Origin of the sequence: Halalkalibacter lacteus (genome assembly GCF_036663595.1) — a bacterium.
Classification (GTDB): Bacteria; Bacillota; Bacilli; order Bacillales; family Bacillaceae_D; genus Halalkalibacter; species Halalkalibacter lacteus.
In genome coordinates this window covers 1-104,099 of record NZ_JAWRVL010000016.1, presented here as the reverse complement: position 1 = coordinate 104,099, position 104,099 = coordinate 1, and the positions used below count along the sequence as shown (strand labels likewise).

The 104,099-nt window shown below is 38.6% G+C and carries 110 protein-coding genes, 1 tRNA gene, 2 pseudogenes and 1 riboswitch; of the genes and pseudogenes, 79 read left to right on the top strand and 34 right to left on the bottom strand.

Annotation, left to right across the window (positions count from 1 at the left end; translation table 11 throughout):
- The 8 genes and pseudogenes from SAZ04_RS13290 to SAZ04_RS13255 all read left to right on the top strand — a co-directional run.
- A pseudogene (locus SAZ04_RS13290) lies at positions 1-135 on the top strand (carbohydrate ABC transporter permease); the annotation flags it as partial.
- 24 nt (positions 136-159) lie between these two features.
- Entirely contained in the window at positions 160-2,346 is a 2,187-nt protein-coding gene (locus SAZ04_RS13285; RefSeq protein ID WP_332695862.1) for an alpha-galactosidase, read from the top strand.
- A 210-nt stretch (positions 2,347-2,556) separates the two neighbouring features.
- Positions 2,557-3,504 carry a sugar ABC transporter substrate-binding protein gene (locus SAZ04_RS13280; RefSeq protein WP_332695876.1) on the top strand — a complete coding sequence of 316 codons (948 nt, stop codon included), beginning with the start codon at positions 2,557-2,559 and terminating at the stop codon, positions 3,502-3,504.
- A 153-nt stretch (positions 3,505-3,657) separates the two neighbouring features.
- Entirely contained in the window at positions 3,658-4,557 is a 900-nt protein-coding gene (locus tag SAZ04_RS13275; protein WP_332695860.1) for a VanZ family protein, read from the top strand.
- A 330-nt stretch (positions 4,558-4,887) separates the two neighbouring features.
- Entirely contained in the window at positions 4,888-6,006 is a 1,119-nt protein-coding gene (locus SAZ04_RS13270; RefSeq protein WP_332695858.1) for a Fe(3+) ABC transporter substrate-binding protein, read from the top strand.
- Positions 6,007-6,168: 162 nt separating this feature from the next.
- Positions 6,169-7,800 carry an ABC transporter permease gene (locus SAZ04_RS13265; protein WP_431309005.1) on the top strand — a complete coding sequence of 544 codons (1,632 nt, stop codon included), beginning with the start codon at positions 6,169-6,171 and terminating at the stop codon, positions 7,798-7,800.
- Entirely contained in the window at positions 7,800-8,510 is a 711-nt protein-coding gene (locus tag SAZ04_RS13260; protein WP_332695854.1) for an ABC transporter ATP-binding protein, read from the top strand. The genes SAZ04_RS13265 and SAZ04_RS13260 overlap by 1 nt, the downstream gene beginning before the upstream one ends.
- Positions 8,511-8,784: 274 nt before the next feature.
- Positions 8,785-10,323: a flotillin family protein gene (locus SAZ04_RS13255; RefSeq protein WP_332695874.1), complete on the top strand. Its 1,539-nt coding sequence runs from the start codon at positions 8,785-8,787 to the stop codon at positions 10,321-10,323.
- Between the two features lie 433 nt (positions 10,324-10,756).
- Here the strand turns inward: SAZ04_RS13255 and SAZ04_RS13250 are convergent, their stop codons facing one another.
- Together SAZ04_RS13250 and SAZ04_RS13245 are read right to left on the bottom strand one after the other, a co-directional pair.
- Positions 10,757-11,086, bottom strand: coding sequence for a spore coat protein (locus tag SAZ04_RS13250; RefSeq protein ID WP_332695852.1), 330 nt, complete (start codon positions 11,084-11,086; stop codon positions 10,757-10,759).
- Between the two features lie 36 nt (positions 11,087-11,122).
- Positions 11,123-11,434, bottom strand: coding sequence for a hypothetical protein (locus tag SAZ04_RS13245; RefSeq protein WP_431309003.1), 312 nt, complete (start codon positions 11,432-11,434; stop codon positions 11,123-11,125).
- 461 nt (positions 11,435-11,895) lie between these two features.
- On the opposite strand from SAZ04_RS13245, the gene SAZ04_RS13240 reads away from it, so the two are divergent.
- From SAZ04_RS13240 to SAZ04_RS13150, 19 genes are all read left to right on the top strand, one after another.
- Positions 11,896-14,268 carry a 3-hydroxyacyl-CoA dehydrogenase/enoyl-CoA hydratase family protein gene (locus tag SAZ04_RS13240; RefSeq protein ID WP_332695850.1) on the top strand — a complete coding sequence of 791 codons (2,373 nt, stop codon included), beginning with the start codon at positions 11,896-11,898 and terminating at the stop codon, positions 14,266-14,268.
- 30 nt (positions 14,269-14,298) lie between these two features.
- Positions 14,299-15,480, top strand: a complete 1,182-nt coding sequence (locus SAZ04_RS13235; RefSeq protein WP_332695848.1) for an acetyl-CoA C-acetyltransferase — start codon at positions 14,299-14,301, stop codon at positions 15,478-15,480.
- Positions 15,481-15,507: 27 nt separating this feature from the next.
- A complete protein-coding gene (locus SAZ04_RS13230; protein ID WP_332695846.1) occupies positions 15,508-17,292 on the top strand; it encodes an acyl-CoA dehydrogenase FadE in 1,785 nt (594 codons plus the stop codon).
- Between the two features lie 279 nt (positions 17,293-17,571).
- Positions 17,572-17,724, top strand: a complete 153-nt coding sequence (locus SAZ04_RS13225) for a hypothetical protein (protein WP_332695844.1) — start codon at positions 17,572-17,574, stop codon at positions 17,722-17,724.
- Between the two features lie 150 nt (positions 17,725-17,874).
- Positions 17,875-18,231: an arsenate reductase family protein gene (locus tag SAZ04_RS13220; protein ID WP_332695842.1), complete on the top strand. Its 357-nt coding sequence runs from the start codon at positions 17,875-17,877 to the stop codon at positions 18,229-18,231.
- 70 nt (positions 18,232-18,301) lie between these two features.
- The gene (gene gcvH / locus SAZ04_RS13215) at positions 18,302-18,688 is read left to right on the top strand and encodes a glycine cleavage system protein GcvH (protein WP_332695840.1); all 387 of its coding nucleotides are present in this window, start codon (positions 18,302-18,304) and stop codon (positions 18,686-18,688) included.
- Positions 18,689-18,908: 220 nt separating this feature from the next.
- Positions 18,909-19,145: a YusG family protein gene (locus SAZ04_RS13210; protein WP_332695838.1), complete on the top strand. Its 237-nt coding sequence runs from the start codon at positions 18,909-18,911 to the stop codon at positions 19,143-19,145.
- 186 nt (positions 19,146-19,331) lie between these two features.
- A complete protein-coding gene (locus SAZ04_RS13205; RefSeq protein ID WP_332695836.1) occupies positions 19,332-19,718 on the top strand; it encodes a carboxymuconolactone decarboxylase family protein in 387 nt (128 codons plus the stop codon).
- 224 nt (positions 19,719-19,942) lie between these two features.
- Positions 19,943-20,068 (top strand): YuzK family famiily protein, encoded by a 126-nt coding sequence (locus SAZ04_RS13200; protein WP_332695878.1) that lies wholly within the window; start codon positions 19,943-19,945, stop codon positions 20,066-20,068.
- 432 nt (positions 20,069-20,500) lie between these two features.
- Positions 20,501-21,292 (top strand): Fe-S cluster assembly ATPase SufC, encoded by a 792-nt coding sequence (gene sufC / locus SAZ04_RS13195; protein ID WP_332695834.1) that lies wholly within the window; start codon positions 20,501-20,503, stop codon positions 21,290-21,292.
- Between the two features lie 72 nt (positions 21,293-21,364).
- The gene (gene sufD / locus SAZ04_RS13190) at positions 21,365-22,672 is read left to right on the top strand and encodes a Fe-S cluster assembly protein SufD (protein ID WP_332695832.1); all 1,308 of its coding nucleotides are present in this window, start codon (positions 21,365-21,367) and stop codon (positions 22,670-22,672) included.
- Positions 22,672-23,892: a cysteine desulfurase gene (locus tag SAZ04_RS13185; RefSeq protein WP_332695830.1), complete on the top strand. Its 1,221-nt coding sequence runs from the start codon at positions 22,672-22,674 to the stop codon at positions 23,890-23,892. Before sufD ends, SAZ04_RS13185 begins: the two co-directional genes overlap by 1 nt.
- The gene (sufU, locus tag SAZ04_RS13180; RefSeq protein WP_332695828.1) at positions 23,882-24,316 is read left to right on the top strand and encodes a Fe-S cluster assembly sulfur transfer protein SufU; all 435 of its coding nucleotides are present in this window, start codon (positions 23,882-23,884) and stop codon (positions 24,314-24,316) included. Before SAZ04_RS13185 ends, sufU begins: the two co-directional genes overlap by 11 nt.
- A 73-nt stretch (positions 24,317-24,389) precedes the next feature.
- On the top strand, positions 24,390-25,787 hold the full coding sequence (sufB, locus tag SAZ04_RS13175) for a Fe-S cluster assembly protein SufB (RefSeq protein WP_332695826.1): 1,398 nt from the start codon (positions 24,390-24,392) through the stop codon (positions 25,785-25,787).
- Between the two features lie 290 nt (positions 25,788-26,077).
- Positions 26,078-26,809, top strand: coding sequence for a YwmB family TATA-box binding protein (locus tag SAZ04_RS13170; RefSeq protein ID WP_332695824.1), 732 nt, complete (start codon positions 26,078-26,080; stop codon positions 26,807-26,809).
- A 297-nt stretch (positions 26,810-27,106) separates the two neighbouring features.
- Positions 27,107-27,952: a DUF72 domain-containing protein gene (locus SAZ04_RS13165; protein WP_332695822.1), complete on the top strand. Its 846-nt coding sequence runs from the start codon at positions 27,107-27,109 to the stop codon at positions 27,950-27,952.
- Positions 27,953-28,051: 99 nt separating this feature from the next.
- Complete coding sequence (locus tag SAZ04_RS13160) at positions 28,052-28,864, top strand: sulfite exporter TauE/SafE family protein (RefSeq protein ID WP_332695820.1); 813 nt, start codon at positions 28,052-28,054, stop codon at positions 28,862-28,864.
- Between the two features lie 31 nt (positions 28,865-28,895).
- Positions 28,896-30,251 carry a bifunctional metallophosphatase/5'-nucleotidase gene (locus SAZ04_RS13155; protein ID WP_332695818.1) on the top strand — a complete coding sequence of 452 codons (1,356 nt, stop codon included), beginning with the start codon at positions 28,896-28,898 and terminating at the stop codon, positions 30,249-30,251.
- An 88-nt stretch (positions 30,252-30,339) separates the two neighbouring features.
- Positions 30,340-30,639: a YunC family protein gene (locus tag SAZ04_RS13150; RefSeq protein ID WP_431309004.1), complete on the top strand. Its 300-nt coding sequence runs from the start codon at positions 30,340-30,342 to the stop codon at positions 30,637-30,639.
- Positions 30,640-30,849: 210 nt separating this feature from the next.
- Here the strand turns inward: SAZ04_RS13150 and SAZ04_RS13145 are convergent, their stop codons facing one another.
- A complete protein-coding gene (locus SAZ04_RS13145; protein ID WP_332695814.1) occupies positions 30,850-31,206 on the bottom strand; it encodes a YuzC family spore coat inner layer protein in 357 nt (118 codons plus the stop codon).
- A 275-nt stretch (positions 31,207-31,481) separates the two neighbouring features.
- Between SAZ04_RS13145 and SAZ04_RS13140 the strand changes: the two genes are divergently transcribed.
- From SAZ04_RS13140 to SAZ04_RS13125, 4 genes are all read left to right on the top strand, one after another.
- The gene (locus SAZ04_RS13140; protein WP_332695812.1) at positions 31,482-32,501 is read left to right on the top strand and encodes a TAXI family TRAP transporter solute-binding subunit; all 1,020 of its coding nucleotides are present in this window, start codon (positions 31,482-31,484) and stop codon (positions 32,499-32,501) included.
- Entirely contained in the window at positions 32,491-32,991 is a 501-nt protein-coding gene (locus SAZ04_RS13135) for a DUF1850 domain-containing protein (protein WP_332695810.1), read from the top strand. The genes SAZ04_RS13140 and SAZ04_RS13135 overlap by 11 nt, the downstream gene beginning before the upstream one ends.
- 59 nt (positions 32,992-33,050) lie before the next feature.
- Positions 33,051-35,207: a TRAP transporter permease gene (locus SAZ04_RS13130; protein ID WP_332695808.1), complete on the top strand. Its 2,157-nt coding sequence runs from the start codon at positions 33,051-33,053 to the stop codon at positions 35,205-35,207.
- A 268-nt stretch (positions 35,208-35,475) separates the two neighbouring features.
- On the top strand, positions 35,476-36,432 hold the full coding sequence (locus SAZ04_RS13125; RefSeq protein ID WP_332695806.1) for a thymidylate synthase: 957 nt from the start codon (positions 35,476-35,478) through the stop codon (positions 36,430-36,432).
- Between the two features lie 140 nt (positions 36,433-36,572).
- On the opposite strand, the gene SAZ04_RS13120 is transcribed toward SAZ04_RS13125, so the two are convergent.
- The 3 genes from SAZ04_RS13120 to SAZ04_RS13110 form a co-directional block, all read right to left on the bottom strand.
- Entirely contained in the window at positions 36,573-36,812 is a 240-nt protein-coding gene (locus SAZ04_RS13120; RefSeq protein WP_431309002.1) for a hypothetical protein, read from the bottom strand.
- Positions 36,813-36,923: 111 nt separating this feature from the next.
- Positions 36,924-37,673, bottom strand: a complete 750-nt coding sequence (locus SAZ04_RS13115) for a spore germination protein (RefSeq protein WP_332695802.1) — start codon at positions 37,671-37,673, stop codon at positions 36,924-36,926.
- A gap of 251 nt (positions 37,674-37,924) precedes the next feature.
- Positions 37,925-38,101: a hypothetical protein gene (locus tag SAZ04_RS13110; RefSeq protein WP_332695800.1), complete on the bottom strand. Its 177-nt coding sequence runs from the start codon at positions 38,099-38,101 to the stop codon at positions 37,925-37,927.
- 362 nt (positions 38,102-38,463) lie between these two features.
- Between SAZ04_RS13110 and SAZ04_RS13105 the strand changes: the two genes are divergently transcribed.
- Positions 38,464-38,727, top strand: a complete 264-nt coding sequence (locus SAZ04_RS13105; RefSeq protein WP_332695798.1) for a hypothetical protein — start codon at positions 38,464-38,466, stop codon at positions 38,725-38,727.
- A 106-nt stretch (positions 38,728-38,833) separates the two neighbouring features.
- On the opposite strand, the gene SAZ04_RS13100 is transcribed toward SAZ04_RS13105, so the two are convergent.
- A complete protein-coding gene (locus SAZ04_RS13100) occupies positions 38,834-39,403 on the bottom strand; it encodes a helix-turn-helix domain-containing protein (protein WP_431309001.1) in 570 nt (189 codons plus the stop codon).
- A gap of 119 nt (positions 39,404-39,522) precedes the next feature.
- On the opposite strand from SAZ04_RS13100, the gene SAZ04_RS13095 reads away from it, so the two are divergent.
- Positions 39,523-40,503 (top strand): DMT family transporter, encoded by a 981-nt coding sequence (locus SAZ04_RS13095; protein WP_332695796.1) that lies wholly within the window; start codon positions 39,523-39,525, stop codon positions 40,501-40,503.
- Between the two features lie 130 nt (positions 40,504-40,633).
- Here SAZ04_RS13095 and SAZ04_RS13090 read toward each other — a convergent pair whose 3' ends face one another.
- Together SAZ04_RS13090 and fbpA are read right to left on the bottom strand one after the other, a co-directional pair.
- Positions 40,634-41,074, bottom strand: a complete 441-nt coding sequence (locus tag SAZ04_RS13090) for a hypothetical protein (protein ID WP_332695794.1) — start codon at positions 41,072-41,074, stop codon at positions 40,634-40,636.
- A 336-nt stretch (positions 41,075-41,410) separates the two neighbouring features.
- Positions 41,411-41,584: a Fur-regulated basic protein FbpA gene (gene fbpA, locus SAZ04_RS13085; RefSeq protein WP_332695792.1), complete on the bottom strand. Its 174-nt coding sequence runs from the start codon at positions 41,582-41,584 to the stop codon at positions 41,411-41,413.
- Between the two features lie 263 nt (positions 41,585-41,847).
- On the opposite strand from fbpA, the gene SAZ04_RS13080 reads away from it, so the two are divergent.
- The 3 genes from SAZ04_RS13080 (at position 41,848) to SAZ04_RS13070 (ending at position 45,216) form a co-directional block, all read left to right on the top strand.
- Positions 41,848-42,336, top strand: a complete 489-nt coding sequence (locus SAZ04_RS13080) for a dihydrofolate reductase (RefSeq protein WP_332695790.1) — start codon at positions 41,848-41,850, stop codon at positions 42,334-42,336.
- Between the two features lie 70 nt (positions 42,337-42,406).
- On the top strand, positions 42,407-43,210 hold the full coding sequence (gene yunB, locus SAZ04_RS13075; RefSeq protein ID WP_332695788.1) for a sporulation protein YunB: 804 nt from the start codon (positions 42,407-42,409) through the stop codon (positions 43,208-43,210).
- A 66-nt stretch (positions 43,211-43,276) separates the two neighbouring features.
- Positions 43,277-43,458, top strand: a riboswitch (Lysine riboswitch).
- 156 nt (positions 43,459-43,614) lie between these two features.
- Positions 43,615-45,216: a Na+/H+ antiporter NhaC family protein gene (locus SAZ04_RS13070; protein WP_332695786.1), complete on the top strand. Its 1,602-nt coding sequence runs from the start codon at positions 43,615-43,617 to the stop codon at positions 45,214-45,216.
- Positions 45,217-45,493: 277 nt separating this feature from the next.
- Here the strand turns inward: SAZ04_RS13070 and SAZ04_RS13065 are convergent, their stop codons facing one another.
- Positions 45,494-45,763, bottom strand: coding sequence for a hypothetical protein (locus tag SAZ04_RS13065; RefSeq protein ID WP_332695784.1), 270 nt, complete (start codon positions 45,761-45,763; stop codon positions 45,494-45,496).
- 398 nt (positions 45,764-46,161) lie between these two features.
- On the opposite strand from SAZ04_RS13065, the gene SAZ04_RS13060 reads away from it, so the two are divergent.
- Both SAZ04_RS13060 and SAZ04_RS13055 read left to right on the top strand, forming a co-directional pair.
- Positions 46,162-47,673, top strand: a complete 1,512-nt coding sequence (locus tag SAZ04_RS13060) for a sodium-dependent transporter (RefSeq protein WP_332695782.1) — start codon at positions 46,162-46,164, stop codon at positions 47,671-47,673.
- Positions 47,674-47,691: 18 nt separating this feature from the next.
- Positions 47,692-47,799: a MetS family NSS transporter small subunit gene (locus tag SAZ04_RS13055; protein WP_332695780.1), complete on the top strand. Its 108-nt coding sequence runs from the start codon at positions 47,692-47,694 to the stop codon at positions 47,797-47,799.
- A 62-nt stretch (positions 47,800-47,861) separates the two neighbouring features.
- Here SAZ04_RS13055 and SAZ04_RS13050 read toward each other — a convergent pair whose 3' ends face one another.
- Both SAZ04_RS13050 and SAZ04_RS13045 read right to left on the bottom strand, forming a co-directional pair.
- Positions 47,862-48,434, bottom strand: a complete 573-nt coding sequence (locus SAZ04_RS13050; protein WP_332695778.1) for a CBO0543 family protein — start codon at positions 48,432-48,434, stop codon at positions 47,862-47,864.
- A 103-nt stretch (positions 48,435-48,537) separates the two neighbouring features.
- Complete coding sequence (locus SAZ04_RS13045) at positions 48,538-49,545, bottom strand: M23 family metallopeptidase (protein WP_332695776.1); 1,008 nt, start codon at positions 49,543-49,545, stop codon at positions 48,538-48,540.
- Positions 49,546-49,815: 270 nt separating this feature from the next.
- Here SAZ04_RS13045 and lipA point away from each other — a divergent pair, with 270 nt between their 5' ends.
- The gene (lipA, locus tag SAZ04_RS13040) at positions 49,816-50,724 is read left to right on the top strand and encodes a lipoyl synthase (RefSeq protein ID WP_332695774.1); all 909 of its coding nucleotides are present in this window, start codon (positions 49,816-49,818) and stop codon (positions 50,722-50,724) included.
- 75 nt (positions 50,725-50,799) lie between these two features.
- On the opposite strand, the gene SAZ04_RS13035 is transcribed toward lipA, so the two are convergent.
- Positions 50,800-51,432 (bottom strand): YhcN/YlaJ family sporulation lipoprotein, encoded by a 633-nt coding sequence (locus tag SAZ04_RS13035; RefSeq protein ID WP_332695772.1) that lies wholly within the window; start codon positions 51,430-51,432, stop codon positions 50,800-50,802.
- A gap of 185 nt (positions 51,433-51,617) precedes the next feature.
- On the opposite strand from SAZ04_RS13035, the gene SAZ04_RS13030 reads away from it, so the two are divergent.
- Entirely contained in the window at positions 51,618-51,905 is a 288-nt protein-coding gene (locus SAZ04_RS13030) for a YutD family protein (protein ID WP_332695868.1), read from the top strand.
- A gap of 223 nt (positions 51,906-52,128) precedes the next feature.
- Here SAZ04_RS13030 and SAZ04_RS13025 read toward each other — a convergent pair whose 3' ends face one another.
- On the bottom strand, positions 52,129-52,419 hold the full coding sequence (locus tag SAZ04_RS13025) for a cytosolic protein (RefSeq protein WP_332695770.1): 291 nt from the start codon (positions 52,417-52,419) through the stop codon (positions 52,129-52,131).
- 215 nt (positions 52,420-52,634) lie between these two features.
- The gene (locus tag SAZ04_RS13020; protein ID WP_332695768.1) at positions 52,635-52,901 is read right to left on the bottom strand and encodes a DUF3055 domain-containing protein; all 267 of its coding nucleotides are present in this window, start codon (positions 52,899-52,901) and stop codon (positions 52,635-52,637) included.
- Positions 52,902-53,102: 201 nt separating this feature from the next.
- Here SAZ04_RS13020 and SAZ04_RS13015 point away from each other — a divergent pair, with 201 nt between their 5' ends.
- The 3 genes from SAZ04_RS13015 to SAZ04_RS13005 all read left to right on the top strand — a co-directional run bounded on the left by SAZ04_RS13015 (position 53,103) and on the right by SAZ04_RS13005 (position 55,092).
- Complete coding sequence (locus SAZ04_RS13015; RefSeq protein ID WP_332695766.1) at positions 53,103-53,552, top strand: DUF86 domain-containing protein; 450 nt, start codon at positions 53,103-53,105, stop codon at positions 53,550-53,552.
- Positions 53,553-53,604: 52 nt separating this feature from the next.
- The gene (locus tag SAZ04_RS13010) at positions 53,605-54,261 is read left to right on the top strand and encodes a helix-turn-helix transcriptional regulator (protein ID WP_332695764.1); all 657 of its coding nucleotides are present in this window, start codon (positions 53,605-53,607) and stop codon (positions 54,259-54,261) included.
- A gap of 63 nt (positions 54,262-54,324) precedes the next feature.
- Positions 54,325-55,092, top strand: a complete 768-nt coding sequence (locus SAZ04_RS13005; RefSeq protein WP_332695762.1) for a TIGR01457 family HAD-type hydrolase — start codon at positions 54,325-54,327, stop codon at positions 55,090-55,092.
- Between the two features lie 151 nt (positions 55,093-55,243).
- Here the strand turns inward: SAZ04_RS13005 and SAZ04_RS13000 are convergent, their stop codons facing one another.
- The gene (locus SAZ04_RS13000) at positions 55,244-56,872 is read right to left on the bottom strand and encodes a PAS domain S-box protein (protein ID WP_332695760.1); all 1,629 of its coding nucleotides are present in this window, start codon (positions 56,870-56,872) and stop codon (positions 55,244-55,246) included.
- Between the two features lie 269 nt (positions 56,873-57,141).
- Positions 57,142-57,639 carry a phosphatidylglycerophosphatase A family protein gene (locus SAZ04_RS12995; RefSeq protein ID WP_332695758.1) on the bottom strand — a complete coding sequence of 166 codons (498 nt, stop codon included), beginning with the start codon at positions 57,637-57,639 and terminating at the stop codon, positions 57,142-57,144.
- 132 nt (positions 57,640-57,771) lie between these two features.
- On the opposite strand from SAZ04_RS12995, the gene yutH reads away from it, so the two are divergent.
- The 4 genes from yutH to thrB all read left to right on the top strand — a co-directional run bounded on the left by yutH (position 57,772) and on the right by thrB (position 62,358).
- A complete protein-coding gene (yutH, locus tag SAZ04_RS12990; RefSeq protein WP_332695756.1) occupies positions 57,772-58,812 on the top strand; it encodes a spore coat putative kinase YutH in 1,041 nt (346 codons plus the stop codon).
- Between the two features lie 249 nt (positions 58,813-59,061).
- The gene (locus SAZ04_RS12985) at positions 59,062-60,360 is read left to right on the top strand and encodes a homoserine dehydrogenase (RefSeq protein WP_332695754.1); all 1,299 of its coding nucleotides are present in this window, start codon (positions 59,062-59,064) and stop codon (positions 60,358-60,360) included.
- Between the two features lies 1 nt (position 60,361).
- Positions 60,362-61,426: a threonine synthase gene (gene thrC / locus SAZ04_RS12980; protein ID WP_332695752.1), complete on the top strand. Its 1,065-nt coding sequence runs from the start codon at positions 60,362-60,364 to the stop codon at positions 61,424-61,426.
- On the top strand, positions 61,423-62,358 hold the full coding sequence (thrB, locus tag SAZ04_RS12975) for a homoserine kinase (protein WP_332695750.1): 936 nt from the start codon (positions 61,423-61,425) through the stop codon (positions 62,356-62,358). The genes thrC and thrB overlap by 4 nt, the downstream gene beginning before the upstream one ends.
- A 106-nt stretch (positions 62,359-62,464) precedes the next feature.
- Here thrB and SAZ04_RS12970 read toward each other — a convergent pair whose 3' ends face one another.
- Positions 62,465-62,701 carry a NifU family protein gene (locus tag SAZ04_RS12970; protein WP_332695748.1) on the bottom strand — a complete coding sequence of 79 codons (237 nt, stop codon included), beginning with the start codon at positions 62,699-62,701 and terminating at the stop codon, positions 62,465-62,467.
- Positions 62,702-62,884: 183 nt separating this feature from the next.
- On the opposite strand from SAZ04_RS12970, the gene SAZ04_RS12965 reads away from it, so the two are divergent.
- Positions 62,885-63,205 (top strand): YuzD family protein, encoded by a 321-nt coding sequence (locus tag SAZ04_RS12965; RefSeq protein WP_332695746.1) that lies wholly within the window; start codon positions 62,885-62,887, stop codon positions 63,203-63,205.
- A gap of 81 nt (positions 63,206-63,286) precedes the next feature.
- Here SAZ04_RS12965 and SAZ04_RS12960 read toward each other — a convergent pair whose 3' ends face one another.
- The 3 genes and pseudogenes from SAZ04_RS12960 to SAZ04_RS12950 form a co-directional block, all read right to left on the bottom strand.
- Positions 63,287-63,628: a hypothetical protein gene (locus tag SAZ04_RS12960; protein WP_332695744.1), complete on the bottom strand. Its 342-nt coding sequence runs from the start codon at positions 63,626-63,628 to the stop codon at positions 63,287-63,289.
- Positions 63,629-63,950: 322 nt separating this feature from the next.
- Complete coding sequence (locus SAZ04_RS12955; RefSeq protein WP_332695866.1) at positions 63,951-65,021, bottom strand: NAD(P)/FAD-dependent oxidoreductase; 1,071 nt, start codon at positions 65,019-65,021, stop codon at positions 63,951-63,953.
- Between the two features lie 411 nt (positions 65,022-65,432).
- Positions 65,433-65,594 (bottom strand): annotated as a pseudogene (locus tag SAZ04_RS12950) (TetR/AcrR family transcriptional regulator); the annotation flags it as partial.
- Between the two features lie 243 nt (positions 65,595-65,837).
- Between SAZ04_RS12950 and SAZ04_RS12945 the strand changes: the two are divergent.
- From SAZ04_RS12945 to dapF, 3 genes are all read left to right on the top strand, one after another.
- Positions 65,838-66,071 (top strand): YuzB family protein, encoded by a 234-nt coding sequence (locus tag SAZ04_RS12945; RefSeq protein ID WP_332695742.1) that lies wholly within the window; start codon positions 65,838-65,840, stop codon positions 66,069-66,071.
- Between the two features lie 133 nt (positions 66,072-66,204).
- Entirely contained in the window at positions 66,205-66,447 is a 243-nt protein-coding gene (locus SAZ04_RS12940; protein ID WP_332695740.1) for a hypothetical protein, read from the top strand.
- A gap of 7 nt (positions 66,448-66,454) precedes the next feature.
- Positions 66,455-67,303 carry a diaminopimelate epimerase gene (dapF, locus tag SAZ04_RS12935; RefSeq protein WP_332695738.1) on the top strand — a complete coding sequence of 283 codons (849 nt, stop codon included), beginning with the start codon at positions 66,455-66,457 and terminating at the stop codon, positions 67,301-67,303.
- 266 nt (positions 67,304-67,569) lie between these two features.
- Here the strand turns inward: dapF and mqnE are convergent, their stop codons facing one another.
- Positions 67,570-68,664, bottom strand: a complete 1,095-nt coding sequence (gene mqnE / locus SAZ04_RS12930; protein ID WP_332695735.1) for an aminofutalosine synthase MqnE — start codon at positions 68,662-68,664, stop codon at positions 67,570-67,572.
- A gap of 320 nt (positions 68,665-68,984) precedes the next feature.
- Between mqnE and SAZ04_RS12925 the strand changes: the two genes are divergently transcribed.
- Both SAZ04_RS12925 and SAZ04_RS12920 read left to right on the top strand, forming a co-directional pair.
- Positions 68,985-69,185: an aspartyl-phosphate phosphatase Spo0E family protein gene (locus SAZ04_RS12925; RefSeq protein WP_332695733.1), complete on the top strand. Its 201-nt coding sequence runs from the start codon at positions 68,985-68,987 to the stop codon at positions 69,183-69,185.
- Between the two features lie 80 nt (positions 69,186-69,265).
- Positions 69,266-69,619 (top strand): HesB/IscA family protein, encoded by a 354-nt coding sequence (locus SAZ04_RS12920; RefSeq protein ID WP_332695731.1) that lies wholly within the window; start codon positions 69,266-69,268, stop codon positions 69,617-69,619.
- A 144-nt stretch (positions 69,620-69,763) separates the two neighbouring features.
- On the opposite strand, the gene SAZ04_RS12915 is transcribed toward SAZ04_RS12920, so the two are convergent.
- Complete coding sequence (locus SAZ04_RS12915) at positions 69,764-70,753, bottom strand: NAD(P)/FAD-dependent oxidoreductase (RefSeq protein ID WP_332695729.1); 990 nt, start codon at positions 70,751-70,753, stop codon at positions 69,764-69,766.
- A gap of 336 nt (positions 70,754-71,089) precedes the next feature.
- Here SAZ04_RS12915 and SAZ04_RS12910 point away from each other — a divergent pair, with 336 nt between their 5' ends.
- The 3 genes from SAZ04_RS12910 (at position 71,090) to SAZ04_RS12900 (ending at position 73,892) form a co-directional block, all read left to right on the top strand.
- Positions 71,090-72,289 carry an NAD(P)/FAD-dependent oxidoreductase gene (locus SAZ04_RS12910; RefSeq protein WP_332695727.1) on the top strand — a complete coding sequence of 400 codons (1,200 nt, stop codon included), beginning with the start codon at positions 71,090-71,092 and terminating at the stop codon, positions 72,287-72,289.
- Positions 72,290-72,689: 400 nt separating this feature from the next.
- Positions 72,690-73,007: a YuiB family protein gene (locus SAZ04_RS12905; RefSeq protein WP_332695726.1), complete on the top strand. Its 318-nt coding sequence runs from the start codon at positions 72,690-72,692 to the stop codon at positions 73,005-73,007.
- Between the two features lie 183 nt (positions 73,008-73,190).
- Positions 73,191-73,892, top strand: a complete 702-nt coding sequence (locus SAZ04_RS12900; RefSeq protein ID WP_332695724.1) for a 3D domain-containing protein — start codon at positions 73,191-73,193, stop codon at positions 73,890-73,892.
- Between the two features lie 34 nt (positions 73,893-73,926).
- On the opposite strand, the gene SAZ04_RS12895 is transcribed toward SAZ04_RS12900, so the two are convergent.
- The gene (locus tag SAZ04_RS12895) at positions 73,927-74,745 is read right to left on the bottom strand and encodes a cobalamin-binding protein (RefSeq protein ID WP_332695722.1); all 819 of its coding nucleotides are present in this window, start codon (positions 74,743-74,745) and stop codon (positions 73,927-73,929) included.
- 30 nt (positions 74,746-74,775) lie between these two features.
- Positions 74,776-75,252 carry a divergent PAP2 family protein gene (locus SAZ04_RS12890; RefSeq protein ID WP_332695720.1) on the bottom strand — a complete coding sequence of 159 codons (477 nt, stop codon included), beginning with the start codon at positions 75,250-75,252 and terminating at the stop codon, positions 74,776-74,778.
- Between the two features lie 210 nt (positions 75,253-75,462).
- Here SAZ04_RS12890 and SAZ04_RS12885 point away from each other — a divergent pair, with 210 nt between their 5' ends.
- From SAZ04_RS12885 to SAZ04_RS12855, 7 genes are all read left to right on the top strand, one after another.
- Positions 75,463-76,983, top strand: coding sequence for a leucyl aminopeptidase (locus SAZ04_RS12885; protein WP_332695718.1), 1,521 nt, complete (start codon positions 75,463-75,465; stop codon positions 76,981-76,983).
- Between the two features lie 320 nt (positions 76,984-77,303).
- The gene (locus tag SAZ04_RS12880; protein ID WP_332695716.1) at positions 77,304-77,819 is read left to right on the top strand and encodes a TRAP transporter small permease; all 516 of its coding nucleotides are present in this window, start codon (positions 77,304-77,306) and stop codon (positions 77,817-77,819) included.
- A 35-nt stretch (positions 77,820-77,854) separates the two neighbouring features.
- Complete coding sequence (locus tag SAZ04_RS12875; RefSeq protein ID WP_332695714.1) at positions 77,855-79,123, top strand: TRAP transporter large permease; 1,269 nt, start codon at positions 77,855-77,857, stop codon at positions 79,121-79,123.
- 42 nt (positions 79,124-79,165) lie between these two features.
- Entirely contained in the window at positions 79,166-80,266 is a 1,101-nt protein-coding gene (gene dctP / locus SAZ04_RS12870; protein WP_332695712.1) for a TRAP transporter substrate-binding protein DctP, read from the top strand.
- 266 nt (positions 80,267-80,532) lie between these two features.
- The gene (locus SAZ04_RS12865; RefSeq protein ID WP_332695864.1) at positions 80,533-80,676 is read left to right on the top strand and encodes an ATP-binding cassette domain-containing protein; all 144 of its coding nucleotides are present in this window, start codon (positions 80,533-80,535) and stop codon (positions 80,674-80,676) included.
- 206 nt (positions 80,677-80,882) lie between these two features.
- Positions 80,883-82,202, top strand: a complete 1,320-nt coding sequence (locus SAZ04_RS12860) for a Na+/H+ antiporter family protein (RefSeq protein WP_332695709.1) — start codon at positions 80,883-80,885, stop codon at positions 82,200-82,202.
- A 310-nt stretch (positions 82,203-82,512) separates the two neighbouring features.
- Positions 82,513-82,713 (top strand): hypothetical protein, encoded by a 201-nt coding sequence (locus tag SAZ04_RS12855; protein WP_332695706.1) that lies wholly within the window; start codon positions 82,513-82,515, stop codon positions 82,711-82,713.
- A 73-nt stretch (positions 82,714-82,786) separates the two neighbouring features.
- Here SAZ04_RS12855 and SAZ04_RS12850 read toward each other — a convergent pair whose 3' ends face one another.
- Together SAZ04_RS12850 and SAZ04_RS23715 are read right to left on the bottom strand one after the other, a co-directional pair.
- The gene (locus SAZ04_RS12850) at positions 82,787-84,022 is read right to left on the bottom strand and encodes a HAMP domain-containing sensor histidine kinase (RefSeq protein WP_332695704.1); all 1,236 of its coding nucleotides are present in this window, start codon (positions 84,020-84,022) and stop codon (positions 82,787-82,789) included.
- Between the two features lie 155 nt (positions 84,023-84,177).
- Positions 84,178-84,363: a hypothetical protein gene (locus SAZ04_RS23715; protein ID WP_488803346.1), complete on the bottom strand. Its 186-nt coding sequence runs from the start codon at positions 84,361-84,363 to the stop codon at positions 84,178-84,180.
- Between the two features lie 467 nt (positions 84,364-84,830).
- Between SAZ04_RS23715 and SAZ04_RS12840 the strand changes: the two genes are divergently transcribed.
- The gene (locus tag SAZ04_RS12840) at positions 84,831-85,268 is read left to right on the top strand and encodes an RDD family protein (RefSeq protein WP_332695702.1); all 438 of its coding nucleotides are present in this window, start codon (positions 84,831-84,833) and stop codon (positions 85,266-85,268) included.
- A 131-nt stretch (positions 85,269-85,399) separates the two neighbouring features.
- Here SAZ04_RS12840 and SAZ04_RS12835 read toward each other — a convergent pair whose 3' ends face one another.
- Together SAZ04_RS12835 and SAZ04_RS12830 are read right to left on the bottom strand one after the other, a co-directional pair.
- Positions 85,400-85,672, bottom strand: a complete 273-nt coding sequence (locus SAZ04_RS12835; RefSeq protein WP_332695700.1) for an HU family DNA-binding protein — start codon at positions 85,670-85,672, stop codon at positions 85,400-85,402.
- A 104-nt stretch (positions 85,673-85,776) separates the two neighbouring features.
- On the bottom strand, positions 85,777-86,604 hold the full coding sequence (locus SAZ04_RS12830; protein ID WP_332695698.1) for a YihY/virulence factor BrkB family protein: 828 nt from the start codon (positions 86,602-86,604) through the stop codon (positions 85,777-85,779).
- A 133-nt stretch (positions 86,605-86,737) separates the two neighbouring features.
- Between SAZ04_RS12830 and SAZ04_RS12825 the strand changes: the two genes are divergently transcribed.
- Positions 86,738-87,145 (top strand): hypothetical protein, encoded by a 408-nt coding sequence (locus tag SAZ04_RS12825; protein ID WP_332695696.1) that lies wholly within the window; start codon positions 86,738-86,740, stop codon positions 87,143-87,145.
- A gap of 42 nt (positions 87,146-87,187) precedes the next feature.
- Here the strand turns inward: SAZ04_RS12825 and SAZ04_RS12820 are convergent, their stop codons facing one another.
- Positions 87,188-87,748, bottom strand: coding sequence for a cysteine hydrolase family protein (locus tag SAZ04_RS12820; protein WP_332695694.1), 561 nt, complete (start codon positions 87,746-87,748; stop codon positions 87,188-87,190).
- Positions 87,749-87,955: 207 nt separating this feature from the next.
- Here SAZ04_RS12820 and SAZ04_RS12815 point away from each other — a divergent pair, with 207 nt between their 5' ends.
- From SAZ04_RS12815 to yugI, 5 genes are all read left to right on the top strand, one after another.
- A complete protein-coding gene (locus SAZ04_RS12815; protein WP_332695692.1) occupies positions 87,956-88,450 on the top strand; it encodes an Lrp/AsnC family transcriptional regulator in 495 nt (164 codons plus the stop codon).
- The gene (locus SAZ04_RS12810; protein WP_332695690.1) at positions 88,450-89,625 is read left to right on the top strand and encodes an aminotransferase; all 1,176 of its coding nucleotides are present in this window, start codon (positions 88,450-88,452) and stop codon (positions 89,623-89,625) included. The genes SAZ04_RS12815 and SAZ04_RS12810 overlap by 1 nt, the downstream gene beginning before the upstream one ends.
- 353 nt (positions 89,626-89,978) lie before the next feature.
- Positions 89,979-90,767 carry a hydroxyethylthiazole kinase gene (gene thiM / locus SAZ04_RS12805; protein WP_332695688.1) on the top strand — a complete coding sequence of 263 codons (789 nt, stop codon included), beginning with the start codon at positions 89,979-89,981 and terminating at the stop codon, positions 90,765-90,767.
- Positions 90,768-90,781: 14 nt separating this feature from the next.
- Positions 90,782-91,921 (top strand): DEAD/DEAH box helicase, encoded by a 1,140-nt coding sequence (locus SAZ04_RS12800; RefSeq protein ID WP_332695686.1) that lies wholly within the window; start codon positions 90,782-90,784, stop codon positions 91,919-91,921.
- 170 nt (positions 91,922-92,091) lie between these two features.
- The gene (yugI, locus tag SAZ04_RS12795) at positions 92,092-92,526 is read left to right on the top strand and encodes a S1 domain-containing post-transcriptional regulator GSP13 (protein ID WP_332695684.1); all 435 of its coding nucleotides are present in this window, start codon (positions 92,092-92,094) and stop codon (positions 92,524-92,526) included.
- Between the two features lie 109 nt (positions 92,527-92,635).
- Here yugI and SAZ04_RS12790 read toward each other — a convergent pair whose 3' ends face one another.
- Positions 92,636-92,863, bottom strand: coding sequence for a DUF378 domain-containing protein (locus tag SAZ04_RS12790; protein WP_034626543.1), 228 nt, complete (start codon positions 92,861-92,863; stop codon positions 92,636-92,638).
- Positions 92,864-93,077: 214 nt separating this feature from the next.
- On the opposite strand from SAZ04_RS12790, the gene SAZ04_RS12785 reads away from it, so the two are divergent.
- The 3 genes from SAZ04_RS12785 to SAZ04_RS12775 all read left to right on the top strand — a co-directional run bounded on the left by SAZ04_RS12785 (position 93,078) and on the right by SAZ04_RS12775 (position 96,315).
- On the top strand, positions 93,078-94,241 hold the full coding sequence (locus SAZ04_RS12785; protein WP_332695682.1) for an iron-containing alcohol dehydrogenase: 1,164 nt from the start codon (positions 93,078-93,080) through the stop codon (positions 94,239-94,241).
- A gap of 148 nt (positions 94,242-94,389) precedes the next feature.
- Positions 94,390-95,739, top strand: a complete 1,350-nt coding sequence (locus SAZ04_RS12780; RefSeq protein WP_332695680.1) for a glucose-6-phosphate isomerase — start codon at positions 94,390-94,392, stop codon at positions 95,737-95,739.
- Between the two features lie 153 nt (positions 95,740-95,892).
- Positions 95,893-96,315, top strand: a complete 423-nt coding sequence (locus SAZ04_RS12775; protein WP_332695678.1) for a YugN-like family protein — start codon at positions 95,893-95,895, stop codon at positions 96,313-96,315.
- Here the strand turns inward: SAZ04_RS12775 and SAZ04_RS12770 are convergent.
- Positions 96,299-97,345 carry a potassium channel family protein gene (locus SAZ04_RS12770; RefSeq protein ID WP_332695676.1) on the bottom strand — a complete coding sequence of 349 codons (1,047 nt, stop codon included), beginning with the start codon at positions 97,343-97,345 and terminating at the stop codon, positions 96,299-96,301. The two genes, SAZ04_RS12775 and SAZ04_RS12770, sit on opposite strands and share 17 nt — an antisense overlap.
- Before the next feature lie 76 nt (positions 97,346-97,421).
- On the opposite strand from SAZ04_RS12770, the gene SAZ04_RS12765 reads away from it, so the two are divergent.
- The 3 genes from SAZ04_RS12765 (at position 97,422) to SAZ04_RS12755 (ending at position 98,800) form a co-directional block, all read left to right on the top strand.
- Positions 97,422-97,580, top strand: coding sequence for a hypothetical protein (locus SAZ04_RS12765; RefSeq protein ID WP_332695674.1), 159 nt, complete (start codon positions 97,422-97,424; stop codon positions 97,578-97,580).
- Positions 97,581-97,633: 53 nt separating this feature from the next.
- Positions 97,634-97,709 (top strand) — tRNA-Ala (locus SAZ04_RS12760).
- A 449-nt stretch (positions 97,710-98,158) separates the two neighbouring features.
- Complete coding sequence (locus SAZ04_RS12755; protein WP_332695672.1) at positions 98,159-98,800, top strand: YczE/YyaS/YitT family protein; 642 nt, start codon at positions 98,159-98,161, stop codon at positions 98,798-98,800.
- A gap of 272 nt (positions 98,801-99,072) precedes the next feature.
- Here SAZ04_RS12755 and SAZ04_RS12750 read toward each other — a convergent pair whose 3' ends face one another.
- Together SAZ04_RS12750 and SAZ04_RS12745 are read right to left on the bottom strand one after the other, a co-directional pair.
- Positions 99,073-99,213 carry a hypothetical protein gene (locus SAZ04_RS12750; protein ID WP_332695670.1) on the bottom strand — a complete coding sequence of 47 codons (141 nt, stop codon included), beginning with the start codon at positions 99,211-99,213 and terminating at the stop codon, positions 99,073-99,075.
- A gap of 437 nt (positions 99,214-99,650) precedes the next feature.
- On the bottom strand, positions 99,651-100,259 hold the full coding sequence (locus tag SAZ04_RS12745) for a lytic transglycosylase domain-containing protein (protein ID WP_332695668.1): 609 nt from the start codon (positions 100,257-100,259) through the stop codon (positions 99,651-99,653).
- 254 nt (positions 100,260-100,513) lie between these two features.
- On the opposite strand from SAZ04_RS12745, the gene fumC reads away from it, so the two are divergent.
- The 3 genes from fumC to purT all read left to right on the top strand — a co-directional run bounded on the left by fumC (position 100,514) and on the right by purT (position 103,462).
- On the top strand, positions 100,514-101,896 hold the full coding sequence (gene fumC / locus SAZ04_RS12740; protein WP_332695666.1) for a class II fumarate hydratase: 1,383 nt from the start codon (positions 100,514-100,516) through the stop codon (positions 101,894-101,896).
- Positions 101,897-102,041: 145 nt separating this feature from the next.
- Entirely contained in the window at positions 102,042-102,254 is a 213-nt protein-coding gene (locus SAZ04_RS12735) for a hypothetical protein (RefSeq protein WP_332695664.1), read from the top strand.
- A 23-nt stretch (positions 102,255-102,277) separates the two neighbouring features.
- Positions 102,278-103,462, top strand: coding sequence for a formate-dependent phosphoribosylglycinamide formyltransferase (purT, locus tag SAZ04_RS12730; protein ID WP_332695662.1), 1,185 nt, complete (start codon positions 102,278-102,280; stop codon positions 103,460-103,462).
- Positions 103,463-104,099: the final 637 nt, after the last annotated feature.

Sequence of the window (104,099 nt, the reverse complement as noted above, 5' to 3'; positions counted from 1 at the left end):
TTCCAATCGCAATTTAGCGTGAACTATAACTTAGCCTTTGCGTCTTATTTACTCGCATTATTGCCAATGTTAATTGTATATTTATTTGCACAGAAATGGATTATTAGTGGAGTGACAAAAGGAGCGATTAAATAAAAGAAGGGCTCACAGGAGGAAACCATGGCTATTACGTTTGATACAAATACAAAAACGTTTCATTTACAAGCAAAAAACACGAGCTACGTGATGCAAATTATTAACGATGGCTATTTAGCTCATCTTTATTGGGGAAAGAAAATAAACGAATACAACCATTCGAATCAAGTTCAATATCGTGATCGTGGCTTTTCACCGAATCCTGTGTCAAGTGACAGAACGTTTTCACTTGATACTTTGCCGCAGGAATATCCAGCATATGGGAATACAGATTTCAGAGCACCTGCTTATCAAGTTCAGCTAGAAAATGGCAGCACGATTACAGATTTACGTTACGAATCACATACCATTGTAAAAGGAAAGCCAACGCTTACAGGTCTTCCTGCAACGTATATTGAATCAGAGGAAGAAGCTGAGACGTTAGAGATTATCCTTTTTGATGAGGTGATTGGCTTAAAAGTAAAGCTTGCCTACACTGCTTATGCTGATCTTGATGTGATTACTCGATCTGCTCACCTAATAAATGAAGGTAATCAAAATTTGAAAATTTTAAAGGCTGCTAGTATGAATGTTGATTTCAGAGATCATAAATACGAGATGATTACTCTGTATGGCGCTCATGAAAGAGAACGGTTTATTAATCGAACGGGTCTACGTTATGGTGTTCAATCCATTGAAAGCCGTCGCGGTACAAGTAGTCACCAACAAAATCCGTTCCTAGCGATAGTAAGAGAAGATACTAAGGAAGATCATGGGGATGCGTACGGAATTAATCTTGTATACAGTGGGAATTTTCAAGCATCAGTAGAAGTGGATCAATTTGATTGCACACGTCTGACCATGGGGATTAACTCATTTGATTTCACGTGGCTATTAGAACCAGGAGAAACATTCCAAACTCCAGAAGCAGTCATGGTTTACTCTTCTACAGGCTTAGGTCATATGTCTAGAACGTTCCATAAATTATACCGGACTCGCCTGTGTCGTGGGGAGTTTCGAGACAAAACTCGTCCGATCTTAATTAATAACTGGGAAGCGACTTACTTTGATTTTAACGAAGAAAAAATCAAAGATATAGCGAAAAAAGGGAAAGACTTAGGAATTGAGTTGTTTGTGTTAGATGATGGCTGGTTTGGGAAGCGTGATGATGACAATACCTCTCTAGGTGACTGGTTTGTTGATGAAAACAAGCTTCCAAATGGTCTTGATTCATTAGTCGATAATGTCCGTAATAGGGATATGCAATTTGGCTTATGGTTTGAACCGGAAATGGTTTCTGAGAACAGTGACCTGTTCAGAGAGCATCCAGACTGGTGCATTCATGTACCAGATCGCAAGAAATCGACAGGAAGAAATCAATTAATTTTAGATTTTTCACGTAAAGAAGTTTGCGATGAGATTATTAACAGGTTATCCACGATTCTCTCGAGTGCACCGATCACCTATGTGAAATGGGATATGAATCGACATATGACAGAAGTTGGTTCGGCAACATTGTCAGCTGAACGTCAAAGAGAAGTAGCTCACAGGTTTGTACTTGGATTATACCGTGTGATGGAAGAGATCACATCGAAGTTTCCACATATTTTGTTTGAAAGTTGTTCTGGAGGAGGCGGTCGCTTTGACCCAGGAATGCTTTATTACATGCCGCAAACATGGACGAGTGACAACACAGATGCGATCTCTCGTTTAAAAATACAGTATGGTACAAGTCTTGTGTATCCAATTAGTTCAATGGGAGCGCACGTATCCGATGTACCAAACCATCAATTGAAACGTATAACGTCACTTGAAATGCGTGGCCATGTCGCGATGTCTGGAAATCTTGGTTATGAACTTGATTTAACGAAAATGACCGAAGAAGAGCAACATGCCGTGATCGATCAAGTGAACTATTATAAAGAAATTAGACCGCTCATTCAATTTGGTGACTTTTATCGATTACTTAGTCCGTTTGAAGGAAATGAAACAGCATGGATGTTTGTGTCTGAAGACAGATCAGAAGCTGTTTTTGCTCATTTTAAAGTGTTGGATGAAGGGAATTCTCCGTTCTTATCAGCAAAGCTACAAGGGTTAGATCCCAATAAAAAATATGCAATCGCTGAACTAGGCGAGTCATATTATGGAGATGAGCTGATGAATGTCGGGGTCAACATTCCAAAAGTGCAAGGTGATTTTACAAGTGTTATGTGGAGGCTACAAGCAAAATAAGGGAGTATAAGTTAACATGGTTTAGGCAGGAATAGTCATTTTCCTGCCTTTTCCTTATTTGACTACATAGACATTTTTTGAGATGTATGGTGGAGCTAGCAAGTAAGTAATTAATTGATTTTTACATTAAGAATTGAGTATGAAGAACGAATATGGATAGATAAGAAATTCCCTGTTATAGTTGAAATTAGGGGGACGAACACATTGAAAATGAAAAAAAGATTAATAGTAGTGCTTATTGTCTTTGGATTTTTTGTTATTTTATTAGCTCTTATACCGAAGTCATTTATAAATGAAAAACCTAAAGTTGTCATTGTTTTAAAAGTTTTAAATTCGCAATATTGGGAGCTTATAAAAGCTGGAGCAGAAAAAGGTTTCAAAGATTTTGGAATAGAAGGTAAAGTTGTGGCCCCTGATGATGGCTCACATGAAGGGCAGATTGAGATGTTAGAGGTTGTAATGAAAGAAAATCCTGGAATTTTAATTATATCCCCTATTTATCCCGATAATATGATTTCCTATTTAGAAGGTGTTGTTGAAAAAAATACTCCTGTTATGCTAATAGATACTGATGCTCTTTGGCAAAACAAAACGACGTATATAGGGACTGATAATGTTTCTTTGGGTGAAAGAGCAGGTGCATTATTAGGATCACAACTACAGCCTGGCAATGAAGTAGCTATTATAGGTGTTGATTCAATCGGTCCAGTCGCTGAAGAACGGATACATGGAGCGAAAGTAAGTTTAGAAGCGATCGGAATCAAAGTGGTAACAGAAGAAATAGATGTATCCTATGGTCCTTTGCAAGTGAAGGAAGCAGTGGGAACCATTTTAGAGGAGTATCCTAGAGTGAAAGGTATTATTGCTACAAATGATGGAATGGCGCTCGATGCAGTAGAGGCTATTCAGAAAGAAGGACTAACCATTCCAGTGATAGGGACGGATGGGATCAATGAAATGATTGAATTGATTGAAGAAGGTACGTTACCCGGGACAGTAGCACAGAACCCATATGATATGGGATATTTAAGCGTGGAAGCCGCTATGAAAGTAATTGAGGGTGGACATGTTGATCGAACGATTGATAGTGGGGTAGATATTATCGTCAAAGGAAATGCGAAGAATAGACTGGACTTCCAAAAAAAGTTATTAAGGTGACTTTTAAATAATAGATTCAAATCTTAATTGATATGAGTAGGGTCTGATACGACTAGTTAACTGAACTAGATCAGATCCTTTTTTGCGTTTTTGTGATATAATTATTTTAATCGATTACTAGTTAATGTAAAAAATGGTAAAGTGGGAATGTCTATGAAAATGAAACTAGTCGTTTTCTACTGGTTACCTGTCTTATTCGTTGCAGCGATGATTTTTACTGCTTCTTCACAATCATATGAGCAGCAAGACCTGAGACCGTATGTTGGTCAAATTACCGATTTAGAAAAAATGAAAGAAATGTACAATCAAATAAAAGTAGAACATGTAGAGCATCGATTATACGTAGAGGAAAATGGCTTCAAGGAAACGCTTCAAGTTATGGTTGAGAAGTGGAAGTTAGTTGCCGTGTTGATTGGAATTCTATTACTTGTAACCTTTATTCTAGCAGTCTATTTTCTAGTGAAAGCTGTTAGGAAAAGAGGGTATAAAAGAGTGCTGAAGGAATTAGCGATTTTTTCTTTACTCTTATTTCTTGGTGCTGTGCTAGTTGTTATTGGGGTTCTGTTTGCCTTTCGAATTGAAGAAATGTTACTGATTCTAAAAGACCGAATTGCTGTTGGCAGATTTGAGGAATATGTAAGAGGAATTCACTTTACTTATGCGGGAAATGAGATCAGTGTTCAAAGAATGGGATTGGACAGTTTTATCGAATTTATGATTCGTAAAGGGGCTCATTTTAGCTTTTTCTTTGTTCTTGGTTTTCTTTCTTATCGAGCATTATGGGCAAGTGGTCTGAGAAAGCGAGTTAGCTTTTTTGCTTCATTAACTTTTGTCCTATTATATGCAATTTCAGATGAAATTCATCAAGCTTTTACACCGAATCGAACTCCATTGCTACAAGATGTTATATTGGATTTTTCTGGAGGATTAACAGGAGTTACGCTGGCACTTTTCTTATATATTACGATTACTCATAACCGAACTACATTAAAACAGAACATTCCTGTAGAGATCACTTCTAGGTTGGATCGAAGAAGATATAAAAAAGGGTAAGTGGTTTGTCTCATAGAATGCTTACCTTTAAAACACCCCCAAACCGTTTTAAGAAATGAAACGATTTTAGGGGTGTTTTTCTAATGGGATTAATTCAATTCACTGAAAAACATTGTCGTGATAATTTCTAAGAGGAAATGACGCGAGAAGAAGGTTGGTGATGGACTAAAATATTTTCTTTGAAATTGCTCATAAAATTAAAACATATGAAAAACTAAGTAAAATAATGTTGACAATGATTATCACTTACATTACAATTTGAAATGGGGTTGATGATAATGATTTTCATTACCGTCATTGTTAGAAAAACATATGTGGAGGGTACATACGATGAGTAAAGCTTTAAAAATCATGTTATTCGGATTGATGTCTTTAGCACTAGCTGTTGTCACAGCGTGTGGTGCAAGTGAAGAACCAGCTTCAGAGCCAGAAGAAGCTGAAACAGAGCAAGGTGAAAGTGAAGGATCAAGTGAGGAAGCTGCAGGAGAAGAAGAAAGTGGCGAAGTAAACCTTTATACAAGTAGACACTATGAATCTGATCAAGAACTTTATAAATTATTTGAAGAGCAAACGGGTATTAAAGTAAATGTTGTAGAAGGAAAAGGCGATGAGTTAATTGAACGTTTGAACATTGAAGGGGAAAGTACTGAGGCAGACTTATTTATTACAGCAGATGCTGGTAACTTACATGTTGCAAGTGAGAGTGATTTACTCCAACCGGTAGAAAGTGAAGTGCTTGCTTCAAATATTCCTGAAAAATTACGTGATGTTGATAACGAGTGGTTTGGTCTAACAAAACGTGCACGTGTAATCGTTTATGCAAAAGACCGTGTGGATCCAGCTGAACTTTCTACTTATGAAGCTTTAACTGAGCCAGAGTGGGAAGGGCGAGTTACTGTTCGCGAGTCAAATAACATGTACAATGTTTCTTTGCTTGCATCTTTAATTGAGATCAATGGCGAAGAAGAAGCGTTATCATGGACTGAAGGTATTGTAAAAAATATGGCAAGAGCTCCTCAAGGAAATGACCGTGACCAAGCAAAAGCAATTGTTGCTGGTGAAGGTGATGTTGCGATTATGAACACGTATTATATTGGTAACATGCTACATTCAGAAGATGCAGAGGAAGTAAAAGTAGCTGAGTCTGTGGGAGTCTTTTTCCCAAATCAAGAAACGACTGGTACGCATATTAACATTAGTGGTATTGCTTTAACAAAACATGCTCAAAACAAAGAGAGTGCTATTAAATTAATGGAGTTTTTAACTAGTGAAGAATCGCAGGAAAGTTTTTCAGCGGCAAACAATGAATATCCTGTAAATCCAAATGTTGAGCCAAATGAACTTCTTAAATCTTGGGGTGAGTTTAAAGAACAAGATATTAATTTGTCTGTTTTAGGTGAAAACCAACAACAAGCGATTCGATTATTTGATCAAGCTGGCTGGAAGTAGAGTTTCTAATAATGGAAATGTACCGTATCATCAACGATACGGTACATTTCCTATAAAAAGAGAAGCTGTCCCAATTTTTTCATGTGTGATAGTTCTTCCATTTGAGAATGATTTTCGTTATAATGTAGGAAATAAGTATAAGGTGTGTCGACATTGAGACTAATCCAGCAGACGAAAAAACAACTAAATATATGGGCGATACTAAGCTTACTCTTTGTTTCTATTATATTAATTCCTAATTTTTTAATCGGTATTCAACTTTTTACGGAGCCAAATGAAAATTGGCAGCATATAAAAGATTATTTGCTTAGGAATTATATTTATAATACTTTGGTAATCGTTACGTTCACAGGAATGGCTACGACGATTATTGGCGTTAGCTTAGCTTGGTTTATTACGATGTACAAATTTCCTTTGCGTAACTTTTTAAAATGGGGTTTGATCTTGCCGCTGGCGATACCGCCATATATTGGGGCATATGCTTATCATGGATTATTAAATTATACAGGTGTCATCCAAACGACGTTACGGAATATGTATGACATTTCGGTGAATCAAAGCTACTTTAATATCATGACATTGCAGGGTGCTACCTTTATTTTCACAATCTTTCTTTTCCCTTATGTCTATACGATTACAAAAAGCTTTTTGCAAAATCAATCGTCCTCTATCGTTGAGAATGCGAAGCTGTTAGGAGATAACTCCTTTAAAACGTTCTTTCGAGTTATCATCCCGATTTCAAGGGCTGCAATCGTCGGTAGTGTTACATTGGTTGTGTTAGAAGTGTTAAATGATTATGGGGTTGTTAGTTATTTCGGAATTCAAACATTTAGTACCGCCATTTTTCGTACTTGGTATGGCATGAAAGATCTTGATTCAGCATTAAAGCTTGCTGGAACCTTAATGTTTCTAGTTATCTTTATTTTGGTAATAGAAAAGCTCATCCGAGGTCGGAAGCGATATAGTTACTCAACTTCAAAGGTTCGTCCGATTGAACCTAAGCAATTAATAGGCATGAAGAAGTGGTTCGTTTTTTCTTATTGTTTTGGCATTTTTACGATAGCCTTCATTGTTCCTTTTTTGCAGTTAATCAAATGGGCTTTACTAACATATGAAAAAATTATTAGTGAGCAATTTCTCACATTAATCTATAATTCTGTTTTAGTGGCGAGTGTTGCTGCATCGCTTATTGTGCTGATCTCATTAATCATTGCCAATTATACGCGACTACATCAAGGTCGATTTACAAAAGCATTTTCAAAAGTTACGACGCTTGGGTACTCAATACCTGGTGCTGCTATCGCGATCGCGGTAATTAGTATCTTTATGATCTTAGATGGATATATTGCGTCTCTTTCTGCAGTTTTTCATTTTGATCCAGTCTTTGTTTTACGGACCAGTCTTGTGATGTTAGTCTCCGCCTATATTATTCGTTTTTTAGCGATTGGTTACAATTCGATTGAATCTGGTTTTGAAAAAGTGGGGAATAGTTTTACGGAAGCATCAAGGACACTTGGATACTCAACCGTTAAAACATTTTTCAAGGTAGATATTCCGATGTTAAAAGGAGCGATCTTTAGTGGATTTATTCTTGTTTTTGTTGATATTTTAAAAGAATTGCCATTAACGATGTTCCTGCAGCCTTTTAATTTTTCAACATTAGCTACTCAAGCATTTAAGTATGCTAATGATGAAAGAGTACATGAAGCGGCTCTAGCATCGATTATTATTATTTTAATCAGTGGAATTTGTATTTTCCTCTTTCATAAAGTCTTAGATAAGGAGAGTAGCTAATGTTTGTACAAATTGAAAATTTGCAGTATCAATACAAAAAAGCGAGTGAACCGACGATTAAAGACTTTTCATTGGAGATGGAACAAGGCGAAATTGTTTGTATTCTTGGTGAAAGTGGAAGTGGGAAAAGTACGATTTTACGATTACTGGCAGGACTAGAAACCCCTAATAAGGGGACCATTTCAATTAATGGTAAAACAATCATTGATCATCATCAATTTACAGAACCTGAAAAACGTGGCGTGGGGATGGTCTTTCAAGATTATGCGCTCTTCCCTCATATGACCGTAGCGAAGAATGTTCAATATGGGTTACGTAAAATGACACGCAGGCAAAAACAGAATCGATTAGATGAGATGTTATCGTTAATTAATTTAACTGATTATAAGGACCGTTATCCATTTGAGTTAAGTGGTGGACAGCAGCAGCGAGTCGCCCTTGCGAGAGCTCTAGCTCCTGCGCCTTCCTTGCTTATTTTTGATGAACCTTTTAGTAACCTAGATGCTAATCTTCAGGTGAAAATCAGAGATGAACTGAGAGGGATTTTAAAACAGACGGGAATAACCTCTATTTTTGTAACCCATGATCAAGAAGATGCCAAAGCACTGGCAGATCGTATCGTCTTTATCGAAAATGGAGTGGTTAGTCGAGTAGGACCTCCAGAGGAAATTTTAGGTTGTGCTAGTTTACTTATGTGGGCAAACTCGTAACATTGCTGTAAGAATGAAGAACCGCATGGCTGTTGAAGCCGTGTGGTTTTTTTGTTGTAGCTGAAAAGAGTGCTAATTAGGAAAAAGGGCTTTACCAAAAACAAGAGCCTGTCAACTGTATTTCTTTGAATATGAACCATTGGCTCTAGAAGTAAAAAAGACATTTTTTTCCGAAAAAGTGAAACCATTCAAATAGTTAAACGTACATATTATTAGAGGGACGAAGCACTACCTACGTCTATCTCAAATTTTTATATGGAGTGATGCTTTTATGATGAGCATGATATGGTTAATTCTTACCGGTATCTTACTTTTCATCCTATTAATCGGTTGTGGAATTGGTTTTTTTATTTTCAAAAAGCGGTATAGGACAGCTAGTTCAAATCAAGCGTTAATTATTACAGGTCCAAAGCTTGGGAATCCAGAAGAAGATACACGAATTTTCTTTGATGAAAATGGAAGAAGTTTGAAAATTATTCGTGGTGGCGGGATTCGCCTGAAGATGTTTCAAACATGCACACCCGTGGATTTAAATTCTTTCCAAATCAAGTTAACAACGCCAAAAGTTTACACGTCACAAGGTGTCCCGGTTATAGCAGATGCAGTGACATCAGTAAAAATTGCTGATACGTTAATTGGAATTGCCAATTACGCTGAGCAGTTTTTAGGAAAAAAACAAGGTGAAATTGAGGAAGAAGTGTCAAAAGTTCTTGGTACGAACCTTCGTGCGATCTTATCAAAAATGACGGTGGAACAAATAAATAATGACCGTGAATCGTTTAATCATCAAGTGCAAGACATCGCACAACAAGAACTCGATAATATGGGCTTTAAAATCACTTCGTTTGGGTTAGATGATCTTCGTGACGCTGATAAAGAAAATGGTTATCTAGACAACTTAGGGCGCCCGCGTATTGCTGAAATTCGCAAAAAAGCTGACATGGCAGAGTCGGATGCAGAAAAAGAAACACGTATGTATAAAGCAAGAAATGATCAAGAAGCTCAAGATGAGGAAAATAAGCGACTAAGTGCGATTGCTGAATCAAAGAAAGAAAAAGATATTAAAGCTGCCAGAATTAAAGAAGAAACAGAACGAGCGAGAGCGAAGTCAGAACAATCATATGAACTAGAAAAAGCAACACTCGCTCAACAAGTGAAAGAAGAAGAAATGAAGATTCAATTTATCGAACGACAAAGACAAGTAGAGCTTGAACTTGAGGAACAAAAGCGACGTAAGGCTTTAGCTGATGCAAATGCATATGATATCAAAGCAAATGCCGAAGCAGAAGCTGAAAAGGCACGAATTGACGGAGAAACAAAGGCGATGATCGAAAAACAGAATGGTCTAGCAGAAGCTGAGGTTATTCGTGAGCGAGGTCGTGCTGAGGCAGAAGCGAAAGAACTTATGGCAAAAGCAATGGAGAAATACGGCGAAGCTGCGATTCTTGAAATGTTTATCGAGATGCTGCCTAAGTATGCACATGAAATCGCGCAACCTCTATCAAAAATTGAAGGAATGAAAGTCATTGATATGGGCGGATCTGAATCAAACGGTGGTGCCGCTAAGATTACAAACAATGTCACAAAAACGATGTTAGGCTTGCAAGAAAGTTTAAAAGAAAGCACTGGGATGGACTTAAAAGCTATGCTTGAAAGCTTTGTATCTCGTGGTCAAGTGAATAACTTTGAAAAAGCTACTTCAGAAGTAGCGGCTGGAGAAGAAGAGTCAAAGCAAGACGAGCACAAGACCGAAAATGGCCAAAGCTCAGTCCAAAAGGATAGAGAGATGGAAAACAACAAAGCGCAAAAATAAACAAAACAGTCGGAGTCCGATTCAACAACCTAACGTTAGAAAAGGCATTACTTGTTTAACAAACCAGTAATGCTTTTTTAATTTGAAAAATGTAAAAGCTTGTTATATCAACGGTTTTGCTGAATAACTAATTAGAGATGGACATACATATAGATTAACTCGAGTTAATTAAGGAGGGGGACATTTGGGAAAGGGTCTTTTTAATATGCTTTTTAAGATCTAATAAATTAGATCAGTATCAAATTCTAATTCAGAGTATTAGTGGCGAAGATTTGGAGTAATCAATATAGGTAAATTGGATATGGTATTTAAAGATGATTCATATTTGAATAATAGAAACAAGGAAGCCTTTCGGACATTACATGAGGGCACTGAAAAAGGAGAAACCAAAGGATTAATAACTTTGGTTTCTCCCAAAAGCTAGTACGTTTGATTACTGTTGATACGGAAATTGACTACTATAACCAGAAAACTGCTGATACGTTTGATCGAGCTTTTGCCCGTCAGCAGCTTCTAAAGAGTAAAATCCTTTTTGGAACATGACATTGTATAACTCGCGCTGACAATCTTGTGTTTGATTAAACACAGATGATAGGTCTTGGTAAAGTTGCCCATGACTCATTTCATTTAAGGCAACACTATAGGAATTGGTCATGCTTTTTTCCATTGCCAAAATATCATTAATGAAGTCTCGATCGTTCATTTGCGGTGTTTTTTGAATTTGCATTTCTGGATTTTGGATCTTTTGTTGTTGCTGGCTCATGCTGATGCCCCCTTAAGATAGTACTAAATCCTCAAACTATTGCATCGGGATCGATGCTTGTTGGTTCGTTGTTTTCAGGTGACTTAAAATTTTTTCATAATGTTGTTGATGCATACGTCCAGCCTTTTCTATGGTCATTTTGATTTCCTGGTCTTGACATTGTTGCGCGAAAAAGTGCGCTTTTTTCATCGCAAGCAAATTCCACGAAAGCATATCAGATAAATAAAGCTGATCTTTCGTTGTAATCACTGCGGGTGGTTCTGGCATAATCGCTTGTTGATTTTGTCCCTGCATGCCCATTGGCTGTTGTTGAGATTGTTGTCCTTGCATCATTTGTTGTTGGTTCATGCTATACCCTCCTTTGGATGTTGCCTCATGACAACGTATCCGTCATTCGGATACCTCATTAGTGTGAAATATAACCTGCTTAATTATGTATGAATGAACTAGGTAGGATTTCCTTAATTTGAGAAAAGAAATTACCAAAAGAGAAGACAACCTTTTTGGAGTGAGGAGGAGGCAATGGTTCCGCACGTTGAACGGTCGCAAGGGGAAGAACGCCCCTAGCTCCCTAAAAAGAAAGCAACGGCTCCACTCATTGCTAAACAAATTACCAAAAGAGAAGACCCTTTTGGTAATTCGTTTAAATTTATCTATTGCGTAAATTGTGAATATTCGGTATGATAGCTTTAGAAAATGGCATTTAAGGTGGATGTTTTTTTTGGAGAAAAAATGAATAGTCATTCATTTTTTAAAATAATAAGACAATATCAAATGATGTGAATTCGTGCAGGAAAAGGGGGAGGATTATGTCTTTTCATATTCGCAAAGTAGCCGTAATTGGTTCAGGTGTCATGGGTTCAGGGATTGCTGCTCATTTAGCAAATGTTGGAATTCCAACATTATTACTTGATATCGTACCGAAAGATCTGACAGACGCAGAACAGGCAAAAGGGTTGACTATACAGGATTATGCAGTTCGCAATCGATTAAGTACGGATGCGATTGCCAATCTTAGTAAGCAAAAGCCAGCACCACTTTCTTCCAAAGCAAAAGGTAACTTAATTGAAGCTGGAAATCTTGAAGATGATGTCAATCGCCTTCAGGAAGTTGATTGGATCATTGAGGTTGTTGTTGAAAACTTGACCATTAAACAGCAATTATTTGAAAAAATTGCTGCTGTTAGAAAGCCTGGGACACTCGTTAGTTCTAATACATCAGGTATTTCAATTGAAGCAATGTCTGAAGGACGCTCTGATGATTTTAAAGCGCACTTTTTAGGAACGCACTTTTTTAACCCTCCAAGATACTTAAAGTTATTAGAGATAATTCCTACAAAACATACGAATAAAGACGTACTTACATTCATGAAAGCGTTTGCCGAGGAGACTCTCGGCAAAGGTGTTGTCGAAGGAAAAGACACGCCAAACTTTATCGCGAACCGAATTGGAACGTACGGTTTACTTGTTACTGTCAATGAAATGTTAAAAGGCGGATATTCAGTAGGAGAAATTGATTCTGTGACAGGTCCGCTCATTGGCCGCCCGAAAAGTGCGACGTTTCGAACGCTTGATGTCGTTGGCCTTGATACGTTTTTGCACGTAGCAAAAAACGTTTATGATGTCGTTGATGGCACAGAAAAAGACGTATTTGATCCAGCTCCCTTCATGAAAAAAATAGCGGAAAAAGGCTGGATCGGAAGCAAGAGTGGGCAAGGGTTCTTTTTGAAGAAAAAAGGTGACAAAGGCAGTGAGATTCTCGAATTAAACCCGAATACTCTTGAATATGAGGAACGGAAAAAATTAAAGGCAGCGTCAGTGGAGCAAGCGAAACAAGCAAAGAAGCTTCCTGATAAGTTAAAGGTATTAGCCTATGCAGATGATCGTGCAGGTCAGTTAATTTGGAACTTACTGAAGCAAACATTATTGTATTCAGCTGAAAAAGCATTCGAAATTGCCAATGATATTCATGCAGTTGACCAAGCAATGAAATGGGGCTTTGGCTGGGAGCTTGGTCCGTTTGAAACATGGGATGCGATAGGTGTTAGAAAAGCAGTAAATCGTATGGTAAAAGAAGGCGAACAGGTCCCAGCATGGGTAAAAGAAATGCTCGAAGCAGGACAAGAAAGTTTTTACAAAGGCGAGACCTTCTACCATGAAGGTCGTTACGCACCGAAGCTTGTTAATAAAAAAATTGTCAACCTTAAAACTTTGAAACCAGACGATGTTATTATGAAAAATTCTGGTGCAACGTTACTTGATATTGGAGATGACGTAGCGCTACTTGAGTTCCATTCACAGAACAATTCAATCGGATTTGATATCATTCAAATGATTAATAAGTCGATTGCAGAAGTGGAGAAGAACTACAAAGGTCTCGTTATTAACAACCAAGGCAAAAACTTCTGTGTAGGTGCGAACTTAATGATGATCTTAATGGAAGCACAGGATGACAATTTCTTTGAGATTGATCTTGTTGTTCGTCAATTCCAGCAAGCTATGGCTACTATTCGGTATTCAGAAAAACCAGTTGTCACAGCACCGTTTGGCATGACACTTGGTGGAGGAACGGAAATATGTTTGCCATCAGCTAGTATTCAAGCATCGCTTGAGACGTATATGGGCTTAGTAGAAGTTGGAGTTGGTGTGATCCCAGGTGGTGGCGGTAACAAAGAATTGTACCTCCGCAATTTAGAAAGATTATCTGGAAGAGACTTGCAAGCGGTCGCAATTAAAACGTTTGAAACGATTGCAATGGCAAAAGTCTCAACATCAGCACAAGAAGCAAAAGAAAATGGTTTCTTAAGTGCACGTGATGACATCATCATAAATGGTGACTTACTCATAGATCGAGCGAAGCAAGAAGTTCTTCATTTATCGGCCACAGGGTATCGCCCGCCTGAAAGAGCGAAAATTCCAGTCGTTGGTGAAACTGGATACGCAACGATGCTTCTCGGTGCGAAAACGATGATGTTCGGGGGCCTGATTTCAGACCATGATTTAAAAATTGCTGAAAAACTCGCGTTTGTCATTGCTGGTGGCAGAGTACCTAAAGGAACCTACGTTGATGAGCAATATTTACTCGACATCGAACGTGAAGCCTTTTTAAGCTTAGTGGCTGAGCCGAAAACGCAACAGCGTATGCAATATATGTTAACAAAGGGCAAACCACTTCGTAACTAATGGACTCGAGGTAGAGGAGGGAAAATAACAATGAGAGAAGCGGTTATCGTAGCGGGTGCAAGAACACCAGTTGGAAAAGCAAAACGCGGTACGTTAGCAAACGTTCGTCCTGATGATTTAGGAGCATTAACAGTACGAGAAACGTTAAAACGTGCTGGAAATTTTGACGCGACAAACATTGATGACGTCATTATCGGATGCTCCATGCCAGAAGCAGAACAAGGCATGAACATGGCTCGAAATATTGCTGCCTTAGCAGGAATGCCCAATACCGTTCCTGCAATTACTATTAATCGTTATTGTTCGTCAGGGCTACAAAGCATTGCGTATGGAGCTGAACGAATCATGCTCGGTCATGCCAGAGCCATTATTGCTGGTGGCGCAGAATCAATGAGTATGATCCCAATGGGCGGGCATGTAATGTCCCCTAATGCCAAGCTGGTTGAAGAGCAACCTGAATATTACATGGGAATGGGTTATACAGCAGAAGAGGTGGCAAATCGTTTCGGGGTGAGCCGCGCTGATCAAGATGAGTTTGCCGTAATTAGTCACAAACGAGCTGCAGCTGCCATCGCAGCAGGAAGGTTCAAAGAGGAAGTCGTCCCAGTTGATGTCACGCTTCGATCAGTTGGAGCAGATCACAAACTAAAAGAAAAACACATGAGCTTTGATACAGATGAAGGCGTGAGACCCGATACATCAGCACAAGGATTAGCTAAACTTCGCCCAGCTTTTCATCCATTAGGGAGTGTAACAGCTGGGAATGCTTCACAAATGAGTGATGGAGCAGCATCTGTCTTATTAATGGACCGTGAAGAGGCAATGAGAAATGGGCTTACCCCCCTTTTGAAATTTCGGTCATTCGCTGTAGCTGGGGTTGCTCCTGAAATTATGGGGATTGGTCCAGTTGAAGCGATTCCAAAAGCTCTTAAACTAGCAGGATTAGAGTTAGCTGACATAGGGTTGTTTGAGTTAAATGAGGCGTTTGCCGCGCAGGCTCTACAAGTGATTCGCCATCTTGAGCTCGATTTTGATCGGGTTAATGTCAACGGCGGTGCAATTGCGCTTGGTCACCCTTTAGGATGCACAGGAACAAAATTGACGCTCTCACTCGTGCATGAGATGAAACGACGCAATGAACAATTTGGTATTGTAACAATGTGTATTGGCGGCGGGATGGGAGCTGCTGGTGTGTTTGAGCTAATCGGCTAGAATCAAGAAAAAAGGGAGGAATGAGATATGAGTCAAACGGAAGACAAAGTGGTAAAAGGCGGGAGCTTTCTAGTGGAGGATGTTTGTGCAGATCAAGTATTTACGCCAGAAGATTTTACCGATGAGCAAGTGATGATTGGTCGTACAACGGAGGAGTTCGTTATCAATGAAGTAGAGCCGGTGCTAGAAAAAATTGAACAGCATCAATTCGATCATACAGTAAGACTTTTAAAAGAAGCAGGTGACTTAGGACTTCTTGGTGCAGATGTACCTGAAGAGTATGGTGGACTTGGGCTTGATAAAATTAGTTCCTCTCTTATTTCGGAAAAGTTTGTTCGCGGTGGTGCTTTCGGGTTGAGTCACGGTGCTCATGTTGGAATCGGGACCCTTCCAATCGTTTTTTTTGGAAATCATATGCAAAAGTTAAAGTATTTACCTGATCTGGCATCTGGTGCAAAACTAGCAGCCTATGCCTTAACAGAACCAAGTTCCGGCTCAGATGCACTTGGTGCGAAAACATCGGCTGTTCTAAATGATGCCAGAACACACTATGTATTAAACGGAGAAAAGCAATGGATTACAAACTCTGCTTTTGCAGATGTATTTATCGTCTATGCCAAAATTGATGGTGATAAATTCACAACGTTTATCGTTGAAAGGGAGTTTGAAGGTGTGTCAACAGGTCCAGAAGAAAAGAAAATGGGGATCAAAGGTTCATCAACGCGAACGCTGATCTTGCAAGACGCCCTTGTACCAGTGGATAATGTCCTTGGTGAAATTGGAAAAGGACACGTCATTGCTTTTAATATTTTGAATGTCGGACGCTATAAACTAGGAATCGGTTGTGTCGGAAGTGCCAAGCGTGCGCTTGAACTAGCTGCCACATATGCAACGGAGCGAAAGCAGTTCAAAACGCCAATAGGGAAATTCACTTTAATTCAAGAAAAGCTTGCCAATATGGCGACGGCAACCTATGCAGCGGAAAGTTCAACCTATCGTACAGGTGGATTATTTGAAGAACGTCTCGGTGGGCTTTCGGATGAGGAACAAAAAGATGGTCGTGCTGTAGCGAACGCGATTGCAGAGTATGCGATAGAGTGTTCTTTAAACAAAGTCGTTGGCTCAGAAACACTTGATTATGTCGTAGATGAAGCGGTTCAAATTCACGGCGGCTATGGGTTTATGGCTGAATACGAAGTGGAGCGCATGTATCGTGATTCGCGGATTAACCGAATTTTCGAAGGAACCAATGAGATAAACCGTCTTCTGGTTCCAGGTACGATTATGCGTAAGGCGATGAAAGGGGAGCTTCCTCTTTTACAAAAAGCGACCGCCTTGCAAGAAGAGCTGATGATGTTAATGCCACAGGAAATTGGGGACGCGCCACTTGAGCAAGAGAAGTACCTCCTTTTTATGGCGAAGAAAATTTTCTTAATGGTTGCTGGGAATGGAGCCCAAAAATACGCAGATAAGCTTCAACATGAACAAGAACTCATATCGAATGTAGCGGATATCGTCAGTGAGATCTACTCAATGGAATCTGTGATTCTTCGTACCGAAAAGGCGATGAACAAATCAGGCGAAGCAAAAGCTGAGCAAAAGCTCTTAATGACACAAGTATTCTGCCAAGAAGCGTTTAATAAAATTGAAGCTCACGCAAAAGAATCGTTAGTTGCGATGGAAGAAGGTGATAAGCTTCGCACCATGCTAGGCATTCTTCGTAAGCTTACACGTCACACACCAATCAATGTCGTAGCGTTAAAACGTCGCATTGCAGGTGTCGTCTTAGATAATAAACGATATGTCGTTTAATTAACAACTTTTGAGGAAATTCGTTCCTCGAAAATAAAATATACTCCTTTCTTATGGAGCATTCTCCTCTCTAGTGCAAAGAAGTCCCAAATGGGGCTTCTTTGTCATAGATACGATTGTTTGAGCGGGTGAGAATTTGAATGAAAAAGGGGTTTCTCGCCCATGATGGGGGTTACTCGTCGTAACTTTAGATTTACTCGTCACAACATAAGCAATGTACGTTTGCATGATTCCTCTGGGCCTAACACATCCTACATTTATCTGAGAGGAGGAAGGGTCATGACTAAAAAAGAGAAGATTAGCTACACGGCACCACTTACTGGGGTAGAAGAATTTTCAAATGAACTAAACGCAGATTCTGTTCATGATGCCCTGCAATCGACCTGGGATACAAAGCAAATCCATTGTGAACAAGAAGAAGATAAGCAATAATAGAGACAGTTCGGATAGGTAAATCAAGGATAACAGCAAATCAAGGGTCAGACCCCTAACGTAGAGCTAAGTAAGGGGTCTGCCCCTGTTGAGAAAGCCTATATGAACGAACAACGCAAGTACGACTAAAAACGAAAGGAGGCAAGGAACATGGCAATCACCTATTATGAGTATCCGAAGTGTGGGACATGTAGAAAAGCAAAGAAATGGTTCACTGACAACGGAATTGAAGTGAACGCAATACATATTGTTGAGAATCCGCCATCAAAAGACGAATTGCGTGAGCTTCTTGAAAAAAGTGGTCTTGAGTTGAAGAAATTTTTTAATACGAGTGGACAAAAATATCGTGAGCTTGGCTTAAAAGACAAACTAAAAGAAATGTCTGAAGATGAGGCACTTAAGCTGCTTGCGTCGAATGGAATGCTAATCAAACGCCCAATTACAACAGATGGAACAAACGTAACGGTCGGGTTTAAAGAGGAACAATTTGAGCAAACTTGGAGTTAATAGGTTTTGTTCCGAGCAAAAAGCAGGTATAATGTAGTAAAATTTGTATTAATTAGATGGAGGTATTAGTATGAGCAACTTACCTAAAGAATTAAAGTATTCAGAAGAACATGAGTGGGTAAAAGTAGAAGGAGAGAAAGTTCGTATTGGAATTACGGATTTCGCTCAATCTGAGCTTGGAGATATTGTATTTGTTGAGCTTCCAGAAGTAGGCGATGAAATTGAAGCGGACGAGCCTTTCGGAAGTGTAGAATCAGTAAAAACGGTTTCTGAGCTATATGCACCTGTAAGTGGGAAAGTTGTTGAAGTAAACGAAGACCTTGATGATTCTCCTGAATTCGTTAATGAATCTCCATATGAGAAAGCATGGATGATCGTTGTAGAACCAAGTGACTCGAGTGAAGTAGATAAGTTAATGTCTGTAGAGAAATATGAGGAAATGATTAGTGAAGAATAGGAGCGTTTTTTCCTAAAAGTCGATGTTCTTTTTTGGGAAAAACTTGAAGCAATGAGCGAAGTTGTAGCAGTGGTGTGAGTGTTGCTATTGCCGGTTTTCTATGGAGACACAAAAGAGGAAGAGCCAAAAGTGCTCTTCCTCTTTTGTATTTTTTCACCATGGTTCATCGCCTCAAAAACGGACAACCTAATATTAACTTCTGTTTAAGGAGGTTAAAGCGATGAATCTTGTACGTGTAGACGTAACGAGCAGAGTGAAAGGCAAGTATGAAAATGGACATATGAACTTATATGTGGGTGATGCTCAAATCGGGAAAGTGATCGAAACAAATCAAGGATTTCAGCATGAAATGGCTGAAGGCTTTGAATTCGAGAACGATAAAGTGTTCCGATATGAACAAGAAAACCCAAATGAGGTAAAATCTTATGTTGAAGGTTGCGATGAAGGCTGGTGCTAAGATTAAGATTTTGGCTGACTCAAATTTAACCTCCATCAGAGGTTAAACTGAGTCAGTCTTTTTTGTTGCCTCAAAAAGCTATAACCTCTGGGGATAAATTTAAAAAAGAGCACAACCAAAATGGAATAAAGTTTCCTATTAGTACGGATACTATCGTTGTTCTAACTAGATAGAGGAGGCGACCGAATGGATCAACAACAACAGCAACAAGATAACAACCCGATTGAAATGGCACTCCAAGAATATAAAGAAGGTATCGGAAATTTCACGAAAAAAATGCCTAATATCGCCAAAAAGTATAATGCTTTCACAGAGGCGTGTTTTGCCGATGGGAAACTTTCTCAAAAGGAAAAGCAGATGATTGCATTAGGAATAAGCGTTTTTTCTCAGGATGAGTATTGCATCATCTACCATACCAAAGGCTGTTTAGATCAGGGGTGTTCAGAAGAAGAAATCCTTGAAACGGTCGGGGTAACAGCTGCGTTTGGTGGCGGTGCGGCAATGAGTCAAGCGGTTACTTTAGTCCAAGAATGCATTTCTACGATAGGAAATAATAATTCACAACTTCAATAAAGGCAGTTATGTTGTTTTAGAGGTAGAATGAGAAAGGATTTCTATTGGGAAGTTTTCTGACGATACATAATCAGATCTCACGTCTTAAAATTCCGATAGATCAGGTAATTTCGATGTTGGTCAAATTTTCTTACCATGATACGATTATTGCAGACAAAATGAGAAAGGGTTGATTCATTATCCATTTATTAAAAAACCATCAAAATGGTGAAATGGAAAAAGCAATGCAACAATCCCATGGAACTAGTTATGCCGAGTATAATCGTGACTTAGAAAAAAGAATTGAAATCGAGAAAGAACGTGAGAAAGACTATAAAGTAAGTAAGAAACTAACTGCACAATTTAGCTAAGCAAATCATACTTGTGATAAAATCGAACAGAGTAGTACCCATGGGTACTACTCTGTTCGATTTTGATTATGTTGGCAAACTGTAAAAAGCGTTAATGAATTCTGCATTTATATGAAAACACAATTTTCTTGTTTTACATAGTGATTTGAAGGAATGCTAACTAAAGTGGACTATATTGGTTCAATTATCAGTATACGGTTTGTGTAAAAAATTGTAAGGGAAATTCCGATAAAGGTTTAACTACTGTCATTCATACGTTATAGTAGCAGGGGAAAAGAAAACACTACAGAGGTAGGTTTAATTAGTTCACGCTCCTTGAACTTATAATAGATTTGTTATAAGATTGTAATGAGAATAGATTGAGAATAAAAACTAAACATTATCGGCTTTGTCCCATTAAAGATAAAGCAAAATACATTGGAGGTAATTGTAATGTCAGCACCATTTCTAAAGATCGAAAACTTAAACGTATCAGTTGAAGGAAATGAAATTTTAAAAGACTTCAATCTTGAGATAAAAGGTGGCGAATTTCATGCCATTATGGGACCGAACGGAACGGGGAAATCGACGTTAGCTTCAGCGATTATGGGTCACCCGAAATATGAAATTACAAGCGGGTCTGTCACAATTGATGGTGAAGATGTCCTTGAGATGGAAGTAGATGAGCGTGCTAAAGCAGGACTTTTCTTAGCAATGCAATATCCAAGTGAGATTAGCGGAATTACAAATTCAGACTTCTTACGTTCAGCGATCAATTCAAAGCGTGCGGAAGGCGATGAGATCTCTCTTATGAAGTTCATCCGTCAATTAGATAAAAAGATGGAACTTCTTGATATGGATGATTCTTTCTCACATCGTTATTTAAACGAAGGGTTCTCAGGTGGGGAAAAGAAGCGTAACGAAATTCTTCAACTATTAATGCTTGAGCCGAAATTTGCAATCCTTGATGAAATCGACTCAGGTTTAGATATTGATGCACTTAAAGTAGTTTCTAAAGGCATTAACGAAATGCGTAGCGAGAACTTTGGCTGCCTAATCATCACTCACTACCAACGTCTACTTGACTACATTACACCTGATAAAGTACACGTTATGATGCAAGGTCGCATTGTGAAGTCTGGTGGCGCTGAACTTGCTACTCGTCTTGAAGCAGAAGGTTATGACTGGATTAAAACTGAGCTTGGAATCGAAGATGAGCGTGTAGGCGTAAACCTAGAAGCATAATGTAGGTCGGGTAAATAGACAAAACGTAACTCGTAATAGGCGAGTGAGTACAATAGTAAAGGGTGGGTATGTATGTCAGTCGAGACAAAAGGATTGTTCGAGAAAGAACAAGTAGAATCATTCTCGAATGGACGCAATGAACCTGAATGGGTACGCGACATTCGTTTAAAAGGCTTAGAGCTTTCAGAAACAGCCGAGCTTCCAAAACCAGAAAAAACTAGAATAGATAAATGGAATTTTACGAAAAGTCGTTTTGATATGAATCAAAAGCCAAAAGCAACATCTATTAAAGCTTTACCAGAAGCGCTTCAAGCTTTAATTGGGGAAGAAACGAAAGAGCAGAACTTGCTTGTTCAACAAGATACATCTGCTGTATATGTAAAGACAAATGCTGAATTAGCTGAAAAAGGTGTTATTTTTACAGATATCCAAACAGCACTTGAAAAGCATGCCGATCTTGTGAAGCCGTATTTGTTCGGTGAAGCAGTGAAGCCAAACGAAAACCGTCTACTTGCGTTGCACGCAGCGCTTCTAAACGGTGGAGCTTTCATTTATGTTCCAAAAAATGTTCAAGTGGAAGTACCTTTACAAGCCGTATTCTCATTGGAAACACCTGAGGCTATTTTTAGCAATCATGTCATTGTTGTAGCAGAGGAAAATAGTTCAGTCACATATGTTGAAAACTACACATCAAGTGCTGATAAAGAAGTAGTAGCAAACATTGTTGCAGAAGTCTATGCAAAAGCGAACGCAAAGGTTGCATTTGGAGCAGTTGATAATCTTGCAAAAAACGTGACAACTTATGTCGTTCGTCGTGGACATGTTGATAAAGACGCTCGTATCGATTGGGCTCTTGGTCAAATGAATGATGGAAACACCGTTTCTGAAAATACAACACATCTTGTTGGTGACGGTTCTTGGGCTGATACAAAAACAGTGACAATCGGTCGCGGAGAGCAAAAGCAAAACTTCACGACACAAATTTTCCATCATGGCAAGCATTCTGAAGGTCATATCCTGAAGCATGGTGTTATGCGTGAAGCAGCATCTGCGATCTTTAACGGAATTACCAAAATTGAACACGGTGCGACAAAGTCAAACGGAGTTCAAACAGAGCGTATTTTAATGTTAAGCGAAAAGGCTCGTGGAGATGCGAACCCAATCCTGTTAATTGATGAAGATGACGTTACAGCAGGTCACGCAGCATCAGTTGGTCAAGTAGATCCATTGCAAATGTTCTATTTAATGAGTCGTGGGATTTCTCGTAAAGAAGCAGAACGCCTTGTCATTCATGGTTTCTTAGCTCCAGTTGTAAATCAGCTTCCAATTGAGTCTGTTAAGGAGCGTTTAAGAGAGGCTATTGAAGGGAAAGTGCAATAATGAATGCCAAAGAGATAAAAAAGCAATTTCCGATTCTTGATCAAAATGTCAACGGAAATCCACTTGTCTACTTGGATAGTGCAGCGACTTCTCAAAAGCCACTTAAAGTGATTGAAGCAATTGATGATTACTACCGTCGCTATAATTCCAATGTACATCGAGGAGTTCATACACTTGGAACGCTCGCTACGGATGGATATGAAGGAGCTCGTGAAAAGGTTCGCAGCTTTATCGGAGCAAAATCAATCGAAGAAATTGTCTTCACACGTGGAACAACAACGGCATTAAATTTAGTTGCATCCAGTTATGCTCGTGACAACTTAAAGGAAGGCGATGAAATTGTGATTTCCTTAATGGAGCATCACAGTAACATCATTCCTTGGCAACAAGTTGCAAAGAAAACGGGGGCAACGTTAAAATATTTCCCACTTCAGCCTGATGGAACGCTTGATCTGGAAGAAGTAGAGAAGACTATTACAAATAAAACAAAACTCGTTTCGGTTATGCACGTGTCGAATGTGCTTGGAACGATTAACCCGATCAAGGAAATTGCCGAAATTGCTCACCGCAATGGCGCCATTATGGTTGTCGACGGTGCGCAAAGCACTCCGCATATGAAGGTAAATGTCCAAGACCTGGATTGTGACTTTTTCGCTTTCTCTGGTCACAAAATGGGCGGACCAACTGGAATCGGCGCACTTTATGGCAAGAAGCACTTACTCGAGAAGATGGAGCCAATTGAATTTGGTGGAGAAATGATTGACTTTGTTGGGTTACAAGATTCAACATGGAAAGAGCTACCTTGGAAGTTTGAAGGTGGTACGCCAATCATTGCAGGTGCTATCGGACTCGGGGCAGCAATTGACTTCTTAGAAGAGGTTGGTCTTGAGAATGTGCTGAAACATGAACATGAACTGGCTGAATATGCAATGGAGCGGTTATCTGAAATTGACGGGTTGAAAATTTTCGGACCGAAAAAGCGTGCAGGTGTTGTGACGTTCAATTTGGATGATGTTCATCCGCACGATGTCGCAACAGTCTTAGATGCTGAGGGAATCGCAGTTCGTGCAGGTCATCATTGTGCACAGCCGCTTATGAAATGGCTTGACGTCACAGCAACAGCTCGTGCTAGCTTTTATTTATACAACACGAAAGAGGACGTTGATGCACTTGTCACGGGACTAGTAAAAACAAAGGAGTACTTTGGCGATGTCTTCTAAACTTGATACACTATACAGACAGGTCATTATGGATCACTACAAAAACCCGCGTAACAGAGGGGAATTTGATGGAGATACCGTTACCGTAAATATGAATAATCCAACATGTGGTGACCGCATTCAGATTCAAATGAAAGTTGAAGACGATAAGGTTACTGATGCCAAATTTGTTGGTGAAGGATGTTCGATCAGCTTAGCTTCCGCTTCAATGATGACTCAAGCGATTAAAGGCTTGAAATTGGATGAGGCTGTAGCGATGTCTAACATTTTTTCAGATATAATGCTCGGAAAAGAATATGATGATGAGCGTTTTGACTTAGGGGATATTGAAGCATTACAAGGGGTAGCGAAGTTTCCAGCTCGTATTAAATGTGCGACTCTTGCATGGAAGGCAATGGAAAAGGGAATCAACGATCACAAGTAAAAGGTTTTTATAAAAAAGTTGATTTTTGACCTTTTTATAAAACTCGGTACACAATTAGAAGGAGGGTTTTAAAATGGCTAAAAAAATGCCAGAAATCGGAGAATATCAATATGGTTTCTCAGACAAAGATGTCTCGATTTTCCGTTCAAAGCGTGGGTTAACGAAAGAAATCGTTGAAGAAATCTCACGCATGAAGAGTGAACCACAATGGATGTTAGACTTCCGTTTAAAATCATTAGAACAATTTTATAAGATGCCAATGCCGCAATGGGGCGGAGATTTATCAGAACTTCACTTTGATGACATTACTTACTATGTTAAGCCATCAGAGAAGTCAGAGAAATCTTGGGATGAAGTACCAGAAGAAATCAAGAACACGTTTGATAAGCTTGGTATTCCAGAAGCGGAACAAAAATATTTAGCTGGGGTTTCGGCTCAGTATGAATCTGAAGTAGTTTACCACAGCATGAAACAAGAACTAACGGATGTAGGAATTCTTTTCACAGATACAGATACGGCGCTCAGAGAGCATGAGGAAATTTTCAAAGAGCACTTTGGAACAATTATTCCTCCATCTGATAACAAGTTTGCAGCATTAAACTCAGCTGTATGGTCTGGTGGTTCGTTTATCTATGTACCAAAAGGTGTTAAGTCTGAAACGCCATTACAAGCGTACTTCCGTATTAACTCAGAAAACATGGGTCAGTTTGAGCGTACGTTAATTATCGCGGACGAAGATAGTTCTGTACACTATGTTGAAGGTTGTACAGCTCCAGTTTACTCAACAAACTCGCTACACAGTGCGGTTGTTGAAATCATTGTTAAAAAGAACGCATATTGCCGTTACACAACGATTCAAAACTGGGCACCAAACATCTTCAACCTTGTTACAAAGCGTGCAGTAGCTGATGCTGGGGCGACAATGGAATGGGTTGATGGTAACATCGGTTCGAAATTGACGATGAAATACCCAGCTGTAGTAATGCGTGGCGAAGGTGCAAAAGGGACGATTCTTTCCATCGCAATTGCTGGTAAAGGTCAACATCAAGATGCGGGAGCGAAAGTTCACCATCTTGCGCCAAACTGTTCATCTACGATTGTATCGAAGTCCATTTCAAAACATGGTGGGAAAGTAACATACCGCGGTATCTGTCACTTTGGCCGAAGATCAGCTGGCTCTAAGTCGAAGATCGAGTGTGATACACTCATCATGGATAACGAATCAACTTCTGATACAATTCCATATAATGAAATTTTGAACAACAATATTACTCTTGAGCATGAAGCAACGGTTTCAAAAGTATCTGAAGATCAACTCTTCTACTTAATGAGCCGCGGGATTTCTGAGCAAGAAGCAACAGAAATGATCGTAATGGGCTTCATCGAGCCGTTTACAAAAGAACTTCCAATGGAATATGCCGTTGAAATGAACCGTCTTATCAAGTTTGAGATGGAAGGTTCAATCGGTTAATGAATACAAGAAGCGAATCCAGAAGTGGGTTCGCTTCTTTTTTTGATAAGGTCAAACTAAGTACAGTTTGTAATCAATCGTAATAGTTTTAGAACACGTTCATCAATGAAAGATGTACGTGTTTTCTATTATCTTGAACAAACAGAGTAACCTTCTGCGCGCTTGGGCTGAGGAATCCGCTCAGAGGAGGCTTAAAATAAAGAAGTGCTTTCACTCATTGCTAAGAGTTTAAGATAACTTTTGTATACTTCTCTATTAATCTGTTAATGATGTTAGGGAGGTGAGTTAGCATGGTCAAACAAATTCTTATTTATAGTGTAGTAGTAACGTTTATGTTTACTTTTTATACGTTTCATTCTGTTAGCAGTGATGCGAATCGGTTAAGCGAACTTGTGGATATTATTGATGTTGCAGAAAATAAAGACATGTTGATCAAATCCTGGTCGGCTTATTCTAAACAAGAAAATATAATTGTACGAAATTCTAATGAAGTAGAAAATATGATAGAAAATATCAAGAAGGAGAACCCTCGTTTTAAATGGGTGAAAGAAAATGTGCAAAATGCGCATTATCGGAAAGTTGTCGGTACAAGACCAAGTGAGGATAACAACTTAGACGAACGGATCGTGTTCACCTCTTATGAGGATGCGGGGAAACAGGTCATTAGTATCACTCATCAAATCAATGGAGAGAAGTGGAATTCAGAAAGCAGGGCAGTAGTTTCAGAAAAGATGCAAAGTGACTCGACTTATTTTACAGTACGTGGAACAATGAATGAAGCGAAAAATGATGAGCTACAAAGTGTTGCAACGGATTTAGTCGCTGCCTTTTCAGGGGAGGTAAAGGAAGGGTTAACTGAGAGTGACTTTGTTTCCATCTCAGCTTACAATCAAAAGTGGGATTTAGGAATTGCTGTTAACCAAGAGGATAATATTAACTTGCAAATCGGAGTGAGAAATTCTGGGCAAACTGATTCTGTTAACGTCACAATCGGAACACCGATTATTACAACTGAATATTAAAAATGGAAGGATAGAGACAAGCTTTTGCTTTCATCTATCCTTTTTTTATAAAAAAAGGATGTCAGAAGGAGGTAATTCTTAAGGAGCGTAGAGTTAAAATTTCTCCTGAGGCGGGACAAAATAAGTTTTCTATTCTGAAAACGATAGGTTTTCATGATAAAATTAATAAAAAAAACTAACGGTAATATATGCAAGGCTGAAGGGGGACGTTTGGTCATGACGGCAGATCGTACCTCTTAAAAAACCATTCCTTCATTAGTATAGTTTCGGCATATGGGAAAGGAGTTGAAATAACAAATGATCTATATTGGCTTAGCTGGTTGGGGAGATCATGACGATTTATACACTGGTACAGATAGACAATCTAAGCTAGAATTATATGCTGGACATTTCCCAATTGTAGAGATTGATGCCTCTTATTATGCGGTGCAACCCATTCGGAATATGAACAAATGGGTTCGTGAAACTCCTCCAACTTTTCAATTCATTGTGAAAGCTTTTCAAGGAATAACGGGTCATCAGCAGGGTTTTGCTCCATTTGAAACGAAAGAAGAAATGATTGTGGCTTTTCGTCAATCTTTAGAACCGTTGCTTGCTTCTAATAAGTTAGCGATGGTTCTCTGTCAGTTTCCTCCTTGGTTTGATTGCAAAAAAGAACATGTGCAATGGATTCGTTATGTGAAGGAGCAGCTTAAAGGCCTTCCACTTGCACTTGAGTTTAGACATCGTTCTTGGTTCGAAGGCGAAATGCGAAGTAAGACGCTATATTTTATGCGAGAAGAAAAGTGGATCCATAGTATATGTGATGAACCTCAGGCAGGTATGCGTTCGGTTCCGACCGTCTTAGAAGCAACGAACCCTCTCAAAACATTGATCAGGTTTCATGGACGTAATGTCCATGGCTGGAATGATCCTGGAGATGGTACATGGAGAGACGTGCGTTATTTGTATAAATATAATGAAACAGAACTAAAAGAGTGGAAAAGGAATCTTGAGCAACTGACCTCACAATCAAAGGATATTTTTGTTGTTTTTAATAATAACTCTGGTGGAGATGCAGCAAGCAATGCGAAACAACTTATAGATTTTCTAGAAATTGAATATCAAGATTTGGCACCTAGACAACTTGACTTGTTTTCCTGATAATAGAGGTAGTTCAAAAAGGGCTAGTGTGCCCTTTTTGAACTATCTCGAAGAATGAGCAAAATTGTTTATATAAAGTATCAGAAATCAGGTGAAATAATGGTTTGGTTCATCTTAGTAGTTGTTGGCTTACTTGGAGGTACATTAGGAAGTTTAATGGGGCTCGGGGGCGGAATTGTTGTTGTTCCTGCCTTGCTTATGCTCGCAAGCCTTGGGTTTCTCGATATAACCCCGCAAGTGGCCGTTGGCACGTCGCTGCTTATTATGATTTTCACGGGTGTATCAGCAACGCTTTCTTATATGAAGCAAAAGAAAGTAGATTATAAAAGTGGGTTGCTTTTTTTTAGCGCTAGCGGCCCAGGAGCGATCGTGGGAACATGGTTAAATCGAGGTTTTGATACGAATTCATTTCAAATTTATTTAGGTTTTTTTATTTTATTCGTCTCTTTTGTCCTATTTATTCGGAATCGATTATCTCCTCTTTCAAGGTCAGGTAAAGGGATAGAAAGAATCTCTACGGATGAAAATGGAGATGTGTATACATATGGTTACAGGGTTTTTCCTGTTCTTATTTTATCATTTGTAGTAGGAATGCTGTCTGGCTTGTTTGGAATAGGAGGAGGCTCATTATTGGTTCCAGCCATGATCGTCCTCTTTGCCTTTCCACCTCATCTAGCAGTAGCCACATCGATGTTTATCATTTTGTTATCGGCTATTGTTGGGTCGATATCTCATATTATCCAATGCAATGTTAATTGGATGTATGCTGTAGCGCTTATTCCTGGAGCTTGGTTCGGGGGGACTCTTGGAGCGGCGATAAACCGTCGTCTTTCTAGTGATAGGCTCGTTCTCGTTCTTCGTGTCGTTCTAATTATTATGGCACTCAGGTTAATTTATGAAGGTATGACATAACTGCAATACTTGGAAAAGGAGGATTTTTATTTTGACGATTGAGCGAGTTACGATTTTTCACACGAATGATATACATAGTTGCTTTGACAACTGGTCACAAATCGTTGCTCATCTAAAAGCTGAACGAGATGAACAAACACTTTATTTAGAGCTTGGTGACCATGCGGATCGTAGCAATCCACTAACTGAAGCAATGGTGGGAAGAGGAAACGTAGAATTGTTAAATGAAGCACAAGCAGACTTTGTGACGATAGGGAATAATGAAGGCGTTACCTTTTCTAAAGATCAACTTGAAGCTTTGTACGATCAAGCAACATTTCCTGTTCTTCTTGCTAATGTGTTGCACGCCGATGGAAGACGTCCAACTTGGGCGAAACCTTCTTTCGTACACACTTTAAAAAATGGAATTAAAGTAGGGATGATTGGATTAACGGCACCATTTGTCCATTTCTATGAATTATTAGGTTGGCAAGTAGTATCACCAACGGATACATTAGCAGAAATTTTACCAGTACTTAGAGAAGAAGCTGATATTGTTGTCCTTATGTCACATTTAGGATTGCGTAAGGACGAGCTCATTGCTAATGAGTTTGAAGGAATTGATGTTATTCTTGGCGCACATACTCATCATGTTCTACCAACTGGAATGTACATAAATGACACACTAATTGCTCAGGCTGGCAAGAATGGTGCTTTTCTTGGGAAAATAGAGATTGAATTTGACCGAAACAACAATCTCCTCTATCGAAAAGAGGCAACCTTATTGGACGTTTCCAATCAACCAACTGACGAAGCGACGGATCTACTTCTAGCTGATATGAAGGAAAAGACAAGTGCAATCTTGCATGAACGAGTAGCAGTTCTCCCAAAATGTCTTCCTGTTCAATGGCAAGAAAAAAACGAGGCAGGACAGCTTTTATGTGATGCCTTAACGGAGTGGTGTGGGAAGGATATTGGCATGATGAATGCAGGTGTACTCATTGATTCTCTTGAAAAAGGAACGATTACAAAAGGGGATATCCACCGAATTTGTCCACACCCGATTAATCCTTGTGTCGTCAATCTGACAGGAGAAGAGTTAGAGGAGACGATTAAACGTGCGCTGACACGGGAGTTGACTCATCTTGAGCTAAAAGGGTTTGGTTTTCGTGGCAAAATTCTTGGGAAAATGCTGTTCACAGGAATTGAAGTTGACTATTACGGTGAATCAATAAGGGTCTTAGGACAGCCGCTTGAAAAAGGTCAACTATATTCACTTGCTACATTGGACATGTACACATTTGGTTATTTATTTCCTGCCATTGCAGAATCGAAAAATAAACATTACTTCATGCCTGAGTTTCTTCGCGATGTACTAGCTTGGAAGCTTAAACAAATTTGGACATAAATAGGTTCACGCCTCTTACTATATTTTCATATCGTACTAATGACAATGAAGTGAGAATCTAGTTAGGAGGGTGTAATCAGTGCTTGAAATGAATCCAATTAAAATTGAAAGTGAGACGTTTATTGCTGTTACATTAAAGCTACCTAAGACTAATTTTATGGCAGTCATGAACGACACAGGTTATATCATGTGTGGAGCATTAGACGTTGCTTTATTAAATGAGAAACTGAAAGAACGAAAAATTGTGGCCGGTCGTGCTGTTGGTGTTAGAACCATTGATCAGCTGTTAGAAGCACCTTTAGAATCTGTCACTTTAGAAGCTGAGCAACTTGGAATTACAGCTGGCATGAAAGGCAAGGACGCTTTACTGAAAATGAAGTATGAATAGAGGTCTTTCTGTTAGGAGGAGGACTTCTATTCCTTAGGCTGCCGATATAAGTTCCACGGCAGTTTCTTTTGATTTGAGTCGTATGTTTGGCGAGAAGATACTTAAAAAGATGCTGCCACTCCTTAACACTCTAACATTAATGTTATACATATTGTAAGGTCTATACAAATATCAAAAAAAGCGATTCGCGAGTGCGAATTGCTTTTTCTTTCAAAACCCCCATCTAAGATACATCGTTAATCGACAACACTGCGACCCTTCTGCATCCGCACGTAAAGTGAAGGTAACACCTGTTGGAGTGTAGGAAGTTTCTACAACTGATGGGACTCCTGTTGATTTAATGACCTGGTCTACTTGGGCATCATCACTTGCTTGAGCGGCTTCCATTAATTGAACCATTGTGTCTTGGGAAGTAACAAGACTGTTGATTATTATTCTGCCATGTTCTAATAATGTTAAATAGGCTGTTAATGATTTTCCAAAGTATTCAATCGTAACCGGTGGAAAAGAAGATTCCGGCCTGCGGTAGTAGTACGGATAAAACGGACCGTAATTTTGTTGAAACACTAATTTCAGTCCTTTCTACATGAAATATATCAGTCATTACACTATATGCAACACCCACTCTATAGGTTAGCGACCGCTTACCATTCCAATTATCCTAGATGAAAATAGTACCATTTAATAGGAAGTGAGGTAAAATTACATAAAAATATTTTGGAAAGTAAGTAATAAGTTGTAAAATATTGAACTTGCCTATACAATAGACAATGTATATTATTTTGCGAATAATCAATTATTTGCAAAAAAATAAAAACTTACAGAAATAAGGGGGAAATTACATGAAAAAGTTAAGTTTCTTAATGATGCTAGTTCTTATGTTAGTACTAGCTGCATGTGGTGGTACGGACGATGCGGAGCCAGAAACTGACGGCGGTGCTGATGCCGGTGAGGAAACAGAAGACGCTGGTGATGCGGATGCTGGTGATTTCACTGATATTACAATCATGACTGGTGGCGAGCAAGGTACATACTACCCACTTGGAGCAGCTCTTGCAAATAAGATTATCAATGAAAATGTTGATAACGTACTAGCAGCGTCATTCTCTTCTGGTGCTTCTGTTGTTAACATCAACGGAATCGTCGACGGAGATGCTGATCTTGCTTTAGTTCAAAACGATATTGCTTACTATGCTAGTGAAGGTATTCAATTGTTTGAAGATGAGGGTGCTTTGGAAGGATTCCAAGGGATCGCAACACTATACCCAGAGGTTATTCAAATTATTACTGCTGCTGATAGCGGAATTGAAACAGTTGAAGATTTGGTAGGTAAGCGTATTGCTGTTGGCGACATAGGTTCAGGTGCCGAAGCGAACGCGCGCCAAATTCTAGAAATTCACGATATCACATATGATGATATTACTGCAGAGTACATGGCTTTTGGTGACGCTGCTGGAGCGATCCAAGATGGTAATATCGACGCAGCTTTCATTACAGCTGGTTTACCAACAGGTGCAGTAGAAGCGTTGAAAGCAACGAAAGATATTAATCTAGTTTCGTTTAGCTCAGAAAAAATTGCTGAGTTAGCTGCTGAGTATCCTTACTATACGGAGTATACAGTAACTGCAGACACGTACGATACGGAAGGAGATGCAACAACAGCGGCTGTACTTGCGATGTTAGTTGTATCATCTGATATGGATGAGGACCTTGTTTATGAAATTACAAAAGCAATGTTCGAGAATACGGATCAATTCAGTAACGCTCATCAACAAGGTGCGAACATCACATTAGACACTGCCTTAGAAGGTATGCCAATTGATGTTCATCCAGGTGCGCAACGTTTCTTCGATGAGCAGTAGAAATAAGAAATACAGCAAAAAGGCATTGCTTTTAAGCACTGCCTTTTTGTTCCTTCTACTAGCTATTAACCTAATGTTCTTATCGTCGGGTGAAAAACAGAAATACTTCTTGCAAATTTACCTGCCTTATGAAGATACCGTATACTTTGAAGCGCCTGTGTATCCCAATGATACGTTTTATCACGAGTATCTCCACTCTGTTGAGTTATCACCGGTGAGAGAGTACTATAAAATCGATGAAAATTATCATATGATTGCAACAGAAAGTTGGACGAAGTCGTTCGGAGCTGGAATACCATATGAAACGAAAGATAATCTTGAACGAATTGACGGTTTTTTTGTCATACAAGAGGAACGGGAAATCGATTCTCTGAATCTATTACCATCCGATTTATTCCCACATTCCTTTTACTATGGTGAAAAGGCGGTCGATTTATCGAGTGAATTGAGTGGAGAGCGGATACGGATTCAAGTATTGAAAAAAGAATAACTAAGGGTCTGACACTTGAACTCAGACCACTGTACATCCTCTTTTAAGGAGTTGAAACTATGTCAAAGAAAGAAGAAATCAGCTACCAGGCAGATCCGGACGTGGAGAAGAAAGTGAATGAACTTGCTGGAAGTGACCGGTCTGTTCGTGGTTGGATGGCTTTATTAATTTTAGTTCTTGCCATATTAATGTCGATCTATCATCTTTATACTGCTGGATTTGGCCTAATACCAGGAGTGGGAACACGCTCGCATATGATTATTCATTTAACATTTGCTCTCGCGCTTGTCTTTCTGATTTTTCCAATTAAACGAGGGTTAGGTCAGACGAAAATTGTTTGGTATGACTTTCTTCTTGCCTTAATTGCGATTGGGGTCGGTTATTATCTGTATGCCAACCAAACATCCTCATCGATTTTAACTGGGCGTATGACCGATATTGACAAGGTTGTCGGGATTACCCTACTTGTGCTTGTACTCGAGGTAACAAGACGTGTCGTTGGAAAACCGCTTGTGATTATTGCTGGTTTTTTTATTGCCTATTTCTTTTTAGGACAGCACTTAAATCCCCCATTCCGACATACGCGGGCTAATTTTGAAAACTTTATATATGAAATGACTTATACAACGTCAGGGATTTTTAGTACACCGTTATCGGTATCAGCTGTCTATGTTTTTATTTTCATCTTATTTGGAGCGATATTAGAAGCAACAGGAGCCGGGAAAATGTTTATCGATCTCGCACTACGAGCGTTCGGTAAATACAAAGGTGGACCTGCCAAAGCAGCGGTTGTCTCATCAGGGATGCTCGGATCAATTTCTGGTAGCTCGGTTGCCAATGCTGTAACAACAGGGACATTTACTATTCCTCTTATGAAAAAGGTTGGATTTAGGCCACAAACGGCTGGGGGAATTGAGGTAGCAGCTTCATCAAGTGGTCAATTGTTACCACCAATCATGGGTGCTGCGGCGTTTTTAATGATTGAATATACGCCGTACACATATGCAGAGATTATTCGTTCTGCTGCAATACCAGCTATCTTAAGTTATATCGCGATTTTATTTATGGTTCATATTGAAGCATCAAAGCACAATATAAAAGGATTACCGAAAGAAATGCTCGTTTCAGCAAGGAAAACGTTGATTCAACATGGGTACTTGATCTTACCGGTGATCGTCCTTGTATATTTCCTAGTTCAAGGAAATACCGTTCCAAATGCGGCCTTTTTCTCGATCGTCATCTTGCTTACACTAGCGGTGTTCACGCATCGTTTCCGTGAGAAAATGGGAACAGGAATTATGATTGCAGCAATTGTTGGTGCATTTGCTTACGGGATGCACTTCGTCTTAGATTGGAACATTGAAATTGCCGTCATGGTCGCAATCGGGATTTTTGTTTCTATTTTTGTTGTCTTACTACAAAAGAGCTTCAAAGTCGATGCAGCCCCCGTTCGCTTTGGTATGAGAGAGTTATTTGCAGGGTTTGAAATGGCTGCGCGTAACTCACTAACTGTAGTTGTTGCTTGTGCGACAGCAGGAATTTTAATCGGGGTGATAAACCTTACTGGTTTATCAGCGAAACTGCCAATTATTATCGTTGGTTTCGCAGGAGATAATCTTTATCTGGCTCTCGCATTTACGTTAGTTGCTTGTTTAATTTTAGGTCTTGGGTTACCGACGACAGCAACATACGTCATTCTAGCGGCGATGGTTGCTCCAGCACTTGTCCAAATGGATGTTCCAATTATGGCGGCCCACTTGTTCGTTTTATATTACGGCATATTAGCAGATGACACACCGCCGATTAATTTACCAGCATATGCTGTCTCGGGAATCGCGAACTCTGAACCGATTCGAACCGGAATACAAGGCTTTAAGTTTGACTCGGGTGCTTTGCTCCTGCCATTTGTCTTTGCAACGAATACAGTTATTCTCTTATTACCTGAGAATGCAGGGCTTTATTCTTGGCCTGTTATCGCGCAAAATATTTTTACAGCACTACTTGGCATCATTGCGTTTGTCGTCTTTATCCAAAATTTCCTCCTAGTGAAGTTACGCTTTTATGAGCGGATATTAGCACTAGGGACGGCGTTAGTATTTATTCATGGTTCATGGATTACTGATTCGATTGGCATTGTTCTCTTAATTTTCTTAATGGCGATTCAATATTTGCGTAAAAAGAAAGTAGATAATGACGGACAACTAGCTGCGTCGTAATTTGCAGGTTGTTTAAACAGGGATTACGATCATGACGCGATCGGAGTCCCTGTTTTTCTTATCTAAACTAAACAAAGGAATTAGCAGCAAAAGCACCGAATTGTTGGGTAGAACACCGAATATAACCTCAATACGCTATAACGAATTTGATTAACAGTGAAATCTTTTGTAGAGATACTTTTTTTATGCGATAATCAATGACAGATAAAATAGTTGATAAAAAGTCGTGAAGTAACGAAAATGGTTATAGTACGGAGGGGTACGTGAAATGAATCAAGCGGATCAAACATATTTGGATTTATGCCGATACATCTTAGAGAACGGAACGAAAAAAGAAGACAGAACAGGAACTGGCACGATATCAATTTTCGGTCATCAAATGCGCTTTAACTTACAAGAAGGCTTCCCACTCTTAACGACAAAAAGAGTGCCATTTAAATTAATCGTTAGTGAACTTCTCTGGTTCTTAAAAGGAGATACGAACTTACGTTACCTTCTCCAAAACAATAATCATATTTGGGACGAGTGGGGTTTTCAAAAATGGATCGAGTCAGATGATTACAAAGGACCTGATATGACCAATTTTGGACTCCGCAGCCAGCAAGACGAAGAGTTCAATACCGTCTATCAAGCACAGCTCAAACTCTATCAAGAAAAAGTTCTAGAAGATGATGAGTTCACTAAAAAATACGGAGATCTTGGAAATGTGTATGGCAAGCAGTGGCGTAGCTGGGAAGGCGCAAACGGAAAAACATACGATCAAATCCTTTATATAATAAAAGAAATCAAACGAAATCCTGACTCACGTAGACTTCTTTGCAATGCATGGAGCGCATCAGAACTTGAGAACCAGCAGCTTCCGCCATGTCATTACGCATTTCAATTCTACGTCAACGAAGGGAAACTAAGCTGCATGTTCAACATGCGCTCAAACGACGTCTTCCTAGGACTTCCATTTAACATTGCGTCGTATGCGCTATTGACGCACCTAATCGCATATGAATGCAACCTCGAAGTGGGAGAGCTAATCTACACAGGAGCAGATGTCCATATCTACTCCAACCATATTGATCAAATCAAAATACAACTAGAACGTGAACCGCGAGAATTACCTAATATCAAGCTAAATGCTAACAGGACTAGTATTTTTGATTTTGGGATAGAAGATATTGAATTAATTGGCTATCATCCGCATGGGGCAATTAAGGCACCGGTGGCGGTATAAAAGAAGCAGTAACACCCTCATTCATTTGAATAAGGGTGTTTTTTGAATTTAGTTCTATATAAGAATTGGAATTGATAAAAATCTTTATTATATTGATCTCATATCGCAGGTCATATATCCTTCCTGATTTGACGACTCACCTAATTTTTATAAGATAGTTCGTCAATAAGCTGTCTCGAGCGTTTGGCATTGCCTTCTGCAAAATTAACTAAGCGTGTTTTGAGTTCATCGTTATCGTGAATTCGCTCTGCTAAGATTAAATATTTCCTCATCATTTCTTCTTCTTGCCCCAGGCTTGTTTTCAATGCATCTATCACATTTTCAGTGTTTAGCGCATCTTCTAGATCACGATCACGGTCGTAATCAAAATTATGGTCCAACGGTATCACCTCTACGTTTGAATTTTTACAGATATATTAGCAGTTCCCACTAATTTCATTATTTATTCGGTTAAGCTTTAGTGGCCAGAGCAACATTGTATAGCTTTGTGTTTACAATTTACATTGTTCAATGTACCCTGATTCTAAAATCATGTCTGTATTAATTCGTTTTAAACGTTGCTTTACTTCATCTATAATTTTTGGATTAGCAATTCCATTTATATATCCGATTCGAATGTTTGTTTTTGTCTGCTTTCCTATTTTCATGCTCTCAAATACTAAATTAGGATTATTAATTTTTCTGCGAATTAAAGCTGTATTTACCTTGAGAACTTCATTAAAACCTTCTCGTGGTCCTCTAACACTTGATTCTGTATCTGGCTGTTCTACACTCCTTGCTTCAAACCCTTCGGTACTTACAGTAAGAGCGGAATCATAGCCATCTATAAAAACAGCCGTTTCTCCCGATAAAACACTTTCTATTACCTCATCTATGGATCTTACTTCTTGAATACTTGAGGTGCTTAAAATCTGCTTTTCGACAACTGTTAGAAAATCCTCTGATACAGAATGAGTGGAGGTGAAGTTAGGTTCCAATAAAGGTTTGATCATATACAAATTAATATAGTCTTCATTAACGAGACCATCTAAAAAACAAATAAACACATTAATAGGGGTCTCGTAGTTCACCTCAATTTCTCTAAACTTCACATCGGTACTTTTTCCTAAAACGTTTTTTAAGTGATCAGAATTTTTTGCTAAATCCTTTTCGATTTTGATCGTATTAAGAGGTTTGTTTTCTTGAGACTTTGAAGTTTTATATGATTGAATTACTTTTGCGATTTGATATTTCTTTAGCATGATTTATTCCTCTTTTCAACTCGAAGTTAATCTTCCTATTATCTGTATTTGCAAGGAAAACATGCGATTTTTTCTTTCTTGATACAACGTGCCTGGCACCACCCGAAGTTTGTCGAGTAGAAAAGAGAGGGGATGTTCCTTCCCGAAAATAATAAAAGCGACCACTTTAGTGGCCGCTTTTATTATTTTTTGTAAATACAATAATATACGAAGAGAGTAGCGTGATCCTTGAAGGCATATGTACGCTTTGTCTAGTCAGAATTTGAACGGTCTGTCATACGCCAGTTAATAATGCCGACAACGACGAATAATAAAAACAAAGCGAAATATACTCGGGTTGACCAATTTCCAAAATCAGTAAAGGCAAGGAATAGCCAAAGCAAGGCTGCTACAAAATAGATGATGCTGCCGACTGGGATCTTTTTCATATTTGCGTCCTCCTTTGTGGTGCCTGGCACACCCCGAAGCTTGTCGAAGTAGTTCCTCTGCTAACGTATTACTTATTATTGGTAAAGAGAAGATGTTTTATCCTCAATTGTCACTCCATTAGGTCGGTAATGTACCTTAATATATTTTCGCTCATCCTTTCATTTTTTCGATCTCTTGTACTCTACCTTTTCTTTTGCAGAGCTAAACATGGGAGAGTGTGCCTGGCGCGCCTCGAAGTTTGGCTTATTAGAACAGTTTTTTTAGAATGGTGTCGGTTATTGTTGGACGAAAGATATAGGGAATTTCAATATGAATGCCGAATTACTTATATGGGTAATAGAAAGAGAGAGGAGAGGGAGTTATGGATAATATTAGAGAATTTAAAGTGAAAAATCATTATCTAGTTGAAATTGACAATCAAGGGGATTTAGATTATAGACAGAAAGTAAAGACATGGAGTTGGGACATATACATTGCAGCAAATGATCATCAGGAATATAGAGGAAAAGCACTCGCTCCTGGAAAAGGAATCGAGATTCCATGGACAGAATTAAGTAAGGCTGACTTACTTGAAGAAATGATTGAAATTTGTGAAAGACAAATGCCTAAGGATCCATATCAGTAACAATCAGGATATGCGCCGTCAGATTGAACATATTAACCGCTAGGAATTTTAACCTAGCGATTTTTTGTTTTTACTTTTGATTTCCTTACATTTCTGAAACAGTGTTTTACGAATTGGAATAAGTCATAACAAAATGTAATACGGTTGTTGATGACGTAGGGTTGATGTAAGCATGTTTTTTATCGCCACTAAACTTAATCGAATCATATTCATAAAGATGGTAATATTCGTCTTCAATTTTAATTTTTACTTCACCGGACATGACTGTTACATACTCGGTCACGCCAAGTTGATGAGCACCTGGTTTGTATTCACTGTTTGGCTTAAGAAAGGCACGATGAATTTCGCTTGAACCATGGTGAGTACCTTCGAACATTGGTTCAAGCGTACAAGCCTCATTCGCACTAAGTACTTTATTGCCTCGATGTTTGCGTGAAATTTTCACCTCTTCGTTTTCTTGTAGCAAAAAGGATAGAGGAATGGAGAGGCCATTTGCTATTTTCCAAATAACAGTAAGAGAAGGGTTGGCTTCGCCTCTTTCGATATTTCCTAACGTTAGTTTGCTTACATCGGTCGTCTCGGCTAATTGTTGTAAACTCATTCCTCGTTCTTTTCTTATTTTCCTCAATGTTTCGCCTACTTGTTTGGCTATTTTTTCGGCTTCGTATTTATCCAAAGAAGAGATCCTCCTATCATAAACTTAAGAATAGAAATTTCCTAGTATATAAAGTATATTATACTTTAACAATAGTATAATATAATAAGCACTAGATTTGAGGTAGAAAGGTTGAGATTATGAAAGAACTTGCTATAGGCGTTATTGCATCTATGTTTTTCGCCGTAACCTTTATTTTAAATCGTTCGATGGAACTGTCTGGGGGTAGCTGGCTTTGGAGTTCCTCTTTACGATTTGCTTTTATGATACCATTTTTATTCATTATCGTACTCATTCGAAATAATGTAAAACAACTCTTACATGAGATGTTAAAACATCCGTTTCGGTGGTTATGCTGGAGCTTTGTTGGCTTTGGTTTATTTTACGCACCAATAACGTATGCTGCAGCATACGGTCCAGGGTGGTTAGTTGCTGGTACGTGGCAATTAACGATTGTAGCAGGAACGCTACTCGGCCCTTTGTTTTTTGAAACAGAGGGTGATAAGAAAGTACGGAGCAAAATACCGAAGAGGGCACTTGCTATTTCCTTGCTTATTTTCGTAGGGGTTTGTTTAATGCAACTAGAAAAAGCTAATAGTTTGACAGTTCATACAATTACAATTGGTGTGCTGCCTGTTGTCCTTGCTGCGTTTGCTTACCCATTGGGAAATCGAAAAATGATGGAGCTATGCGGAGGAAGGCTAGACTCGTTTCAAAGAATCTTTGGAATGACTGTGGCAAGTATGCCATTTTGGATCGTAATTGGTGTAATTGGTTTCAAAACAGTAGGGAGTCCTTCTACTGATCAAATTGTTCAATCATTCATTGTAGCCATTTGTTCAGGGGTGATTGCTACGACCTTATTTTTTATTGCTACCGATCGCGTTCGCCTCTATCAAGGGAAGCTTGCAGCGGTGGAAGCGACTCAATCTACACAAGTACTATTTGTCTTAATAGGTGAGATGTTGCTCTTTTCGGCTCCATTGCCAAGTGGATTAGCGGTATTAGGTCTGTCTTTAATTGTTATTGGAATGCTCCTTCACAGCTATTTTACGAAAAGAATGACGACAAAACAAAACGTACCTATGCAACTTTTAAAGAGAAAAGAACAAAATATGTAATGAGATGCCCTCACTAATGATTGGTTGATCAATCATTAGTGAGGGCACAATTCGCATATGCCAAAAATTCTGTTCCGAGGTGTGTTGATCGTTATTCATAGAGGGAGGAGATTTATAACTGTACTTAATCTTACTGCAAAACTTTATCCAATTCAGAAAATCCGATTACTTTTAATGCTTCAATTTCTTCATCAGAAAAACGCTCTTGAAGCATTGTTATTAATTCTTCTCTACTTTCATCATCGACTCCATTTCGTATACTTTGATAAATACTGATCAGCTCTGTTAGGGAAAAGTGTTCTAATACGGCTTCCATCGCTTCATCGGTTGTTGTAAAAACTAGATCTTCATTTTCTTCGTTGTTCTTCTCAAGACTTACATCTGTCTTATCGTGTTTGTCTGAATCGGTAGTTTCTTCGTCAATTATTTGATCAAAGTTTGGTTCTTTCTCTGTCTGTTGCACTGAAGAGTCGGTGGATTGTTCATGATCGTTATGATAATAACCGAGTAAACTAGGAATAGCGACACAAAGAATGACGAAAAAAACGCCTAATCCAATTGCTTTCAACATAGAAGTCCTCCTTAGTAATTTTGTTTGTACGATTGATCGACATACACTGATATTTTCCTAGAAGAATATACATAACCATACAAGTTGGAATACGTAGAAGGTAGGTTGTAATGTATATGAAAACTCTCTGTGAACAAAAAAGGCAGTAAAACGAGGGGCCAGCAACCTAACAATATTCTATACATATACAGATTTGACTCACCTCAATTACTAGCAAGTGTAGTCATTCCGAACGTATTTCAAACATTCGGGAGGTGCCTGGCACTTCCCGAATGCATAACAAAAGCCCGTATCATGATCGCTCTTGACCATTGGTACAGGCTTAAATTTGTGATGTTATAAATCACAAAATGTATGGTGGTTATCAATTTCAGAACAAATTAATAGTCTTAGTTCTTCTTCTGTTGCTTCATATAGTTGGCGGCCGTCAGGCATCTTGAACAACTGATTTTCTAAAAGGGTATCGATAATCAGTTCTTTATCGATCTGAGATGGGGTTACAAAAGACATAACGTCACTCCCTTTGGATCTAATAAGTTAATAATGTAAGCGTTTACATTGTTGATTATAAAATATTATTACCTCATTGTCAACTAGTTACAAGATGAAATTCACTTAAAAGTAAAAAATATACCAGTTTTCGGGATTTTATTTTGATGATATTTTGATGGAGCAGGTCAGGTTTCTATGTCCGCCGGAAAACGTAAATTTATTGTCCAGCCAACAATATATGGTACTATAGAACAAAAGTCAAAAGGAAAGGAGGCGGTTCCATGATTTCTTTTGTTGTTGCAATGGATCGCAATCGTCTGATCGGGAAAGAAAATCAACTGCCCTGGCATCTGCCAGCGGATCTCGCTTATTTTAAAAGGGTTACAACGGGACACACGATTGTGATGGGAAGAAAAACGTACGAGTCAATTGGTCGACCTTTGCCGAAACGGAAAAATGTGGTGCTTACAAGAAGTGAAGGTTATGAAGCGGAGGGCTGTGAAGTTGTACACGACATTGAGGATGTTTTGCAAATGGCAAAGCAGGAAAAGGAGTGCTTTGTCATTGGTGGAACAGAAGTGTTCCGATTGTTTTGGGATTATGTTGATCGTCTTTATGTTACATATATAGATGAGACATTTGATGGGGATACGTATTTTCCAAAGATAGAAGAAGAACAGTGGGAAATTGCCTCAGTGGAAATGGGGAAAGTGGATGAGAAAAACCGCTACCCGCATGAATTCCGAACGTATGAACGAAAAAAGTGTTAGCCTTGTATAAATTTTTTGGTCAAACTGTCTCCCTTCCTGCATAGAAATGTGGTGAAGGGGGTTTTTCAGCATGAGAGCACCAAGAAGACATAGACCCCAAACTCGGAAAGGTCCGCTACCATTTCGTTATGTGCTGCTTTTATCTTTTCTTATTTTTGTTGTGTTGACAGTACAAGGGTTGTGGATAATTGAGAAGGGGATTCGGCCAACTTTGATGTCTATCGCTACAACAGAGACGAGAGTCATTGCAACAAAGGCAATTAATGATGCCGTATCGAAAAAAATTGCGAGTGATCTTAATCAGGAAGATCTATTTATTATCGAAAAAAATGCGAATGATGATATACAGTTGATCCAATTTAATACACAAATTTATAACAAAATATTATCTGAAGCAACAAACCGCGTTCAACGCCACTTGAAAGCGATAGAACAAGGAGAAGCCTTCGATGTTACATTTGATTCAGAAGGTAACAATGAAAGTCTTACTACTGAAGGTGGTATCATTTATAGCATTCCTCTCGGTCAAGCGACAAACAATGCCTTACTTGCCCAATTGGGACCACAAATTCCGGTTCGCTTCTCAGCGATTGGTGATGTGAAAACCGATCTTAATGCTGAAACGAAAAATACCGGAATCAATAATACGACGATCTCATTTAATTTTGATGTGATTGTTGATGTGAAAATCGTTATTCCGTTTGCAACAAACACCGAAGCCGTAAAAACAACGATTCCTGTTGGTTTTGTCAATATCCAAGGAAAAGTACCTGAATACTACTCAGATGGTGGAGGCGGAATGATTTTACCTGCTGAATTAAAAAAATCCTCTAACGGGAGTGGTCTAGACTTGGGTACTAGTGGTGGAAATTAACATTGTCTTTCATATCAAAACATGATACTATCCATAATTGGTAATTAAATAGAAGTGCCTCATTTACGATGAGGTAGAGGCGCGACTGCCATCAGTACCTTTTCTGAGGATGACAACGTTGAGGAAAAGAAAAAGGGGATGTTGCCGAAGTGGAAGTAGTGGTCAGGCTATTTCTGCTGGAGCTGCATTAAATAAATGCAGGGCTGTCATAGCTTGAAGCGATCAAGTTGTGGAGGACTATCATGATAAAGGGGATTCACTCGGCATTCACGGCGACAGTGGGTTAACCATTGTCGTTTTTTCTGTTTGAAGCTATGTAGAAGTAAGCACAGTTTACCAAAGTGAGCGCACGCTCATGAAGTCGTTAATAAATGAAGTGCCAGACATTTTTAGGAGGTCTTTATATGGAATCATCTATTTTTTCTTTAGTGCCTCCGATTTTAGCTCTTGTCATGGTTATTGTTACAAGACGTGTCTTAGTATCACTTGGGACAGGGGCTATTATTGGAGCGTTGATGTTACACAATTTTAATCCGCTTTCTGCGGCAGCCAATATTTATGGAATTGTTATGGGGATCATTTTCGATTATGAAGTAGAGACTGTGACATTTCAAACGGTAACTTGGGCGATCATAGATGAGGGGTTTGCCATTAATACGTGGGAATTCTTTATCATTCTCTTCCTCTTGTTATTAGGAATGATGGCGGCGCTCATTACGCGTTCTGGTGGAAGCTGTGCATTTGGTGAATGGGCCATGAAAAGAGTGAAAACGCGTGTAGGTGCTCAAATCTTAACAGTTGTATTAGGGCTGATCATTTTTATTGATGACTACTTTAATAGTTTAACAGTTGGAAATGTTAGTCGACCTTTAACGGATCGTCACCGCATTTCACGTGCAAAATTAGCATATTTGGTTGATTCTACAGCTGCGCCAATGTGTGTCATTGCTCCGATTTCAAGTTGGGGTGCCTACATTATTGCCATTATTGCTGGAATTTTTGCAACGCATTCGGTAACGCAGTATGAAGCGTTACAAGCGTTCATGTTAATGGTTCCGATGAATATTTACGCACTTGTTGCGATTGGTCTTGTAGTAGCTGTTGTATGGTTCAACCTTGATTTTGGACCGATGAAAGCTCACGAACAGCGCGCGATGAAAACAGGCGAATTGTTCAACCCCGGTTTAGGTGCTATTCCTGGTTCGCAAGAAGAGATTCAAGCGAGTAAAAAAGGAAAAGTTGGCGACTTAGTATGGCCGATTGTTGCGTTAATTGTTGGGACAGTCTTTTTTATGATTACAACTGGAATTCAAGGGACGGAAGGCGAAGCAACGCTATTAACGATCTTTGAAAATACGGATGTAGCAGCGGCTCTTGTGTACGGTGGAATTTTTGGTTTAGTGATTGCCCTTATGTTAAATGTGCGTAAGCCTAAATCAGGTACAGGACTAGGCACTTCACTTCTAGTTGGAATGAAGTCAATGCTTCCAGCTATTTATATTTTATTCTTTGCTTGGACGCTTATTTCCATAATCGGTGATCTTGGGACAGGAACGTATTTAGCGTCACTTGTCGAAAAGGCGAATCTTCATTCAATGTTTTTACCAGTTATTTTATTTGTGATTGCGGGTTTTGCCGCATTTTCAACGGGAACATCTTGGGGGACGTTTGGATTGTTGCTTCCGATTGCCGGTGAAATGGCTGCGGTGATTGATATTACGATGATGTTGCCGATGATGGCGGCCGTTCTTGCTGGTTCCATTTTTGGAGATCACTGTTCTCCGATTTCAGATACGACGATTCTTTCCTCTACTGGAGCAGGAAGTCATCACATCGATCACGTCGTGACACAGTTGCCATATGCATTAGTAGCAGCTGGAATTACGATGATCTCCTATCTAGTACTCGGAATGACAACAAGTGTTTTATTAAGCTTAGCAGTGGCATTTGGTCTTCTTTTTGCAACAGTGGTTGTATTAAAGAAAATGTATGGTGAAAAAACATAATGAATAATAGGGTCGCCTTCATTCGTTGGAGGTTGATCCTTTTTGCATTAGTAGTAGAAAAATCTATCAAAATTAATTAAATGTTTATGATCGAGTAAGAGGAAACTTAAACTAATAGAGATCGAAAGAAGGAGAAAACAGGGTATGTGCCTGTTAAGAAATAGAATTAACGTAAAAAAAGAAAAACCTCCTTAGAATATACTTCCTAAAATCTAAGGAAGAGAACGCTGAATACTTTAGGAATTAATAAAGTTGGCAGTCTCTACTTATCTGAAATCTATGTTTTTACAAAAATCTCTTTCGATTTTCGTTTCAGTTTTCGTAAGGATCTCTTTAGGAAAGCTGTCACATCTGAGCCATCTTTCACGCGCTCATACGTTTTCACAAATTTCTCTGCTGAACATGGATACTGCTCCCCATTCTTATCTGTAATTAGATAGTCGCCAGGATGGCCAACCATTGATCCTTCTGCAGTCTCGATCGTAATCGTTCTTGTAATTTTTACAGCTTCGATCACGATGGGTTTTGTTCGATAACGAGCCATCATTCACACCTCCTTTTTCCTCCTTTGACCACTCATCCCTAAAAAACATTCTATATTAATTCATCGTACTCAATGTTTATGAAAAATGTGACAAGAACCTACGCTACTTGAAACACTCCTAGTTATACGAAAGGAAAAAGGTGATATAACCGACCTTGAAAAGATCTTCGAGAAAGAGGAAATCGCTCCGCAAATTACTAAGAGGGCGTTATTTTTTGGTGAAGGATGGATTCTCACGTTACGTGATACCTTATAGTCACAAATTCATTTATACTGTAACGCAATACCACTGTAGTTGAAAGCGATTTCGAATTAATAAAAAATTCTATACTAAAGTGTAAATATTCAGAATAAATAAATAGAGAAAGTGATTTAAAAATACATGTAAAGAGGTGAAACGAATGAACGTAAGAGAACAGTGGGGTACGCGTGCTGGTTTTATTTTGGCTGCAATTGGTTCAGCGGTTGGATTAGGAAATATTTGGCGTTTTCCGTATGTCGCGTTTGAAAATGGAGGAGGAGCTTTCTTTTTACCGTACTTATTTGCTCTTTTAACTGCTGGTATTCCTCTTCTTATTATGGAATTTACTCTCGGACATAAATATCGAGGTTCGGCACCTTTATCCTATGCTCGGATGAACAAAAAAACAGAGTGGATCGGTTGGTGGCAAGTGGCGATTTCCTTTGTTATCGCTACTTACTATGCAGTGATTATTGCGTGGTCGATGTCCTATACGTACTTTGCTGTGAATCAAAGGTGGGGAGAAGATACGGGTGGCTTCCTCATGGGCGAATATCTCCAAAGAATTGATGTCGTTTCGGGTGGGGCACCGGGGGACATCGGAGCTCTCGTACCTGGTGTATTCATTCCACTTGTGCTCGTCTGGATTATTACTCTTGGTGTGCTATTCAAAGGGATTAGACGTGGGATTGAGATCGCAAACCGAATCTTTATTCCATTACTCGTAGCAATGTTTTTGCTTATTGTTATTCGTGCAATAACCCTAGAAGGAGCTTTAGCTGGGTTAGATGCGTTCTTCAAACCAGACTGGAATGAAATTATGTCACCAGGGGTTTGGGTAGCGGCTTATGGACAAATTTTCTTCAGTTTATCAATAGCATTTGCGATTATGATTACGTACTCGAGTTATTTATCGAGAAAATCTGATATTACAAATAACGCATTTATTACAGGCTTTAGTAATTCAAGTTTCGAATTACTTGCAGGGATCGGGGTCTTTGCTGCTCTTGGGTTTATGGCAAATGCATCAGGTGTTGGAGTAGCTGATGTAGCAGATGCTGGAATCGGTCTTGCCTTTGTCGTCTTCCCGGAGATTATTAACACATTTCCAGGCATGAATGGATTGTTTGGGGTACTTTTCTTCGGATCACTCGTGCTTGCAGGGTTATCATCTCTCATCTCAATTGTGGAAACATTTGTGTCAGGTGTGCAAGATAAGTTTAAATTCTCACGTCGAAAGGCCGTTGCGATTGGCGGAGGGTTATCAGCTCTGATTTCTATCCTGTTTGCCACTCAAGGTGGGTTGTTTTTCTTAGACGCAACTGATTATTTCATTAATCAATTTGGGGTTGCACTTGCGGGTCTTGTGTCTGTTATTGCTGTATCATGGTTTGTGAAAAAACTGCCAGAGCTTCAAACGCATGCAAATGGAGTTTCAGATTTCCGTTTAGGCTCATGGTGGAAAATTTGCTTAAGTATTATTACACCGATTGTGCTCGGGTTTATGTTTATTCAGAATACGATTAACAATTTAACCGATAATTATGAAGGCTATTCCACGGCATTTATAGTTGGCTCAGGGTGGCTAGTGGCGATTGTTGCAATTATTATTGGATTTATTTTTGCAAAATTCAAATGGAAAAGTGGCGACATGAATATACCAAGAAAATAAGAAAAGGAGTTGAGCGATATGAGTGGTGGAGCAGTTACGATGATGATATTTGGAATGCTTATTATTTGGGGAGGTCTTGGTTTAAGTATTGCCAATGCTGTTAAGGTATCAAAGAGCAAAAGGTAAATCAAATAACTGTCGCTCAATGGTTACCATTCCTTTGTGCGACAGTTATTTTTATAATTAATCTACGCAACTGCACTTGTCTTCTTAAAATACATAAATAAATTCGTAATCCACTTTGATACAAGGAAAACGATCACATAGCCTACGAAAAGGTGGAGATAGTTTACCTTATGCATCTCAAACATTTGAAACACAACTAAATAAGGCTTGAATACAAATGCAAGTCCCGCGCTTAAGATGGTCGCGTACAAGTAGTAATTTTTCTTATGATTTAGAATCCATTGATAAAGAAAAATAAATATGACTGGGATAAGGGAGACGTCTAAACCAAAATTTACAGGTGTGATCGGAATGACTTGGTAAGGGTAACTAATTAATCCAAATTTCACAAAAAACATATCTGTATATGAAAACCAAACATGAATATTAAAGCCATAAAAGCCTAAGAGAAATGCTTTACTTTTATCTATTTTAAAGTACAGAACGATGAGTGGGGCAATTAGCATAATAAAGTTAAACCAAAATTGCCATGTATCGAGAAAGGAATACTCGAGCCAATAGTTGATCCACTCGATTGTGATTTCCTCTTGTGAAGTTCTTAAGTTTGTTAAAAGTTGAGTTTGATCTTCTGTCATTTATGTGTCCTCACTTAAATTGTTTTTTATCTATTTTTTTCTAGATTGGAAAATTTATACCATGAAAAGAAAAACGCTAGAACCGTATCTAGCGCTTTTCCATTTATTTCTTCTTTTTTCGATCTTGATAAGCTTTCCGTTCCCATTGTTTTAATGAAGGGTATGGATCAAAAGACCATTCCGTATAGCCATTATCACGATACATTCCATAATGGAGGTGGGGAGGGAACTTCCCTTGTGTTCCGGGTTTCCCGTATCCGGAGCTTCCGCAATACCCAATCACATCACCTGGAGCAACGATACTGTTCTCTTCAATCCCCTTTTCAAATCCACTTAAATGGGCGTAATAATGATAGATGTTATCTAAGTCACGAATTCCAATCCGCCATCCGCCATATTTGTTCCAACCTTTAATTTCCACTCGACCATACGCAGTAGCACGTATCGGTACGTTATAGCCTGCGAAAATATCCGTTCCCTCATGAATTCGTCTACCACCCCAACCACGTCGGTCACCCCATGTGTTTTTGTAACTATAATTGTAGTTCAGTGGCATTGGAAAGGCATGGTCATCTAAATCTAATGTATCGAATTTTTCATATACTTGAGCATGTCCATGGACAATCCGAACAGACTGATCACGTTTATATTTTTCCCATAAACCAATCCGAAGGTCATCCTCGTCAAAACCAAAGCCTTCAAGATAATGAGCAAGGGTATACAGAACATCTTCGTCATTGTTACGATCAGCAAGACCGTCTCCATCCCCGTCTAGACCAACTCCACCAAACATTTGGATTGAAAGAGGATGCGTATCTTGCTTATTTGGATTAAACTTACCAGCCCATTCTTCTTCAGAATAATAAATCGAAATGAACCCTTCCTCTTTTGGCCTGTCTTTCTGAGCACGTCTTAGGCCTCGTTCATACGTATCAACAGCCGCTAAATAGTGCCACGGAACATTCGTAATGGTTTCTACTTTTTTATATAAATCCAGTCGCTTTTCATAAATTTGTTCATTCGTTAGCTCTTCTTTCTCTGCCGCTGTAACAAGGGGAAGAGAAACGAACACGAAAATAATGGCAAAGACGATGACTTTAATCAATTTCATGTTAGGCTCCTTTCTACTTTTAAGAAACACAAGTATGCCTGTCCGTGTTTTTCCTCTTTATATAGTGTGGTAAAAAAAGCCCAAAACATTGGAGAGAATGATTGGAAATTTTAAGCGGGCGCTTGGTTATTTTTTCGAAATCATGATAAAGTAGTAGATAGAATTGTGTTGAGCGAGTTTATATAGTATGTGTTCAAAGAAGTTTTCAAAAAAAGGTAAAATATTCTTTTTGAAAAAAACTTAGATAAAGATTGAATGGAGTGAACTAAAATGGCAAAGAAAGAAGAACATTTACGTAAGCCGGATTGGCTAAAAATAAAATTAAATACAAATGAGTCATATACAGGACTTAAAAAAATGATGAGAGAGAATAAATTGAATACGGTATGTGAAGAAGCTCGTTGTCCGAACATTCATGAGTGTTGGGCTGTTCGTAAAACAGCGACGTTCATGATACTTGGAGATATTTGTACAAGAGCTTGTCGTTTCTGTGCGGTTAAGACAGGTTTACCGAATGAACTTGACTTACAAGAGCCAGAACGTGTAGCGGAATCCGTTGAAATGATGGGTCTAAAACATGTCGTTATCACAGCTGTTGCAAGAGATGACTTAAAAGACGGTGGTTCTACTGTTTTTGCTGAGACGGTACGAGCTGTAAGACGCCGCAACCCTTTCTGTACAATTGAAATATTGCCATCTGATATGCTCGGTGGGTACGACAATTTAAAAACATTAATGGATGCTCGCCCAAACATTATGAATCACAATATTGAAACGGTTCGCAGCCTAACACCAAGAGTTCGTGCACGCGCTACATATGAGCGTACGTTGGAATTTTTACGTCGTGCAAAAGAAATGCATGCGGACATTCCTACTAAATCAAGTTTAATGATTGGTCTTGGTGAAACAAAGGAAGAGATCATTGAAACAATGGACGATTTACGTGCAGCAGATGTAGACATCATGACAATAGGACAGTACTTACAACCAACAAAGAAACATCTTAAAGTACAAAAGTACTACCACCCAGACGAATTTGCAGAGCTAAAGGAAATAGCTTTACAGAAAGGCTTTAGTCATTGTGAAGCTGGTCCACTTGTACGCTCTTCCTATCATGCAGATGAGCAAGTAAACGAAGCGCAAGTTCGTGCGGAAGCAAAAAAGGTGACAAATCAATAAGAAAGCTACTGAGAAACGGTTCTCAGCAGCTAAGGAGCGGAGCAGTGACGCTCCTTTTTTATTATTTCATTTCTATTAGCGGTTCTTTAGACGTTTGTGTTTTGATTGCATTATGTTGACGTTGTCATCGGTATCTTCGTTATATTCTCCTTGTGGTGACTCCTGTGTCATTTCTTGAATGGTCTGTTCTAGTGTACCTTCTAGATCTGAATTAGCTGAAGATAAGTTTTGAAAACGTTCAATTTCATCGAAATGCTCGTGATTATCTGAAATATATACCTCGTAATAACGTGGGACAATTGATAGTACACTACGCTTTACTTGGTCTGCGACAAACTCACGATTATCCGCTTGGGCATCGTAAGCAACAAGTACACACTTATCAGTAACAAGTGAACCTGCTTCATTTACGACGTCATTTGTTAATACCATACGTGTCACCGCATCTGATAAGCGGTCTCGATCGACGACAGGAATCGCATCTTGTCGTCCATTACGGATAACATGATCTCGTTCATAACGAGAATATCCGAAGTGACTGTAATCATTCTTTTCGTTTAAAGCATTAATCGGATAGTGGCCTTGGTTTGGCTGATGACTATCGTTATTAGCTGTTCGCTGCAACGTTTGCCCTTGTTCAGGCATTTGGCAACCCGAAGCGAGCAACATGGTTGCGATACCAGTAACAAGTAATGATTTTCTTATCATAATCAAACCTCCTCTACCTTCAGATTGACCAGAATGACTGACTTTTACAGCTAGTAAATGATGGTGCATGACTGACTCGTTAAAGCAAGTTGTGAATTTGTTGATCATTTTATATGAGTGATTTTTGTAGTAAGACGTTCGAAATGTGGTATAATAAGGAAAGTAAAAATAAAGAGGTGAGCCAAATGGTTCGCATTCAAGGGATGCAATTTGAAATTTTAGAAGATGTAAAAAATGCTTGGGATGAAGAAGCTTTTAAAGCCCGCTACGCTGACGTCTTAAATAAATATGATTACATAGTTGGTGATTGGGGTTACAACCAGTTAAGGCTAAGAGGTTTTTTTGAAGACCGACATAAAAAATCAACGCATGATACAAAAATCAGTACATTACCGGACTATTTGTATGAGTATTGCAATTTTGGCTGTGCCTATTTTGTTATCAAAAAAGTAAAAGAAAAACAGTCTCGCTAATTGCAGCAGAGGCTGTTTTTGTATAACAAGAAAAACGTCGTCCTATGAGGGGACTCGGAAAACGAAAAGGGAAAAGCACCCTTTTCGTTTGAAGTGGCAATGGCTCCGCACGCTGCGCGCCTTTTATGAGAACCCCACTCATAAAAGGCTTAAAAGAAGGCAGCGGCTTCGCTCATTGCTTCGAGCTTTACCAAAGGGAAAAGCGCCCTTTTGGTAAAGCTCTTTAATCATTTGTTGTGTATGGTGGTTCTTCGTTTTTATTCGGGTCATCATGAGTTGGGTGGGCTCCTGGGAATTGTCTTGGTAAATTTTGATGTAGGGACTTAAACTCATAGTTAAAAGCACTATAGTAACGTTGGCCTGGTTCCCATGGTGTACTTTTATTGGAAACCGGTTTATCTTTATTAATTGGTGAACCATACGGCCCCTCAGGAAAGTCTTCTGCGGCAAGGAAATTTCGCTGAGTTTCAACATTTGAAAAGTCCGTATACTGTTGTTCCTCTTTATCTGCCATGAATAAGGCACCTCCTTTACGAATAATTTGCCCGGTAACTGTGATTTTTACTACCAACAAATGCTATCAAATATGTAGGGGCGAGAAAGTGGAGTTGAGCGGCGAGTAAATCCTGAGTTATGGCGAGTTAACGTGCAAATAGTAAAATAAAGAGGAGGGTGTCTCAAATGGGTCTGACCCTTTTGGTTTTGAGTTCCCCTCCAAATATTCCAACTTTACATGAGTTCATGTAAAAATGAACGTAGCTCCTCAGCCTCTTCTTCAGACAGTTTATAGGCATGCTCGAGGTAGCCAGGTTCGTCAAGATCATCGGATCCAATAATAGCAAAGCGATTTGATTGAACATCTAACACAAGTTGCTTGCCGTAATATCTTGATGAAGAGACAATGGCAAGATCGAATCGTTGTTGCTCGCCCATAAAGCTGACAAAGCGTGTTCTCGTTTCTTCTATATCATCATATAAATAAAAGCGCTCAGACAAAGTATGTAGCTCCTTTCCAATTCTTTTAGAGTCATCATACCATGGGAGGAGCTGGGAGGAAATGATCTCTAATGCTTATAACTCCTTTATTCGTTATCCTACGCTAATCTGTGGGCTTGATCTTTCATGCTGAATTTCGTCTAATGTTGTATACTAAGAATGATAATCGTACGAAAATGAAATGATAGGTGGATGAAAAGAATGTATTTTGTTGATCGTGAAAAAATTGAACAAACGCTTGTTTATTTAGAAACATTGCAAGAACAACTTGATCAGGTAGCGTCAATTACTGATTTAACAGAGAAACTGGCTTTGGAACGAGTTGCCTATGTTGTCATTGAATCGATTATAGATGTTGGAAATAGTATGATTGACGGATTTATAATGAGAGACCCAGGAGGGTACGAAGATATTATTGATATTTTGGAAGATGAGAAAGTTGTGACCACAAAGAATGCAACTTCGTTAAAACTGCTAATAGGGCTCCGGAAGCAGCTTGTGCAAAACTATTCAGAGGTCAATCATCAGCAACTAGTCGAAACTTTTACTGGAAACCAAACTGTTTTATCACAGTTTTCTGTTGACGTAAGACGATATTTAGTAGAAGAGTTGGGACCAGTTAGTGCATTTATACCAAATGAAAAGAAGTAACAAAGCTAGATATTTGCAATTTATCGTACATTCCATACAATGAGAGGTAAGGATGGTGATCGTTGTGAGAAGTGAGACGAACTCTACACGTCAAGTCATCTTAACTCTGTTAAAGCGAAATCAGGAGCAAACTGTTTCATCTTTGGCTACAACACTTGAAGTGACGGAAATGGCGGTTCGTAGGCACCTACGAGAACTAGAAAGAGATGAGTTGATAAGTTCAAGACTAGAAAAGCAAGCGATGGGACGGCCAATTCATAAGTATTTTTTAACAGAAAAAGGAAGCGAAACATTTCCACGAAATTACAGCGATTTATCTTTAGGAATACTTCAAGACGTTGAACAATTAAGTGGAAGCGAAATGGTTGACCAATTATTTGAACAAAGAAGAGATCGTCTCTATAAAAAATATGAAGCAGAAATAAAAGGATCGTTTCTAGAGCGTGTCGAGGCATTAGCGCGAATTCAAAGTCAAGCAGGTTATATGGTTGAGTATAAAGAATTAGAAGATGGCACATTCGAGTTTATTGAGTACAATTGTCCAATTTCTCAAGTAGCTAGGGAGTATCCAATTGCATGCACATGCGAGCAACAGCTTTTTAAACGATTACTTGCCACTGATCACGTTGAACGCAAGTCTTGTATTGCGAAGGAAAATACTTCATGCTGTGTCTATAAAGTGAAAGATCCAAAACAGTCACAGACGTAAATAGTTAAAAAGAACAGGGATTTACAAAACAAAAACGCTACTTTGCCTGAAAAGAGGGAGAATATGAAAAGTTACAAAGGGTTTTTAATTGATTTAGACGGGACTGTTTATCGTGGTAGTGAAAAAATTGATGAGGCCGTTTTGTTTGTGAAAGAGCTTGAAAGAAGAAAGTTACCGTACCTTTTTGTCACGAACAACTCAACCAAACGCCCTGATCAAGTAGCAGAACATTTAAGAGAGATGGACGTACCTGCTACTACTGAGCATGTATTTACAACAAGTATGGCGACTGCGACCTATATTTCCGAACAAAAGAAACATGCTCGTGTTTGCATGGTTGGTGAAGAAGGACTGAAGTTTGCACTAGAAGAAGAAGGACATAAAATCGTAGAAGAGGATGCTGATTTTGTTGTGATGGGACTAGACCGTTCGATTACATATGAAAAATTAGCAAAGGCCGCTCTTAATGTGCGTCAAGGAGCGACATTCATTGCAACAAATGGAGATGTTGCCTTGCCGACTGAGCGAGGATTATTACCTGGAGCAGGCTCCCTTATCTCGGTTGTCTCTGTCTCAACTGGGGTCACGCCTAAGTTTATCGGAAAGCCGGAATCGATCATTGTTGAACAAGCACTAGACGTAATCGGCTTAACGAAAGAAGAAACGATTATGATCGGTGATAATTACCATACAGACATCCTTGCAGGAATACGTGCAGGAATGGCCACATTAATGGTGTATACGGGTGTATCAACAAAAGAACAAGTCGAATCATTCGATGAATTGCCGACTCATGCGATTGAAACACTAGCACAATGGACATTTGATTGAAAAAGAGACTCCAAAGGTCGGTTTTTGACCTTTGGAGTCTCTTTTAAGCAATTTATTTTAACAGAAAAAAACAAAAAACTATGATTTATTTATTAGGTAGATTCATAGATACTACAATTGATATTTAATACTTGGTCATATCAATTGATGCTTATAAAGATCGAGTAGGCAATATAATTGTCACGCTTGTACCTTTTTTTAGTTTGCTTTCGAATTGAATGTGCCCACGATGGGATTGAATAATTTTATAACTAACGGTCAGCCCTAATCCAGTACCTTTCTCTTTTGAAGAATAAAACGGTTCTCCTAATCGTTGAATCCTCTCATCATCAATTCCATTTCCATCATCCTTTATATTGACATGTAACTGTTCACCTTGTAAGGAAACGTGGATTTTGATTTTGGTGGAATCAGCTTCAATTGAGTTCTTAATGATGTTAATAAACAACTGTTTCAGTTGATTCGGTTCACACTCTATTGAAGGCAAATCATCATCTTTATTGTATTCTATTTCAACGCTATAAAGATTAGCTTGTGACTCTAACAGCCACATGACGCTTTCAAAAATAGAACTGATATCACATGTTTCAAATTTAACTTCTCTAGGTTTTCCGAGTGCTAATAGTTCACTAGATATTTGATTAATTCTTTCTAGTTCATCAAGCATAATACGATAGTAAAAATTTTGTTTCTCATCATTGGCTTGCATAAATTGAATAAACCCTTTTATAGACGTTAACGGATTGCGGATTTCATGTGCGACACTAGCAGCTAACTCGCCAACAACAGAAAGTTTCTCTGTCTTTCGCAATCTTTCCTCCGTTTCTTTTTCCTTTGTTATATCGGTGGCATAACCGATTGCACCTACGACTTGATGGTTAATTACCGTGGGTACAAAAGTGCATCGCAAGATACGCTTGTCGCCATCCTTTCGAATAATCGTTACTTCTTTATTTACACATGATTTTTTTTGATTAAGAATGTTTAAGAAGGCGACCTTCGTTTCGCGTTTATGCTCGTTAGATATAATCGGCAAAATGGATTTGCCGATAAATTCATTTGGGTCATATCCAGTGAGGATTTTGAACATTGGATTTAACTCGATTGCTTGTCCTTGGTGATTAACGATATAAACTAACTCTGGGTTATATTCAAAAAGTGATTTGTAATTTTGTCTGCTTTCTTCAAGCTGCTTTTCAGCGTTAACTTGTTCTGTAATATCTCTTCCCATAACAACCAATTCTTTGCGACTACCGTCTTGATTGAAAAGTGGAATTTTGATCGTATCAAAGGTTTTCATACTTCCATCTGGAATCGGGACTTGTTCAACACAACGAGAAACCTTTCCAATCTTCCAAGCTTCTTCATCTGATGTCTCACAGTAATCAAATGCTTCTTTATAGAATGAACTATATGCACCTAGCTCAGAATCTTTTTTACCGACATAATCAACATGGTCAATTTGAAACAGTTTTAATGCGAACTCATTTGCTTGTGTCCAGCGTCCTTGTCCATCTTTAAAATTGACAAAATCAACCATTGAATTGATTAATACTTCTAACTTCTCTTTTTCCGCTTTAACTGTTTCGTTTTCTTCTTTCTTGACAAATACATAATAAATAAAGAAAGTAGTTAATAAAAGAAAGAAAAAGCCTTTCACTTGTTGTAAGATAATATATATATGCATGTCTGAATGTAGTTGTGCAACTAGATAATCGGTACCGAAAATCCACAATATGCCGAAAATGACATAGATTAGAATCTTTTGCTTTTTATTCATTATCTATCCTCCGTGTTTGCTGTATCCTAGTTGTTAATTCTACCATCAAACAGGTGTCAATGGTGTTAGTAATTTTACCCTCAGATTGTTATTAACAGTAATTGGATCATTCACAAATTGATCTTGAGCCTACTTACAGGAGTGATAGTGGGAACAATACGAGCAAGGAGTGTTAGTTTCATATGAAAGAGGGATGAGGAGGAGGATATATATGTCCAAAAAAAGGCCAAATCGATTACGATTTAACCTCAAGAAGTGATTTATAACAATTATTCCGTATTAGCGGCACGGTGCGCAAGTCTACTTGAAGCTGCGGCAGCAATAGCTCCGACAATATCATCTAAAAAGGTGTGACATTCTCCAGTGCTTTTATCGTTTAGCTTTTCTAAAATACCTGGCTTTTGTTTATCGATGTAGCCATAATTTGTAAAACCGATTGATCCGTATACATTCACGATTGATAAGGCGATAATTTCATCAACGCCATATAAACTCTCATCTCGGTCAATGATTCCTTGCAGCGGTTCATCCAGTAATTTTTTTTCAGCGAGAACATCTAGTTGTATGCCAGTAATGACTGCATTTTGCACTTCACGTTTTCGTAAGACCTTATCAACATTGTCTTTGCAAAGTTCAAGATTAAGGTCTGGGTGATATTTTACTTGGAGAAAATAAACGAGCTCAGCAATATCATCTAATGTCACGCCTCGTTCAACTAGCCATTCTCTTGCTTTAACTTCTACTTCATCCATGTTCCGTTTTGTCATATGACACCTCCGACGACTTCTTTCTGTTCTTATTCTGACAGAAAGGCTAATACTAGTCTACTGTTCGTATACACATTTTATTCATTTGGGTCATAGACTAGGAAAAGGATGAACGTTTGAGGAGGGACGTTGATGTTTGAACGGAATCTTTATGACGGGTATGGGATTTACTGTGAATCACGATTTACAGTTGGGGAATATGAAGGCTTTGAAGCTGGGGGGAAGTCCTATCTATTATTACCGAAAGAAGAGTGCATGTTGCAAGAGGATGAAATGATTGCATTTAGTGAATATATGCGGTCGATAGGAGACATATCTGTACTTGAGCCTCTTGTTACGTTGCAAAAGCGGAGGTCAGCCCTAATTGATGGTCAGGAAGTGTATGTATGTCCTTTACCTGATGTGGGAGAAAGACAAGGGCCTCAAACTCAAGTTCTCACTCCCGAAGAAAAAGGAGCGCACTTGGCGACTGTTCATCATTACGGAAAACAAATTCCTTATCAAAAAAGGAGTTATGACTTTTTTGGACAATGGGCGAAATTGTGGGAAACAAGACTCGAACAATTAGAAGGTTGGTATCAGCAAATCTTGTATGAGGGACCACAATCTTATGTAGATGAAAGCTTTTTGTTCTCCTACCCTTATTTTATGGGATTGTCGGAGAATGCGATTCAATATGCAGTTGATGCTACGTTAGACGATCCTGCTCGAGACCAAGAAAAACCGACAATCTGCCATCGGCGTTTTACTGACCGAACGTGGATTGTCATTACAGAAGCCGGTGAAATCGTGAAACGACCAACGGCGTTTGTTTATGACCATCCCTGTCGAGATCTAGCTGAGTGGACCCGAGACCAACATTGGACAGAAGAAGAGTTTTATTGGGAGAAGCTCGAATCATTTATAAGAGGATATGAGCAGTATGAGACGTTAACCTCGTATTCATGGAAGCTCCTTTATGCTCGTTTGCTTTTTCCTCTTCATTATTATGAAGCCATTGAGGCGTATTATCGTAGTCAAATTACAGAAGAAAAATTTAAACTTGGCCAAGAGTTCTTAAGATTAATGGACAATGAGCATAAAAATGAACGGTTTTTAAAGGAATTTGCTGAACATATCCTTATGACAAGAGGTGTTGGAACAAACCAAGTGCCGCCGATTGATTGGTTGTGATATTTGGAGGTTGTCTCGAAAGGGTCTACCCCCTAGTGTACAATATATAATGTTGTGCAAATGCTCAACTATATATTGTGCTAACTAGTCGGGGTCAGACCCTTTGATTTTGAGACAACCCCCATTTTTCTGACTTTTTTTTAATTGTCTATTGTACTTCTCGTAGAAGAGGTCTATAATGTCCATTATAGATATACAAATGTACTTTTTGAATATACATGGATGAGTATGGGAAAAGGAGTGGAGAGCATGTCAGCAGCGGAAGTACGCATTGGATTACTTGGCCTAGGAACAGTGGGAACAGGGGTTGTTTCGATTATTAGACGTCATCAAGAAGAGTTACGTCATCAAGTTGGCTGTCCTGTGACCGTGAAAAAAGTTCTTGTGCGTGATATAGTGAAAAAACGAGCAGTGGATCTTGATGATTCACTTGTGACCGATCAAATAGAAGAAGTTCTTTTCGATAAAGACATTGATGTAATCATTGAAGTAATGGGTGGAGTAGAGTCAACGAGAGAGCATTTGCTAACAGCACTTAAAAATGGAAAACATGTTGTGACAGCGAATAAAGATCTAATGGCATTGTACGGGGCTGAGCTGTTACAAGTAGCGGCCGATAATGGCTGTGATTTGTATTATGAAGCAAGTGTAGCTGGTGGAATTCCGATCTTAAGAAGTTTAAGTGACGGATTGTCTGCTGATCGTATTACAAAAATGATGGGGATTGTGAACGGTACAACCAATTACATTCTCACAAAAATGACTCAAAATGGGAGCTCTTATGAAGATGTGTTAAAGACTGCTCAAGAATTGGGCTTTGCTGAGAGTGATCCAACAGCAGATGTCGAAGGTTTAGATGCAGCAAGAAAAATGGCGATCCTTGCAACGTTAGGGTTCTCAATGAATATTAGTCTAGCTGACGTCGTTGTCAAAGGCATTTCTTCTGTTACGAAAAAAGATCTAGATTACTGTGACCAACTTGGTTATACTATGAAATTAATTGGACTTGCAAAGCGTGATGATGGTCGCGTTGAGGTAAGTGTTGAACCAACATTGCTACCAAAAGATCATCCGCTTTCATCCGTTCATAATGAATTCAACGCTGTCTATGTTTACGGCGAAGCAGTTGGAGAAACAATGTTCTATGGTCCAGGAGCCGGATCATTGCCGACAGCTACTGCCATTGTTTCAGACTTGGTATCAGTTATGAAAAATATGCGCTTAAATGTATGTGGAAGAGCTGTACAAAAACCTCTACATGAAAGAGTACTAAAAAAGGCAAACGAAATTGATTCAAAATATTTCTTGCGTCTGCGTGTGGAGGATAAGGCTGGAACGTTCCAAGCCGTTACAAGTTTATTCGCAAGCCATGATGTGAGTTTTGAAAAGTTATTACAGCTACCGATTGAAGGCGAAGAAGTAGCAGAGGTTATTGTTATTACTCACCATACAAACAAAGAAAATTACGAACAGTTATATAAAAAATTATCTGAGCTTGAGGTCATTGAATCGATTGAAAGCTGTTACCGTGTCGAAGGAGGATGCTAAAATGAGTCGTTGGAAAGGGTTAATTCAAGAGTACAAGGAATATTTACCTGTAACAGAGGAGACACCGTTACTTACATTACATGAGGGCAATACGCCACTCATTGAACTTAAGCATTTATCAAAGGAGTGGGGCGTTACCGTTCATGTAAAATATGAAGGGTTAAACCCAACTGGTTCATTTAAAGATCGAGGTATGGTAATGGCTGTTGCTAAAGCAAAAGAGGAAGGTAGCAAAGCGATTATTTGCGCATCAACAGGAAATACGTCAGCGGCCGCTGCTGCTTATGGAGCAAGAGCAGGACTTAAATGTATTGTTGTTATTCCAGAAGGGAAAATTGCGCTAGGAAAGCTAGCTCAGGCTGTTATGTATGGGGCTGAAGTATTAGAGATCAAAGGAAACTTTGATAACGCGCTAGATATTGTGCGTGAAATTAGCAAACAAGAGCCGATCACCCTCGTGAACTCTGTGAATCCGTATCGAATCGAAGGTCAGAAAACGGCAGCGTTTGAAATTGTCGATGCATTAGGAAAAGCTCCAGATGTGTTAGCCATTCCTGTTGGAAATGCAGGGAACATTACTGCGTACTGGAAAGGGTTTAAAGAATACCATGAGAAAAAAGGTACTGGATTACCTGAAATGCGTGGATTCGAAGCAGAAGGTGCAGCCGCGATCGTGCAAAATAAAGTAATTGAAGAGCCAGAAACGATTGCAACAGCAATCCGCATTGGAAATCCTGCAAGTTGGGATAAAGCAGTAGCAGCAAAAGAAGAGTCAAATGGTGCAATTGACTTCGTAACAGATGAAGAAATTTTAGCTGCATATCAGTTGCTTGCTAAAACAGAAGGAATTTTTGCTGAACCGGCATCTTGCGCTTCAATTGCTGGTTTGAAAAAGCAACTTGATTCAGGAGAAATCAAAAAAGGCTCAACCGTTGTTTGTGTCTTAACTGGAAATGGTTTAAAAGACCCAAACACAGCAATTGATACAGTATCTGTTAAGCCGGCTGTTTTACCGAATGATAAAGAAGCCTTCCTTGCTCATTTAAAAGGCGGTGTGATGTCATGAGCCAAGAACCATTTGTCATAACGGTTCCTGGTAGCTCAGCCAACTTAGGCCCAGGCTTTGATTCAGTAGGGCTTGCGGTTAATCGTTATTTGACACTTGAAGTACATCCTTCAGATAAATGGTTTTTTGAATCTTCTTCTGTTGAACTACAAGGAATTGAAGAAGGAGAAGACAATTTGATTTACCAAGTTGCTGTACATGTGGCAACAGAATGTGGCTATAAACTTCCCACATGCCATGTTGTGATGACAAGCGATATTCCATTAGCACGAGGTCTTGGTAGTAGTGCCGCAGCGATCGTTGCTGGAATAGAGTTAATGAATCAGTTGACTGGAGAACAACTAACTGTTGTAGAAAAAGTAAGATTTGCAAGCCTTTGGGAAGGTCATCCCGATAACGTTGCTGCTTCAGTTTATGGGGGGCTCGTGATAGGGACACATACAAAAAGTAGTACGGATGTGTTATACGGAGGAGTTCCAGAAATTGATCTTGTCCTCTTAGTTCCTTCAGAAGAGTTAAAAACCAAAAAAGCTCGTGGAGTTCTTCCGGCTGAACTATCGTATAAGCAAGCGGTAAGAGCGAGTAGTGTAGCAAATGTTCTTGTTGCTTCTTTGCTTCAAGGGAACTGGGAAGCAGCTGGAAAAATGATGAATGAAGATTTATTTCATCACCCATATCGTCGTGAACTAGTGCCGCATCTTGAAGAAGTCATGCAAGTCGTTCGAGACGAAACAGTAGCTTATGGAGCAGCTCTTAGTGGAGCAGGTCCAACGATGCTTTGCTTAGCTCCTGTTCATCGCGGGGAAGAAATTCAAGAGAAGCTTCAACGTCATTTTCCCGATTTTGAAGTGATTGTTCTAAGACCGGCAAAAGAAGGAATTCTAGTAAAAAAAGGAATCAAGAATAAAGAAGCATCAGTACAAACAAGCTGAATAAATACGAAGCTTGGCGAGCAAACGAACAAAAAAAGGGCTCCTTTACTCAAAAGTAAAGGGCCAAAAAAAAGAAACGCCCGACTCAATGTCGGGCGTTTTCCTATTAAAAGACTTGCTCGATTTCCTTTACGCCAGGTACTTCTTCAAGAAGTGCACGCTCAATACCAGCCTTTAACGTAATTGTAGAACTTGGGCATGATCCACAAGCACCTAGAAGGCGTACTTTCACAATTCCATCTTCTACGTCTACGAGCTCAACATCCCCGCCATCACGTAGCAAGAAAGGACGAAGCTTATCTAATACTTCACTAACTTGTTCAACCATCTCAGTTGTTGCCATTTCAAACAACTCCTTTCTATTACCTATTATAATGGTGTTTATAAAAAAAATCCATGAATCTGCTTTATTTTACACGTATATTCAAATGAAATATTGGAAAAATGGACTCTTGCTATCGTTGTTCATCGATTTACTTTATAATTATTCCATATGAAATGTATACGTGAAAGGACTGAGTATCAAATGAACGTGACGGTGTATGGAGCAGAAGAGAAGTGTGCTAGTTGTATTCAACTTCCTAGTGCTAGAGAAACAATGGAATGGTTAGAAGCAGCAATCACTAGAAAATACCCTGAGATTGATTTTACGTTTGCTTATGTAGATATCAATGAACCAGGCACAAAAGAGGATCACCTTTTTTATGCAAATGCCATAAAAGATGATGAATATTTTTATCCATTGGTCGTTTTAAAAGGAGACGTTGTCGCCGAGGGAAATCCAAAGCTAAAAGAAATTTACGAAAAAATAGAGCAATGGAAAATCAGTGAAGGAGAACAGTTATAACGATAAAATAAAAATAAGTGTCGATTATCACGACACTTATAAAGTTAGGAATCCTTTTCAGTTTCGGTGCATTGTTCACTTTCAAGGTTTTGCTCTACTGTAGTATTCCTCCACCTCGACTGAAGCTAATTTACTCTCTGCATTGGAAATTCTCTTTAGGGCTTTTTTGCTATATTTTTTCGCGGCTTTTTTCGCCACCTTTTTGCTATGTTTTCTTGCAGCTTTTTTCGCTGTATGAACAGCTTCATTTCCAGCTTTCCCGATAGCTTCTGTAGCTTTTTCTAATAATTGGTGAACAGTTTTTTGAGCTGATTCAACTGCTAATTGTTCTGTTTGACTTTTTAAATGTTCAATTTCAGAAAGTAAAGCTTCTATTTTTTTAGTAGGCGACATAGGTCCTCTATAAAATAATTGATTGCTCATGAAATCACCTCCGACTATTTTGAATCACTATCTAAGATAGTTTATGGTTGTTTATGTCGGAAAGTTAGCCTATTTTTAACAAAATTGAAATAGAATTGATCACTTCGGGTTAGGCACGGGAACGCAAGCAGGCTGGTATTCTTCACCGAATTATCTCGTCGACGAATCGTTCATATTTGAGCAAATTTATATGTACTAAAAAAGAGTGGCATAAAAAGAAAGATTCTTTTGTACCACTCTCGAAGTGATGAGCACAGAGTGAGAAGCCGATGCACTCACACGCTCTATAACATTTTTTATCATCTACTCAGGTATCTTACTATTAAGAACCAGAATGATATCTATACATCCAAAGTACTCCACTTTTTAGTACGCGGGGAACTCGCCCAAGGAGAGTTCGGTCTCCCATTAAGCCGAAACCATGTTTTTTTCCGAGTGAACCTAACACACCTTTTAATTTAATGCGTGGCAGTTCTTCTGGTAGTGGTTCTCCATTCCATTGCTTCTTTAGGATTGTTACAATTTGCTCTGCTTGCCCCTCAGCTAGCTGTGCGCTTGGTGCGTGAGGGAGGCTTGCACAGTCACCAACAATAAAAACATTGTCATCAGTTGGAAGGAAGTGTTGAGGTGTTAAGATGACTCTTCCTTGTTGATCTTTTTCAACGTCTAAATTCCGGACAACCTCAACAGGCTGAACACCTGCAGTCCAGATAATTGCATCGCAATGAATTGGTTCATCGTGATTATAAAGAATACCTTCTTCTACTTTTGTTATGTTTGATTTGTTGATGACATCAACACCATGGTCAATAAACCAGTTTTGAACATAAGTGCTTAATTTACGTGGGAACATGGAAAGAATAATTTCACCACGGTCAAATAATTTTATCGTTAGATCAGGACGACTTTCACGAAGTTCACTTGCTAGTTCAACCCCACTCAATCCAGCACCTACAATAGAAACAACGCCATTGGGGCGAATGTTATTTAACGATTCATAAGTTTTTCTTGTTTTGTCCATTGTTTGGATACTATTAGTAAACTCTTTGGCGCCAGGGACGTTATGATATTTGTCTTCACAGCCTAAGCCTATAATCAATTTATCATAAGGAACGAAATCACCTTCTGCTAATTTCACTGTATTTTCATGTAAATCAACGTTCGTTATCGTTCCGTATTTAATCGTTAGTCTGGCATCCTCAGGAAATCCGACACGGAGGTGGTGATCTGCTGCGGTGCCTGCAGCTAATGCATAATATTCCGTTTTTAAGCAGTGATAAGGTAGGCGGTCGATTAACGTAATTTCTACGTCTTCTGGCAAGCCCTCAGGCAAAAGTCGTTGAAGTACCCGCATTCCGCCATAACCGCCACCTAAAATAACAAGTTTTTTCATAAATGAATGTCCCCTTTTTTCGATAATTGATTCAAGACTGGTTTCGACCAAAGTCATTACGTTTTCAAGTAATCGGGCTTTTGTTGGTTCTGTCGCAAACGACTTGATCCCATGAGAAATCAAGCTATGAATAATATGAGTCCATGTGCACATAGAAGCAGTCGAATGTATTTCTCCTTGTGCTTTTGCATCTTGTAATAGTTCATTCCAATGCGCAAAAAGGAGGGTTTGTTCTTTTAAGACATGATTCCACATTTCAATTGTTAAAGATGGGTATTGATCATAGTCTGTTAAAATAAATTGCAAATATGAGCGTAATCTAATTGAAAGTGATCTATTTTTTAAATGTGATTGTTGAACGTAGGGCATCACAGCTTGAAGTAAATCATTTGCAAGTGATTGCATGATCGAATCTTTAGTAGGGAAATGATTAAAAAAAGTCCCTTTTGCTACTTTAGCAGCATTTGTAATTTCTTGTACAGTCGTGCGAGAAAAACCTTTTTCACGAAATAATGCTAAAGCCTCTTGTTCAATACGCTCTCTCGTCTGTTCTTTCTTAGCTCGCTCGTTCATACATGTTCTCCTTATCAAAAAGTGACCCTGGTCAGTTTTGATTATATCGAGAATTGATCAAAATAACAACAAATTTGTGAATTTTTATTGAATCGCTTTCAATGTGTGGTTTTAGGAAATGTGAAGTTCCTTGAGGGAGTATCGAGGTATAAATTAATTTAGAATGAATAGAAAATCGAGTTATGACAATTGACTTCTCTCTTGTACGCGAGTAGCATTAAAGAAGATTGAAGAGGTGAGAATATGCGTCCTATTATTGAATTTTGCCTAAGTAATTTAGCTAGCGGAACACAAAAAGCAATGGAAGAGTTGGAAAAGGATCCCAACTTGGATATTATAGAGTACGGGTGTCTTAGCAATTGCGGAAACTGTGCTTTGGAACCTTTCGCTCTAGTGAATGGTGAATATGTGTCTGGTGAGACTAATGATGAATTAGTTGAAAATATATATGCATTTATAGAAGAAAACCCAATGTAATGACTGAGCCGTTGGCATCTCTTAAGCCAGTTATGAGTGGTTTTCTCATAGCTGGTGTGCAACGAGCAATGCTTGGAGTGCGCTTTACTCATTATTAAATTAGATACGTTAGTGGGGAAAGGATGTGTGGTCGGTGGATGTGATCCCATTTGTGAACACATGGCCATATGAACGATTGTTTGGTGATATTTATTTGCAAAACTGCCCATTTTGTCACTCAGACAATGTATTAACGAACATGAAGAAATCTGAGTTTAAACGTGCACAAGAAGGAATTAAAACCGTGTTGATTTTACCTTGCTGTAATGAGAAAATGACAATTTTAGAGGTGGATCAAGATTATTTCTGGACAGATAAGCAATTAAGAAGGGATTGAAGGGAACATGCAGTTTACGAAAATGCATGGATTAGGCAATAGTTACATTTATGTAGACATGTTTAAACAAACGATTGATGAAGAGAAGCTTCCACAGCTTGCGATTGAAGTAGCTGATAAAAATAAAGGAATTGGTTCTGATGGAATGATCCTCGTTTGTCCATCAGAAGTGGCTCCCGTGAAGATGAGAGTTTTCAATAACGATGGTTCTGAAGCGAAAAACTGCGGCAATGGTTTACGCTGTGTAGCTAAATATACTTATGAAAACGGATATGTAACTGAAAAGACATTTGAAATTGAAACACTTGTTGGAAAAGTTAAGGCAACGGTTCACGTAGAAGAAGAGAGAGTTCACACCGTTAGTGTTGATATGGGCAAGCCAATTCTGTCAAGGGACGAGATCCCAATGGTAGGAGAGGATCAAGAAAAAGTTGTAGGTGAGCTATTTGAGGTTGATGGTCAGACGGTTTCTGTAACAGCCGTATCAATGGGGAATCCACATGTCATTATGTTTGTAAATACGATTCAAGAAGCTCCTGTTGAAGAACTTGGCCCCAAAATGGAAAAAGACGAACGGTTTCCAGATTGGGTGAATGTTGAATTTGTTGAGGTTGTATCAGAAAGTGAGATCCATTTTCGAGTTTGGGAAAGAGGATCTGGCATTACGCAAGCTTGTGGAACGGGGGCCTGTGCAGCAGTTGTAGCCTCTGTCTTAAATGGGTATAGCCAAAAAGGGCAGGAAGTAACGGTTCATCTTCTCGGGGGAGATTTAATGATAACATGGCAGGAGAATGGACATGTTATCATGAGAGGAGCTGCTGAAATTATTTGTGAGGGTGTTTTTGAGAGAAAATAAAAGAGTATCCTAACCGGATTTTCATTGCCAAGTTAATTAAACGTTTGATTAAGAAGAAAAAACGCTAAACTTTAGCGTTTTTTCTTTTTTATCAATTTAAGTTTTAAAAAAGGGAAAAGCATCCTTTTTTCATAGGAGTTGCAATGTCTCCAGTCGCTACTCGTCAGCTAAGAGAAACCCACTCCTAGCTGACTTAAAACCTTGTAGCGGCTTCGCTCATTGCTTAGATGATACAAAAAAGGGAAAACCCTCCTTTTTTGTATCATCTAATACGTTTTTACAATGTTATAGAATGTATCTCTTTCTATTGGAATCTTATTTGCACTCTTAATTAGGTAAACGAGCTCTTCACGCGTAATGCCTTGTGATGTTAGGGCACCTACGGCATGAGAAATTCGTTCCTCGATAAGAGTACCGTGAATATCGCTAGATCCGAATGTAAGCGCCATTTGCGTTAATTGAACTCCAATGTTAATCCAATATGCTTTAATGTGATCAAAGTTATCTAGCATAAGTCGGCTAATCGCAAGAGTTCGCATATCATCGTAAGCCGTTGTACGTCGTTTAATTCCTGCATTGATACTACGTGGTTGCATCGCAAGTGGAATAAAGACCATGAATCCGTTCGTACGATCTTGAAGTTGACGAAGACGATCCATATGGATCAGTCGTTCCTCTAATGTTTCAATCGAACCGTAAAGCATCGTTGCATGCGTTTTTAAACCAAGGTTATGGGCAATCTCGTGAGCTTCTAACCATTGATCCGTAGAGGCTTTATCTGGACTCATTTTTAAACGGTAACGCTCCGTCAAAATTTCAGCTCCTCCACCTGGAAGTGTATCTAAACCAGCTTTAATAAGTTCTTCTAGAACCTCTTTCATTGATAAGCCAGAAATTCGTGAAAAGAATTCAATTTCAGCCCCAGTATAAGCTTTGATCGTCACTTGTGGATAATGTTTCTTTAAAGTACGAATTGTATTTAAGTAATAGTCGAATGGAACCTCGTGGTTGTGTCCACCGACAATATGAAATTCACGAATGTTGTCATTCCATCTTTTTTCTACGTATTCAAGTAAGGCATCACTCCCCATCGTATAAGCGCCCTCTTCACCTGGTTTTCGCTTAAATCCACAGAAACCGCAGTTCGCTTCACACACATTTGTAGGGTTAATGTACATGTTTTCAATGAAATAGACGTTATCTCCATTTTTCTTATAGTTTACTGAATTTGCTAGTTGGGCGATCCCTAGTACGTTTGGACTGTCAAATAAATATAACCCATCTTCAATAGTAAGACGCTCACCATGGTTTACTTTTTCAGTAATTGATTGTAGCTTTGTATCGGTTAAAATTGTTCCCATACGTTTGTCCTCCGTTTCTTCATCATACCGTAACATATTCACTACTTAGATTCGACTTTTTGAAGGAATATGCGTGTTTTTATAGAATTATATTAAAAAGATGATATAAGATATTTCGTAATTGCCTTCTATTATACTATCAGAATAAAGTTATTGAAAGAAATAGGGCTCTATTGGAAAGTACAGGAAATTTTCAAAAAATGGATTTTTATGAAATATTCTATTTCACCATTTATTATTGCGCAAATTTCCTTTCGTTTGGTAAAATTGAAATATAGATGTACGGATGAGTGAAAACTGTAATTGGGGGGATGGTGGAGATGAACAAAGTATTGAGACGAGAAGCCGCTATGGAGAGAATTGAAGAGCTTCGTAAAAAAATGATCAGTGCAGCTGGACAATACGGAATGAGTCATCCTATCGTGCTGCATTATAGTCAAGAATTAGATCGTGCGCATAATAAGATGATATTACTAGAAATATCACGACCGAAAAAATGGGAACAATCAATGTCATTTTAACATAATTGGGTGAGTAGATACCTTGAGTTTCAATGGTTTAAGAGTTATACTGATCGTGTACTGCGATTAGGAGGGATGACATGATTACATTAACGGATGCAGCGGTAAGCCAAATTAAAGACATGATGGAAGCTGAAGACGATCAAAGTTTAATGCTTCGAATCGGTGTTAAAGGTGGCGGCTGTAGTGGACTCTCATATGGTATGGGATTTGATTCAGAAAAGAATGAGGAAGATATACTTTTAGATATTAATGGACTTTCCGTTTTAGTTGATAAGGAAAGTGAACCGATTATTAAAGGATTGGTTGTAGACTACAAGCAAAACATGATGGGTGGCGGTTTCACAATTGATAACCCCAATGCGATAGCATCATGTGGATGCGGTACATCATTCCGTACAGCTACAAATACGGGGACACCAGAAGAATGTTAAAGACTTACTAATAATTCAAGATCTCCTAAATCAAGCATTATTAGGGGGTCTTTTTGTTTGTCAGTAAGTACGTATAAAAGAAACCAAAAGGTCTGACTCCGCGTTTACTATACGGAGTCAGACGTTTTGGTTTCTTCTTTACAATTAAAATAAGCTAGTACTATGACCAGGGAATACTTTTGCTTTTGGATCGACATATGTTTTTGCATTGTTAACAGCAGTAGGTGCTTCTCCAAAACCGGTGGCAATTAATTTCACTTTACCAGGATAAGTACAAACATCGCCTGCAGCATAAATACCTTTTCGGTTTGTTTCCATTTTTGTATTAACGACAATGGAATTACGTTCAATTTCTAGTCCCCATTCTTTAATAGGACCTAGAGAGGAGACGAATCCGAAGTTTACAATGACCGCGTCAACATCGATTGTTTTTTCGGTGTCACCTTTAATTTCTTTAATAAGAACCTGCTCGATTGCATCGTCATTTCCTTTTAATTCTTTAATCTCAAATGGAGTTAAGATTGTAACGTTCGATTTATTTAATAGTTCAATGCTATGTTCATGGGCACGGAATTTGTCTCTGCGATGAATAAGTGTGACTTCTTTTGCAATGGGTTCTAACATGAGTGACCAATCGACTGCAGAATCACCTCCACCACATACAAGAACACGTTTACCAGTGAAAGCACTTAAATCTTGAATGAAATAATGGAGATTTTTCCCTTCGTAATGCTTGGCTTTCTCAACTTCAAGTCTTCTTGGTTGAAATGCTCCTGCTCCTGCTGTAATGATCACGGCTTTTGTATAATGACTTTCTTTATCCGTTTTGATTATGTAACTTGCATTATCTTGTTCAATCAATTCTTGTACCGATTGTTCAAGTACGATTGTTGGATTAAATTGCTCGGCTTGTTTTTCTAAGTTGTTCACAAGGTCTTGTGCTTTCACTTTTGGAAAACCAGCAACATCGTAAATGTACTTTTCAGGATAGAGTGCTGATAATTGTCCGCCTAATTGAGGCATACTCTCGATGATTTTTACATTAGCTTGTCGCATTCCTGCATAAAAAGCTGCAAATAAGCCAGTTGGTCCACCACCAATAATGGTAATATCGTACTCTTTAGTGTTTGTCACCTTCGCCACCTCCGAAAAAAAGTCAAGCTTCTTCCTTCATTATATGCATAGAACAGATGAAAAGGAAAGGAATAGCTATGTGTAGTGTATATTTTGGATGATTTCGTTTACATTATTAGCGAGTAAAGAAAAAAGAAGAAAAAAACTGGAGCTATTTTTAAAAAGATAGTTGATAAAAAAGTCGAAAAGCCATAATATAAAAGAGGGTTTTGTGACTTTTTACGAAAATATATATATACACAGCTATTATTCTAGTTATATTCGTGAAAATAATCACAATGTTGTTTTTCGGGTGAGAGTATGGTAATAAAAAATTAGAAGATGGAAGTGATTAATTTGAAAAAGCCAAATATTGTTATTCTTGGCGCTGGTTATGCAGGGATGATTACAGCATCTCGTTTAACAAAACAGTTAGGACACAACGAAGCAAACATCACATTAGTAAACAAGCACGATTATCACTATCAAACAACGTGGTTACATGAGCCAGCAGCTGGTACACTATCGCCTGAGCGCACTCGTATGCCAATTAACAGCGTACTTGATTTAAATAAAATTAAGTTTGTAAAAGATAGCGTTGTTGAAATTAAGCGTGAACAAAAGAAAGTTGTCCTTGAAAATGGCGAACTTGAATTTGATTACCTAGTAGTTGGGTTAGGTTCTGAAGCTGAAACGTTTGGTGTTCCTGGTGTTCACGAACATGCATTCAGCAAGTGGACTGTAAATGGTGCTCGCGAAGTGAAAGAACATATTGAGTATATGTTTGCAAAATATAACAATACACCAGAAAAGAAGGACGAGCTCTTAACGTTTATTGTAGCAGGTGCTGGATTCACTGGTATTGAGTTCATTGGTGAACTATCTGAACGTCTACCTGAGCTTTGTGCGCATTACGATGTACCTCGTGAAAAAGTGAAAATGTATGTTATTGAAGCTGCTCCTACTGCTTTACCAGGCTTTGATCCTGAGTTAGTTGAATACGGAATGAACCTTCTTGAAAGCCGTGGAGTTGAATTTAAAATCAATTGCCCAATTAAAGAAGTGACAGAAACAGGCGTAACACTTGCAAGCGGAGATGAAATTAAGGCAGAAACGATTGTATGGGCTACTGGCGTACGTGGAAGTTCTGTCATTGAGAAGTCTGGCTTTGAGGCAATGCGTGGACGTATTAAAGTTGACCTTGATTTACGTGCACCAGGACATAAAGATATTTTCGTAATTGGAGACTGTGCTCTGATGATCAACGAAGAGATTAATCGTCCATATCCACCAACTGCTCAAATTGCAATGCAAATGGCGGAAGTGTGCGCAAATAACATTAATGCACTTATCAAAGGTGACTCACTGAAAACCTTTAAACCAGATATTAAAGGGACAGTTGCATCGCTTGGTGGGAAAGAGGCTATTGGTGTTGTCGGTACGAGAAAATTATTCGGTACATCTGCTAACTTCATGAAGAAGATGATTGATAACCGTTATCTATTCTTACTTGGCGGACCTGGACTTGTTTTAAAAAGAGGAAAGAACCCGATGTAAAAGAGTTGGTGGAATAGTTACCCCACAACTCAAGTTGAGGTGCTTTTCCTAAATACCTAACTTATTTAAAAAGGTGAATGCACATAGTGCGTTCGCCTTTTGCATGTGAAAAAGTAAAAGAACGGATAAAAAGAAGTAAAGATAATGTGCGCTCTGATGTCCTTCATAGTTGAAGCCGAAATGGAAAATACGTTTCGACTTACATTTATTCCTAACAGAGAAAGGAACGGTTAGGTGGGAAGAAAACCTAAGCCCTCCACCTGAATACGGTCTTAGATTAAAAAGAGTATGGAAGACGATGAATAGTGCCATGTTCATGAATCTGCATGCGGCCAAGTTTTTCTAGTTGACTTGAAACATCCGTCTCAGTAAACTTATAAAGAATACGGGGGTGCAAGGTGTGAATTTACCACAGTTAGTCATTTCAATGGTCCTTTTTCTTATCTTGTTTTTTGGAATTGGATTTTTATTAAATATGGTTTTACGTTCAACATGGGTAATGGCATTTTTTTATCCAATCATTGTCGTATTAATTGTAGATGACGTTGGTTTTTTTGATTATTTTAGTTCACCACAAGCATCATTTTCGATGTTAGTATCTGATTTGTTAACACTTCAGGTTGTGGATGTTTTAGTCTTATCAAGTGGTTTCATTGGAGCTATTATTGCTGGTGTTGTGATTAAGATGCTACGCGTAAGAGGGTATCAAATGTTTTAGAGGAGAAACCCCGCTGTTGTTGGGGTTTTTTTGCGTAATAGACCGTCTTCCTTATGTGGAATAAAACTTTGGAAAACCATTGATAAAGTATGATTTAATATATTATTTGAATTTTAGATCAATTCACTTGTATAATTTCTCTTTCCTCTGGGGATGCTGAATCCAAGAGGGGAGTGAAAGTTTGTGGTAAGCTTGACAACAGTAAGTCGTCGTCTTTTCATGAGTGGCTTATTTGTAGCAGCATTTTTTACAACATTTCAAACTTTTTCTGGTGTAAGTGCAGCACAATTGCAACAGTGGATGATGGATAACTTTGAAAAAGAACGAGAAGAAGTAGTACATACGGTGAGAGACAATGCGTTTAAAGGAACTTCGTTTAAAAGAAGAGCCTTGCCAGCTGTAAAAACAGAAGAGTTATCAATGTCTCAGGAAGTAATGGAGTTAACTCCGATGTCGTTAGAGGATGCTGTTGATTGGTCGCAATATCCATCACAGAAGGTTATTGCAACAGGTTATACTGCAGGGTATGAATCAACAGGAAAGAACCCTGATCACCCAGGATATGGAATTACATTTTCAGGTGTTCAAGTGAAGCGAGATCTTTACTCAACGATTGCAGCCGATCCTTCGGTGTATCCAATAGGGTCAATTCTTTTTATTCCGGGATATGGATACGGGGTAGTTGCAGACACGGGTTCTGCTATTCAAGGAAAAAAAATTGATTTATATTATGAGACCGTTACGGATGTGTTTGACGATTGGGGCAAACAAGAAGTAGAAGTTTACCTTGTGAAAAGTGGAAATGGGAGTCTTTCAGAAGAAGATTTAATGAAATTAAATGAAGATGAGGCAGTACAAGTATTTCGTAATCAAATGTTTGAGTAAGAAAGAGGATGGCTCTAATGAGTCATCCTCTTTCTTACTCTGATATAAGTCGTACCAATGGATCAATTCCATCATCTGCAGGCATACTATTAGGATGAAGAATCGCAGCTAGCTTTTTCAATCCTAATAGCAAACGAGGGGAAGGGCGACAATAGAGAGCTTCTTCTAAAATGTGAACGTGGTTTGTTTGTAATGCCTGTAATGTGTCCCAATTCGGACGTTTCCATAGTAATTCAGGTTTGATTTTCTCTGTCTGAATGCCGACCCAAGCTAAACAAATGTGATCGGGATTGTGGTTGTACACGTCGTCCCAATCAGTTTGAATGCTTGCTCTATTTGTATGGTCATAAATGTTCCTCCCACCAGCAAGCTGACTAATTTCAGTTAACCAATTTTGTTTACCTGGAGTAAAAACGGGTTTTGGCCACCACTCCCAATAAAGGCGTACTGGTTCAACTTTACGTGCGCGTTCTTCATATGTATTAAGAAAGTCATCGTATAAGTTGATGACTTGTTGTGCTTTTGATTGGCAATTAGTTCTTTTCCCTAAATCTAGAAAGTTGTCTTTAATATCAGCTAACGAATTAGGATTGTAAACTACATGAGGAATTCCTCTTTTTTGTAATTCTTCTACGTTCCTCTCCATTCCAGGGACACTTAGAGAGGCGAGAACAAGATCAGGTTCGAGTGCCTCGACATCATCGATACGAATGGAAAGATCTGGGCCGAGTCGAGGCAATTGTTCAACTGGTTTTGGCCAATCAGAGAAATCATCGACGCCAACCAAATGTTCTGTTAGACCTAGATAGGCTACTAGTTCGGTGTTGCTTGGACAAATGGAAATCAATCGCATATGTTACCACCTCTTTAACATTGTTTATCTTTAATGGACAATTACGTGTAGCGTTAAAGTGAGAAAAATTCCAAGCAGAGCACCAAAGAATACTTCTATCGGTTGGTGCCCTAAGAGTTCTTTTAGCTCTTTACGTTTCTCAACTTCTTCTTTTTTGGGCCATGACTTCACTTCATCGACGAGTTTATTGAAGTCTGTAACAAGTTGATTTAGTACAGTAGCATGATAACCTGCATGGCGTCTAACGCCTGTTGCGTCAAACATGACGATGATCCCAAACACAGCAGCGATGGCAAAGACGGAAGAATCTAATCCGAATTCGAGTGCAATGGCAGTTGACAATGCTGTAACAGCAGCTGAATGTGAACTCGGCATCCCACCAGTACTAGTTAGCAAAGACCATTCCAATTTTCTTGTTGCGATAAAAGCAAGTGGTACTTTCACAAATTGAGCAAACCCAATTGCGAATAATGCCGCCCATAAAGGGAAGTTGTGAAATAATTCCATTGTTCAGATTACGTCCTTTCCGGTCAACCATTAATATACTTAGTCCTTATACCTTTGAATTTAGAGGATGAAACGAGTAATTGTAAGAATTAGATTGTGATTCATTATATCATAAATTGCTTTCTTGTTATGTTAGTGTTCGTTTACAAATAAGATTTTATTGGAAGGAAATCATTTCGATGATCGAAGTAAACGACGGAAGTATGTATAATGGGAAAGAATGATAAAAAAGGAGTGTTACCATTGTTTAAATCATTACCTACTTTCGAAAGAAATAATGAACATGATGTATTCGTACTCGGAATTTTTGAAGGGGAGACACTGCATCCGGTAGTTGAAAAAGTGGATAGCATGCTTAATAATCAAGTATCGAGACTAAAGAAAACAAAGAAAATTGCCAAACAAGGTGCCTTGACAACGGTGTATCCATTGGAGGAAATCAAGTCTGAAGCAGTTTATGTAGTTGGACTTGGAAAGAAAGAAGACGTAACAACGGAATCTATTCGTGAAGTAGTGGCAAGCGTAGGTCAACAAATAAAAAAAGACAATATCGTCAATACTGGCTTCTTAGTTGAAAGTTTTACGTGCGAATTAGTGGAAGAGAGTGATGTTGCTGTCTTAATAGGTGAAGGTCTTGCTCTTGGTACATACACGGTAGTAGATTACAAAGAAAAATCAAACGAAGTCGACAAAAAGCTTGAGACCGTAACTCTTTATGGTAAAGCAACAGAAACCCTACAAGAAGCTGCGCAAGTAGGTTATACATATGGAAAAGGTACGAATCGTGCCCGTAAACTTGTGAATACACCTGGGAATTTGATGACTCCAACGGACTTGGCTGAAGAAGCGAAAGAGCTAGCAGAGAAGCACGGATTTGAATATGAAGTGCTTGAGCGTGAAGAAATGGAAAAGTTGGGGATGGGTGCGTTACTAGCTGTTGCGGCGGGGAGTGATCAGCCTCCGAAAATGATTGTCTTAAAGTATACTGGAGACAAGCAGTCGGACGAATTAATTGGTTTTGTAGGCAAAGGGTTAACATTTGATTCTGGGGGTATTTCGATTAAGCCTCGTGAAAATATGCATCAAATGAAGATGGATATGGGAGGAGCCGCTGCTGTACTAGGTGCAATGGATATTATTGGGTCCCAAAAGCCTAATGTAAATGTACTTGCTGTGATTCCGTCTTCAGAAAATCTTCTGAACGGTTCAGCTCTAAAACCAGGTGATGTGATTACATCTTTAAGTGGCAAGACAATTGAGGTACGCAATACAGATGCAGAAGGACGATTGATTTTAGCTGATGGAATTACATATGCAAAACAACTAGGGGCGACGATGTTAATCGATGTTGCAACGCTTACGGGCGCTGTCTTAATTGCCCTTGGAGATTGTACGACAGGAGCGGTTACGAACAATGAAGAACTATTGGAAGAAGTTCTCGAAGCTTCTGTTGAGACGGGTGAATGGATTTGGTGTCTGCCAAACTACGCCCCATATAAGAAAATGCTGAAAACGAGTGATGTAGCTGATTTAAATAATGCTCCGGGTCGATTAGCAGGAAGCATTACTGCAGGTTTATTTATAGGAGAATTTGCTCAAGATACACCTTGGGTTCATTTAGATATTGCAGGAACGGCTTGGCAGTCAAGAGCGACGAGTCTAGGACCATTGGGGGGGACTGGTGTAATGGCAAGAACACTTGCCCAACTAGCAATTAATAAAGAAATATAAGAATAAATTGAAAAGATCTAATCCAAAAGGTCGTTAGTATCTAGTGAAAAAGGGAACTAATGAACTAGAAGAAGGGGACTAAGGGTTAGGTCTTTCTTTGTTAGCTTTTGAGCATTTATGAATATACAAGCGTTGAGAGGAGTATTAGGCTAGATTTTGAGGATTAGCTAGTCTTATGCGAAAATATGCAAATTTAACCAAGAACAAGCGTGGATATCACATTTGAGCTGGGAACACTCTTCCAGTATGATGGTAGTACTTGGTTTTTTTGAACTATTTAATGTAATTTGAAAATTCGGATAAAAGAGGGAGGATACTCATTGAATGTACTACGAACACTTGATAAGTGGTTAGTGAAAATAGAAGAGCAAATATTGAGTTATTCCATTATTTTGATTGCTATTATGGTTGTTGGAAATGTCTTGAGTCGTGAGCTAACAGGAAATAGTTGGGCGTTCTCCATGGAAGTGAGTCGGTTTGCTGTTACGGTGGCGACATTCATGGGGATTAGTTATGCGGCCAGAAAAGGAAGACATATTAGTATGTCTGCGTTTTATGATATGGCCCCTTTCCCAGTTCGAAAAGCACTAGCTATCTTTATTCCTGGTTTGACTGCGATCGTCTTATTTACTTTGTCAGTGTTCGCATATGATTATTTTATCTCTCTCTATGAGTCAGGCCGTGTTACAACCGCACTACAAGTTCCGGTATACACGTTTGCTTTCTTTGTACCTCTTGGGCTTGTACTTGGAGGAATTCAATTCTTGCGAAACATGTGGGTGAATATTAAGGAGAAAGAAATTTACTTGGCTCAAGAAAGAAAGGATTATTCTTAAACTATGAAACTAACAGAGACTGTGAGGAACAGACTATGATAGCAATAATGTTAACGGTTATGATCGTTTTGCTTCTATTAGGGTTTCCAATGATGATCCCAATGATAGCGGCATCGATAGTAGTTGTCCTATTTTTTATGCCAAACGTTCAACCCATGTTTCTTGCTCAGCAAATGATGGAAGGAATATCATCTTATTCACTCCTTGCCGTGCCATTATTTATTTTTGCCGCAGATATTATGTCGACAGGAAAAACGTCGAAGCGGTTATTGGATTTTGTTGGGTCATTTGTTGGGCATGTTCGTGGCGGTTATGCAATTACGACAGCTGCTGCATGTACGTTATTTGGATCAATATCTGGCTCAACACAAGCAACGGTGGTTGCGATCGGGAAACCGATGAGAAAGAGATTATTATCAGTAGGGTATAAGGATTCAAGTGCCATTGCGCTGATTATTAACTCTAGTGATATTGCTCTCTTAATCCCACCAAGTATAGGAATGATTATTTACGCATTAGCAGCACCTAGCGTTTCGCTAGGAGATTTATTTATTGCCGGTATTGGACCTGGTATTTTAATCTTTGCTATGTTTGCTATATATAGTTATATTCATGCGAAAATTTACAAAGTACCACTAGGAGAAAAAATGTCTTGGAAGCAACGGGGACGAGCAACGTTACGAGCTCTGTTTCCACTAGGATTTCCTGCTATTATTATTGGTGGTATTTACTTTGGTTACTTCAGTCCAACTGAAGCGGCAGGGATTTCAGTATTATATGCGTTAATTCTTGAATTGTTTATTTTTAGAACAATTAAAGTGCCAGATGTTCCAAGAATTGCTCTATCAACTGGGCTTGTGACTTCAGCTGTCTTTATATTGGTTGCAGCTGGTCAAGCGTTTTCTTGGCTCCTTTCCTACGCTAGAGTTCCACATATGTTATCAGAGGCTGTACTTGGATCAGATCCTACAGCACTTTATGTTTTATTCATTGTGGCATTATTCTTTTTTATAGGATGCATGTTTGTAGATCCAATTGTTGTCATATTAATTTTGACACCTATTTTTTATCCGGCTGCTATGCAAGCAGGCGTCGATCCGATTCACTTAGGGATTGTCATCGTTTTTCAAGCGGCTTTGGGATCAGCAACGCCACCATTTGGAGTTGATATTTTCACCGCTAGTGCGGTCTTTAACAAATCATATTTAGATGTTATTAGAGGAACACCACCGTATATTGTGATGCTACTTGTCGCATCGGTGTTGATCATATTATTTGAAGAAATTTCGCTCTTTTTACTTTGAAAAGCGATTTCTTAAAATAAAAAAATATATAGGGGGAATTTGATGTTTTTTAAGAAAAGAGGTTGGAAGGCATTCGCTTTTACTGGAGCACTATCAATGGTACTTGCTGCATGTGGTTCAGATGATACTGAAATGGGTACCGTGGATGATGGAAATGGTGAGGCACCAGCAAGTGACGAAGTAACGATGGAGGAATATAACTGGCAATTTGTAACGGAAGAAATGCCAGGTCAAGTTCAGTATGAATATGCAGCTAAGTTTGCTGATTTGCTAAATGAAAAGTCCGATGGGCAAATTAACATTGATGTGTATGAATTTGGTGGACTAGGTAGTGAAGTGGACCAAGTTGAAATGCTTCAAAATGGAGCGGTACAATTTGCGATTGTATCACCAGGGTTTACAGGTGGAATGGTCGCTGAAGGCCAAGTATTTGCTCTGCAATTCCTTTTCCCTGAAGACCTAGAAAAGACTCAAGAAATTTTAAATACCAGTGAAGCAATTAATACAAAACTTGGTGAATTGTATGAAGCACAGAATATTAAGCCGCTTGCTTTCTTCACTGAAGGTGCAATGCAGTGGACAGGAAGTCGAGAACTACGTACACCGGAAGATTTCAGTGGATTTAAAATGCGTACACAAGAATCACCTTTAATTATTGAATCCTATAAAGCCTATGGAGCTGCTCCATCTGCATTAAGCTGGGGAGAATTATATACAGGTCTACAGCAAGGTCTTGTAGATGGTCAAGAAAACCCAATCTTCTTTATTGAAGATGCTAGATTCCATGAACAACAAGATCATATGACGATTTCAAACCACAATAACTATGTAGCGATGGCAACGGTAAACCCTGATTTCTATAATGGGCTACCAGATGATGTTCGTGCATTAGTGGATGAAACAATTGAGGAAATGAGACCGATTGTATTCGATATGCAGCAAGAAATGAATGAATCTTTACTAGATTCAATTATTGAAGATACTGATCATCCAACAGAAGTCATTGAGTTAACCGAAGCAGAGCGTGATGCATTCCGTGAATTGGCATTACCCGTTCGGGAATATTACCGCAATGAAGTTGTCGGTGACGAAGGTCGCGAAATATTAGAATTGCTTGAAGAAGAAATTGCAGCACATGAATAAAAGAGAATGAAACGTTAGAGTGAAGCTAGGGCATTGTGAAAATGCCCTAGCTTCATTTGTGTAAAAACAAGAAAAAGATGGGTAATTTACTTGTCTACTGTCATATAGTATTAGTGTACTATTTAATTAATTACACTAATACTATATGACATATTGAAAGGGGAATCTGTTTATGAATGCCTGGTTATGGACTGTTATTAGCAAAGCTAGTAGCTGGTCTTATTTCGATGATTAAGCTTGACCAAGTTACTAAAAAGTTTGAGTAAATTGGCTTTACGTATGTTGATCTTGAATTAACAAAAGGAAAGATAGCCGGATTAGTAGGCGAGAATGGAAGTGGGAAATCGACAACGCTAAAATTTGAAGAGAACATGGGAATTGTTGAATGGATGACAAAAGTGTATGAATAAAAACAAAGTTCTTTTTATTACAGTTCAGTAAAATGGTGGACCTTATTTTGCATTCACGATATAAAAGTAGGACGAAAATCAAATCACTTTACTCCTTTATCAAGCGAAAGAACCCCGTTGACAACTATACTATTATAATGATAGTTTAGTTGAGTGCTTTATTATAGTAGTGATTTAACAGGATAAAGGATTTGGAGATGGTGTTCGTGAATGCAGTTTTAGTCGCGGTTATTGTAATGTTAATACTTAGTTTAGTACGAGTGCATGTCGTTTTAGCACTTGCTATTGGAGCATTAATAGGAGGAGTCGTTGGTGGTGTAGGATTCGAACAGACCGTTTCTGTTTTTAGTGATGGTTTAGGAGGGAGTGCAACAGTTGCCTTAAGCTATGCACTTCTTGGTGCTTTTGCCGTTGCAATTGCTCGGACAGGCTTACCAGAAGTGTTAGTAAACTTTGTGGTTCGTTTTGTTGGGCGAAACGAGGATACAAGAAAAAAGGCATTATCGAAAGCACTTATCTTCTTTTTACTAGCACTTGTTTCTTGTTTCTCCCAAAATGTAGTACCAGTTCATATAGCATTTATTCCGATTTTGATTCCACCGATTCTAAAGATTTTAAATGAACTCGGTGTAGATCGACGTGCAATTGCAACGATTTTAACATTTGGTTTAACGGCTCCCTATATTTTCTTACCATATGGGTTTGGAGCAATCTTTCAAGGAATTATTGCAGATAATATGGCGCAAAATGGGCTTGACGCCGAGTTGTCATCGATACCAAGAGCAATGGCATTGCCTACTCTTGGACTGGTTGTCGGATTACTGATTGCGATTTTCATTACGTACCGGAAAAGTCGGAGCTATGAGAATCGTGAAATTGTAGGTGCTGCAGTTGAAAAACAATTGTATTCAAAAGGGTCGATTATTTCTGCAGTACTGGCCATCATTGCAACGTTGATTATGCAGTGGATATCAGAATCGATGATTATTGCTGCATTAGCTGGTCTAATGGTTCTCCTTGTTAGTGGTTCACTAAAGTGGAAGGAAGCAGACGATGTTGTTACTGAAGGAATGAAAATGATGGCATTCATTTCGTTTGTTATGCTAGCGGCATCAGGGTTTGCAGCGGTTATTCGTGAGACTGGTCATGTTGATTTACTTGTCACGCAAGCGTCAGCAATCGTTGGCGAAAGTCAGGCGGCTGCGGCCCTTCTTATGCTTTTGATTGGCTTATTCATCACAATGGGGATTGGATCGTCATTTGCGACGATTCCGATCATTGCGACCTTGTTTGTACCATTGGGGCTGGATGCGGGTTTCTCGACGCTTGCTATTATCGCGTTAATTGGAACAGCTGGAGCATTAGGAGATGCAGGGGCACCGGCTTCAGATAGCACGCTAGGGCCCACGGCTGGTTTAAATGCGGACGGGCAACATAATCATATTTGGGATACATGCGTGCCAACCTTCTTGCACTTTAATATTCCACTGTTTCTTTTTGGATGGTTAGCATCAATGATTCTATGATAAAGAAAAAAGAGGCTACTGAAAAAGCTGAAAACAGGAGGGCACTGAAAAAGTCCATCGAGGAAGCGGCAATGGCTCCGCACGTTGCCCGCCCGCTATGAGAAACCCACTCATAGCGGGCTTTAAAACAAGGCAACGGCTACGCTCATTGCTTAAATGCCACTGAAAAAGTTAAAAAGCAACCTTTTTCAGTAGCCTCTTCCAGACGGAGTCACTTTTTTCTGCATTTCACAAGTGAATTACCAAAAAAATGAAACTATTTATACATGTGCCTCGTCTAATAAATAGAGATTACTAGAGGTGGGGAAACATGAAAAAGTGGACGATGGGCTTCATATTGATCATTGTATTGTTAACATGGTGTCACCAAAATCGACTAGATGAGAATGCTGTACTTTCTTTCTACGATGAATTTCTATTTCAAGTACATGAATTATTTGCTTATCATACGTATGAAGAAGAATGGTATTTTAATGAAAAGTATCATACAGAAGAATCAATTCGATCTTAAAATGAAAGTATCTAATATATTTATTGAAAGAGACTCCAAAGGTCAACAAAATGATATTTAGAGTCTCCTTCTTTTAAACAGGAATGGTTATTAGAAACGTTGTCCCTTTCCCTATTTCACTTTCCACTTTTATTTTCCCACGCACTTTATTTATTGCACTATAAACCATTAGCATTCCAAGGCCTGTACCTTCTTTTTTAGTAGAATAATATGGTCTACCTAAACGTGAAATTTCTTCTCTTGTCATTCCAATTCCAGTATCTTTAATTTTTAAAATTATATTATTGTCTTGTTCTGTAACATTAACGGAAAGGGTTCCGCCATTTTCTTTCATCGATTCAATTCCGTTTTTTAATAAGTTGATTAAACATTGTTGAATTTGGTTCTTATCATATCTTGTATTTAAAGAGTTATGAAAACTAAATTGCACATCGACTTTATGCATGTTTGCATAAGGAATAATTATGTTTTTTACATACTCTGCTTCTTCTTTTAAATTGGAATATACCATATTTTCTGACTGAGGCTTGGCGAGAGCTAGAAAGTCACTAACAATTTTTTCAGCCCGTTTTAATTCTTGTAATGAAAATTCAATATATCCTTTTTCTTCCTTAGTTATAGTCTTTGATTTATTTAACAGTTGTAGAAAACCACTCGTTACGGTAAGGGGGTTTCTGATTTCATGAGATACACTAGCCGATAGCTCACTGATAACATTTAATTTTTCTGAATGCAAATAAGCTTCACGGACTTTCATATTGGTGATAATTTGCTCGATTAATATCATAATAATGATCATGACAATTACATAAGTAGTTAACGCATGGATTGCTATTGTCCAAAATTCCCTACTTAATGTATGAAATTGTGAACTTAAAATAGAAAGATAAATTATCATCGTAAAAATAGAGACTATTGTAGCCCATATAACCTTTTTATGGGTGTCCAGTTGTGAGAACTTTCCACTCAATAAAGGGATTAAAAGAAAAGTAATTGTTGAAAAGAAGAGGGAAAGGAAAACCCCATCTCCACCAATATAGAACCTATAGACATTTAAAACGATATAAAGAGGTAAAACTGCTTTATATCCTCCGAAAAGAGCAACGATAATAAAAGGAATGTATCGTAAATCAAAAATAAACCCAATTTCTAATTTAATGGGGAATGTCATACATAGTATTAACGAAATAGATGAAAGTAAAATAAGTATATTTTTATTATAATAATGTGATCTATTTTCAAAAAAAATCAGAAATATGAGTACTGGAAAAAGTAAAAAAAGAAAATTTAAAAGCAAAGATTCAATCAAAGTGGATCTTCCTTTCCTGCTGTTTTGTCTACTTAAGAGAACAAGATAATTATTTCATCTTTTATAGTATCATCTTAATAGTACTATAATTGGATGTGCACTAAAAAATTATTAGGAATGAAATTGTATCAGACACCCTCTAAATTGCTTATTACTTATCTTAAGCTGTATGATTTGGCAATGCCTCGTCTTTTGTTAAACGTATGATAAATCCTTGAAGAAAGGACAGCAGCAAAGATTGTGAGAATTATGTCTTTCACTGCAGGTGCAGCCATCCAAGCCCAAACAACTTGGTAACTTACTGCTTCAAGACGTGTAAGGAATTGAAAAGCAAAATACATATAATGAGTGCCAACTACATAGTTAATAATAAGACCAACAAAACATGATTGGTACGGAACCTATCACAAGAAAAGAAGTAACGTTGGCTCCAAGTGTCATTAACGCTGCGAACATTGCAACTAATACAAGATCAACGGTATGAATTTTCGTTTTCGTAGTAGTTATTTGTTCACCTATTGTATAATTTGGGTTAACAATAGAATGGTTAGAATTGGTTTTATGTCAACAATAAATTTGAGTGTTGACATATAGCTGGAGCGGTGTACAGTAGAATGATGATAAAGCTATAATAGAGATTGTTCAAAAAGAGTAGTATTTTCCTTTTTGAACAATCTCGAAGCAATGAGCGTAGCCACTGTATGGTTTTATAGCCTGCTCTGAGTGGTATTCTCATAGTAGGCGGACAGCGTGCGGAGCCATTGCACCGACTTGTAGGTTGGAACGATAAATTAAAAAAGGAGGAACTATGATGGTTGAACGTCCTGCTGGATTTTGGGTTCGGCTAGGAGCAAGCATTCTTGATGGGCTGCTAATAAGTGGTACGCTCTTTATCATTGCAGCATTAATTAATTTAAGTTCAGACACGCGAGATATACTGGATGCGATTACCAATGTACTGTATTCATTGTTATTGCCCATATTTTGGTATGGGTATTCAGTTGGAAAGCGATTGCTTGGGATTCGAATTGTGAAATTAGATGGAAGTAATGTCACGTTTGGTACGATGTTGTTACGTGTGATCGTTGCAGGGTTTGTTTATGCGATTACGATAGGAATTGCATTTATTGTCAGCATTTTCATGGTTGCATTACGTAAAGACAAAAGAAGCATTCATGACATGCTAGCTAACACATACGTAACCTACCAAAAGCCAGAAGAAGATAACCCTTATCAAGAATCATAAAAAAGAAAGATATCGCAAAAGTTTGGGTTTGACCTTTTGCGATATCTTTATTAGTTAAAAGGTAACAATTTTTAAAAATTTGAAAGCAATGGCTCCACTCATTGCTTCACAAGACGGCTGCACCGTCTTATTTATTTTACCGATTCTTTTAATTGCTTTCCTGCTTTAAATGCTGGTGTTTTTGTTGCAGCAATATCAATTTCTTCCCCTGTTTGTGGGTTACGGCCTTTTCTAGCCGCTCTTTCGCGGACTTCGAAGTTTCCAAACCCAATCAGTTGAACGGTTTCTCCTTTAGACATAGACTCTTCAATTAAATCAAATACAGCGTTGACGGCACTACCGGCATCTTTTTTCGATAATTGTGTACGTTCAGCAACAGCTTGTACAAGTTCTGTTTTATTCATATTCCTGTCATCTCCTCGTTCAATTTAATTCACTATGCATTCTGATACCATCATCTCCAATTCTATTTATTTTATACACTTCAAACTGAAATTTAAGTGAAAAGCTAAAATTTAGTTTTTTTCTGCTCTTGTAAATACAATGTAGCATTTATTTCGCCTCCGATAACAAGAATGATACCTGTTAGGAAGAACCACAGCATGAGGATGATAACACCTCCGAGACTTCCATAAGTTGCTGTGAAATTACCGAAATTGCTAACATAAGTAGAAAACAATACGGATATCACTTGCCATCCAACTGTCGCTGTTACAGCTCCGATTATCACTTGTTTTATCGTTAATTTGACGTTTGGTGCGATCGAATAAAGGACCATAAGTACGAGTGTCATTAATCCTATTCCGATAATCCAACGTAATTTATTGAGAATGGATGCCGTTTCAGGAGGCAAAAAGAAATAATTTTGTAGACTTTGAATAATGAGATTTCCAAAAACAGGCATTAATAAGGTAACAACGATAACAATAATCATGGCAATTGTTAGAACAATGGAAAGGAGACGTAACTTGACAAAATTTCTTGTTTCTTCAATGCCATATGAGCGATTGACAGCTCGTACTAAGGCATTGACACCATTGGAGGCAGACCAAATTGTCGCTAATACTCCAAATGAAACTAGTCCGCCTTGAGGTTCACTAATGACTTCTAATATTGTTGTTGAAAAAAGGTCTGCAAGTTCTTCAGGCACATAATCGTTAATAAAGCCATAGATCGTATCAATGTCAAAATGAAAATAGGGGATAAGTGCTAAAAGAAAAATTAGCAGTGGAAAAATAGAGAGCATAAAATAGTAAGCTAGTGTTGCGGCCCAATCTGGGATCGGATCTGTTTTTAATTTGTGAAAAAATAGCTTCATAAACGAATGCTTTTTCATATTTTTCTCCTTTTCCATTGTGGGGTATGAGATTCCCTTTCTGTTAGTTAGCTAAAAATCATGTATAATAATGGTATCATAGTATTGTTAACCATTTTGTGTCTTTTTTCTTGACAGAAAGGATGTGTGTCTTATGACTTATCAGGCTAAGGAGCCAAAATTTCTATGGATTCTTTTATTTATTTTAACAATCACATACGCGTACGCACTAGAGTCAACCTTGTGGACGTATATAGCATATGGTTTTGCCTTTATTTTCTTCGCTGCCATTACTATGAGCTATCAACTTGAAGTACTAGAGGATAAGCTAATTTATGACATCGAAATCTTTGGTTTTGCTGTTAGAAAACGAACACTACTAGCAAATGAGATTGAGAAACTAACTGTTATTCATTTAGGACAAACGTCGATCCTCCTTGTGTATTTAAAAAAAGGTTTTAGAATAAAACTTCAACGCTTTCGTCCTGAGGGTATAACAAACCAAATGATTGAGTTTGCACAAGGGAACAACATAGAAGTTGTGAGAACAGGTGATTCGTAATTGAATTTGTTCTGCTAAGGTCTAACCAACAGATATATTTGGTTAGGCTTTTTCCTTATGTAAGATGGTTGAAGAAGGGGATATATCTGCTTTTAATACATCTTCCATTAGTTCAAGTGCAAGTTTATTTGTTTCGAGCGTGTTAGAAGCAACACAATCTGATGGCACGAAAAGCTTAAAATTTCGCATGTAGGCATCATTTGCTGTAAATTGAACACACATATTTCCGGCCACGCCAGTAATGATTAGAGTATTCACACGTAAGTGATCTAGTAATAAGTCTAGTGGTGTCGCAAAAAAACCAGAGTATTTTGGTTTTAATACAAAGTAATCATCTTCTTCTGGCTGCATAATCTCGGCAATGGGTTTGCCTCGTACACTTTCTTTTAAACAATGGGAAACGAGATATCGAAAATCTGACTGCCATTTACCATAATTATCATTGACATAAATAATCGGTACGCCTTGTTTTTTTAAGCGTTTTTTCAAAGCCGCAATGTTCTTAGCAGACTGCAGCGCATTAGGGAATAATTTGTAGCCACTGGAAAACTCTAAATCATTTATCATGTCTATGATAAGTAAAGCATAACGTGGTGATGTCATGTTTCATGTTCCTTTCGTAATGGGACTAGCTAGTTAAAATGCAACTAGATGTACATTATTTACCCAATTAGTGAAAAAATAATCGTGAAATAGGATAAAAAATGTTGGAATAATAAAAGAAAGGACATTTGTTACTTTTGTTCGGTATGTTATGATAAACCAAAAGATTAGCTATCATACGCTTGCTTTTTAGGAAGGGGATTAGTGATGGATCAAAGAGCAATTGAAATGTTAAGAATTATTGAAGGAAATGGTCGAGTAACGGTTCCGACTCTTGCAAAAATGGTTGATACAACAGAAGAAGAAGTAAATAGTATTTTGAAAAAATTAGAAGCCGATAAAGTAATTCTCAGTTATTCAGCTGTAATTGATTGGAGCAAAGTGGAGAAAGCAGAAGGAGTAACAGCTGTTATAGATGTGAAGGTAACACCTCAACGTGGTGTTGGCTTTGATGAAGTAGCTGAACGTATTTATCGCTTTTCTGAAGTGAAAGCATTGTATTTAATGTCTGGTGCATATGACCTGTCAGTCGTCATTGAAGGAAAGACCATGTCAGAAACAGCTCGGTTTGTATCTGAAAAGCTCTCAACAATTGATACGGTTATTTCAACAACAACACATTTTCAATTAAAAAAATATAAGCATGATGGTGTAGTGTTTGACCAAGGAGAAGAAGATCACCGAATTGTGGTGACTCCCTAATGGAAAAACTTAAAACGAATACACGTTTATCCAAACGTGTTCAGAAAATTAAACCGTCAGGAATCCGACGGTTCTTTGATTTGGCATCCAAAATGGATAATATCATTTCACTTGGTGTTGGTGAACCAGATTTCGTCACACCATGGAATATCCGTGAAGCGAGCATTTCGTCACTAGAGCGAGGATTTACCGCGTATTCGGCAAATGCGGGGATTTTAGAATTAAGAAAAGAAATTTCTGCTTATATGGAAAGACGATTTGCGGTTTCTTATGATCCGGAATCCGAGATTCTCGTTACAGTTGGAGCTAGTGAAGCGATTGATATTGGAATGCGTGCGATTCTTGATGAGGGCGATGAAGTTATAATTGTTGAACCGAGTTTCGTGTCTTATGTACCATTGGTGCAAATGGCAGGGGGAGTTCCGGTTTCTATAGGAACGAACAAACAAAATCAATTTAAAGTGTCTGCTAAACAAATTGAAGCGGCCGTTTCAGACCGCACAAAAGCGATTATGTTATGTTTTCCGAATAACCCAACAGGAGCAACAATGACTGGTGAAGAAATGAAGGAAATCGCGGCAGTCGTTGAAAAACACGATTTACTTGTTTTCTCAGATGAAATTTATGCTGAACTAAGTTATGACGAAGATCATGTCAGTTTTGCATCGCTTCCAAACATGAAAGAAAGAACCATTTTAATTTCAGGGTTTTCGAAATCGTTTGCTATGACGGGGTGGCGTCTAGGGTTTGTCTTAGCTCCGCCGGATTTACTTGCAGCGATGCTTAAATTACATCAGTATAGCTTGATGTGTGCTCCAAGTATGGCACAATACGGGGCATTAGAAGCGCTTAAAAGTGGTATGGATGACCTTGAGCGAATGAAGCAGTCGTATAAACAGCGACGTAATTATATCGTGAAATCTTTTACGGAGATTGGTTTACCTTGTCACAATCCGGGTGGTGCTTTCTATGCGTTTCCATCAATTGGACGGACTGGGCTGACATCTGAGCAGTTTGCTGAGAAGTTATTGTTAGACGAACGAGTAGCAGTCGTTCCAGGGCATGTATTTGGAGAAGGTGGCGAAGGACATATTCGTTGTTCCTATGCGACTTCTATGGATAATCTTGAGCAATCTGTCGAAAGAATTGATCGTTTATTAAAACGTTTTTCGTAGAATCTAGTTTCGTAGCTGAGGTTAAATGCAAAAAGCATTTCGACCTCAGCTTTTTCGGCGAGTAACGTCTTGTTTGCCCCATCTAAGTGTCGAACTTTAGTCATTTTTGTGGTAGGGCAGGAATTGGTTTTTAAAATTTATCTTACAGGAGCCAAGTTAGTCTAAAAAAAATTGGCAAGAGCGTTGGCTCTTGCCTTTATTCGTAGGGGGAATACGATTGTAATATTTATTATTGACTGTTTTTTTATTTATATACATAATCGTCAGAAAAATGTTTCGTTTGTTTTTAGTAACAAAAAAAGGTAAGATTTTCACATGTTTAGAAACGACCTTAGTAGGAAGGTGTGTTTACGGTGTCGTTATCACAAATTCGAAAAGAAAATCCACTTATTCATTGTATGACCAATGTTGTCGTAACAAATTTTACTGCTAATGGACTATTAGCCTTAGGGGCTTCTCCGGTAATGGCGTATGCAAAAGAAGAAGTGGCAGATTTGGCTAGTATAGCAGGAGCGCTCTTACTTAATATTGGGACACTTTCTAAAGAGCAAATAGACAATATGATTATTGCTGGACAAGCTGCAAATAAAGCTGGTGTGCCGGTTATTCTTGATCCTGTTGGTGCTGGGGCAACGTCTTTTCGCACGAACATGAGCAAACAAATCCTTGATCAAGTTGAAGTGTCAATCTTAAGAGGAAATGCGGGTGAAATCGCTTCTTTGATTGGGATAAAAGCAAGCGTAAAAGGCGTTGATGGTGCGATTGTTGGAGATAAAGTTGCACTTGCGAAACAGGCAGCAACGGAATTTAAATGTGTGAGTGTCGTAACAGGAGAAGTCGATGTTATTTCGGATGGAAGCATTGTGCATGCTATTTACAATGGACACCCATGGCTAACAAAAGTAGTTGGAACAGGCTGTTTATTAGGAGCTGTAATCGGGGCTTTTGTAGCTGTTGAAAGAAATAATCTTATTGGTGCAGCAGTAAGTGCTGTTAGCTATTACGGGGCAGCTGGAGAAACTGCATTTGCTAGGACGCAAGAAGAAGGCATTGGCTCGTTCCAACAAGCCTTTTTAAATGAGCTACACCTGTTAACAGATAAAAAAGTGGAAAAAGTACGCCGGATAGAGGCGCTATCATAGAAAGAGGGAAAAACATGAGTGATACATTTACATTTGATCGTTTGCCAAGTTTTTTAATAGATGCTTTATCAGAACAAGGTGTTCAACAACCGACGGATATACAAGCAAAGATGATCCCAGAAGCATTAGAAGGCCAAAGTTTAATTGCGCGTTCCCAAACAGGAACAGGAAAGACGCTTGCCTTTTTACTTCCGGCATTGGCAAAAATTGAAAAAGAGAAAAAAAGCCTTCAAGTAGTTGTGTTGGCACCAACACAAGAACTTGCGATGCAGGTTGTTGAAGTGGCTAAAAGTTTAACGAAACATGAGCCAATTGAAATCGGCTCATTCATTGGTGGGGCTAATATAAAGCGTCAGGTCGAGAAGTTAAAAAAACAAAAGCCACAGCTAGCCATTGGTACACCTGGGAGGCTGCTTGAGCTAATCGAAATGAAAAAGTTGAAACTCCACGAAGTAAAAGTCGTTGCAGTTGATGAAGCTGATCGAATGATGACGGAGCGTCCTTCATGGGAAGCAACGATGCAAATTGCGAAACGTGCGGGGCGCCAAACGCAATTTTTATTTGTATCTGCAACGATCCCAAAGGATTTTGCAGATCAAGTTGGCGATGTCGCACCTTTTGTCGTTCAACTAGAAGCTGAAGGGGGCTTACTCCATACGGAGAACGTTAATCACTTTTTCATTCGCGTTGATTCACGGGATAAGATCGATGTTGCGAGGCGACTAGTCCATGCTGAGAAGATTGAAAGAGGAATTGTTTTTGTAAATCAACTGGAGAAAGTATCTGAAACAGCTGAGAAGTTCTCTTATAAAGGTATAAAAACGCTCGCTTTATCATCAGATCAAGCCAAGCAAGAACGTGAACATGCGTTACAATCATTTCGCAAAGGAGATACCCATATTCTCGTAGCAACAGATGTAGCTGCAAGAGGACTAGATGTAGAAGATGTCACCCATATTATCCAACTTGATCCACCTGCAAGTCCTGACAGTTATTTGCATCGTTCTGGGCGCACTGGTCGAATGGGAAAAAAGGGAACGGTTATAACGTTAATCGATACAATAAATGAGTATAAATTAGAAAAATACAAACGCTACCTTAAAATTGAATTAGAGGAACGATATCTTGAACGTGGGCAGTTGAAGGTCAAATAGTGAGACCTTAACATATTTTTATCTTCAACAAATAAGAATTATATGTTTATATGTTAGACTACGTGGTATAGGTTCATAATAAAAGTTATAAGAAACAAACCATTTTTTGCGTAAATCTAATAGTTGTGTTAAAATTAAAAGGTTAAAAATTATTTAGGAGATGTATGTATATGGCAAATTATGAAGTAGGCAGTATTGTAGAAGGAAAAGTAACTGGCATTAAGCCATTTGGTGCGTTTGTAGCTCTAGACGAAAAGAAGCAAGGATTAGTTCATATTTCGGAAGTTGCACATGGTTTCGTTAAGGATATCAATGATGTTCTTAAAGTTGGAGACGAAGTAAAAGTGAAAATTATGAATGTTGAAGAGGAGTCAGGAAAAATTTCACTATCGATTCGTGCGACTCAAGAAGCTCCTGAGCGTCCAGCTCGTCCAGCTAAACCTCGTCCAGCCGGCGGCGGTGGTTTCGGTGGTGGCGGTCGTAAGCCTGCGCCACAAAAGCAACAACAACAACAAGGTTTTAACACGTTAGAAGATAAACTAAAAGAATGGTTAAAACAATCAAACGAAATCCAAGCAGATCTAAATAAACGTGCTAAAAAATAAGAATAATAAAGAAGTGCTCATCTTAAGGTGAGTGCTTTTTTTATTACTATTAAGATGGAGAGAGCCATAAAAAAGGGTCTGAACTCGAAATGAGTCAGACCCCTCATTATTAACGTTGTGTCTCAGGAACACGTTCAAGCTCCTCATCGGGCTTGAATAGGATAGAAATACAATATAGACCTGCTAAACCAACTAGGGCATAGATGACACGTGAGAAAGCTGCTGCTTGACCACCGAAAATGGCTGCAACAAGGTCAAAACGGAAAAAACCGATAAGTCCCCAGTTAATTGCACCAATAATCGCTAGAACTAATGCTGTACGTTGAATACCGCTCACATTATTCACCTCCAATAAGGAATATGGAGAATGTCTCAAAGGAGTCTGAGAAAAGACCACTTAGTTAAGACATCCTCATTACACAACTCCATTTGTTGTGTTTCACCAATTAGAATGAGACATTTGTATAGTAAATATGCAGGATGCCAAGTGCCAATCGTTTACAATTATAATTCGTTTGGTAATAATATAAGGGAAAGAGGAGGAGATTTGATTGAATCCATTTACGTTTCATAATCCAACAAAATTAGTTTTTGGAAAAGGTCAGAACGAGAACTTAGTGAAAGAAGTTAAGAACTATGGAAATAAAGTCTTAGTTGTATATGGTGGAGGAAGCATTAAACACAATGGCTTATATGATTTTGTAACAAGCGAACTAACTGAGGCAGGCATTCAAATGACGGAACTTGCTGGCGTTGAGCCGAATCCACGGCTGACTACTGTCAAAAAAGGGATCGAGCTTTGTCGCAAAAATGACATCGAACTTGTTCTTGCAGTAGGTGGAGGTAGTGTCATTGATGCTTCTAAAGCAATCGCTGTAGGAGCGAAGTATGATGGTAACATATGGGATATCATTACAAAAAAAGCTCTACCAACTGATGCACTTCCGCTCGGGACAGTTTTAACCCTTGCAGCTACTGGTTCTGAGATGAATTCAGGCTCTGTTATTACGAACTGGGAGATCAATGAAAAATTAGGCTGGAGCAGTCCGTTTTCCTTTCCGAAATTTTCAATTCTTGATCCGAAAAACACCGTTTCAGTACCGAAAGATCAAACGGTATATGGAATGGTTGATATGATGACTCATGTGATTGAAGCTTACTTCCACAAAGCTGAAAATACAGCTTTACAGGATCGGATTATGGAATCCATTTTACATACGGTCTTGGAAACGGCTCCCAAACTGTTAGAAGACTTGGAAAATGAAGAACATCGTGAAACAATCCTTTATTGTGGTACAATGGCATTAAATGGAATTACACAAATGGGGTTACGAGGTGATTGGGCAACACACAATATGGAACACGCGGTATCAGCTGTTTATGATATCCCCCATGCAGGAGGTTTAGCAATTCTCTTCCCACACTGGCTTAAATTTACAATAAATGAGAGAATTAGTCGTCATGTTCAATTAGCAACTCGTGTATTAGGAGTTGATCCTTATGGAAAAACCGATCAAGAAATCGCTCTTGAGGGAATTGGTGTATTATCCGCATTTTGGACATCGTTAGGCGCACCGAACCGTTTAGCGGATTATAATATTGATGACAGTCAAGTTGAAAAAATGGCTGATCTTGCTTCTAACCGTGGCGAGTTTGGGAATTTTAAATCTTTAACTAGAGAAGATGTAGTAACCATTTTAACTGCAGCACTATAAAAGTTCGTTAGTTCTGCTCAATAAAATGGTTACGAATTGTCTTTAGAAGATATTTAATGCACTTACTTATTGAAGATAGCTTGATTCTTTGCGGTGCTTTAGATAAAGTAAAGTAGGAGAATTCATAATAAGTTAGGGAGGCTGAAAAATGGAGAACGTACGCTTTGATTATTCAAAAGCACTGACCTTTTTTAAGCAACATGAAATTGATTACATGCAAGGTGCTGTAACTGCAGCACATGAAGCATTACATAATGGAACAGGAGCTGGAAGTGATTATTTAGGGTGGATTGATCTTCCTAAAAATTATGACCGGGAAGAATTTGCCCGCATCCAAGCTGCTGCAGAAAAAATTAAAAATGATTCAGATGTATTACTCGTTATTGGGATTGGTGGTTCGTACTTAGGGGCACGTGCTGCGATTGAAGCACTTAATCATTCTTTCTACAATACCCTAGCAAAAGAAGAGCGTAAAACTCCACAAGTCTTTTTTGTTGGACAAAACATTAGCTCTACATACGTGAAAGACCTACTTGCGTTAATTGAAGGAAAAGATGTATCTGTTAATGTAATTTCAAAATCTGGTACAACAACAGAACCTGCTATCGCATTTCGTATTTTCCGTGATTATTTAGAAAAGAAATATGGTGCTGAAGAGGCTCGCAAGCGTATTTATGCAACAACGGATCGTGCTAAAGGAGCGCTGAAAACACTTGCGACAGAAGAAGGGTATGAAACATTTGTTGTACCGGATGATGTCGGTGGACGCTTCTCCGTGTTAACAGCTGTAGGGTTACTTCCAATTGCTGTTAGTGGCCTTAATATTGAGTCAATGATGAAGGGCGCAGAAGCTGCCAGTGAAGATTTTGCGAATCCTAATTTAGCTGAAAATGAATCCTATCAATATGCAGTTGTGAGAAATGCTCTTTACAATAAAGGAAAGACTATCGAGCTTATGGTTAACTATGAGCCGTCTCTTCACTTTGTTTCAGAGTGGTGGAAGCAGTTGTTTGGAGAAAGTGAAGGGAAAGACGGCAAGGGAGTTTTCCCAGCTTCAGTTGACTTCTCAACAGATCTTCACTCAATGGGTCAATATGTTCAAGACGGACGACGTGACTTATTTGAAACGATCATCAATGTAGAGAACGTTCGGGAACATGTTACGATTGAAGAAGCTGCAAGTGATCTAGATGGTCTGAATTACCTTGCAGGGGAAACAATGGATTTTGTAAACAAAAAAGCATTCCAAGGAACGATGTTAGCTCATACTGACGGTGGCGTTCCGAATTTAATTGTCAATGTTCCAGAGTTAAATGAGTATTACTTCGGGTATCTTGTGTATTTCTTTGAGAAGGCAGTTGGAATAAGCGGCTACTTACTTGGAGTCAACCCGTTTGATCAAGAAGGTGTTGAAGCATACAAGAAAAATATGTTTGCTCTTCTTGGAAAGCCAGGATTCGAAAAAGAAAAAGCGGAGCTTGAAGCTCGCTTAAAATAAGTTGAAAGCTGTTGAGGCGATGTGCTCAACAGCTTTTTTCTAGCAGAAAAAGGGCCATGTTTACTTGAGTCTCTACTTGCTTTTTGTACATAAAAACAATTATGAGCGGTCACACTACGTTTAGATAAGAACGCCTGTGAAAGGATGAGGTTGATGATCGCTTTTCAATCAGCAGTAGAAGGAAAGGAAATCAAGCTTAAAGAGCTAGAGGATAAATTAAAGCCGCTTGGATACGATATCGGCGGCGGCTGGGAATATGACCATGGTTATTTCGATTACAAAATCGATGAGGATAACGGTTATACCTTTTTGCGTTTGCCATTTCAAGCTATCGATGGGGAACTTGACAAGCGGGGTGTTACCGTTAAACTTGGGAAACCATTTTTACTTAATCATAAGTATCAAGAAGGACTAGATGATAATCCTGATGTGTTTAACGGATTGTTCAGGATGGCATATAATAGCTCCTTTAATCAGTTTCAAGAGCCGGTTGATAAAGATGCAGAAGTGAATCAGAAATATATGCCGACAGCCAGAAGTCTTATTGAAGAGATGGAGCTTACGTTGCTTTATTAGGCTTAATCGTAATAAGTTCGTCCTTTGGTTCTAGAAATAGGGAAGCGTGTGGATGCAGGATGATTTGCTCGCTTCTTTTTAACCCTATTAAAAGGAATCCTTTCTGATAATAAACTGTAACGATTGATAAAAATGGTTGCCCAATCTGTTCGTCTTTAACAGGAGACAAGACAATTAAATTCTTACGATCATAATCAAGTAATTCGTTCACGACATCACTTGTCTCATGGTGAAGCAAGTTTGATGTTAAGACAGCACCAGTTAAAGAAGTAGACTCCACGCATTTATCTGCTCCAGCACGCCTTGCATTTTCTAACTGTTCTTTTGTAAGAATTTCAACAGTTGTATAAATATCTGGGTTCTGTCCCTTCACGGCGAGTGTTGTTAAGATAGATCTAGCATCCGCTGTAAATTCACTACCTTGGTGTTTAGCTGTAATGAGTACCGAGGATGCGAGCGCTATATTAGCTTGCTTTAAAATCGCATCTTCACTGCTGTTGCCTTTTACGAAATGAATGTTCTTGTAATTCTTTGGAACTTCAGATAACGTTTCATCAATTAGTACAATCTTTAGGTGGGGCTTTGCTTTTTGGATATTTTCAACCGCATGACGACTTTTCTCATTCCACCCAATGATAATAAGGTGTCCTTCCCCAATAAACGAGATCGTGCCTTCTTTTGTTGATTGGTTAATGGATACAGCTGCGCCAGCAAACGAAGTAACAAGAAGCGTCATAAATCCTACTCCAACAAATATCAACACAATCGCAAGTACTCTTGCAATGGTCGATTCCGGTACAAAATCACCGTACCCAACTGTTGATACGGTAATAAATGCCCACCAGATCCCATCAAACCACGTTGTGAATTTATCTGGTTCTAACGAGTGGACGCATGCTCCCGCAATAATGCCTGAGCTAATAACAGCTAAAAGTAGTTTTACTAAAAGTGGGACATGACCTAGTAACGTACGAATGAATAACCATTGTTGCATGCAATACACCTCTTCTATTACGGTCAATAGGTACATTATTGCCAATCTCTTGCCGGATCAATCATATGTTTGCTATGATTAAGATGATTAAAAACGGACAGGGGTTACAAATATGTCGACGATTATTTTTGCTTTTTCCATCTTTTGTGGCTGGCTCATTTTTGATATTGTCAAGCACCGAAAAGTCACACTGGAGATTGTTCTAAGCTCCTTTATTGTTGCGGTTGTGGCAGGGGTGTTATGGTGGTTGTTAGATTTGTTTTTTTTATAAATTAAAGCTTGTCACTTTCGAAAGAAACTTCTATAATAGAGAAGGAAACATAAGGGGCATTAGCTCAGCTGGGAGAGCGCCACGCTGGCAGCGTGGAGGTCAGCGGTTCGATCCCGCTATGCTCCACCAATTATTAGTAAGGTAACAATTTCGAGTAATTGTGGAGAAACCGACATCAAGTGTGTTCGTAAAGTACATACATTTTTACATAACGACGCAGTTTCTCGTATTAACGAGAAACCGTGTCGTTTTTTTATTTAAACTATTTTATTTATTAATACATTTTCTCAAATTTTCAAGTACTCAAAAGAAAATCAAGATGTAGCTTTCTCTAAAAGAGCTGTTTTCATGGTACGTTTGGTTATATTACTTTCTCCGTTAAAATTGAAAGGCGATATATACAAGAATACATACGGCAATGATTAAAAAGATTAACCGCATCATAAGCAATCTTATTATCTAGTAGGAGTCAGCCGTTTTTTAAAATTTAGGAAATTTAGGGAATTCCCCTAAATTGATACGGTTGCTCGCTGCTTCTGCTATACTATTTACATTAGTAGGAAATGAAGGTGTAGTAAGTGGGGAAAAGAATAGCAATCTATATAATCGGATTAATGATCACTTCTTTTGGAATAGCATTAATTATTTCTTCAGGAGTAGGTGCGGGACCTTGGGATACGGTTGCTGTTGGTCTAAATATGCATTTAGGATTAACGATCGGATTATGGTCGATCATTGCGCAAGGTCTTGTTGTTTTTGTTACGTGGGCAATTGAGCGAGAAAGAATTCAATATGAAGCCGTTGTAGCGATTATCATTCGAAGTGTTTTTTTGGATGTTTGGATCTATGGTGTTTTGCGAAACGTTGATTTTGGAGCATTTTTGGGCATGTCGTGGTTGGCATTATCGTTAGGAATTCTTTGTGTAGGTGTCGGAATCGGTATTTACATAGAATCAAGGTTACCAAGAACACCGCTTGACGGGCTAATGATTGCTTTGCACAATCGATTCGGTTGGAGTTTAAATATTTCTAGGGTGTCGATTGAATGCAGTGGAGCGATTATTGGATTTTTATTAGGTGGTCCAGTCGGAGTAGGGACCGTTCTGATCGCTGCTACTTTAGGAAGAGTTGTTCAATTCTCAAACCTTAAGTTTAAAAAAGTATTGACAACTCATCACGAACGTCAACAAATTCGTGTTCAGCAACTTAAAGAGATGTAATGTGACTAATCCGTAAAAAACAAAAAAGGTGATTTCACCTGTTCTGGTTTCTAGATCAGAACGCTGGTGAGTCACCTTTTTTACTTTTTTACGTTGAACTGGCAATCTTTTGAGCTAAATTCAAATGGTGAAGTCCACTGAGATAGATCAAAGGAAAACAAAGATAAAAGGAATAGGATTTCTTAGAAAAAAGTATTAGAGGATAAAAACTAACTATGTATGTGACAGTGTGAATAAAACAGGGAAGAGGCGGGAAGGTAATATATGCACAACTATGTCTTCGTTATTTTTAATTTCATAAATGACTTCTCTACTGCTTCTTTTAATAGGTTGATTTCTTCTTGACGTAATACGCGTTTTAATTTTTTTTCAAAACGTGAAACAAGTTGTTCCAAAGCTTGTGTTTGTGACATGTTATTCCCTCGCTTTACAAATAAGTATGTAAAAATACGTGATTATTACCATTACTATACATCTTGATGGGGATAATTGTAAACTGTAATGTGTTTTATATTTAAACGTATTCAAAAAAAGAAGGTTGTTTATCACTGGGAAGAACGCCCATTTTGAACAATTCTTTATATGAATCTAGTATATCAATCCATATAACTGGTCAAACTGGGCTACTACAAACAGGGACCAATTATTTGGAGGTATGATCACATGAGCGATACAATCAAAATGTTTATTAGTGCAACGGTATGCATTTGTTTTATCATTGGAGTACTCATTTACAATGTTGTTGCATTTTGATTTGATCATGACTACGTTGATTTGTACATAAAGTAAGAAATTGTTTTAAAGGCATCACTTTCGTAGAGGTGTTTTCTTATTAAGTTTGATGTAGTACTTATTCATAGCATTCAATTGACATGATTTCTACTTCAAAGTACTCGTTATAAAGATTGTAATAGGAGGAAACATTATCTACGTATTTTTGACTATGGTTATAGGCAATTAATGCTCCTTCTATATCATTATCTGATGCTCCGTGATCTGCTAGGTAATTTGCAGCTGTATGGGTGGCATCGATCATATTAAATGGATCTGCTTTTCCATTACCTGAAGCATCTATTCCATATCCGCCAAATTCGGTGATGGTGTTGACGTCAGTAATGTCTGTCTCATCAGTAATATCTCCTAAATCAGTTCCAGGATATTTCCAACCTATCCAAGTTCTTGGCATAAATTGAAAATGCCCGACAGCTCCAACGGGACTAATCATCGGGTCCATTGTAGAGAAGATAGTCTCTACCCGATGAACTGCTGCTAATAGTGTCCATGGAATAGAGTATTCATCTGCAGCTTCTTTGTAAATGGGTATATAACAATTTGGGATGGAATGATCGGAAAATGTTATGTCGTTTCCTTTATTTTCGATCTCCATATTTAGCTTTGCTTCCATGATCAGTATGATGATGGTAAAAGCGATAATTAATAGTAAAAACCATTTCTTCATTTTTTTCTCCTCAATTACGATGTTACCATTCTTTGTTATTCTACTTACGGTGTGAACTCTTGCATATCCATCATTTTGACGTATTTATTTCCATTTTCTATTAAACAAACGTTTGTTTAACTAAGCTAACGAACTCTTTTATAATGCGATTTATCCGACAAGGCAAGTAATAATAGGTTCATTTTCATAAAAACGGGAATATTGATGATGATAGACAGTATTATATTACTCATTATATATGAAGGAGGATGGCTATGGACTATCGAACCGAAAAAGATACGCTTGGAGAAATAAAAGTGTTAGCATCCAAAAGATGGGGAGCGCAAACACAAAGAAGTAGTGAAAATTTTAATATTGGCAATGAACGCATGCCATCCGAAGTGGTTCGGGCTTTTGCAATTTTAAAAAAAAGTACGGCATTAGTGAATCATCGGTTAGGAAAATTGAGTGAAGAGAAAACAAATGTGATTGTGAAAGCAGCAGAAGAGATAATAGAAGGAAAGCTTGAAGAACATTTTCCGTTAAAGGTGTGGCAAACTGGTAGTGGCACACAAACCAATATGAATGTGAATGAAGTAATTGCTAATCGGGCCAATCAGTTATTACCCAAGGTCGATGAACAAATCCATCCAAATGATGATGTTAACAAATCACAAAGTTCAAACGATACATTTCCAACAGCGATGCATATGGCAAGTTTAATCAAAGTTGAAGAGGAGTTACTACCTGCTTTAGCGAAGCTAAAAAATACGTTCAAAGCAAAATCAGATCAGTTTGAAGACATTGTGAAAATCGGACGAACACACTTGCAAGATGCAACACCATTAACTCTGGGTCAAGAAATTAGTGGCTGGCATCGAATGCTAGAAAAAAGTGAATGCATGATTAAAGAAAGCATGGAGTCACTCAGAGAGCTAGCGATTGGTGGCACAGCTGTAGGAACGGGAATTAATGCTCATCCTAAGTTTGGAGAGTTCGTAGCAAAGGAAATTAGTAACATAACCAATAAAACGTTTCGAACAGCACAGAACAAATTCCATGCTTTAACAAGCCACGATGAACTAGTTTACATACATGGAGCCTTAAAAGCGTTAGCGGCAGACTTAATGAAGATAGCTAATGATGTGAGATGGCTTGCAAGTGGACCGCGCTCTGGAATAGGGGAGATTACAATACCGGCCAATGAGCCTGGGAGTTCCATTATGCCGGGAAAGGTCAATCCAACCCAAAGTGAAGCATTAACAATGGTCGTTTGCCAAGTGATGGGCAATGATGCGACGATTGGATTTGCGGCAAGTCAAGGTAATTTTGAATTAAATGTATTTAAGCCGGTTATTATCTATAATTTTCTGCAGTCGGTCCAGCTACTCGCTGACTCTATGATCTCCTTTACTGAACATTGTGCAATTGGAATCGAACCAAATCGTGAAGTGATTAAGCAAAAAGTTGACCAATCATTGATGTTAGTTACGGCATTAAATCCACACATTGGCTATGAAAACGCAGCTTTGATTGCCAAATTAGCCCATAAAGAAGGTTTAACATTAAAGGATGCAGCTTTGAAAACTGGACTGTTAACAGAAGCACAATTTGATCAAATGGTTCAACCTGAAAAGATGGTTTATCCAACTGAGTAGTTGAGAGTATACGTTTAGCTTATGGGCGTTGGATTGTATCGGAATAGGCAAATGCCTTTTTTAGCTAATTGATGAAAAAGCCTATACGCGAAAACCTTTCCTTCTTCGCCATTTGGGAGTTATACACAGTGCTGCTGTGGATGAAGTGGATAACTACGAACAAGTATTCGACAAATACTATTCTTTAACAGACATCGAGTTAGAAAAAGAGATTTTTGTGCTAATGAATCGAGACAAAAAGGGAATGAAAAGTATTTTTGCGAATGTTATAAAAAAAAGTTGGTCTAATGTTCGTTTTAGTGCTGATCTTCTCTTGTGTAATTGGCTGAATGAGCGTTATTATGATAGTGAAAACTAATATTGATGAAAGAGGCGTTACCTATGTATGGTGTCCCATTATCGAAGCAAGCGAAGAAAATTATGTTACTTGGCTCAGGAGAATTAGGAAAAGAAGTTATGATAGAGGCACAACGGTTAGGAATCGAAACAATCGCTGTTGACCGCTATGCTGGCGCACCAGCCATGCAAGTAGCGCACCGTTCACATGTCATTGATATGCTAGATGCTGAGCAGTTACGTTCTGTTATTAAACAAGAAGAGCCTGACTTAATCGTACCTGAAGTAGAAGCTATTCAAACGCAGGTGCTTGTAGAATTAGAAAAAGAAGGGCATGTCGTTGTTCCGACCGCCTTAGCAACAAAATTAACAATGGACCGTGAAGGCATTCGAAGGCTCGCGAGCGAAAAACTTGGCCTGCCAACCGCAGGCTATGAATTTGCAAACTCATATAAAGAATTGAAAGAAGCGGTCCAGAAAATTGGAGTTCCTTGTGTTATTAAACCGCTTATGAGTTCTTCAGGTAAAGGTCAAAGTTTGTGTCGTTCTGTAGACGACATTGAGATGTCTTGGGACATTGCTCTTGAAGGAGGACGCGGAAAGAGTGCGAGAGTCATTGTCGAAGAATTCGTACACTTTGAGTCGGAAATTACATTATTAACGGTTCGCTCTGTTTCGGGGACGTCGTTCTGCCCGCCGATTGGTCATGTTCAAAAAGATGGGGACTACATACAGTCGTGGCAACCTCATCAAATGAGCGAAGAACATATTGCTAAGTCGCAAGAAATTGCGAAAAAAATCACAGATGAACTTGGTGGTTACGGATTATTTGGTGTTGAATTATTTTTAACGAAAGAAAAAGTGTATTTTAGTGAAGTATCGCCTAGACCACATGATACAGGGTTGGTTACACTGGCAACTCAAAATTTATCAGAGTTTGCTTTACATGTTCGAGCCATTTTAGGATTTCCGGTTCCAGATATTCACCTTTATACTCCGGGAGCGAGTCATGCGATAAAAGCTTGGGAAGAAAATGCGAATTATCAAGTGGCCGGTTTAGAGGAGGCGTTAGCAGTTAACAACACGCAAGTTCGCGTTTTCGGAAAGCCAGAAACAAAGGTAGGGCGTAGAATGGCCGTCGCCCTTAGTACGGCGAATACGACAGATTCGGCTTTAGAGCTTGCTGGAGAAGCGGCATCGAAAATCAAAATTGTTTATCATGATAAATAAAAATGGGGCTGGCGATTGTTGCTCTTTAAAATGTGTATGAGAAAAGGAAAAAATATAATTGAGAAAAAGAGTTTATTTCTGGAAAAATAAATACGCAAAAAGGTGTCTGTGCTAAGAATAGATGCCTTTTAAGCCAGCCGATGAGATTTCATCCTTATTAAAACAGGCTGGTGTCCCAAAGGAGAAAAAGTAGTTGTCTATTGTCAAATGGCTAATTGTGCTTCTCATATGTATTTTACGCTAATGTTAATGGGTTATCGTGAGGCGTATTCCTTTTTAAAAAAGTTTTAACCGTAATAGAAAGTGGTATAGTAATGAGTGAGAAGGAACTTCTAAAGTATTCTCAAAAAACTATTGCATGATAGTAAAGTGCGTGTTATATTATTACTTGTCCTCGCAACCGGTCTTTAAAAAAACTTTCCCCAAAAAGTTGCGTTGATATTGATTGTATGATAATATAGGAATTGTCGCTAATGAAGCGGCATTCGAGTTCTTTGAAAACTGAACAAAAGCCAAGCAAAATAGAGATCGTTTTGTTGATGTTTATCGACAAAATCATAATCTCGTCAATTAAATCCTATCATTTAGATAGGTTGAAATAAATTAGTATCGTTAGCGATGCTTTTGAGCTATGTTG

Bases quoted from the DNA above. Each gene is read 5' to 3' on its own strand.
- SAZ04_RS13285 (WP_332695862.1), top strand. From the start codon at position 160: ATGGCTATTACGTTTGATACAAATACAAAAACGTTTCATTTACAAGCA.
- SAZ04_RS13280 (WP_332695876.1), top strand. From the start codon at position 2,557: ATGAAAAAAAGATTAATAGTAGTGCTTATTGTCTTTGGATTTTTTGTT.
- SAZ04_RS13275 (WP_332695860.1), top strand. From the start codon at position 3,658: ATGAAAATGAAACTAGTCGTTTTCTACTGGTTACCTGTCTTATTCGTT.
- SAZ04_RS13270 (WP_332695858.1), top strand. From the start codon at position 4,888: ATGAGTAAAGCTTTAAAAATCATGTTATTCGGATTGATGTCTTTAGCA.
- SAZ04_RS13260 (WP_332695854.1), top strand. From the start codon at position 7,800: ATGTTTGTACAAATTGAAAATTTGCAGTATCAATACAAAAAAGCGAGT.
- SAZ04_RS13255 (WP_332695874.1), top strand. From the start codon at position 8,785: ATGAGCATGATATGGTTAATTCTTACCGGTATCTTACTTTTCATCCTA.
- SAZ04_RS13250 (WP_332695852.1), bottom strand. From the start codon at position 11,086: ATGAGCCAGCAACAACAAAAGATCCAAAATCCAGAAATGCAAATTCAA.
- SAZ04_RS13245 (WP_431309003.1), bottom strand. From the start codon at position 11,434: ATGAACCAACAACAAATGATGCAAGGACAACAATCTCAACAACAGCCA.
- SAZ04_RS13240 (WP_332695850.1), top strand. From the start codon at position 11,896: ATGTCTTTTCATATTCGCAAAGTAGCCGTAATTGGTTCAGGTGTCATG.
- SAZ04_RS13235 (WP_332695848.1), top strand. From the start codon at position 14,299: ATGAGAGAAGCGGTTATCGTAGCGGGTGCAAGAACACCAGTTGGAAAA.
- SAZ04_RS13230 (WP_332695846.1), top strand. From the start codon at position 15,508: ATGAGTCAAACGGAAGACAAAGTGGTAAAAGGCGGGAGCTTTCTAGTG.
- SAZ04_RS13225 (WP_332695844.1), top strand. From the start codon at position 17,572: ATGACTAAAAAAGAGAAGATTAGCTACACGGCACCACTTACTGGGGTA.
- SAZ04_RS13220 (WP_332695842.1), top strand. From the start codon at position 17,875: ATGGCAATCACCTATTATGAGTATCCGAAGTGTGGGACATGTAGAAAA.
- gcvH (WP_332695840.1), top strand. From the start codon at position 18,302: ATGAGCAACTTACCTAAAGAATTAAAGTATTCAGAAGAACATGAGTGG.
- SAZ04_RS13210 (WP_332695838.1), top strand. From the start codon at position 18,909: ATGAATCTTGTACGTGTAGACGTAACGAGCAGAGTGAAAGGCAAGTAT.
- SAZ04_RS13205 (WP_332695836.1), top strand. From the start codon at position 19,332: ATGGATCAACAACAACAGCAACAAGATAACAACCCGATTGAAATGGCA.
- SAZ04_RS13200 (WP_332695878.1), top strand. From the start codon at position 19,943: ATGCAACAATCCCATGGAACTAGTTATGCCGAGTATAATCGTGACTTA.
- sufC (WP_332695834.1), top strand. From the start codon at position 20,501: ATGTCAGCACCATTTCTAAAGATCGAAAACTTAAACGTATCAGTTGAA.
- sufD (WP_332695832.1), top strand. From the start codon at position 21,365: ATGTCAGTCGAGACAAAAGGATTGTTCGAGAAAGAACAAGTAGAATCA.
- SAZ04_RS13185 (WP_332695830.1), top strand. From the start codon at position 22,672: ATGAATGCCAAAGAGATAAAAAAGCAATTTCCGATTCTTGATCAAAAT.
- sufU (WP_332695828.1), top strand. From the start codon at position 23,882: ATGTCTTCTAAACTTGATACACTATACAGACAGGTCATTATGGATCAC.
- sufB (WP_332695826.1), top strand. From the start codon at position 24,390: ATGGCTAAAAAAATGCCAGAAATCGGAGAATATCAATATGGTTTCTCA.
- SAZ04_RS13170 (WP_332695824.1), top strand. From the start codon at position 26,078: ATGGTCAAACAAATTCTTATTTATAGTGTAGTAGTAACGTTTATGTTT.
- SAZ04_RS13165 (WP_332695822.1), top strand. From the start codon at position 27,107: ATGATCTATATTGGCTTAGCTGGTTGGGGAGATCATGACGATTTATAC.
- SAZ04_RS13160 (WP_332695820.1), top strand. From the start codon at position 28,052: ATGGTTTGGTTCATCTTAGTAGTTGTTGGCTTACTTGGAGGTACATTA.
- SAZ04_RS13150 (WP_431309004.1), top strand. From the start codon at position 30,340: ATGAATCCAATTAAAATTGAAAGTGAGACGTTTATTGCTGTTACATTA.
- SAZ04_RS13140 (WP_332695812.1), top strand. From the start codon at position 31,482: ATGAAAAAGTTAAGTTTCTTAATGATGCTAGTTCTTATGTTAGTACTA.
- SAZ04_RS13135 (WP_332695810.1), top strand. From the start codon at position 32,491: ATGAGCAGTAGAAATAAGAAATACAGCAAAAAGGCATTGCTTTTAAGC.
- SAZ04_RS13130 (WP_332695808.1), top strand. From the start codon at position 33,051: ATGTCAAAGAAAGAAGAAATCAGCTACCAGGCAGATCCGGACGTGGAG.
- SAZ04_RS13125 (WP_332695806.1), top strand. From the start codon at position 35,476: ATGAATCAAGCGGATCAAACATATTTGGATTTATGCCGATACATCTTA.
- SAZ04_RS13115 (WP_332695802.1), bottom strand. From the start codon at position 37,673: ATGCTAAAGAAATATCAAATCGCAAAAGTAATTCAATCATATAAAACT.
- SAZ04_RS13110 (WP_332695800.1), bottom strand. From the start codon at position 38,101: ATGAAAAAGATCCCAGTCGGCAGCATCATCTATTTTGTAGCAGCCTTG.
- SAZ04_RS13105 (WP_332695798.1), top strand. From the start codon at position 38,464: ATGGATAATATTAGAGAATTTAAAGTGAAAAATCATTATCTAGTTGAA.
- SAZ04_RS13095 (WP_332695796.1), top strand. From the start codon at position 39,523: ATGAAAGAACTTGCTATAGGCGTTATTGCATCTATGTTTTTCGCCGTA.
- SAZ04_RS13090 (WP_332695794.1), bottom strand. From the start codon at position 41,074: ATGTTGAAAGCAATTGGATTAGGCGTTTTTTTCGTCATTCTTTGTGTC.
- fbpA (WP_332695792.1), bottom strand. From the start codon at position 41,584: ATGTCTTTTGTAACCCCATCTCAGATCGATAAAGAACTGATTATCGAT.
- SAZ04_RS13080 (WP_332695790.1), top strand. From the start codon at position 41,848: ATGATTTCTTTTGTTGTTGCAATGGATCGCAATCGTCTGATCGGGAAA.
- yunB (WP_332695788.1), top strand. From the start codon at position 42,407: ATGAGAGCACCAAGAAGACATAGACCCCAAACTCGGAAAGGTCCGCTA.
- SAZ04_RS13070 (WP_332695786.1), top strand. From the start codon at position 43,615: ATGGAATCATCTATTTTTTCTTTAGTGCCTCCGATTTTAGCTCTTGTC.
- SAZ04_RS13065 (WP_332695784.1), bottom strand. From the start codon at position 45,763: ATGATGGCTCGTTATCGAACAAAACCCATCGTGATCGAAGCTGTAAAA.
- SAZ04_RS13060 (WP_332695782.1), top strand. From the start codon at position 46,162: ATGAACGTAAGAGAACAGTGGGGTACGCGTGCTGGTTTTATTTTGGCT.
- SAZ04_RS13055 (WP_332695780.1), top strand. From the start codon at position 47,692: ATGAGTGGTGGAGCAGTTACGATGATGATATTTGGAATGCTTATTATT.
- SAZ04_RS13050 (WP_332695778.1), bottom strand. From the start codon at position 48,434: ATGACAGAAGATCAAACTCAACTTTTAACAAACTTAAGAACTTCACAA.
- SAZ04_RS13045 (WP_332695776.1), bottom strand. From the start codon at position 49,545: ATGAAATTGATTAAAGTCATCGTCTTTGCCATTATTTTCGTGTTCGTT.
- lipA (WP_332695774.1), top strand. From the start codon at position 49,816: ATGGCAAAGAAAGAAGAACATTTACGTAAGCCGGATTGGCTAAAAATA.
- SAZ04_RS13035 (WP_332695772.1), bottom strand. From the start codon at position 51,432: ATGATAAGAAAATCATTACTTGTTACTGGTATCGCAACCATGTTGCTC.
- SAZ04_RS13030 (WP_332695868.1), top strand. From the start codon at position 51,618: ATGGTTCGCATTCAAGGGATGCAATTTGAAATTTTAGAAGATGTAAAA.
- SAZ04_RS13025 (WP_332695770.1), bottom strand. From the start codon at position 52,419: ATGGCAGATAAAGAGGAACAACAGTATACGGACTTTTCAAATGTTGAA.
- SAZ04_RS13015 (WP_332695766.1), top strand. From the start codon at position 53,103: ATGTATTTTGTTGATCGTGAAAAAATTGAACAAACGCTTGTTTATTTA.
- SAZ04_RS13010 (WP_332695764.1), top strand. From the start codon at position 53,605: ATGGTGATCGTTGTGAGAAGTGAGACGAACTCTACACGTCAAGTCATC.
- SAZ04_RS13005 (WP_332695762.1), top strand. From the start codon at position 54,325: ATGAAAAGTTACAAAGGGTTTTTAATTGATTTAGACGGGACTGTTTAT.
- SAZ04_RS13000 (WP_332695760.1), bottom strand. From the start codon at position 56,872: ATGAATAAAAAGCAAAAGATTCTAATCTATGTCATTTTCGGCATATTG.
- SAZ04_RS12995 (WP_332695758.1), bottom strand. From the start codon at position 57,639: ATGACAAAACGGAACATGGATGAAGTAGAAGTTAAAGCAAGAGAATGG.
- yutH (WP_332695756.1), top strand. From the start codon at position 57,772: ATGTTTGAACGGAATCTTTATGACGGGTATGGGATTTACTGTGAATCA.
- SAZ04_RS12985 (WP_332695754.1), top strand. From the start codon at position 59,062: ATGTCAGCAGCGGAAGTACGCATTGGATTACTTGGCCTAGGAACAGTG.
- thrC (WP_332695752.1), top strand. From the start codon at position 60,362: ATGAGTCGTTGGAAAGGGTTAATTCAAGAGTACAAGGAATATTTACCT.
- thrB (WP_332695750.1), top strand. From the start codon at position 61,423: ATGAGCCAAGAACCATTTGTCATAACGGTTCCTGGTAGCTCAGCCAAC.
- SAZ04_RS12970 (WP_332695748.1), bottom strand. From the start codon at position 62,701: ATGGCAACAACTGAGATGGTTGAACAAGTTAGTGAAGTATTAGATAAG.
- SAZ04_RS12965 (WP_332695746.1), top strand. From the start codon at position 62,885: ATGAACGTGACGGTGTATGGAGCAGAAGAGAAGTGTGCTAGTTGTATT.
- SAZ04_RS12960 (WP_332695744.1), bottom strand. From the start codon at position 63,628: ATGAGCAATCAATTATTTTATAGAGGACCTATGTCGCCTACTAAAAAA.
- SAZ04_RS12955 (WP_332695866.1), bottom strand. From the start codon at position 65,021: ATGAAAAAACTTGTTATTTTAGGTGGCGGTTATGGCGGAATGCGGGTA.
- SAZ04_RS12945 (WP_332695742.1), top strand. From the start codon at position 65,838: ATGCGTCCTATTATTGAATTTTGCCTAAGTAATTTAGCTAGCGGAACA.
- dapF (WP_332695738.1), top strand. From the start codon at position 66,455: ATGCAGTTTACGAAAATGCATGGATTAGGCAATAGTTACATTTATGTA.
- mqnE (WP_332695735.1), bottom strand. From the start codon at position 68,664: ATGGGAACAATTTTAACCGATACAAAGCTACAATCAATTACTGAAAAA.
- SAZ04_RS12925 (WP_332695733.1), top strand. From the start codon at position 68,985: ATGAACAAAGTATTGAGACGAGAAGCCGCTATGGAGAGAATTGAAGAG.
- SAZ04_RS12920 (WP_332695731.1), top strand. From the start codon at position 69,266: ATGATTACATTAACGGATGCAGCGGTAAGCCAAATTAAAGACATGATG.
- SAZ04_RS12895 (WP_332695722.1), bottom strand. From the start codon at position 74,745: ATGCGATTGATTTCCATTTGTCCAAGCAACACCGAACTAGTAGCCTAT.
- SAZ04_RS12890 (WP_332695720.1), bottom strand. From the start codon at position 75,252: ATGGAATTATTTCACAACTTCCCTTTATGGGCGGCATTATTCGCAATT.
- SAZ04_RS12885 (WP_332695718.1), top strand. From the start codon at position 75,463: ATGGGAAAGAATGATAAAAAAGGAGTGTTACCATTGTTTAAATCATTA.
- SAZ04_RS12875 (WP_332695714.1), top strand. From the start codon at position 77,855: ATGATAGCAATAATGTTAACGGTTATGATCGTTTTGCTTCTATTAGGG.
- dctP (WP_332695712.1), top strand. From the start codon at position 79,166: ATGTTTTTTAAGAAAAGAGGTTGGAAGGCATTCGCTTTTACTGGAGCA.
- SAZ04_RS12855 (WP_332695706.1), top strand. From the start codon at position 82,513: ATGAAAAAGTGGACGATGGGCTTCATATTGATCATTGTATTGTTAACA.
- SAZ04_RS23715 (WP_488803346.1), bottom strand. From the start codon at position 84,363: ATGTATTTTGCTTTTCAATTCCTTACACGTCTTGAAGCAGTAAGTTAC.
- SAZ04_RS12840 (WP_332695702.1), top strand. From the start codon at position 84,831: ATGATGGTTGAACGTCCTGCTGGATTTTGGGTTCGGCTAGGAGCAAGC.
- SAZ04_RS12835 (WP_332695700.1), bottom strand. From the start codon at position 85,672: ATGAATAAAACAGAACTTGTACAAGCTGTTGCTGAACGTACACAATTA.
- SAZ04_RS12830 (WP_332695698.1), bottom strand. From the start codon at position 86,604: ATGAAAAAGCATTCGTTTATGAAGCTATTTTTTCACAAATTAAAAACA.
- SAZ04_RS12825 (WP_332695696.1), top strand. From the start codon at position 86,738: ATGACTTATCAGGCTAAGGAGCCAAAATTTCTATGGATTCTTTTATTT.
- SAZ04_RS12820 (WP_332695694.1), bottom strand. From the start codon at position 87,748: ATGACATCACCACGTTATGCTTTACTTATCATAGACATGATAAATGAT.
- SAZ04_RS12815 (WP_332695692.1), top strand. From the start codon at position 87,956: ATGGATCAAAGAGCAATTGAAATGTTAAGAATTATTGAAGGAAATGGT.
- SAZ04_RS12810 (WP_332695690.1), top strand. From the start codon at position 88,450: ATGGAAAAACTTAAAACGAATACACGTTTATCCAAACGTGTTCAGAAA.
- SAZ04_RS12800 (WP_332695686.1), top strand. From the start codon at position 90,782: ATGAGTGATACATTTACATTTGATCGTTTGCCAAGTTTTTTAATAGAT.
- yugI (WP_332695684.1), top strand. From the start codon at position 92,092: ATGGCAAATTATGAAGTAGGCAGTATTGTAGAAGGAAAAGTAACTGGC.
- SAZ04_RS12780 (WP_332695680.1), top strand. From the start codon at position 94,390: ATGGAGAACGTACGCTTTGATTATTCAAAAGCACTGACCTTTTTTAAG.
- SAZ04_RS12775 (WP_332695678.1), top strand. From the start codon at position 95,893: ATGATCGCTTTTCAATCAGCAGTAGAAGGAAAGGAAATCAAGCTTAAA.
- SAZ04_RS12770 (WP_332695676.1), bottom strand. From the start codon at position 97,345: ATGTACCTATTGACCGTAATAGAAGAGGTGTATTGCATGCAACAATGG.
- SAZ04_RS12765 (WP_332695674.1), top strand. From the start codon at position 97,422: ATGTCGACGATTATTTTTGCTTTTTCCATCTTTTGTGGCTGGCTCATT.
- SAZ04_RS12750 (WP_332695670.1), bottom strand. From the start codon at position 99,213: ATGTCACAAACACAAGCTTTGGAACAACTTGTTTCACGTTTTGAAAAA.
- SAZ04_RS12745 (WP_332695668.1), bottom strand. From the start codon at position 100,259: ATGAAGAAATGGTTTTTACTATTAATTATCGCTTTTACCATCATCATA.
- fumC (WP_332695666.1), top strand. From the start codon at position 100,514: ATGGACTATCGAACCGAAAAAGATACGCTTGGAGAAATAAAAGTGTTA.
- purT (WP_332695662.1), top strand. From the start codon at position 102,278: ATGTATGGTGTCCCATTATCGAAGCAAGCGAAGAAAATTATGTTACTT.